The organism is Parabacteroides goldsteinii DSM 19448 = WAL 12034 (assembly GCF_000969835.1).
GTDB lineage: Bacteria > Bacteroidota > Bacteroidia > Bacteroidales > Tannerellaceae > Parabacteroides > Parabacteroides goldsteinii.
This window is the reverse complement of the sequence record NZ_KQ033912.1, coordinates 57,672-173,014: the sequence shown is the minus strand read 5'-3', so window position 1 is coordinate 173,014 and position 115,343 is coordinate 57,672. Positions and strand designations below refer to the sequence as shown.

Annotated in this window: 98 protein-coding genes and 3 pseudogenes (2 of these 101 cut by a window edge); 58 read left to right on the top strand and 43 right to left on the bottom strand. The window is 43.9% G+C overall.

All coding sequences use genetic code 11. The features are described from left to right. The 4 genes from HMPREF1535_RS00765 to HMPREF1535_RS00750 form a co-directional block, all read right to left on the bottom strand. A protein-coding gene (locus tag HMPREF1535_RS00765) for an alkaline phosphatase family protein (protein WP_010802433.1) crosses the window boundary here: on the bottom strand, window positions 1-303 show its 5' portion. It extends 1,287 nt beyond the left edge of the window; only the first 303 of its 1,590 coding nucleotides appear in the window; the start codon lies at window positions 301-303; its stop codon lies beyond the left edge, outside the window. 33 nt (window positions 304-336) lie between these two features. Continuing rightward, window positions 337-1,551 (bottom strand): lipoprotein N-acyltransferase Lnb domain-containing protein, encoded by a 1,215-nt coding sequence (locus tag HMPREF1535_RS00760; protein WP_046145008.1) that lies wholly within the window; start codon window positions 1,549-1,551, stop codon window positions 337-339. 138 nt (window positions 1,552-1,689) lie between these two features. Next, window positions 1,690-1,932 (bottom strand): GlsB/YeaQ/YmgE family stress response membrane protein, encoded by a 243-nt coding sequence (locus HMPREF1535_RS00755; RefSeq protein WP_046145007.1) that lies wholly within the window; start codon window positions 1,930-1,932, stop codon window positions 1,690-1,692. A gap of 260 nt (window positions 1,933-2,192) precedes the next feature. Then, window positions 2,193-3,251 carry a response regulator transcription factor gene (locus HMPREF1535_RS00750; protein WP_046145006.1) on the bottom strand — a complete coding sequence of 353 codons (1,059 nt, stop codon included), beginning with the start codon at window positions 3,249-3,251 and terminating at the stop codon, window positions 2,193-2,195. Between the two features lie 304 nt (window positions 3,252-3,555). Here HMPREF1535_RS00750 and HMPREF1535_RS00745 point away from each other — a divergent pair, with 304 nt between their 5' ends. From HMPREF1535_RS00745 to HMPREF1535_RS00605, 29 genes and pseudogenes are all read left to right on the top strand, one after another. Then, window positions 3,556-3,786, top strand: coding sequence for an NVEALA domain-containing protein (locus tag HMPREF1535_RS00745; protein ID WP_229061381.1), 231 nt, complete (start codon window positions 3,556-3,558; stop codon window positions 3,784-3,786). Next, entirely contained in the window at window positions 3,787-4,845 is a 1,059-nt protein-coding gene (locus HMPREF1535_RS00740) for a BF3164 family lipoprotein (RefSeq protein WP_007658938.1), read from the top strand. An 8-nt stretch (window positions 4,846-4,853) separates the two neighbouring features. Then, on the top strand, window positions 4,854-5,735 hold the full coding sequence (locus tag HMPREF1535_RS00735; protein WP_046145005.1) for a DUF1573 domain-containing protein: 882 nt from the start codon (window positions 4,854-4,856) through the stop codon (window positions 5,733-5,735). Between the two features lie 207 nt (window positions 5,736-5,942). Further along, on the top strand, window positions 5,943-6,215 hold the full coding sequence (locus HMPREF1535_RS00730; protein ID WP_046145004.1) for an NVEALA domain-containing protein: 273 nt from the start codon (window positions 5,943-5,945) through the stop codon (window positions 6,213-6,215). 33 nt (window positions 6,216-6,248) lie between these two features. Then, window positions 6,249-7,280 (top strand): BF3164 family lipoprotein, encoded by a 1,032-nt coding sequence (locus HMPREF1535_RS00725; protein WP_046145003.1) that lies wholly within the window; start codon window positions 6,249-6,251, stop codon window positions 7,278-7,280. Then, window positions 7,277-7,843, top strand: a complete 567-nt coding sequence (locus tag HMPREF1535_RS00720) for a hypothetical protein (RefSeq protein WP_007658932.1) — start codon at window positions 7,277-7,279, stop codon at window positions 7,841-7,843. Before HMPREF1535_RS00725 ends, HMPREF1535_RS00720 begins: the two co-directional genes overlap by 4 nt. A 22-nt stretch (window positions 7,844-7,865) precedes the next feature. After that, a pseudogene (locus tag HMPREF1535_RS00715) lies at window positions 7,866-8,195 on the top strand (DUF1573 domain-containing protein); the annotation flags it as partial. A 194-nt stretch (window positions 8,196-8,389) separates the two neighbouring features. Further along, window positions 8,390-8,716, top strand: a complete 327-nt coding sequence (locus HMPREF1535_RS26405; protein WP_007658930.1) for an NVEALA domain-containing protein — start codon at window positions 8,390-8,392, stop codon at window positions 8,714-8,716. Between the two features lie 146 nt (window positions 8,717-8,862). Beyond that, window positions 8,863-9,906: a hypothetical protein gene (locus HMPREF1535_RS00705; protein ID WP_007658928.1), complete on the top strand. Its 1,044-nt coding sequence runs from the start codon at window positions 8,863-8,865 to the stop codon at window positions 9,904-9,906. A gap of 187 nt (window positions 9,907-10,093) precedes the next feature. Then, window positions 10,094-10,791, top strand: a pseudogene (gene lepB, locus HMPREF1535_RS00700) (signal peptidase I). A 159-nt stretch (window positions 10,792-10,950) separates the two neighbouring features. Beyond that, window positions 10,951-11,679, top strand: coding sequence for a type III pantothenate kinase (locus HMPREF1535_RS00695; protein WP_187386414.1), 729 nt, complete (start codon window positions 10,951-10,953; stop codon window positions 11,677-11,679). Beyond that, window positions 11,666-12,949, top strand: coding sequence for a BamG family beta-barrel-assembly machinery protein (gene bamG / locus HMPREF1535_RS00690; protein WP_046145002.1), 1,284 nt, complete (start codon window positions 11,666-11,668; stop codon window positions 12,947-12,949). Before HMPREF1535_RS00695 ends, bamG begins: the two co-directional genes overlap by 14 nt. Window positions 12,950-12,979: 30 nt before the next feature. Continuing rightward, a complete protein-coding gene (locus tag HMPREF1535_RS00685; protein ID WP_010802438.1) occupies window positions 12,980-14,344 on the top strand; it encodes a tetratricopeptide repeat protein in 1,365 nt (454 codons plus the stop codon). A gap of 2 nt (window positions 14,345-14,346) precedes the next feature. Continuing rightward, window positions 14,347-15,012, top strand: coding sequence for an LPS export ABC transporter periplasmic protein LptC (lptC, locus tag HMPREF1535_RS00680; protein ID WP_046145001.1), 666 nt, complete (start codon window positions 14,347-14,349; stop codon window positions 15,010-15,012). A gap of 7 nt (window positions 15,013-15,019) precedes the next feature. Next, window positions 15,020-16,276 carry a hemolysin family protein gene (locus tag HMPREF1535_RS00675; RefSeq protein ID WP_007658919.1) on the top strand — a complete coding sequence of 419 codons (1,257 nt, stop codon included), beginning with the start codon at window positions 15,020-15,022 and terminating at the stop codon, window positions 16,274-16,276. 97 nt (window positions 16,277-16,373) lie between these two features. After that, window positions 16,374-18,509: a peptidylprolyl isomerase gene (locus HMPREF1535_RS00670; protein WP_046145000.1), complete on the top strand. Its 2,136-nt coding sequence runs from the start codon at window positions 16,374-16,376 to the stop codon at window positions 18,507-18,509. Window positions 18,510-18,630: 121 nt separating this feature from the next. Beyond that, window positions 18,631-19,662, top strand: a complete 1,032-nt coding sequence (gene rlmN, locus HMPREF1535_RS00665) for a dual-specificity RNA methyltransferase RlmN (RefSeq protein WP_046144999.1) — start codon at window positions 18,631-18,633, stop codon at window positions 19,660-19,662. A 55-nt stretch (window positions 19,663-19,717) separates the two neighbouring features. Next, window positions 19,718-20,755 (top strand): DUF4837 family protein, encoded by a 1,038-nt coding sequence (locus tag HMPREF1535_RS00660; RefSeq protein WP_007658916.1) that lies wholly within the window; start codon window positions 19,718-19,720, stop codon window positions 20,753-20,755. Between the two features lie 13 nt (window positions 20,756-20,768). Then, on the top strand, window positions 20,769-21,884 hold the full coding sequence (gene pdxA / locus HMPREF1535_RS00655; protein WP_010802442.1) for a 4-hydroxythreonine-4-phosphate dehydrogenase PdxA: 1,116 nt from the start codon (window positions 20,769-20,771) through the stop codon (window positions 21,882-21,884). Between the two features lie 179 nt (window positions 21,885-22,063). Next, the gene (locus tag HMPREF1535_RS00650; protein ID WP_007658908.1) at window positions 22,064-22,531 is read left to right on the top strand and encodes an FAD synthase family protein; all 468 of its coding nucleotides are present in this window, start codon (window positions 22,064-22,066) and stop codon (window positions 22,529-22,531) included. A 9-nt stretch (window positions 22,532-22,540) separates the two neighbouring features. Next, on the top strand, window positions 22,541-23,269 hold the full coding sequence (locus HMPREF1535_RS00645; RefSeq protein ID WP_010802443.1) for an SDR family NAD(P)-dependent oxidoreductase: 729 nt from the start codon (window positions 22,541-22,543) through the stop codon (window positions 23,267-23,269). A 6-nt stretch (window positions 23,270-23,275) separates the two neighbouring features. Continuing rightward, a complete protein-coding gene (locus tag HMPREF1535_RS00640; RefSeq protein ID WP_010802444.1) occupies window positions 23,276-24,163 on the top strand; it encodes a CDP-alcohol phosphatidyltransferase family protein in 888 nt (295 codons plus the stop codon). Between the two features lie 9 nt (window positions 24,164-24,172). Further along, window positions 24,173-25,000, top strand: coding sequence for a lysophospholipid acyltransferase family protein (locus HMPREF1535_RS00635; RefSeq protein WP_007658898.1), 828 nt, complete (start codon window positions 24,173-24,175; stop codon window positions 24,998-25,000). Window positions 25,001-25,103: 103 nt separating this feature from the next. Then, entirely contained in the window at window positions 25,104-26,288 is a 1,185-nt protein-coding gene (locus HMPREF1535_RS00630; protein WP_007658895.1) for a sigma-54 interaction domain-containing protein, read from the top strand. Between the two features lies 1 nt (window position 26,289). After that, the gene (locus tag HMPREF1535_RS00625) at window positions 26,290-26,805 is read left to right on the top strand and encodes an LptE family protein (RefSeq protein WP_046144998.1); all 516 of its coding nucleotides are present in this window, start codon (window positions 26,290-26,292) and stop codon (window positions 26,803-26,805) included. Between the two features lie 3 nt (window positions 26,806-26,808). Further along, window positions 26,809-27,576 carry a hypothetical protein gene (locus HMPREF1535_RS00620; protein ID WP_046144997.1) on the top strand — a complete coding sequence of 256 codons (768 nt, stop codon included), beginning with the start codon at window positions 26,809-26,811 and terminating at the stop codon, window positions 27,574-27,576. A 7-nt stretch (window positions 27,577-27,583) separates the two neighbouring features. Then, window positions 27,584-27,964, top strand: a complete 381-nt coding sequence (gene secG, locus HMPREF1535_RS00615) for a preprotein translocase subunit SecG (RefSeq protein WP_007658886.1) — start codon at window positions 27,584-27,586, stop codon at window positions 27,962-27,964. Between the two features lie 420 nt (window positions 27,965-28,384). Continuing rightward, on the top strand, window positions 28,385-28,690 hold the full coding sequence (locus HMPREF1535_RS00610; protein WP_010802445.1) for a DUF4491 family protein: 306 nt from the start codon (window positions 28,385-28,387) through the stop codon (window positions 28,688-28,690). 32 nt (window positions 28,691-28,722) lie between these two features. Then, entirely contained in the window at window positions 28,723-28,923 is a 201-nt protein-coding gene (locus HMPREF1535_RS00605) for a hypothetical protein (RefSeq protein ID WP_010802446.1), read from the top strand. Between the two features lie 7 nt (window positions 28,924-28,930). On the opposite strand, the gene HMPREF1535_RS00600 is transcribed toward HMPREF1535_RS00605, so the two are convergent. Continuing rightward, on the bottom strand, window positions 28,931-30,484 hold the full coding sequence (locus HMPREF1535_RS00600) for a M28 family metallopeptidase (RefSeq protein ID WP_010802447.1): 1,554 nt from the start codon (window positions 30,482-30,484) through the stop codon (window positions 28,931-28,933). A 144-nt stretch (window positions 30,485-30,628) separates the two neighbouring features. On the opposite strand from HMPREF1535_RS00600, the gene HMPREF1535_RS00595 reads away from it, so the two are divergent. From HMPREF1535_RS00595 to HMPREF1535_RS00580, 4 genes and pseudogenes are all read left to right on the top strand, one after another. Next, complete coding sequence (locus HMPREF1535_RS00595; RefSeq protein WP_044214751.1) at window positions 30,629-30,982, top strand: hypothetical protein; 354 nt, start codon at window positions 30,629-30,631, stop codon at window positions 30,980-30,982. 45 nt (window positions 30,983-31,027) lie between these two features. After that, window positions 31,028-32,137 (top strand): efflux RND transporter periplasmic adaptor subunit, encoded by a 1,110-nt coding sequence (locus tag HMPREF1535_RS00590; RefSeq protein ID WP_046144996.1) that lies wholly within the window; start codon window positions 31,028-31,030, stop codon window positions 32,135-32,137. A gap of 5 nt (window positions 32,138-32,142) precedes the next feature. Further along, a pseudogene (locus HMPREF1535_RS00585) lies at window positions 32,143-35,254 on the top strand (efflux RND transporter permease subunit). Between the two features lie 15 nt (window positions 35,255-35,269). Continuing rightward, a complete protein-coding gene (locus HMPREF1535_RS00580) occupies window positions 35,270-36,526 on the top strand; it encodes a TolC family protein (RefSeq protein WP_046144995.1) in 1,257 nt (418 codons plus the stop codon). Window positions 36,527-36,625: 99 nt separating this feature from the next. Here HMPREF1535_RS00580 and HMPREF1535_RS00575 read toward each other — a convergent pair whose 3' ends face one another. Next, window positions 36,626-36,871 carry a hypothetical protein gene (locus tag HMPREF1535_RS00575; protein ID WP_228100000.1) on the bottom strand — a complete coding sequence of 82 codons (246 nt, stop codon included), beginning with the start codon at window positions 36,869-36,871 and terminating at the stop codon, window positions 36,626-36,628. Between the two features lie 99 nt (window positions 36,872-36,970). On the opposite strand from HMPREF1535_RS00575, the gene HMPREF1535_RS00570 reads away from it, so the two are divergent. From HMPREF1535_RS00570 to HMPREF1535_RS00560, 3 genes are all read left to right on the top strand, one after another. Then, entirely contained in the window at window positions 36,971-37,744 is a 774-nt protein-coding gene (locus HMPREF1535_RS00570; protein WP_046144994.1) for an EFR1 family ferrodoxin, read from the top strand. A 36-nt stretch (window positions 37,745-37,780) separates the two neighbouring features. Continuing rightward, window positions 37,781-38,764 (top strand): TlpA disulfide reductase family protein, encoded by a 984-nt coding sequence (locus HMPREF1535_RS00565; RefSeq protein ID WP_046144993.1) that lies wholly within the window; start codon window positions 37,781-37,783, stop codon window positions 38,762-38,764. A 320-nt stretch (window positions 38,765-39,084) separates the two neighbouring features. Next, entirely contained in the window at window positions 39,085-39,942 is an 858-nt protein-coding gene (locus tag HMPREF1535_RS00560; protein WP_046144992.1) for a TIGR01777 family oxidoreductase, read from the top strand. A 756-nt stretch (window positions 39,943-40,698) separates the two neighbouring features. Here the strand turns inward: HMPREF1535_RS00560 and HMPREF1535_RS00555 are convergent. From HMPREF1535_RS00555 to HMPREF1535_RS00530, 6 genes are all read right to left on the bottom strand, one after another. Then, window positions 40,699-44,079 carry a glycoside hydrolase family 2 TIM barrel-domain containing protein gene (locus HMPREF1535_RS00555; protein WP_046144991.1) on the bottom strand — a complete coding sequence of 1,127 codons (3,381 nt, stop codon included), beginning with the start codon at window positions 44,077-44,079 and terminating at the stop codon, window positions 40,699-40,701. 97 nt (window positions 44,080-44,176) lie between these two features. Then, a complete protein-coding gene (locus HMPREF1535_RS00550; RefSeq protein ID WP_007658855.1) occupies window positions 44,177-44,731 on the bottom strand; it encodes a DUF3332 domain-containing protein in 555 nt (184 codons plus the stop codon). Window positions 44,732-44,775: 44 nt separating this feature from the next. Continuing rightward, window positions 44,776-46,269: a TolB family protein gene (locus HMPREF1535_RS00545; RefSeq protein ID WP_046144990.1), complete on the bottom strand. Its 1,494-nt coding sequence runs from the start codon at window positions 46,267-46,269 to the stop codon at window positions 44,776-44,778. 6 nt (window positions 46,270-46,275) lie between these two features. After that, window positions 46,276-47,832, bottom strand: a complete 1,557-nt coding sequence (locus HMPREF1535_RS00540; RefSeq protein ID WP_046144989.1) for a DUF6057 family protein — start codon at window positions 47,830-47,832, stop codon at window positions 46,276-46,278. A gap of 78 nt (window positions 47,833-47,910) precedes the next feature. Beyond that, window positions 47,911-49,554: a RagB/SusD family nutrient uptake outer membrane protein gene (locus HMPREF1535_RS00535; protein ID WP_010802459.1), complete on the bottom strand. Its 1,644-nt coding sequence runs from the start codon at window positions 49,552-49,554 to the stop codon at window positions 47,911-47,913. A 20-nt stretch (window positions 49,555-49,574) separates the two neighbouring features. Continuing rightward, window positions 49,575-52,634, bottom strand: coding sequence for a SusC/RagA family TonB-linked outer membrane protein (locus HMPREF1535_RS00530; protein ID WP_007658851.1), 3,060 nt, complete (start codon window positions 52,632-52,634; stop codon window positions 49,575-49,577). Between the two features lie 229 nt (window positions 52,635-52,863). On the opposite strand from HMPREF1535_RS00530, the gene HMPREF1535_RS00525 reads away from it, so the two are divergent. The 4 genes from HMPREF1535_RS00525 (at window position 52,864) to HMPREF1535_RS00510 (ending at window position 59,438) form a co-directional block, all read left to right on the top strand. Then, on the top strand, window positions 52,864-54,810 hold the full coding sequence (locus HMPREF1535_RS00525; RefSeq protein WP_046144988.1) for an ABC-F family ATP-binding cassette domain-containing protein: 1,947 nt from the start codon (window positions 52,864-52,866) through the stop codon (window positions 54,808-54,810). A gap of 152 nt (window positions 54,811-54,962) precedes the next feature. Continuing rightward, window positions 54,963-56,129: an N-acetylglucosamine-6-phosphate deacetylase gene (gene nagA, locus HMPREF1535_RS00520; RefSeq protein WP_007658849.1), complete on the top strand. Its 1,167-nt coding sequence runs from the start codon at window positions 54,963-54,965 to the stop codon at window positions 56,127-56,129. Between the two features lie 34 nt (window positions 56,130-56,163). After that, the gene (nagA, locus tag HMPREF1535_RS00515; RefSeq protein WP_046144987.1) at window positions 56,164-57,330 is read left to right on the top strand and encodes an N-acetylglucosamine-6-phosphate deacetylase; all 1,167 of its coding nucleotides are present in this window, start codon (window positions 56,164-56,166) and stop codon (window positions 57,328-57,330) included. A gap of 113 nt (window positions 57,331-57,443) precedes the next feature. Beyond that, on the top strand, window positions 57,444-59,438 hold the full coding sequence (locus tag HMPREF1535_RS00510; RefSeq protein WP_007658847.1) for a glucosamine-6-phosphate deaminase: 1,995 nt from the start codon (window positions 57,444-57,446) through the stop codon (window positions 59,436-59,438). A gap of 74 nt (window positions 59,439-59,512) precedes the next feature. Here the strand turns inward: HMPREF1535_RS00510 and HMPREF1535_RS00505 are convergent, their stop codons facing one another. Then, the gene (locus HMPREF1535_RS00505; RefSeq protein ID WP_007658846.1) at window positions 59,513-60,103 is read right to left on the bottom strand and encodes a DUF4251 domain-containing protein; all 591 of its coding nucleotides are present in this window, start codon (window positions 60,101-60,103) and stop codon (window positions 59,513-59,515) included. A 236-nt stretch (window positions 60,104-60,339) separates the two neighbouring features. Between HMPREF1535_RS00505 and HMPREF1535_RS00500 the strand changes: the two genes are divergently transcribed. Beyond that, window positions 60,340-61,068 (top strand): 2-phosphosulfolactate phosphatase, encoded by a 729-nt coding sequence (locus HMPREF1535_RS00500; protein ID WP_046144986.1) that lies wholly within the window; start codon window positions 60,340-60,342, stop codon window positions 61,066-61,068. Window positions 61,069-61,092: 24 nt separating this feature from the next. Beyond that, window positions 61,093-62,118, top strand: a complete 1,026-nt coding sequence (locus HMPREF1535_RS00495) for a Gfo/Idh/MocA family protein (protein ID WP_046144985.1) — start codon at window positions 61,093-61,095, stop codon at window positions 62,116-62,118. Window positions 62,119-62,265: 147 nt separating this feature from the next. Here HMPREF1535_RS00495 and HMPREF1535_RS00490 read toward each other — a convergent pair whose 3' ends face one another. Continuing rightward, window positions 62,266-63,531: a DUF3843 family protein gene (locus HMPREF1535_RS00490; protein WP_046144984.1), complete on the bottom strand. Its 1,266-nt coding sequence runs from the start codon at window positions 63,529-63,531 to the stop codon at window positions 62,266-62,268. Between the two features lie 193 nt (window positions 63,532-63,724). On the opposite strand from HMPREF1535_RS00490, the gene HMPREF1535_RS00485 reads away from it, so the two are divergent. The 3 genes from HMPREF1535_RS00485 to HMPREF1535_RS00475 are packed head-to-tail and all read left to right on the top strand — an operon-like array spanning window position 63,725 to window position 64,652. Further along, on the top strand, window positions 63,725-63,949 hold the full coding sequence (locus HMPREF1535_RS00485; RefSeq protein ID WP_007658838.1) for a DUF3791 domain-containing protein: 225 nt from the start codon (window positions 63,725-63,727) through the stop codon (window positions 63,947-63,949). Beyond that, window positions 63,946-64,425, top strand: a complete 480-nt coding sequence (locus HMPREF1535_RS00480; protein WP_007658836.1) for a DUF3990 domain-containing protein — start codon at window positions 63,946-63,948, stop codon at window positions 64,423-64,425. The genes HMPREF1535_RS00485 and HMPREF1535_RS00480 overlap by 4 nt, the downstream gene beginning before the upstream one ends. Continuing rightward, window positions 64,422-64,652, top strand: a complete 231-nt coding sequence (locus tag HMPREF1535_RS00475) for a hypothetical protein (protein ID WP_007658834.1) — start codon at window positions 64,422-64,424, stop codon at window positions 64,650-64,652. Before HMPREF1535_RS00480 ends, HMPREF1535_RS00475 begins: the two co-directional genes overlap by 4 nt. Before the next feature lie 94 nt (window positions 64,653-64,746). On the opposite strand, the gene HMPREF1535_RS00470 is transcribed toward HMPREF1535_RS00475, so the two are convergent. The 3 genes from HMPREF1535_RS00470 to HMPREF1535_RS00460 form a co-directional block, all read right to left on the bottom strand. After that, a complete protein-coding gene (locus HMPREF1535_RS00470; RefSeq protein WP_046144983.1) occupies window positions 64,747-67,659 on the bottom strand; it encodes a leucine-rich repeat domain-containing protein in 2,913 nt (970 codons plus the stop codon). A gap of 157 nt (window positions 67,660-67,816) precedes the next feature. Further along, window positions 67,817-68,590 carry a DUF4469 domain-containing protein gene (locus HMPREF1535_RS00465; RefSeq protein WP_010802468.1) on the bottom strand — a complete coding sequence of 258 codons (774 nt, stop codon included), beginning with the start codon at window positions 68,588-68,590 and terminating at the stop codon, window positions 67,817-67,819. Between the two features lie 95 nt (window positions 68,591-68,685). After that, complete coding sequence (locus tag HMPREF1535_RS00460) at window positions 68,686-69,870, bottom strand: helix-turn-helix domain-containing protein (RefSeq protein ID WP_046144982.1); 1,185 nt, start codon at window positions 69,868-69,870, stop codon at window positions 68,686-68,688. Between the two features lie 263 nt (window positions 69,871-70,133). On the opposite strand from HMPREF1535_RS00460, the gene HMPREF1535_RS00455 reads away from it, so the two are divergent. Genes HMPREF1535_RS00455 through HMPREF1535_RS00445 form a run of 3 tightly spaced genes read left to right on the top strand, consistent with a single transcriptional unit; the run spans window position 70,134 to window position 75,106 of the window. Further along, entirely contained in the window at window positions 70,134-72,932 is a 2,799-nt protein-coding gene (locus HMPREF1535_RS00455) for a TonB-dependent receptor (RefSeq protein ID WP_046144981.1), read from the top strand. A gap of 45 nt (window positions 72,933-72,977) precedes the next feature. Further along, window positions 72,978-74,612: an Ig-like domain-containing protein gene (locus tag HMPREF1535_RS00450; RefSeq protein WP_046144980.1), complete on the top strand. Its 1,635-nt coding sequence runs from the start codon at window positions 72,978-72,980 to the stop codon at window positions 74,610-74,612. Between the two features lie 20 nt (window positions 74,613-74,632). Continuing rightward, window positions 74,633-75,106, top strand: a complete 474-nt coding sequence (locus HMPREF1535_RS00445) for a toxin-antitoxin system YwqK family antitoxin (RefSeq protein ID WP_046144979.1) — start codon at window positions 74,633-74,635, stop codon at window positions 75,104-75,106. Window positions 75,107-75,178: 72 nt separating this feature from the next. On the opposite strand, the gene HMPREF1535_RS00440 is transcribed toward HMPREF1535_RS00445, so the two are convergent. The 12 genes from HMPREF1535_RS00440 to HMPREF1535_RS00385 form a co-directional block, all read right to left on the bottom strand. Then, a complete protein-coding gene (locus tag HMPREF1535_RS00440) occupies window positions 75,179-75,613 on the bottom strand; it encodes an RNA-binding S4 domain-containing protein (RefSeq protein ID WP_007658825.1) in 435 nt (144 codons plus the stop codon). 2 nt (window positions 75,614-75,615) lie between these two features. Then, window positions 75,616-76,179: an aminoacyl-tRNA hydrolase gene (pth, locus tag HMPREF1535_RS00435; RefSeq protein WP_046144978.1), complete on the bottom strand. Its 564-nt coding sequence runs from the start codon at window positions 76,177-76,179 to the stop codon at window positions 75,616-75,618. 120 nt (window positions 76,180-76,299) lie between these two features. Next, entirely contained in the window at window positions 76,300-76,890 is a 591-nt protein-coding gene (locus tag HMPREF1535_RS00430) for a 50S ribosomal protein L25/general stress protein Ctc (RefSeq protein WP_007658823.1), read from the bottom strand. 97 nt (window positions 76,891-76,987) lie between these two features. Further along, the gene (locus tag HMPREF1535_RS00425) at window positions 76,988-77,872 is read right to left on the bottom strand and encodes an SDR family oxidoreductase (protein WP_010802473.1); all 885 of its coding nucleotides are present in this window, start codon (window positions 77,870-77,872) and stop codon (window positions 76,988-76,990) included. Further along, window positions 77,872-79,098 carry an NADH:flavin oxidoreductase gene (locus tag HMPREF1535_RS00420; protein ID WP_046144977.1) on the bottom strand — a complete coding sequence of 409 codons (1,227 nt, stop codon included), beginning with the start codon at window positions 79,096-79,098 and terminating at the stop codon, window positions 77,872-77,874. Before HMPREF1535_RS00420 ends, HMPREF1535_RS00425 begins: the two co-directional genes overlap by 1 nt. Window positions 79,099-79,162: 64 nt before the next feature. Next, window positions 79,163-79,888, bottom strand: a complete 726-nt coding sequence (locus HMPREF1535_RS00415) for a DUF1295 domain-containing protein (RefSeq protein ID WP_010802475.1) — start codon at window positions 79,886-79,888, stop codon at window positions 79,163-79,165. A gap of 50 nt (window positions 79,889-79,938) precedes the next feature. Beyond that, entirely contained in the window at window positions 79,939-80,496 is a 558-nt protein-coding gene (locus HMPREF1535_RS00410; RefSeq protein WP_046144975.1) for an STM3941 family protein, read from the bottom strand. 6 nt (window positions 80,497-80,502) lie between these two features. Beyond that, on the bottom strand, window positions 80,503-80,796 hold the full coding sequence (locus HMPREF1535_RS00405) for a PG0541 family transporter-associated protein (protein WP_007658818.1): 294 nt from the start codon (window positions 80,794-80,796) through the stop codon (window positions 80,503-80,505). A gap of 125 nt (window positions 80,797-80,921) precedes the next feature. Beyond that, on the bottom strand, window positions 80,922-84,047 hold the full coding sequence (locus tag HMPREF1535_RS00400) for an efflux RND transporter permease subunit (RefSeq protein WP_046144974.1): 3,126 nt from the start codon (window positions 84,045-84,047) through the stop codon (window positions 80,922-80,924). A 13-nt stretch (window positions 84,048-84,060) separates the two neighbouring features. Beyond that, window positions 84,061-85,083, bottom strand: coding sequence for an efflux RND transporter periplasmic adaptor subunit (locus HMPREF1535_RS00395; protein ID WP_007658816.1), 1,023 nt, complete (start codon window positions 85,081-85,083; stop codon window positions 84,061-84,063). Between the two features lie 39 nt (window positions 85,084-85,122). Beyond that, window positions 85,123-86,532 (bottom strand): TolC family protein, encoded by a 1,410-nt coding sequence (locus HMPREF1535_RS00390; RefSeq protein WP_044214748.1) that lies wholly within the window; start codon window positions 86,530-86,532, stop codon window positions 85,123-85,125. Between the two features lie 32 nt (window positions 86,533-86,564). Continuing rightward, window positions 86,565-87,182, bottom strand: coding sequence for a TetR/AcrR family transcriptional regulator (locus tag HMPREF1535_RS00385; protein ID WP_007658811.1), 618 nt, complete (start codon window positions 87,180-87,182; stop codon window positions 86,565-86,567). Between the two features lie 236 nt (window positions 87,183-87,418). Between HMPREF1535_RS00385 and HMPREF1535_RS00380 the strand changes: the two genes are divergently transcribed. Continuing rightward, the gene (locus HMPREF1535_RS00380; RefSeq protein WP_010802479.1) at window positions 87,419-88,321 is read left to right on the top strand and encodes a helix-turn-helix domain-containing protein; all 903 of its coding nucleotides are present in this window, start codon (window positions 87,419-87,421) and stop codon (window positions 88,319-88,321) included. A gap of 6 nt (window positions 88,322-88,327) precedes the next feature. On the opposite strand, the gene HMPREF1535_RS00375 is transcribed toward HMPREF1535_RS00380, so the two are convergent. Continuing rightward, a complete protein-coding gene (locus HMPREF1535_RS00375) occupies window positions 88,328-88,846 on the bottom strand; it encodes an HdeD family acid-resistance protein (RefSeq protein ID WP_010802480.1) in 519 nt (172 codons plus the stop codon). Between the two features lie 389 nt (window positions 88,847-89,235). On the opposite strand from HMPREF1535_RS00375, the gene HMPREF1535_RS00370 reads away from it, so the two are divergent. From HMPREF1535_RS00370 to HMPREF1535_RS00345, 6 genes are all read left to right on the top strand, one after another. Further along, window positions 89,236-89,949, top strand: coding sequence for a FadR/GntR family transcriptional regulator (locus tag HMPREF1535_RS00370; RefSeq protein WP_010802481.1), 714 nt, complete (start codon window positions 89,236-89,238; stop codon window positions 89,947-89,949). Between the two features lie 21 nt (window positions 89,950-89,970). Next, window positions 89,971-92,403: a sodium:solute symporter family protein gene (locus tag HMPREF1535_RS00365; protein ID WP_244275550.1), complete on the top strand. Its 2,433-nt coding sequence runs from the start codon at window positions 89,971-89,973 to the stop codon at window positions 92,401-92,403. Window positions 92,404-92,551: 148 nt separating this feature from the next. Beyond that, a complete protein-coding gene (locus HMPREF1535_RS00360; protein ID WP_010802483.1) occupies window positions 92,552-93,466 on the top strand; it encodes a dihydrodipicolinate synthase family protein in 915 nt (304 codons plus the stop codon). 83 nt (window positions 93,467-93,549) lie between these two features. Beyond that, entirely contained in the window at window positions 93,550-96,849 is a 3,300-nt protein-coding gene (locus tag HMPREF1535_RS00355; protein WP_046144973.1) for a SusC/RagA family TonB-linked outer membrane protein, read from the top strand. 12 nt (window positions 96,850-96,861) lie between these two features. After that, on the top strand, window positions 96,862-98,322 hold the full coding sequence (locus HMPREF1535_RS00350) for a RagB/SusD family nutrient uptake outer membrane protein (RefSeq protein ID WP_010802485.1): 1,461 nt from the start codon (window positions 96,862-96,864) through the stop codon (window positions 98,320-98,322). A gap of 41 nt (window positions 98,323-98,363) precedes the next feature. After that, on the top strand, window positions 98,364-99,467 hold the full coding sequence (locus HMPREF1535_RS00345) for a sialidase family protein (RefSeq protein ID WP_007658805.1): 1,104 nt from the start codon (window positions 98,364-98,366) through the stop codon (window positions 99,465-99,467). Window positions 99,468-99,820: 353 nt separating this feature from the next. On the opposite strand, the gene HMPREF1535_RS00335 is transcribed toward HMPREF1535_RS00345, so the two are convergent. From HMPREF1535_RS00335 to HMPREF1535_RS25250, 3 genes are all read right to left on the bottom strand, one after another. Next, window positions 99,821-100,225 carry a hypothetical protein gene (locus HMPREF1535_RS00335; protein WP_007658802.1) on the bottom strand — a complete coding sequence of 135 codons (405 nt, stop codon included), beginning with the start codon at window positions 100,223-100,225 and terminating at the stop codon, window positions 99,821-99,823. Further along, window positions 100,222-101,352, bottom strand: coding sequence for a 6-bladed beta-propeller (locus tag HMPREF1535_RS00330; RefSeq protein ID WP_044246761.1), 1,131 nt, complete (start codon window positions 101,350-101,352; stop codon window positions 100,222-100,224). Before HMPREF1535_RS00330 ends, HMPREF1535_RS00335 begins: the two co-directional genes overlap by 4 nt. A 67-nt stretch (window positions 101,353-101,419) precedes the next feature. After that, complete coding sequence (locus HMPREF1535_RS25250; protein ID WP_010802488.1) at window positions 101,420-101,836, bottom strand: NVEALA domain-containing protein; 417 nt, start codon at window positions 101,834-101,836, stop codon at window positions 101,420-101,422. An 837-nt stretch (window positions 101,837-102,673) separates the two neighbouring features. On the opposite strand from HMPREF1535_RS25250, the gene HMPREF1535_RS00320 reads away from it, so the two are divergent. Beyond that, window positions 102,674-103,678 (top strand): AI-2E family transporter, encoded by a 1,005-nt coding sequence (locus tag HMPREF1535_RS00320; protein ID WP_007658800.1) that lies wholly within the window; start codon window positions 102,674-102,676, stop codon window positions 103,676-103,678. Window positions 103,679-103,694: 16 nt separating this feature from the next. Here the strand turns inward: HMPREF1535_RS00320 and HMPREF1535_RS00315 are convergent, their stop codons facing one another. After that, a complete protein-coding gene (locus tag HMPREF1535_RS00315; RefSeq protein WP_046146341.1) occupies window positions 103,695-106,034 on the bottom strand; it encodes a beta-galactosidase in 2,340 nt (779 codons plus the stop codon). A gap of 156 nt (window positions 106,035-106,190) precedes the next feature. On the opposite strand from HMPREF1535_RS00315, the gene HMPREF1535_RS00310 reads away from it, so the two are divergent. Next, entirely contained in the window at window positions 106,191-108,233 is a 2,043-nt protein-coding gene (locus tag HMPREF1535_RS00310; RefSeq protein WP_007658795.1) for a M13 family metallopeptidase, read from the top strand. Between the two features lie 81 nt (window positions 108,234-108,314). Here the strand turns inward: HMPREF1535_RS00310 and HMPREF1535_RS00305 are convergent, their stop codons facing one another. The 6 genes from HMPREF1535_RS00305 to HMPREF1535_RS00280 all read right to left on the bottom strand — a co-directional run bounded on the left by HMPREF1535_RS00305 (window position 108,315) and on the right by HMPREF1535_RS00280 (window position 112,594). Further along, the gene (locus HMPREF1535_RS00305) at window positions 108,315-109,610 is read right to left on the bottom strand and encodes an NCS2 family permease (protein ID WP_007658794.1); all 1,296 of its coding nucleotides are present in this window, start codon (window positions 109,608-109,610) and stop codon (window positions 108,315-108,317) included. A gap of 10 nt (window positions 109,611-109,620) precedes the next feature. Continuing rightward, on the bottom strand, window positions 109,621-110,322 hold the full coding sequence (locus HMPREF1535_RS00300; RefSeq protein WP_007658793.1) for a nucleoside-specific channel-forming Tsx family protein: 702 nt from the start codon (window positions 110,320-110,322) through the stop codon (window positions 109,621-109,623). 80 nt (window positions 110,323-110,402) lie between these two features. After that, window positions 110,403-111,350, bottom strand: a complete 948-nt coding sequence (locus HMPREF1535_RS00295) for a calcium/sodium antiporter (RefSeq protein WP_046146340.1) — start codon at window positions 111,348-111,350, stop codon at window positions 110,403-110,405. Window positions 111,351-111,550: 200 nt separating this feature from the next. Next, on the bottom strand, window positions 111,551-111,757 hold the full coding sequence (locus HMPREF1535_RS00290) for a hypothetical protein (protein WP_010802493.1): 207 nt from the start codon (window positions 111,755-111,757) through the stop codon (window positions 111,551-111,553). A gap of 40 nt (window positions 111,758-111,797) precedes the next feature. After that, window positions 111,798-112,010: a hypothetical protein gene (locus HMPREF1535_RS00285; protein ID WP_007658790.1), complete on the bottom strand. Its 213-nt coding sequence runs from the start codon at window positions 112,008-112,010 to the stop codon at window positions 111,798-111,800. Window positions 112,011-112,195: 185 nt separating this feature from the next. Further along, window positions 112,196-112,594, bottom strand: a complete 399-nt coding sequence (locus HMPREF1535_RS00280; RefSeq protein ID WP_007658789.1) for a hypothetical protein — start codon at window positions 112,592-112,594, stop codon at window positions 112,196-112,198. A gap of 88 nt (window positions 112,595-112,682) precedes the next feature. Here HMPREF1535_RS00280 and HMPREF1535_RS00275 point away from each other — a divergent pair, with 88 nt between their 5' ends. Beyond that, on the top strand, window positions 112,683-113,582 hold the full coding sequence (locus tag HMPREF1535_RS00275; RefSeq protein WP_046146339.1) for a 1,4-dihydroxy-2-naphthoate polyprenyltransferase: 900 nt from the start codon (window positions 112,683-112,685) through the stop codon (window positions 113,580-113,582). 41 nt (window positions 113,583-113,623) lie between these two features. Here HMPREF1535_RS00275 and HMPREF1535_RS00270 read toward each other — a convergent pair whose 3' ends face one another. From HMPREF1535_RS00270 to HMPREF1535_RS00260, 3 genes are all read right to left on the bottom strand, one after another. Beyond that, window positions 113,624-114,538 (bottom strand): DMT family transporter, encoded by a 915-nt coding sequence (locus HMPREF1535_RS00270; protein WP_046146338.1) that lies wholly within the window; start codon window positions 114,536-114,538, stop codon window positions 113,624-113,626. Window positions 114,539-114,630: 92 nt separating this feature from the next. After that, the gene (locus HMPREF1535_RS00265; protein WP_046144972.1) at window positions 114,631-115,176 is read right to left on the bottom strand and encodes a DJ-1 family glyoxalase III; all 546 of its coding nucleotides are present in this window, start codon (window positions 115,174-115,176) and stop codon (window positions 114,631-114,633) included. Window positions 115,177-115,186: 10 nt separating this feature from the next. Beyond that, window positions 115,187-115,343: the final stretch of an energy transducer TonB family protein gene (locus HMPREF1535_RS00260; RefSeq protein ID WP_046144971.1), read on the bottom strand. 680 nt of this gene lie beyond the right edge of the window; 157 of the gene's 837 nt are visible here — the last part of the coding sequence; the start codon falls outside the window, past its right edge — the gene reads right to left on this strand; the stop codon is at window positions 115,187-115,189.

The following is a 115,343-nucleotide window of genomic DNA, read 5'->3' as shown; positions in this document are numbered from 1 at the left end:
CTCGAAGTCGTAGTATTTACTTCCTGTAACCCCATGGAAACAAGGGTTGCTTCCGGTAAACAGCGTAGCGAAGGCACTTGCCTGGTCGATGTCGGAAAATTCGAATTTGATATTGTTGTAAACCAATCCTTCGTTCATCAACCGTTTGAAACCGCGTTCACCGAATGTATTGTAGAAGTATTCTATATAATCGCCTCTTAGTTGGTCCACGGTGATGCAAACCACAAGTTTGGGGGTACGTTGTTGTGCCTCCAGGTTAGTGACTACCAGGATTGCAATAAGCGACGTTATTATTTTTCTCATCCGATTTTCCATCATATATTCAAGCTATACGCTTCATTTTCCTTTTATTGGCATATTGGCACATTCTTTAATTGCCATATTACCCCTGTATATACCGTATCCGGAACGTAGCCAAAGCGTGGCAACAAGCGGGATAAAAGCTATATTTAAGTGTTGCGGAATGAAATACCAACCCGCCAACAGCAGCGTAAGCGCCGCAAAGTTAATAAAATGATAATAATATGCAGCCTTTCCGAACTTTTTTACTGCAAACAAAATAACAGCGATAAGGGCGAAAGGTTGTAACCACACAATCGACCAGTTCGGCCAGATGCAAGGATGAGTCGATATAAAACAAAGGAAGAACAATACCGTACCCGCCAGTCCAGCAAGGAAAAAGAGGATACAATCCACCAGGCGGAAATATGTTTTTTTCTTCCATTCTATGAATGTGATTGCTGCTATCAGCAGGAAAAAAATCATGCTGCATAACATAGGCGTAAACCATATCTTACTGCCATTATTGTCGTCTGTCAGTTGTTCAGCCAGCCGGTTTGTCTGTTTTATCAGTTTCCTTTCGCTTCCGTCGGGGTTCACGATTGTTGCTTTTTCAAATTCATCTTTCAGGTAAAGCGGCAGGAACATCATTTCATGCGGGGTGGCGATCCGGTCGGTCGGACTTCCGAGTGCCAGATCGCATCCGAATGTCAGCCAGGGATGATTACGTGTGCAATAATTTATAAGGTCGCGGAATGTTTGAGGTTCGGGCGGGTTGTTATATTGCACTTTCCCGTCTACCTGTTCCTCCACAATGGCAACCGGACGAGTCGCGCAATTGTCGAAAAAGAAATTGTATCGGTAAACGGCGTTTTCCGGTTGTACATTCGTTATCAAGGCATTCCATATCTTATGGGTCTCTTCGGGAGTGAGGTTGAGTACCTGTTCGGTTACTTCACTTCCCCGCATCTGATATTCTATTATATAATGTGAAAAATTATAGGCTGCCAGTTTATAATCGGTTTCTCCTTTTGTAAAACGATAGATGAAGTTGGGTTTTGAGAAATCGAAGATACCATAATTGAAAACTGTATCAAGTTTACGTAAAGTATCTTTTACCCGTATGGCCGTATGTCCGTACACGGTATACACTTCATCGTCGGATGGAGCTGCCGTCAATATGCTTATCTGCGCTTCGTCGCTTAATCCGGTTTGTGCCTTTGCCGGAATCAAGCAAAGGAACAGGAAAAGCAGAAGCAGGTTCTTTTTCATACGATATTTGTTTTTACCGTACAAAGGTAGGGGTTTTGCTTTGAAAATTAAAATTGAGAATTGAAAATTAAGTATTAACTGTAATATATATAGTTGTATATATGATAAAGGTATACTTTTTTCAATTCTCAAAGCTGCTTATTCTCTTTTGAATAGTGAAACGATCCATAGTAAAACGATTGCGCCGATGGTTGACATCACCAGGCTGCCGATCACTCCGTTTACACTTAGTCCCAGCAGGCCGAATAGCCATCCACCCAATACGCCACCGATAATACCGACTATCAGGTTTACAATCAACCCGAATCCACTCCCTTTCAATATTTTCCCGGCCAGGAAGCCTGCCAGGATACCAATAATAATCGAACTGATAATTCCCATAATAACTTAATTTAGTGTTCTGATTAATAAACAAAGGATAGGGAGTTTATGTTTAAACGAATTGATGGTTAGGTATTACTCGATCAGAAAGGTGTTGTAATTTACATTTTGATAGCGAATAGCGATTTTGAAAACCGCTTTGATATGTTAAAAAATATTACCCGGTAGGGTATTTTATTTTACCCGGTATATTAATCCGATTTACCCGGTAGAGTAGTGTCATTTTGATAGTTGGAGAAAACAAAAACAGAAATACATCTTCATTTGTCGGAAGGCGATTTAGAAACTACTAAATGATATCCTACTCCACGAATATTTTCAATAGACAAAAATGGTATTTTTGTTTGTAATTCTTTCTCCAATTTTCCAATTTGTATACTTATTGTTGCATTACTTAAATTCTCATTATTCCATATATCTACTTTCAACTGATCATACACAACACAAACATCCTTGTTTTTAACAAATAGAGCAAATAACTTTAAATTCAACCCTTTTAAACGTAATACTATTTCATCATCACACTTAACTTCGCCACTTATTTCATCCAGAAGAATTGTATCTGTAACGCTCAGCCACTCCCTGGTTGTTTGTTCTACATGTTTGATAATATCAGATCCCTTATTTTTCGGAAAAAGAATTCTACCTCTTTTCCGGATAAACGGACTTATCGTAAATAGTATTAGCACCAATAAAGCAATAGCCAAAATTGATACCAAAAACCAGAATAAGAATAAGTGCTGCGCCTTCTTTAACAAATAAGAGAATGGACATTGAATAAAGCCCTGCAAACCTAAAGTAAAATTGTAAACCGGCATTTCTATTTTTTTCATCGGCAAATCAACATATAAAAAGATAAAAGGGATGTCTTTACTGTAAGTAACCACATCTGCCGATTTATCTGGGAAATCTTTTCCTATAGATTTTACAACAGTTTTAGCAGAAATGCCAGCTCGTTGTAAAACAATCTGAAACAAACTATCAATGGCCGAAACTTGCACGGGAGTACAATCACTGAGATAATGCTGCATCAGGTTATACTTATTGGATGCATTCGACGTTAATTCTTTTCTTTGGGCATCTATTCCCGCTGACGTCTGAATATAGGTAGAATCCAAATGAAACTGCTCCTTTTTCACCCTCTTATAAACAACTTTTTCATTTTTTATCCGCGCATCAACATCCATATTCACTACTTCTTCAAAAATATCATACGCTTCTATCTTTATTTCGTTATATACCTTATAATAGAGTATGCCTCCGCTCAGGATTACCGACAAAATAAAAAATGCCCAATATAGACTCATGTTTTTTTTCATAGATTCAATCTGTTTATTTCAACAAAAATATGAATATTTTTTTCAACAATAAGCTTTAATCTTAAATATAAAATATGCTCAATTCATGCAAAGCCATAAACAAAACATTATCAAACAGAAAATAGGTTCTTGCATATTATATGCATATAAACTGCATATCTTTTGCATCCATCCATCTCAATACTATACTAATCGCTAACCAGTAAAAATGACAAGATCTTTGATTTTCACTATCTCAAAAGAGTAAACGCACTTGCTTTTTCAAATAAATAGCCCTATCTTCGTTAAAACTTAAATACAATAAATGATGAGAAAAAAAACATTTAAACTAACATTAGGACTGATATCCTTTATTGCTGCCACTTATTTATATACGGCACAAAGCAATGAAAACGGCATGACAGAATTGACATTTGCAAACATCGAAGCCCTGGCAAATCCTGAAGATGAATATATAGATGTTCTGTGCTTGGGAGAAGGTTCCGTTGATTGTTATGGAGATTGGGTTAAAAGAAAATATATCAATTGTAGATAGATGAAGTATCCTTTATCCATATTATTAATAGGTATTAGTTATCTGACCGCCTGTTCGAGTTCTCCGGATTCGCACTTTCCAAGATACTCGGATTTTCCCAAAACCAAGGCGCTCAGTGCACAGGTAATCAACCTGGATACTATCCTGTTCCGCTACCCCTTCCGGGTAGCGGTCAGGGACAGTATCGCTGTTGTCATGGACCTACATAATATGGATCATTATTTACATGCATTTACCTATCCGGAATGGAAACACATCGCTTCATTCGGTAGACGTGGAGAGGCCCCACAGGAAATGCTATCGGCTATCAGCATCCAATTCAACTCCTTAGACTCTTTATGGGCACTTGATGCCAATAAGATGGAGATTACACGTTGGAAAATCTCTTCGACTAACGGTTCAGCGGAACGGGTCGAAGAGATCAAATTAGATAAGAAATTAGTCCGTTCGCTCGACTTTCATACGATGGAATCGGGATTTTTGGTTCCCGACTACATGGGTGAGCACCGTTTTTGGGAAGTAGACGGCGATGGCAAAGCCATCCAAAACCACGGCACTATACCCAGCGAAGCAGCAGAAGAAGAGACATCGCGTCCGGCATTGGCACAAGCTTGGCGTCCCTTCATGGACTATAATCCCGATAATGGTATATTGGCAATGGCCACCCAATTGGGAGAAACACTGGAAATATACAATTTAAAAGACAGTACGCATAAAGTATTGTATGGCCCAAACGGAGAGCCCGAGTTCAAAACGGCACGTGACGGTTCAGGTGTCCCGGACGGAATTATGGGATTCAATGATATAAAAGTTACCGACAAATACATTTATGCGGTATTTCAGGGAATGAAGTTAAAAGATGAATTGGCCGCCTATAAGCAGGGAAAAGAACTGGAAGACGGAGGCAGATTTATTTATGTATTCGACCTGAAAGGAAATCCGGTACAAAAATACACTCTTGATCACGCAATACACGGCATTGATGTAAACGAAGAAACAAATACGATTGTCGCCACCGAGGTGAAAAGCGATGATCCGATTATAGAATTTAAGATTTAGCAAACGATATGAAAGCCTTTTATCTTTACATATTATTAATAGCAACCACCTTCTTTTCCTGCTACAACGAACAGAAAGAGAAGGAAAATAAGATTGCGCATCTGGTCAGCGAATGGCAAGGGAAACAAATACAGTTCCCTGAAAACCTGACCTTCACCCGCTATCTGACAGATACTACGGATTTCCAAATCCCACAATCTGAATATAAGGTATTAATATATGTAGACTCTATCGGTTGCACCAGTTGTAAACTGCAACTTCATAAATGGAAGGAACTGATCGAATACACTGATTCAGTAACACAGGGAAAAGTTCCTTTCCTCTTCTTCATGCATCCAAAAGATGCGAAGGAAATACGTTACCTCCTGAAACGAGACGCATTCGATCGCCCTATCTGTATTGATATAGACGATCGACTAAACAAACTGAACAAATTCCCGGCAGACATAACTTTCCAGACATTCCTGCTAGATAAGGACAATAAAGTCACTGTATTAGGGAATCCGGTACATAACACAGATGTTAAAGAACTGTATCTGAAACAGATTACAGGTAAGGACAGTCCGAACAAAAATATACCGAAAACAACAGCCGAAACAACAAAGACAGAAATCGACTTCGGTACTTTCGACAAATCGGAAGTAAAGGAGACGACCATAGAAATAAAAAACACCGGGGACAATCCCCTTGTGATAGTGGACGTAAGTACCACCTGCGGCTGCACAGCAGCCACATACGACAAACGACCTGCAAAAACCGGAGAAACCCTTCGGGTGGGAATTAAGATGACACCGAAAGACACAGGTTTCTTCGATGAAGTCGTGACGATCAAGTACAATAGTATTAACAATCAACCTGTCAAAGTAAAGATGAAGGGGAATGTTCAGTGATCGAACAAATGGGAGTTTGCTGCACGACCTCGAATTGTACAAGCAAACTCCCGGAGACCCCGAAAAGGAGGTGTATGATGGTAATATAACCGACAAAACAGAATGATACAGGTGCCATTCGACTATCTAATCCGAATAACAGTAGGCAAAGATAGAAAATAGCCTGATTAAATAATGATTTTAATAAATAATTAAACATATACGAATATGAAAAAGTTATTCGGTATCATGGCTCTAGTTGCGATAGCAGCTACAGCAGGCTGGAATTTCATCCAGAGTCAAAATCAAGTGGAATTATCAGAACTGGCACTTGCTAATGTGGAAGCTTTGGCTTTCAACGAATGGACCCCAGACGGATGGGTTTGCTTTAGATTTAGTCAAGACGATAATTCTTCTTTCTTTTTTACTTATACACGTTGTATGGATTGTAATTCCAGTACAGCAGTAAGTGTTTGGCAGCAAGAACGTTGTTGGCATTAATTCACGAATGTTTATTTAAGGAATGTTGTTATTATGAAGCATCTATTATTATTATTGTTATTTGTTCTTAATGCATGTGATCATGACAATGAGAAAGCAACAATTGTAACTTCATTTCCACAAACAGGTAAACTACAGGCACAGGTAACACAATTACCCGTGCCTGTCTTGTTGCCTCGTTATATGGGAATTGTTGGTGAAAAATTAGTTGTTTATAAAGAAAAGGAAGAAAAACTTTTCTCCCTTTTTAATCTTCCTGATTGTTCTTATATTGGAGATATGGGAAATCGAGGACAAGGTCCTAATGATTTCAATCTATTAGATACACGTAGTTTTTATTTATATGAAAATGAATTTAAGGTGTTAGAAGTAGGAAGTAATCTTTTGAAAACTGTTGCTATTCAAAATAATGAGCTCAAAGTAGTTAATAATCAACCCGTTTTTGAACAGGGGATTTCTAATAATGGCTTTTATCCACTAGCGGACGATATATATCTGACTTTAGGAAGACTAGATGAAGAAAATGAATACTGTTTGCTAAATGAAAAAACGGGAGAAATTATTAAAACAGATATTTATCCAAATTGGGTTGAAATTAAAAGAAAAAAGAATACTCCTCCTCTATTTGTTACTTATTTGAAAACCTGTGTTGTCCATCCTAATGGTAAAAAATTTGCAAGTTTTTATGCACGTTTCAAACATTTGAGGATATATGATCAGAATGCTCACTTATTACATGATATAGATGTACAAATTGAACCTTATTCTACAAATTTTGAAGAAGAAGTACAGTATCAATCAGGTTATTATATGGGGCAACCCTATGCTACTAATGATCATATCTACATATTGTGTGAGAATTCCAATCCACGTAATACAAAGAAGGATAATCACTGTGAACTACAAGTTTGGACTTGGGAAGGCAGAGCTATTGCTTGTTTTGAATTTGACAGAAAGATATCATTAATGGCCATTAGCAGAAAATATAATAAATTATACGCTTTAGACAACAGTATTGAAAATGAAATATATATATACGATTTACCTAAAATAAAAGAAAAATGATAAAAACATACATTTTCCCTATAATACTAATCTTATGTTCTTTTACTAGTGACAATGGATTAAAAATAATAACTAATAAGTTGTATTCAATTTGTATTCCAGCTGAGTGGGAACCTATGTCAGGAATGCCTGGAGATGGAATAAATCCGGGAGAAAGAGACATTAATGGATTTCATCTTTTTTATTGGGCATGGAGCACTCCCATTAAAAACATAGAAGATATTCCAAAAACAATCGGTATAGATATACAAAGCTATCAAAAAACAGACAATAAAACTTTATCAGTAGAAGAGATAGAACAATTAGAAATGTCTCTTATATCTTCTCCCGTACCAGTAAAAAAAAATAACATATGGCCAACCAAAGAGCAAAAAAGATTTTTCATAATTAAAGATAGTAAAGAAATGGACGGTAAAACTGTCACATATCGTACCTATTATTTATTTAAGCAAAATAAAAATATTGTACATTGTATAAAAATATCTTTGAGAAATAATTTAGCAGAACAATCTGAGATTAACGAGAAGATAAAAGAAATATTAGATTCATTCAATGTAAAGTAGAAACCAGGAAAACCTGGTACACAGCCCAAACAAAAATATACCGAAAACAGCAGCCGAAGCAACAAAGACAGAAATCGATTTCGGTACTTTCGACAAATCGGGAGTAAAGGAGACAACCATAGAAATAAAAAACACCGGGGACAATCCCCTTGTGATCGTGGACGTAAGTACCACCTGCGGCTGCACGGCAGCCACCTATGACAAACGACCTGCGAAACCCGGAGAATCTCTTCGGGTAGGAATTAAGATGACACCGAAAGACACAGGTTTCTTCGATGAAGTCGTTACGATCAAGTACAATAGTATTAACAATCAACCTGTCAAAGTAAAGATAAAGGGGAATGTTCGGTGATCGAACGAATGGGAGTTTGCTGCACAACCGCAAAATAGTACAAGCAAACTCCCGGAGACCTCGAAAAGGAGGTGTATGATGGTAATATAACCGACAAAACAGAATGAATCACTTCATTCGACTATCTAAATCCGAAGAAGAGTAGGCAAAGATAGAAAATAACCCGATCAAATAACAAATAAAAAGATTAAGATATGAAACTTAAGATTTTTTTGGCAGTTCTGTTTACTGCCATAGCTCTTGCAGCAGGCTGGAATTACAGCCAGAGTCAGAACGAGGTGGAACTCTCTGACTTGGCTTTAGCTAACGTGGAGGCGTTAGCTAGATGGGAAGAAGAAGGGTGGGGCCCCACGGTTGTAAAAGATTGTTATACTGCTTTTAGTGGTTATGATAGTAATATTTATTTGACTTGTAGCCAATATTCATCTGATACATCTGTTCACTACCCTTGTGGAGCTGCCACGTCACAAAAGCCAGCATGGGGTGTTACTTTGGTTGGAAAATGCTATACATATATTTAGTAAACAAGAATTGACACCAATATATTAGTAAAAATTTGAAATGTTTCTCCTAGGAAATAACAATATATAAATGATAAATTAATTGTTTTTATAAAGTAGTTTTCTAGGATATAACAATAGCTAATATTTTTAACAATAGAAGATTTATGAATAAAATAACAGGTTATATTTTACTATCGTTCATACTATTGATTGGTTGTAAAAAATATGAAAATAATAAGTTTACGACAAAATATATAAAAGAAGAGGCTGTAGAATATTCTTTATCACCTCAGTTACTTCCAATTGATATTTTGAATCCAACAGGAATAGTAGCAATTGATACATTCTTAGTATTTGTTCAACGACATGAGAATAAAATAATAAAAGTATACAGTGTTAATGATTACAAGATACTGGGAAATTTTCTTCGCAAAGGTAATGGACCTAATGAAATCGTTTTATTTACACGATTTAATCAGTTTTTTCAACAAAATAATGAATCTTTACTTTGGATACAATCCTATCCAAACTTTATGGGGTTATTAAATATCAACAAATCAATAAAAAACAACAATACTTTTTTTGAGAAGAAAGTTGATTTCACAAAAAGCAATGATATGAAAAATATATTTGAGGAATCTAATGCTGTTTTTGAATTAAGTGATTCTGTTTTTTTATTAACTAAAGATCCTATAAGATCTCAAACTTTTAAAGAAAACACAAATCCGTTTTATGTAAAACTAAATTATTGCTCAAATATAGTTTATGATACAATTTATATTAACAATTTGAAAGGTATAAATTTTGAAAATAATTTAATATACAGTGCTTATCCTGTAATCAAACCAAACAGAGATAAAATAGCATTATTTTATACTTATATGGATGCTATAATAATAATTGATCTGAACACGAAAAATAAAACAAAAATAGGATTATCAAATATGGGATTAAATACAAAATATGCAATTGAACAAAAAAAGCAAATACATTATGAGGCATTTGCTACTGACTCACTTCTTTTTGGACTAAGAAAAGACAAAAACAATAATTCTGTTTTATATACTTACGATTGGAACGGAGTTTTTAAATATAAACTATATTTGAATGCCAATGTACTGTATTTTTCTATTAATGAGAAGAATAAAACATTATATGGCATAGATGAGGATGATCATATTCTTGCATATGATCTAAAAGATATATAAGAAAAATAGGAAAGCATCTATTGATCATAGTCATATTTACACGTGCAAATAGCAAGTTCAACTGATACAACATAAACATACAATCAAATATCCGCTAATGCATTATTATGGTTCACTATTCCGGAAAGGATCGTTAACCAACGGATATTTTTTATTGAAAACGACAGTATAAAAAGCTATTAATTCGATGAAAGAGCATAGAAAAATACATACCCTGATCAACAAAGCCGTCAATATAGTCTTCTGGCTATGTATGACAGTTACTCTATGGCTTGTTTTACAGGTATTTGTCTTTGCCTCTTTCAAAATCCCCAGCGATTCGATGGAACCGGGATTAATTACAGGAGACAATATACTTGTCTGGAAACCGACCGTCGGACCTCGCATATTCAACCTGTTTGCCTCCATGCGAAACGAACAAACAGAGATTTATCGCATTCCCGGTTTCAAAAAGATAAAACGCAATGATATTCTGGTTTTCAATTTTCCGCATCCAAACAGTTGGGATAAAATTGAAATGCATATACTCAAATATTACATCAAACGGTGTGTCGGAATACCGGGAGATACCCTATCCATCCGAAACGGATTCTTTCATGTGGAAGGCGTACAAACTTCCGGTTATATAAAAAACTGATCGAATGGGAACAACAGGGTAGTCTTCAATACAAGGATTCTACGACTTTTCTTAATGGAAAGCCGATCTACAGATATCGTTTCCAAGAAAACTATTATTTCATGGCTGGCGACAAAGGCATGAACTCACAGGATTCACGCTATTGGGGATTACTACCTGAAGAATATACTGTCGGGAAAGCATGGATTATCTGGAAGTCGGTAGACCCATATACGGATAAATTCAGATGGGACAGATTTCTGATATAAACTGGTTACAACTCGCTGTTAGCGGGATTTTTCGGCTGTGCATCGTTTTGGTCACAGGTAGAAATACAATTGCTTGGATAACTCTTTTTTTCAGTTTGTGCTGCCTGTATAGGTGTTATTTCACCAATTTTGCTTTTCTTTGCGGAAAATTTCAGTCACGTGAATTTAATTATAGAACAAGGAAACACCTCTTCAAAAGTTGCGGTATACAATAAGAAGCACATGGAAGCCTCTTTTGTATATAAGAAATTCGATGTTGATGAATTGGAGTCTCTCTTTGGGAAATACGATTTTGAACATGGAATATTGTCGACTGTGATAGGCAAAAATGAAGTGCTGAATGATTACCTGCGTGGTAAGCTCCGGCGCTTTATCTTTTTGGATGAAACTGTAAAGTTGCCTATAACGGTTCAATATGAAACGCCCGAAACTTTGGGAAAAGACCGGTTGGCTGCGGCTGTCGGTGCCAATTACCTGGAACCGGGAAAAGACCTGCTTGTCATTGATGCTGGCACAGCAATTACTTACGAATTGATCGAGGCCTCGGGTGCTTATCTGGGAGGGAATATCTCTCCGGGAATGACTACCCGTTTCAAGGCTTTGAACTTTTATACAAAAAAACTACCTTTGGTGACGGAACAGGAGGAAGTCCCTTTATTGGGTACCAATACCGAGAGTGCTATCCAGGCAGGAGTAGTGAATGGGATAGTCTACGAGATGGACGGGTATATCGAGAAGTTACGGATAAAATATCCTAACCTTTTGGTTTTTTTAACAGGCGGTCATTCGTTTTATTTTGAAAGCCGACTAAAAAACTCCATCTTTGCAGACATTAATTTAGTGTTGACAGGATTAAACAGAATCTTAGAGTATAATGTTGAAGATTAATAAGCTACTAATAGCAAGCATTCTTATATTGACACAGTTGTCGCTAGCGGCACAAAATAATACTAACTCGCCCTATACCCGTTTTGGGTATGGTGAATTAGCGGATCGTTCATTCGGAGCCGGACGGGCAATGGGTGGCGTTGGTTTCGGATTAAGATCGTCGAAACAGATCAACCCGATGAACCCGGCATCGTACAGTTGTATGGATTCATTGACATTTTTGTTTGATTTTGGTGCTTCAGGTCAGCTTTCATGGTTTGATGACGGAGTCAATAAACAGCACAATATTAATGGGAATGTGGAGTATATTGCAATGCAGTTCCCGATACATAAACGTATTGCGATGAGTGTGGGTATTTTACCTTACTCGTATGTCGGATATAGTTTTGGTGCCCGGAGAACATCTGAAGGTGGATTTAATTATGTGGAAACATTTAATGGTTCCGGCGGATTAAACGATTTGTATGCAGGTTTGTCTATAGATATATGGAAGAAGCGTCTTTCTGTCGGAGCGAATGTCGGATATCTTTTTGGAAACATCAAGCATGAGCAGAGTTCTATTGTAGGACAGGGTTCAGAACGGAACACGATTCGTAATCAGAATCTGGAAGTACGGGATATAAAACTGGACTTTGGTGTTCAGTATACCCACCCGATCAGTAAAACAGAAAATGTTACATTCGGGTTGGCCTTTTCTCCAAAAAACCGTTTGAATGCGACTTCTATTAATATGACTTATGCGGCAACCAGTTCCGGTTCTGCCGAGATCGTAGCTTCGGATACGACAAAGAGTAAAGCATTTGATATACCGAACTCGATTGGTTTTGGTGCATCATATGTGAAAAATAATAAGATGACATTAGCTGCGGATGTACTGTATGAAACATGGGATAAAGCGTATTATGATGATTCAAAAGATAGTTTTAAGAACCGTGTTCGGGTTGCAGCCGGAGGCGAGTTTATTCCAAATTATCAGAATCGTAATTTTTTCGGTCGGGTAAGATACCGCGCAGGTGCCCATTATAGCAATTCCTATCTGATGATAAATAATACAGATGATGCAGCATATAAAGGTAATGGCTATAATGAATATGGTGTGAGTGTCGGTTTTGGATTACCGTTGGTTGATAATCGTTCGTTGGTAAATGTGTCTTTTGAATACACGAAGATTAACCCAAGTGGTAAAAACATGATTGATGAACAGTATTTCCGTTTTACTGTTAATTACACATTCAATGAAATGTGGTTCTGGAAGAAAAAGGTAGATTAATTTAAATTGCTAACTTAAATTAAAACAGATATGAAAATAAAGGTATTATTAATTGCGGCTGCATGCTCTATGGGAGCACTAGGCGCGTATGCACAGAAAGGAGTAGATAATGGAACACAATTTGGATCTGGCGAAGACAGTATCCGTTGTATAACCAATATCAGCTTGTTCGTTCCTTATGCTAAGGCAGGGAATTTTAAGGATGCATATGATTTTTGGAAAATTGTTTACGATGAATGTCCTGCTGCAACAAAGGATATTTATCTGCATGGTGTAAAGATCATGGCATGGAAGATTGCCAATGAAAAAGATCCGGCAAAGAAAGCTGCTTTGATCGATGATCTGATGGGAGTATATGACAAACGTGTGAAATATTTTGGTGATGACAAACGTTATGGTAAAGACTGGATCGTTTCCCGTAAGGCACAGGATTATATCCAGCAAATGGGAGATAAAGCCGATTATAATAAATTGTATAATTGGTTGGGTGAAATCATCAACGAATATGGAGACAATACGGAAGCATTAGGTGTTTCTTTGTATATGTTTGCTTCTTACCAGAAGATGGCTGATGATCCTAATCACAAAGGACAATATGTTGAAGATTATCTGAAAGCATCTAAAATCCTGGATACTCAGTTGCAGGCTGCACAGGCTGCTAACAATGAAAAAGAAGTTAACAACCTGACAACATTCAAAACCAGTGTGAACGGTGCGTTTGCAAACAGTGGTGCTGCCGATTGCGAAACATTGCAGAACCTGTATGCTCCGAAAGTTGAAGAAAGCAAGAGTGATCTGGCTGCTTTAAAAGAAATCGTTTCTCTGTTGAGACGTGTTCGTTGCCAGGAAATCGATGCATTCTTTGCAGCAGCAGCCTATGCTTATGAACTTGAGCCGAGTGCAGATGCCGCTATCGGTATCGCTAAACGTGCTGTAAAGAATAAAGAATATGACACAGCTGTCAAATATTTTGAAGAAGCTGCCAATATGGAAACAGACCCTTCTTCAAAAGCTGAAGATTATTATATGATCGCAGTGATTAATCTGGATCAGAAAAATTATTCAAAAGCAAGGGAATATGCAAAGAAAGCAGCAGCTACAAATACTAGCTATGGTCAGCCGTACATCCTGATTGGCCAGATGTATGCTGCTACAGTTAAGAATGTATTTCCGAATGACGGTGTTTTGGCAAGAGCTGCCTACAATGTGGCAATCGACCAGTGGGAAAAAGCAAAACAGGTTGATGAAAGCTGTGTAGAGGAAGCTAATAAATTGATCGGTACTTATCGTGCTCATTTACCTTCTACAGAGGAAATTTTCATGCATCCGGATCTGGAAAAGGGTAAATCGTTTACTGTAGGTGGTTGGATCGGTGAGACAACAAGAATCAGATAATTATGACGGAAACGCGTTTTCTTTGTAAAACGAACAAATATGGCATAACAACTACTTTCGCGGTAGTTGTTATGCTTCTTTTATTTATGGCTTCCTGTGGCAAGGAGAATAAAGAAGTGGTGGAAGTAACCTTCGATCCGGAAAATACCTATACGCTGAGAACGACCGATGTCTCCAGTCTTATCTCTGATTCCGGTATCACCCGTTACCGGATGAACGCGAAAGAGTGGTTGGTGTTCGGAAAAGCCAAGGAGCCTTACAGCTATTTTCCCCAGGGTGTTTACGTGGAGAAATTTGATTCCTTGTTTAATGTAGAAGCAAGTGTAAAAGCAGATACTGCTTATTATTGGGATAAGAAAGGGCTGTATAAGCTGATTGGTCATGTGAGTATATTAAGCCAGGAAGGTAAAAAGTTGGATACTTCAATACTGTATTTCGACCAGAAAGAAGACCAAATTTACACAGATGAATACTTTGAGCTGGAAGAAGGGGATAAGATTATCACCGGCATCGGATTTAAGTCGAACCAGAACATGACGAAATATAAGATATTTAATTCGCAGGGAACATTTCCTGTTAGCGATACAGCACGTGATACTTCGCGTGTGAATACTGCAACCGGCGATTCTGTGGCTGTGGATATAGCAAAGCCGGATTCAATAAAATAGAACTGATGTGAATGCATTAACGTACATATTGATTTCATTAGCCTTTTCCGCTTTTTTTTCCGGCATGGAGATCGCATTTATTTCTTCTAATAAGTTGCGGCATGAACTGGATAAAAAGAATAAGAATATAGCCGGTAAGATATTGGATATTTTTTACCGGAATCCAAACCAGTTTATATCAACGATGCTGGTGGGTAATAATATCGCACTGGTTGTCTATGGTTTACAGATGGCAATTGTTCTGGAACCGTTTATCGCCCGTTTCGTTGATAATGAGGCTCTGATTGTTCTTATTCAGTCTATTATCTCGACACTCCTGATATTGTTTACAGGCGAGTTTATCCCGAAGACGATTTTCAAATTGAATCCAAACTTTTCTTTGAATTTGTTTTCGGTTCCTTTGTTGATCATATACATTATATTATATCCTATCTCGAAGTTTTCGGCACTGATTTCTTATCTGATACTGAAATTGGTGGGTGTAAAGAATATTACTCAATCGAGCAGGCGTACTTTAGGTAAAGTGGATCTTGACTTCTTTATTCAGCAAAGTATCGAAGATGCTCCTCTGAACTCAGATATGGATACGGAAGTGAAAATATTTCAGAATGCGCTTGATTTTTCCAATGTCCGTTTGCGCGATTGTATTGTTCCCCGTACGGAGATTGTCGCCTGTGACAAGACTGTCAGTATGGAAGAACTTCGTTCTAAGTTTATTGAAACGGGGTTGTCAAAGATATTGATCTATAACGAAAATATAGATGATATTATCGGATATATCCATTCATCGGAATTATTTAAAAATCCGGAAGACTGGACACAGAGTATAAAGACTGTTTCCATTGTCCCGGAAACGATGGCGGCCAATAAGTTGATGAAGGTGCTGATGCAGGACAAAAAGAGTCTGGCTGTGGTTGTGGATGAATTTGGCGGTACAGCGGGGATTGTGACGCTGGAGGATCTGGTAGAGGAGATCTTTGGAGAGATAGAGGATGAGCATGATATGAAATCATACGTAGCCCGGAAAGTTTCGGACGATGAATACCTGATATCCGGTCGTATGGAGATCGATACTCTCAATGAAAAGTTCAATCTTGAGCTCCCGGAATCAGACGATTACGTAACGATTGCCGGATATATCCTGCATTTCTACCAAAAATTTCCTAAATTGAATGAATCAATCGTAATTGATAAATATACTTTTAAAATCATAAAAGTAACGGCAACGAAAATAGAACTTGTGCGAATGAAAGTAGGCAATTGATGAAAAAAAGTGGAATAAAAGATGTAACAAATCCTTTTTTTCGTATCTTCGTGCCCTTAAACTGTAAAATATAAACTTTAAAAATAAATAACGATAAATGGCTACGCTGGAAAAAATCAGAAGCAAAGCAGGACTGCTCGTACTCGTTGTGGGTTTGGCATTGTTCGCTTTTATCATTGGAGACTTTTTGAACTCCGGTTCTACTTATTTCAGACAAACTCAGGAGAGAGTTGCTAAGGTTGACGGGGAAGTAATTAAAATTCAGGATTATCAGGGACGTATTGATGAAATGACTGAGATGTACAAGATGCAATCCGGTCAGACCAATCTGCCCGAAGAATACATGAATCAGATCCGTCAGTCGGTATTCGATGCTATGGTACAGGAAATTGTACTTGACGAAGCAACTGATAAATTAGGAATGGCTGTAAGCCCGGAAGAATTATTTGATATGGTTCAGGGTGAGAACATTTCACCGATGATCCAGCAGATGCAGATGTTTGTTAATCCGCAGACCGGACAGTTCGACAAAACTGCTTTGTTGAATTTCCTGAAAACAATTGACGACGACAATATCGCAAGTTACCCTGCAGATCAGCAGGCTCAGTTGCTCCAGGCTCGTAATTTCTGGTTGTTCTGGGAAAAGAACATTAAACGTCAGCGTCTGGAACAAAAATATACAACATTGTTAAGTAAGGCTGTTGCAGCAAACGTGCTGGATGCAAAAGAAGCATTCAATGACGCAGCTGAAAACTCTGACATTGTTTATGCTATGCAGTCGTATGCAAGCATTCCTGACTCAACAATCGAAGTAAGCAAGAGTGAAATCGAAAAGCTGTACAACCAGCGTAAGGAACTTTACAAACAAAAAGAAGGTAAAGTGATCAAGTATATCGCTGTTGACATTCGTCCCAGCCAGGAGGATTATGACAAAGCAAGTGCTGATATCGAATCTTTGAAAGAAGAATTCACGACTTCTGAAAAGGTGGCTGATATTGTAAATGAAAATTCAGAAGTTCCTTACATGGATGCTTTCTTTACAGAAAATGCCTTTGATCCGGAAATGAAACAATTCGCAACGACTTCGGAAGTGGGTGCTGTATATGGTCCGGTATTCGATAACGATAAGTACAGAATGTTCAAGTTGGTAGACAAGAAAATGGGGCCTGACTCTGTTAAGGTAAGCCATATTATGTTGGCAAATGGGGACGAAGCCCGTACGACCGCTTTGGCTGACAGCTTGATGAATGTACTGAAGAACGGTGGGGACTTTGCTGCATTGGCAAAAGAATTCTCTGCAGACCAGGCTGCTGAAAATGGCGGAGAACTGGGATGGTTCACTGAAATTACTGCACTGAGAGGTGTAAATGAAGACTTTAAGAATGCTGTTTTCTCTACTCCGGTAAACGAAATTGCAAAAGTGAAATCTTTGTATGGAACTCACCTGGTGAAAGTAACAGAAAAGACAGCTAATGTGAATAAGTATAAAGTAGCGGATATTGACATGACAGTATCTCCGAGCTCTAAAACTTATAGCAATATCTATAACGAGTTGAACCAGTTCATTTCACAGAACAACGATTTAGCTAAGTTGGATGAAGCTGCTAAAGAAGCCGGATATAATCTGATTGCTGGTGTAAATGTTACTGCTGATAACCAGACGTTGGGTAGCATTAAAAATTCTCGTCCGGTAATCCGTTGGGCATTCCAGAATGATAAGGGTAAAATCTCTGAAATCTTTGAATGTGACGATAAGTTTGTAATTGCAGGCGTAGAAGGTACTGTAAAAGAAGGTTACCGTTCGGTTGCCTCTTTAACTCCTGCTTTGAAAGCTGAAATCGCTGCTCAGAAGAAAGGTGAGAAGATCGCTGCTGATCTGAAGGCTAAAAATCTGACATCAGTTGAAGCTTATGCTGATGCTATGGGTTCAAAAGTTGATTCAGTGAAGTTTATCAACTTCGGAACACGTCGTATCTCCGGTATCGGTGTAGAACCGAAACTGAATGCAATGGTTTCTCTTGCTGAGGTTGGTCAGGTAAGTGCTCCGGTTGCCGGTAACAATGGTGTATATGTATTTAAAGTATACGACAGAAACAAGGATGCAAAAGAATACAACGAAGCAGAAGAAATTAAAACGTTGGATGCATCGAACGCATACCGCTTCGGATTCCAGGCTATCCAGTCACTGGTTAACAAAGCAGATGTAGAAGACAACCGTATACGTTTCTTCTAAACAAATAAAGCTCAAAAGGTATTACATAATCCTTTTTAAGGAAAGCTGCCGGACTTATTCAGAAAAGTCCGGCAGCTTTTTTTATCTTTGTGCCGGATTAATCGTTATATAACAATATACAATGCAAGAAAAGAGACAATTGTTAGGCATGACGCTGGACGAGCTGAAGGAAGTGGCGGCACAGGTCGGTTTACCGGGATATGCAGCAAAACAGATGGCCGATTGGCTGTATAAGAAGAAAGTTACCTCTATTGCGGAAATGACTAATATTGCTGTTGCCAAACGTACTCTTTTGGAAGAGTCTTTTGAGGTAGGGGCACTCCCTCCGGTTGATTGTATGAAATCGGTCGATGGAACGATTAAATATTTGTTTGCTGCAGGGAACGGCAATTTTGTGGAGGCTGTTTATATCCCGACCGACGACAGGGCTACATTATGTGTGTCCTCGCAGGTCGGATGCAAGATGAACTGCCTGTTTTGTATGACAGGTAAGCAAGGTTTTACTGCCAATCTTACGGCAAATCAAATATTGAACCAAATCCAGTCTGTTCCAGAATCAGAATCATTGACAAATCTGGTCTTTATGGGAATGGGGGAGCCTTTGGATAATGTGGATGAGTTGTTTAAGGTCCTTGAAATCCTTACTTCTACCTATGGATATGGGTGGAGTCCCAAGCGGATAACAGTTTCTACTATCGGGGTGGCAAAAGGCTTGAAGCGTTTTCTGGAAGAAAGCGACTGCCATTTGGCGGTCAGTCTGCATTCTCCTTTTCATGAAGAACGTTTGTCTTTAATGCCTGTAGAAAAAGCTTATCCGGCACAGGGCGTCATTGATCTCATCAGGCAATATGATTTCTCCCATCAACGTCGTGTTTCTTTTGAGTATATAGTTTTTAAAAATTTAAATGATAGTCTGAAACATGCTAAAGCCCTGATTTGTTTATTAAATGATGTAGATTGCAGGGTTAACCTGATTCGTTTTCATGCTATCCCCAACGTCCCGTTGGAAAGTTCGGATTTGGCGAAGATGGAAGTCTTTCGTGATACATTGAACAATGCAGGGATTGTTTGTACAATCCGTGCTTCGAGAGGAGAGGATATATTTGCCGCCTGCGGAATGCTGTCGACAGCAAAAAAACAACAAAACGGATAGAAGACAAGTCATTTGATAGAAAAGAATTATATTTGTGTTATAAAAACGAATGGGTATGAAAAAGATTTCTTTACAGATTAGCTTACTCATGTTTCTGGTATTGCTGGGAGCATGTAGCTCAGGACCGGTTGGAAAACGGGCCACAGGCCTTGCTTATGAGGTTGTAGTTGTAATGAAAAAAGCTGATTGGGATGGCCCTTCGGGAAAGGCTATTAAACAAGAGCTGACATCTGATGTCCCTGGTCTTCCTCAATCTGAACCTGCATTGAAGATTACTTATGTAGATCCTTCACAATTCGACGGATTATTGACTTATGTCCGCAATATACTGATTGTAAATATTGATCCGTCTATTTACACGAAGGCTTCGATAAGCTATGAAAACGACCGTTGGGCTAAAGGACAGGTGGTTGTGACACTGAATGCTCCTTCTCCTGAAGCTATTATTGAATATTCACAGGCTCATCCGAAAGCGCTGGTTGATTTCTTTGTGAAAGTCGAAATGAACCGGGCGATTGGCCAGTTGGAGAAAGATTACAGTACAGTTGTCATGGATAACCTGAAAAATAATCATGACCTGATGCTGAATGCTCCGTCTAATATGACCTATTATCGTGATACGACAGATTTCTTCTGGGCATCCAATAATGCCAATACTGGTCGTACGGATTTGATTGTATATACTTTCCCTTATACCGATCCGAATACCTTCACGGCTGAATATCTGGTAGCAAAGCGCGACTCGGTGTTGAAGGAAAATCTGCCGGGAGCTTTCCCTGAATCGTATATGACGACTGAGTCCCGTTTTGGGGTTGATTATACGCCGATCACTGTTAATGGCAAATATTGCGGTGTGCTACGCGGTTTGTGGAAGATGGTCGGTGATATGATGGGCGGACCGTTTGTCAGTCATGTCCGTCTGGATGAAAAGAATAACCGGGTCGTTGTAGCCGAAGGCTTTGTTTTTGCTCCTGAAACAGATAAACGTAACTTTATCCGCCGTATCGAAGCAGCTTTATATACACTTCGCTTACCGGGTGAATTTGAAAAATCGGTGGAAGAAAAGCTCGACATACCGGAAAGTAAGAAATAAACAAACATAATACATGGAAGAACGATTGATTAAGGTGGGCATTACCCACGGAGATATAAATGGCATCGGATATGAGGTGATACTGAAAACATTCTCGGATGCCAGAGTTGCCGAACTTTGTACTCCGGTTATATACGGATCATCAAAAATCGCAGCTTATCACCGGAAAGCGTTGGAATTGCCTCCTGTGAATATGAACATCATTTCCCAGGCAGAAGATGCCGGTATTAACCGGGTGAATATCATCAACTGTGTGGACGATGAAACAAAAGTAGAATTATCGCAGTCGACATCGATAGCCGGGGAAGCAGCATTTTTAGCTTTGGAAGCTGCTGTTACAGACTTGAAACGGGGTGCTGTTGATGTATTGCTGACAGCACCGATCAATAAGCATAATATCCAGAATGACGAGTTCCATTTTCCGGGACATACCGAATACCTGGAAGAACGTTTTGGCGGAGTGGGCCGGAAAGCATTGATGATTTTGATGAAGGATGGTCTGCGTGTTGCTTTGGTGACCGGACATATCCCATTGGCAGAAGTTCCTTCCAGAATAACCGTAGAGGATATCGTGTCGAAATTGCGCATATTCAATCAGTCGCTCAAACAGGACTTCGGGATTGTAAAACCACGTATTGCCGTGCTTTCATTGAATCCTCATGCAGGTGATGATGGCTTATTGGGAAAAGAAGAGGAAACGATCATTATTCCGGCCATGGAAGAGGCGGAAAAAAGAGGTGTCATGTCTTTTGGACCTTATGCGGCAGACGGATTTTTCGGCTCTCAGATGTACGACAAATTTGATGGCGTATTAGCGATGTACCATGATCAGGGCTTGGCACCGTTTAAAACGCTGGCCATGGATGACGGGGTTAACTATACGGCCGGTCTGTCGATTGTCCGTACTTCGCCGGCTCACGGAACAGCTTACGATATAGCCGGACAGAATGTGGCTTCCGAAGAGTCGTTCCGCCAGGCGTTATATACTGCGCTGGATATTTACCGGAACAGGTTGAATTATCGGGAAGCTACTGCGAATCCTCTCCGCAAGCAATATTTTGATAAGGGAGGCGATAATGAAAAGCTGGATCTTACCAAAGATGACGATGCAGAGGTTTGTCCTCAGTAAATAATAAAAAACAGATCCCCTGGAAACATGCTTTTTCAGGGGATATTTGTTATAAAGACTAACGGTCCATATCTGTTGTATTTTATAATAATATGGTCTGTATTGCGCTTTTTGACTTCAATCTTTTTTTGATAGGAAAAGTTTGCGTAAGTTTGTGGTTCAAAATTGCAACATGAATTATGTTTAAAGATAAAACGATCGTATATACCTCCGGAACATTCGATATGTTTCATTATAATCATCTCCGGATGATCAATTATGCCCGTAGCCTGGCTGATATCCTGATTGTAGGAGTGAGCACGGACGAACTGGTTTCTTCTTATAAAGCGAATCCTATTATCCCGTTCAATGAACGCCTTCAAATTATTGAAGCGTTGAAAACTCCGGATATTGTAATACCGCAGCATACACTGGATCATACGGAGATCGTAAAGAAGCTGAATATCGATGCTTTTGTTGTGGGAGATGACTGGTTTGGTAAATATGATTATTTAAAAGATTTAGGCGTACAGGTTTTTTATTTCCCTTATGGAACCGGGGTTTCTTCCTCTAATCTGAAGAAAACGATTCATGATTCTTACGAAGAAAATCTTAAATATCAACGACATGCTAAACCTGCCACTGTAAAGGGAAAAGGGGAGGAATAAAGATTACTCATGGAAAAGTGTGCTTTAATTACCGGTGGTACAAAGGGTATAGGTAAAGCGGTGGCTCTCTGTTTGGGGAAAGCCGGGTATAACCTTGTGCTTACTTATGCTTCCGATCCCGGGATGGCCGAACAAACCCGCGAAGGTTTGCAACAGCAATTCGGAATCAATGTGTCTGTGCTACAGGCAGATATTACAAAAAAAGAGTCCGTTGATAAAATAGATGCTTATTTGCAGGAGAAGAGTTTGCTTTTAGATGCACTGATCTTTAATGCGGGATTGACTTGCCGCGATTCGTTCGAGGACTTGTCACTTACTGATTGGGAACGTGTATTCTTTGCTAATGTTCATTTTCCGGTATTCTTATTGCAACGTATTGTCGGACGGATAAATAAAGGTGGTAGTGTGGTCTTTACCGGTTCCCTGATGGGGATCCAGCCTCATTCGGTATCTCTGGCTTACGGAGTGACAAAGAGTGCTGTACATGCCTTAGTAAAGAATATGGTTAAATTCCTGGTTCCTTATGAATTGCGTGTGAACGCAGTTGCTCCCGGGTTTGTCGATACCGAATGGCAGAAGACTAAACCGGCAGAAATACGGCGGAATATAGAAAATAAAGTTTCTTTAGGCCGTTTCTGTGATCCGGAAGAGTTGGCCGAAGTGTATAAGATGTTAATAGAAAATAGTTATTTTAATGGCGAAGTGGTCGTTGTAGACGGCGGATATTCGTATAAATAATAGATCATGAGTAATTTGGATAAAGAATACGAAGCATCACTAAAATCAATAGAAACAGAAAATGTTGTCGACCGGGCGTTTTACCGTCCGATAGGTTTTCGTATCGCTCGTATGTTGCGCGGCACGGGGATTACCCCGAATATGGTAACGGTCATTTCTATATTTGTGGGAGCTGCTGTCGGCTTCATGTTTTATCATGATAATCTGGTTTATACTATTTGTGGTATTTTATTGTTGGTTTTTGCCAATATACTGGATTGCGTAGACGGACAGTTGGCTCGTCTGACAGGTATCAAGTCCGCTATCGGACGTATATTGGACGGATTTGCCGGTGATATCTGGTTTGCCTCTATCTATGTCGGTTTTGCCCTTCGTCTGTCTCATGAGTATGGTACTTATTGGTTTTTTGCTTTGGCCGTTGTGTCCGGCTTATCCCATCTGGTGCAGGCTAATATAACCGATTATTATAAAACATTGCATCTCTATTTTATCAGTAAGGACAAAGGAGCTGAGTTCCAGTCGCTGGAACAGGTCATTGCCCGTCATAAGGAGATGAAGCTGGGTATCAATAAAACTTTTTATTTCCTTTATAGGGGATACACATTACTTCAGGTGAAAGCCACTCCTGCCTTGCAGCGTATGTTGCAGAGCCTCCATGCCAAATACGGAGATGATATTCCGGAAAATGTGCGTATTGCTTTTCGTAAACAAAGTCGTGAGTTAATGCGTTATATTGATCTCCTGACATTTAACGGACGTACGATCGTTATGTTTATAGTTGTATTGGTCGGCGAAGTATGGGTTTATTTCCTGTATGAGATAATCGTATTGAATATCGTGCTGTTATTGTCGATGCGCAAGCACGAAAAAATGTGCGCATCGTTTATTGAATAAATAAAAAGTATGAAAAAGAGCGTAGTAGACATTAATGATTTGCAGGAAGCTGCCCCGTTCTTCAAAAGCCGTATAGGCACCTTCCTTGGCAAATTATTGATTAAGTGGTTGAGTGTTGACAAAGTAAACAAAGTGCATGCCAATAACTGCCATCTGCGTGGCTCAGCGTTTACTACAGCATTACTGAGCGATCCCCTGATCGATATCAAGTATAATCTGCATCATGCGGAAATACTGGATAACCTGCCCGAAGGGGCATTTATAACCATATCCAATCATCCGATCGGTTCGATCGACGGCATTATATTGATTGACATTATGGCCGCTCGTCGTCCGGACTTTAAAGTGATGGTGAACGAAATTCTGGTGAAGATCGGTGCCATGAAGGATAATTTTGTTTCGGTGTTGCCCGATTCAACCGGTAATGGTCCGAATCCGGCCAACATAAACGGGGTGCGTTATTCTTTGCAGCGACTGAAAGAAGGGCATCCGATGGGATTCTTTCCGGCTGGGGCGATTTCCTTTTATAATAAGGATGATAAAGAGATCCATGACTTGCCCTGGACACATAGCGTGATTCGCCTGATCCGGAAGGCAAATGTGCCGGTATATCCAGTTTACTTTGATTTTCTTAATTCCCGCTTCTTTTACTGGTTGGGAAGTATCAGTTGGAAAATACGTACTTTGCGCATTCCTGCCGAAGCCTTCAACAAACGCGGTAAAACGGTCGATGTGTATGTGGGGAAACCTATCTCTCCGGAAGAAATGAAGAATTTTGCAGATGATACGGCACTGGCTGAATTTTTATTCAATCGCACTTATGCTGCAAAAAAATGAGAAACCGCTGATAGAATCTACTCCTGATAGCTGGAATTTGAATTAAGATTTGTAATTTTGGCAGACAAACTGAAATAATTACAGATATTCAATAGAAGATATGATGATTAAGGTTGATGTCCAGCAAATAAAACAGCGTTTTGGAATTATAGGAAACAGCCCTGGCCTGAACAGGGCAATCGATGTCGCTCTACAGGTGGCTCCGACAGATTTGTCTGTGCTTATTACCGGGGAGAGTGGTGTCGGTAAAGAAACTTTTCCACAGATTATACATCAGAACAGTCCGCGTAAACACGGACAGTATATAGCCGTAAACTGTGGTGCCATTCCGGAAGGAACGATTGACTCAGAGTTGTTCGGACATGAAAAAGGTTCCTTTACCGGAGCTTTGGCCGACCGTAAAGGATATTTTGAAGTAGCCGACGGCGGAACTATTTTTCTGGATGAAGTAGGGGAACTGCCTATCCCGACACAAGCCCGTTTGCTGCGTGTGCTTGAGACCGGTGAGTTTATAAAAGTCGGTTCTTCAAAGGTGCTGAAAACAAATGTGAGGATTGTTGCTGCAACGAATGTTAATCTGATACAGGCGGTAGCCGACGGAAAATTCCGTGAAGATCTGTATTATCGTTTGAATACCGTACCTATCCAGATTCCTCCGTTGCGTGAACGTCCGGATGATATCATCTTGTTGTTTCGTAAATTTGCCGGAGACTGTGCGGAGAAATATCGTATGCCGCCGGTTCGTTTGGATGATGAAGCACGACAGCTGCTGACCTCCTACCGTTGGCCGGGTAACGTCCGTGAGTTGAAGAATATAACGGAGCGTATCTCGGTTATCGAAGAGAACCGTGATATTACAGCAGACGTTCTGCGTTTGTATCTTCCCGATCTGAATGTGGAAAAATATCCGGTGCTGGTCAAAAAGCAGGATAACGACCAGAAGTTTTTCAATAGTGAACGCGAGATACTTTACCAGGTCCTTTTTGACATGAAGAAAGATGTCAATGATCTGAAAAAGCTGGTTCACGATATAATGGGAGGTAAGATGCCTATGCCGGTTGCCGATGAGACGCCCTATGCCCATCCGATCCGTCCGGTACATTCTGCTCCGATTCAGGAAGCGGAAGCCGTAGAGGAAGAAGAAACTCTTTCTTTGGAAGAAGTGGAGAAAGAGATGATCCGTAAAGCATTGGAGAAACATAACGGACGGAGGAAAAATGCGGCGGCTGATCTGAAAATATCAGAACGTACTCTTTATAGAAAGATTAAAGAATATAATTTGGAATAATATGTTGAGAAAGAATATAATCTGGTTTTGTTTACTGATAGGAGTCATGGTGACGGCCTGTTCCATTTCCTACAAGTTCAACGGAGCTTCGATTGACTATACAAAGGTAAAAACGATAACTATTAAGGACTTTCCAAATCAGGCACCTTTGGTTTATCCTCCGTTATCACAGGAGTTTACTGAAGCGTTGAAGGATATTTATATCCGTCAGACACGCCTTCAGATGGTCAACAATAATGGTGATTTGGAGCTGCAAGGTGAGATTACCGGATATGAACTGACACCAATGGCTGTTAAAGAAGATGCCTGGTCTTCGCAGACAAAGTTGACGATAACTGTGCGCGTGAGTTATTCTAATCGTACAAACCCTGATGAGGATTTTGATGCACAGAGTTTTTCTGCTTATCGTGAGTTTGATGCTACCCGGATGTTACAGGATGTACAGGCCGAACTCTGTGCAGAGATCATTGACGAGTTGACAGACCAGATTTATAATGCAACCGTAGCCAATTGGTAATATATGAAAGCTGCAGACTTATATCTACTGATGGAAGACCCCTCTTTGCTGACGAAGGAAACACTTTCCCCGTTACAGCAGGTAGTGGCTGAATATCCGTATTTTCATATAGCCCGGATGCTTTATCTGAAGAATCTGGCTGTATTGAATGATATACGCTTTGCCGCAGAACTGAAAAGAATGGCAGTTTACATACCGGACAGAAGAAAATTATTCGCACTGATCGAGGGAGAACGTTACGGGATGCCGTTTGCGGCATCTGCGGAAGAAAATGAACCGGCAACAGACTCTTTCTCCCTGATCGATGCTTTTTTGGCTGATCGTGAAAGTGAGGGAGAACAACAGGCGGCCGATCCTACTTTGTTGTTTCAGCCTTCCGTTTCATCTGATTATATATATTGGTCGTTGTCAAAGGATGATATATCGGCGGAAGAGGAGCCGGAAGCTAAACTTCAGCACCATGACCTGATCGATTCTTTCATTAAAAATGACGAACAGCGGGCACCGGGCAGCGGATTGGTCTTATCCCTGCAACCGGATGATCCATCTTCCCAGGGACCATTGAAAGAAGTGGAGAACGAACAACCCCGATCGTTGGACGATGATTCTTATTTTACCGAGACATTGGCTCATATTTATGTTAAACAGAAACGGTATGAGAAGGCATTGCAAATTATTAAAAACTTATATTTGAATTATCCAGAAAAAAATGCTTACTTTGCAGACCAAATTAGATTTTTGGAAAAATTGATTATTAACACTAAAAAATAAAACTAAAATGTACGTATTTATTTCTATTCTAATCCTGATCGCTTCAATACTTCTGATCTTGATAGTATTGATCCAGAACTCAAAGGGGGGAGGTCTGGCTTCGGGATTCTCTTCATCTAACCAAATTATGGGTGTACGTAAAACCACAGACTTTTTGGAAAAAGCAACATGGGGCCTGGCTGGTTTTGTTATTGTTTGTAGTATCGTTATTACAGCATTTATCCCAAGAGCAACAACTACTACACAATCTGAAATCAAAGAACAGATAAACAATGCTGTTACAATCGACCCGAATACGGTAGCTCCTAACTTTGGAACTGCTCAGCCGTCAGCAAATGCTCCGGTTGAAGAAGAAACGCCGGCAGAAGCTCCTGCTCAGGCTGAATAAGATGTAGATTTTATAGCATATACTAAAGGCATTCCATTTCGGGATGCCTTTTTTTATGAATCATATAAGGAAACTCTCTACAATGATTCCTTTTCGTCTAGGATGAAAAGAAAGGATAGTACTAATGTTTTTTTATTTAGAGGTAGGTGTAAATTGATTTAGACCTACCTCTAAATGAAAATAGACCTACCTCTAAATTTATTTACACCTACCTCTGACAAAAGAATCGTTGGATATATGTCCGAATGGCTTTTAGGCAATACTGATAAAGGATAGTTATATAGATAAAGAGTTGTGCAGGTTGGGGTGAACGGTTTGTGGATGTTTATACCCGGATAGATATATTTTATGAGGAATGACAGTTGATTTTTGTATCTTTGTTGAGACTGATTAAACTGTTTTATATTAAACAATACAAATATGGAGATGATAAATTTTGACGGGCTACTGATTGGTATCGTTACTTTTCTGATAATCGGGTTGTTTCATCCGATAGTTGTGAAGGCTGAATATTATTGGGGGACTAAATGCTGGTGGATATTCCTTCTTCTGGGGATTGCCGGAACGGTTGCATCTTTGCTGATAGAGAGTGTTTTTGTCTCTGCCATCTGCGGTGTGTTTGCCTTTTCTTCGTTCTGGACGATCAAGGAAGTATTCGAGCAGGAAGAACGCGTATTGAAAGGATGGTTCCCTAAAAATCCAAAAAGACAATATCCGGAAAAATAATTGTATCTTTGTAGCCGTAAAGTAATACAGCTATGAAGAAGAAAAAGAAAGTCTCTCCGCTGGACGAGTACATCAAGGCAAACCGCAAGGGGAGCCGGGAAGCGGAAATAGAGAATCACGGACGTCCGGTCAGTCATAACCGGGTACATGTATCGAAAAAGGTTTACAACCGTAAAAGAGATAAGGCAGATGCCCAGAGGCGTCTGCCTTATTTGTGTCGTCAGGTAGCCTGATTTACTCTTATTCTTCTTTCAGATATAATCCTTCGCGTGATAACTGATGGTCGAGGTTGGCTACTCCCAGGCCGACAATAGCCATGACCGTTGCAGCATGTTGTTGATATTCAGGAATGCTCTTGGTATATAAGTCACGTTCCGTGTGCCATATCTCATCGTAGCTGAAGTTATAGCCTTTGATGTCTTTCTCCATAAAGCCGATGGTCGGTACGCCATCCAGTGCAAAGACGGAAGCATCCGTACCGCCTATGGTCGTCGGCTGTTTACGCGGTTCGGCTACTTTGACTTCGAACGGATATTCGGCATTAATCTTCTTTACCGGTTCGCATATCTTCACAAAATCATCATACATGGCTTGCGGCACACTAATACCTACCGGAGGAGTAGGTCCGCCGTCACGGTTGAACAGATTCGATATTTTATCCATCTTCTTTGGATTACCCCTTACCCAGGCCTGTGCACCTAGCAAACCGAACTCTTCACCTGCAAAAGCACAGAAAAGCATCGTACGTTTAGGTTTTGCTCCCGACGTGGCAATCAGACGGGCGGCTTCCATAACAGGGGTAACGCCTGAACCGTCATCGACTCCGCCGGTTCCAACATCAAAAGAATCGAGGTGGCCACTCAGCATAACATATTCCCCCGGATGTTTACTTCCCTTTATGGAACCGATTACATTATAATATTTGACCGGTCCCAGGCGGAAATGGTTACGTATATCGAACTCCAGCATAAAGGAACGACGCTCTTTTACCATCTGTTTGATGATGGCGTATTGATGTTCATCCAGTTTGATATCGGGTACGGTCGGTAGTTTCTCGATGGTCATGTCCTTATCGAATACGACATTCTTATCATAAAGTGCACGCAGTGGGACAGAAGCCGACTGGATAAAACCTAAGACACCGGCTTCGCACATTTCCTTGTAAAAGAGAGCCGGCTTTTCATCATTTAAAGGCAGTAAGGGGGTATTCTTTTTATTTACCCAGTTATCCCTCATTATCTCACGGTTCTTTTGAGCGATTGTGTTGTTTTCTGCAATAACACCTGCACGGTCATAGTCTGCTATTGCCGACCAATTGATTGGCCAGCCCGTGTTTTTGCCATTTACCAGTACCCAGGCGCCTTTCAACTGTCCTTTTATCCGGTCGAACTCATCCTGTGTAAGAGGCTCGAGCAGTACATGTCCCCGTTGAAGTCCTTTCGTTCCGGAGGTATAGGAAGGGGTGACAAAATGCAACTCCATCCCGTTTTCACCAAGCAGCTTACCGAACCACGGCCCCCGGTTGAATCCGACAGGTAAAGTTCCGGCTTCCTGTAACTCCACTTCCAGCCCCCATTCTTTGAACTTGGAGGCAACCCATTCGGTGGCGTTGTCATAGGCATCCGAACCGATAGGGCGTCCGCCGAAGCGGTTGGTCAGTATGTCCAGATGGTTCATGACCTGGTTATCGGAACGTCCGGTTTCAATGATTTTATTTACAGCGGCCTCCTGTGCCGGAAGGGAAGTTATGGTCATACAGGCCATGGTTGCGAAGAGAAGTATAGTCCTTTTCATATCAATGTTTGTTTAAGTCTTGCAAATTAATGGATAAAAATAATGTGTACCAAATGAAAAGCAGAAAATAATAACAGAATCGTTCCCTTTTTGTAAAAGTATTACCAAAATAAATAGATACCTTTGTGTCCAAATCGGGAGCATGTGAAATCTATCTTTACTACCATAGCAAAATATCTGCTGATAGTACTCTTTGTGAGTTACTATGTAGGAGGTACTGCGTTCACCCATACCCATTATTTCCCGACTTATTCCATTACCCATTCCCATCCCTTCCTTCCGGGAGCAGACGGTTTGCCGCATCATACGCATAATTCGTCCGCTTTTAATACGATTGAAGAACTGGATGATATCATGATGGAGGCTGCTGCCTTGTGTCTCACATTGGTGACAGCCTGGGTACTTCTTTCCGTGTTCATTCAACAACACAAGTATATAACTCCCGTACGTTCAGTACGTAATATCAGCCTCCGCGCCCCGCCTTTCTGTATTAAATAATTACCAGCAACGAAGAAAAGAATTATTTAATACAAGAAAATCAATATGAAACAATTACTTATGCTATTGCTTCCAGCAATGGTATTATGTTCCTGCAACCAGAACAAGCAGGACGATGAGGTTGCTATTGCCGTAACTTTACGGGGCGACACGATACAAATAGGGGATAAATCACCTATCTTATCCCGGTTGAAAACAGACGTAGTGAAGAAAGAACCTTACCGCCTGGAGTTTTCCACTTCGGGGGTGGTGAAAGCTATCCCCTCCAATTATGCCGAGATTGCTTCCCCTTTTGCCGGACGTATCTCCAAATCATTCGTACGGTTGGGGCAGATGGTGACGCCCGGAAGTCCGGTCTTTGAGATAAGTTCTCCTTCTTTCTTTGAGACGGGAAAAGGGTATTATCAGGCTAAACAGGAGATGGAACTGGCCCTGAAAAGCTTGAAACGCGAAAAAGACCTGCTGCAAAATAAGGTCGGCGTACAGAAAGAACTGGAAGAAGCGGAAGTCAATTATGAATTGAAGAAGAAAGACTATGAAAATGCTGTTGCCGCTTTGAAGGTCTTTCAGATAGAACCGGAAGACCTGGTATTGGGACAACCTTTGATTGTCCGCTCACCGATAGCGGGCGAAATAGTGACCGACCGTATTGTCATCGGCCAGTATATCAAGGAAGATGCCGAACCCGTGGCCGTGATAGCCAACCTGAATAAAGTATGGGTGGCTGCCCATGTCAAGGAAAAGGATATGGGAATGATACAATCGCTGGACAGCGTTGAGATTCGTCTGGTAGCCATGCCCGACCTGCCTTTGCCCGGAAAGATTTATCATGTCAGCGAAATGCTGGACGAAGATACCCGTTCGGTTGAAGTCCTCATCGAATGTGACAACAGTGCCCACCTGATGAAGCCGGCTATGTACGGGACGGTTAAGCTGTGCGACAGAAGTGCCGATGTCATCCGTATCCCGACATCTGCCATCCTTCAGGAAGAGGAAGGCGCTTATGTGCTTGTCTCATTGGGAAACAATGCTTATCGCAAACAGAAGGTAACTACCTCTGTCACAGAAGACGGCAAGACGGTTATCCTGACCGGACTGAACTCCGGCGATACGATTGTAACTACCGGAGCCTTTTATTTACTTGATGCACGATAAATTCTATGAAGAAGATAATATATACTGCGATACACCGGCGGGGGCTGATGTTCGTATTATTCCTGTTTCTTGCTGTAGTGGGATATTATTCGTGGACCCGACTGGCCATTGATGCCTATCCGGATATTGCCGACACGACCGTCCAGGTCGTTACCCAGGTGCCGGGACTGGCGGCGGAAGAGATAGAACAGCAAATCAGTATCCCTATTGAAAGGGCGATGAACGGGATGCCGGGACTGAATGTGATGCGAAGTAAGAATACTTTCGGCCTCTCGACCGTTGTGCTGGTTTTTGATGACGGTATCGACGATTACTGGGCACGTCAGCGTGTGCAGGAACGCCTGGTAGACGTGGAACTTCCTTATGATGCCGTTCCGGGATTGAACCCGCTGACTTCGCCTACCGGTGAAATCTTCCGTTATGTACTGGAAAGCGACCAACTCGATATCCGCGAACTGACCGACCTGCATAAATGGGTTGTCATCCCCCGTCTGAAGCAAGTGACGGGAGTGGCCGATGTCAGCAACTTTGGCGGTATCACTACCCAATACCAGATAGAAGTGAACCCGCACAAGATGGAACAATATAATGTGACGCTGGGCGATATCACCGAGAAGATAGAAAAGAATAATGTGAATGCCGGCGGCAGTATGTTAAGCCGTGGCGACCTGAGTTATGTAATTCGCGGTATCGGACTGGTAAAAGACCTGAAGGACCTGGGACGTATCGTTATCAAGACCGAGGACGGTGTACCTGTCTACCTGGATGATTTAGGAACCCTGAAATATGGTAGTCTGGAACGTAAAGGGGTATTGGGATTCTACGACGGCGTCCGTGATTATTCCGATGGGGTGGAAGGGATTGTCCAGATGCTTCGCGGAGAGAATCCTTCGCAGGTGCTGGAAGGAGTGCATCAGGCGGTCGACGAACTGAATAATGAAACCCTTCCCAAAGGAACCCGCCTGCATGTCTTTATGGACCGAACGAACCTGGTGGATACGACATTGCATACGGTTTCCCATACGCTTTTTGAAGGCATGGTGCTGGTGGTGCTGGTGCTCATCCTGTTCCTCGGAAGCTGGCGTGGTGCCTTGCTGGTTGCCCTGACCATCCCGTTGTCGTTGCTGATTGCTTTTATCCTGATGCAACTGACCGATATTCCTGCCAACCTGCTTTCGCTGGGAGCTATCGACTTTGGTATCCTGGTAGACGGGGCTATCGTAATGATGGAAACAATTCTGAAGAAGCGCGAACGGCATCCTGATGAAATATTGACGGAAGATTCAATCCTGCGCCGTGCAACTGAAGTGGCCCGCCCTATCTTCTTCTCTACATTAATTATTATCACTGCTTATCTTCCCCTGTTTGCCTTTGAGCATATCGAAAAGAAACTCTTTACGCCGATGGCTTATACGGTCGGTTATGCCCTGTTGGGGGCATTGGCTGTGGCGTTGTTCCTGATACCGGGCCTGGCTTTCTATGCTTATTACAAACCCAGGAAGATTTATCATAACCGCTGGCTTGAAAAGTTAGGTGAGATCTATAACCGGCAAATCATTGCTTTGCTGGAGAAACCGAAGCGGGTCCTGTTACCTTTGTTCCTTATTCTGGTGGCAGCCGGCGTATTGAGTTATACGGTAGGAAAAGATTTCCTTCCGCCTTTGGACGAAGGGGCTATCTGGGTACAGGTGCAATTGCCTCCGGGTATCTCTATCGAGAAGTCGAAGGCGATGGGAGCGGAGCTTCGCAAAACATTGAAACAGTTTGATGAAGTCTCTTATGTCATGACACAGGTCGGACGCGACGATGAGGGAGCCGAAGCCTTCTCGTTGTCACATATCGAATGCGGAGTAGGGTTGAAGCCTTACGACACCTGGAAATTCGGCAAGACGAAGGCGGACCTGATCGAGGAAATGTCTGAAAAGTTGTTGACTATGCCCGGTTATACCGTCAGTTTCTCCCAGCCGATTATCGATATGGTCATGGACCAGATTGCCGGTGCTCACAGCGACCTGGCGATAAAGGTTTACGGAGATGATATTGCCGATACCCGCCATATAGCCGATAAGGTCGTGAATGTGTTGCGAACGATTCCCGGTGCCGCCGACGTAGCCATCGACCAGGAACCGCCGTTACCCCAGTTGCAGATTATTGCCGACCGCGACCGTATTGCCCAATATGGTCTGAACTTCTCCGATGTTGCCGATATGATTGAACTGGCAATCGGGGGAAAGGCCATCTCGCAAATCTTTGTCGGCAGTAAAAGTTATGACGTCATTTGCCGTTTCGACGATGCCAGCCGTAACTCGCCTGAAAGTATCGGCAATCTCTTACTGACGAATGGGGCCGGAGCAAAGATACCGCTTTCGCAGGTTGCCGAAGTGAAAATGACAACCGGTGCCAGTACAATCTCCCGTGAGATGAACAAGCGTCACCTGACCATCCATGTCAACCTGCGTGGCGTGGATTTGACGGAGTTTCTGAATAAAGCGAACCGGTTGATTGACCGCGACATAGATTATAATCACGACACCGTCCATCTGCAATGGGCCGGTCAGTTCGAGAACCAGCACCGTGCCTATAACCGTCTGGCGGCAGTAGTCCCTTTGGCGTTGGGTATTATGCTGCTGTTGCTGTTTGCCGCCTGTGGAAAATTCCGCCAGGCGGCTCTGATGATGTGTGTGGTTCCCCCTGGCCCTTTTCGGAGGGATGCTGGCATTGAATGTCCGGGGGATGACGTTGAATGTCTCTTCTGCCGTCGGTTTTATAGCCTTGATTGGTGTCGCTATACAAAACGGTGTGATTATGATTTCGCATATCAATAACCTGCGTAGCCGTGACCGAGGTTTTAAGCAGTCAATCATAACCGGGGCGAAACACCGTTTCCGCCCGATTCTGATGACGGCAACGGTGGCTGTGCTCGGTTTGCTGCCAGCCTCGTTGAGTACAGGTATCGGTTCCGATGTGCAACGTCCGCTGGCGACGGTGATTGTGTACGGACTGTTGTTTGCGACCGTTATTACGCTTTATGTGCTTCCTGCCTTATACTATCTGGTGGAAAAGCATTATCTGGATGAAGAGATAGTATCTTCTGATGTAAAGAATACGAATGTCTGATTAAAAATAGTAGCTATGCGACATTATATAACAATGTGCCTGCTTGCCGGAAGCCTGGCTGGCAGTGCACAACAAATGGTTCCCCTTTCTTACCACAATTATATGGAGAAGGTGGCGGAAGGGAATCTGGAGTATGCAGCCGAACGTCTGAATATGAATGTGTCCGAGGCGGAAGTGGTTGCGTCGAAAGTATTCAACGACCCGAACCTGTCCGTCTCTTATTTCAACAACGAGAACGGAAGTCTGCAAATGGGAGAAGGAGTGGAGGTTGAACTGAGTAAAACGTTTTCTTTCGGAAAGCGGGGAGCGAATATGGCGTTGGCCCGTAGTGAAAGCGAGTTGACAAAGGCACTCCTTGCCGATTATTTCCGTAACCTGCGTGCCGAAGCAACCGTTTCCTACCTGGAGGCGTTGAAACAATATGAATTATATAAGGTAAAACAGAACGCCTATGAGAATATCCGGCAGCTGGCAGAGAGCGACAGTGTCCGTTTTACTTTAGGGAAAATTATGGAGATTGATGCTATCCAGAGCCGTCTGGAGGCAGGGATATTGAAAAATGAATTATTGCAAGCGGAAACCGATTTGCATAATGCTTTTTCCAATCTGAACCTGTTGACCGGTTCGGTTGCTCTCGATACCTTGTACGTCCCCGATGCTTCATTGCAGATTTCACCCCGTGATTTTGTGCTTGCTGATTTGATTTCCACAGCCTCGATGAATCGTGCCGACTTGGTAGCAGCCATGAAGAATAAGGAAGTCGCTTCCCGTGCCCTGAAAGCGACCCGGCGGGAACGGAATACGGATGTCGACCTGTCTATTGCCATCAGTAAGAATGCCCGGGTGCATAATGAGGAGGCCCCGGCACCACCCTTTACCGGGGTGACGGCCGGGATTGCCATTCCCCTGAAGTTTTCCAACTTCAATAAGGGGACTGTCCGTGCTGCCCGTTTCCGTGAACAGCAGGCCGAGACGCAGTATCAGCAGGCTTTGTTGCAGGTACAGACGGAAGTTATGCAGGCATACCGGAGTTATCAGTCGCTGACAGAGCAGGTCAGTCATTATGAAAACGGTATGCTTCATGCCGCCCGGGAGGTAATCGACGGAAAGATTTACAGCTATAACCGTGGAGAAGTCTCCCTCCTGGAGGTACTCGATGCCCAGCGGACGTATGATGATGTGCAGGCCCAGTATATAGAAACACTCTTCAATTACAGTGCGGCACTGGTGGAACTGGAGAAGAGTGCCGGGGTTTGGGATGTGGAGTTGTAAGAAATTGGATATAAATCGAAAAGCCCTGATAACGAACATCGGGGCTTTTCGGTTTATAGATTGAGTAAACTCCTTAATTTATCAGGGGCTTGCCGGGTATCAAATACGGTAATCTTTTGTCAGGTCTTCGTCAGAAATACAACGTCCATACAAGACATCTTCCCTGGCTTCCCTAACACAAGATGTCAATTCTTTTTCAGATAAAGCCCATGGGTAGGGCTTACTTTTAGATGCAGCCTTTTTTAGAGATAATGTTTTAGCATATTTCTCCAATTCAGTAAACTCCTCTTCATCCATCGAAAGGATGAACTGGGTAAAGTGTTGTTTCCGTAAATTTAATTCCATTGTTGTCATAATATATCTTCTTAGGTTTTCTTATTTGACAAAGATAAGATATTAGTTCTGAATTATATTTACATTTGTGGGCAAAACAGAGATACGCGTATGATATTTTACTTTTCAGGTACCGGAAACTCCCGTTGGGTGGCGAATGCTTTGAGTATCGCGTTGGGAGAACCTGTCGTTTCGATAGCGGAGGAGTTAAAAACCAATAAAAAGGAAATTGTCTGTCCGCTCAGGGAAGATGAGAAAGTGCTGTTTGTCTATCCCGTACATTCGTGGGGACCGGCTGTCCCTGTTACCCGTTTTATCTCGAAACTGAAGCTGACCGGCTACGATAAGCAACCCGTATATTCCGTTTCCACCTGTGGCGACGAATGCGGTTATACCGCTGACAGGGTGCAGAAAGCCTTGTCTAAACGAGGGATAACGCTTATGGCTGGTTACTCGGTCATTATGCCGAATAACTATATCCTCCTGCCTGGTTTTGACGTAGACAGCAAGGAAGTCGAAAGACAGAAACTGGAAGATGCGCCCGCCGCCGTCGCTACTATCGCTGCTGCTATCCGCGAAAGTAAAAACGTTAATTTATACAATAAAGGAAGTCTGCCGGGACTCAAAAGCTACTGGATATATCCTCTTTTTGCTAATTTTGCCATAGGGAAGAACTCCTTTCGGGTAACGGATGCCTGCATCTCATGCGGTTTGTGTGAGAAAGTTTGTCCGACCGGGACCATAACGCTGTCCGAAGGAAAGCCTGTCTGGTCGGATACCTGTGTGCAATGTGTTGCCTGCATTCACCGTTGTCCGGTACGTGCCATAGAATATGGTAAGATTACCCTGAAGAAAGGAAGGTATCATCATCCCGATGTTAAATAAGTTGCGCCTGTCAACTATAAAAACAAGTAAAGCAAAATGAAACAACTAGTAATGATGGTTATGGCTGTGTTCCTGTTGGCAAGTTGCCAGGAAACGCCTAAAGGTTATGTGATAAACGGAGTCGTGGAGAATATGCCTGACGGTAAGATTTACCTGAAAACGTTCCGTAATAAAATGTTCTTCGATGTGGATACCGCCGATATTAAGGATGGTAAATTCACATTCAAGGGAGAAGTGAGCCAGCCCCTGCTGTATGGTCTGGCTACCGAGGATATGAATTATCCGGTACAACTCTTTGTTGAGAATACGAATATGGACGTGACGCTCGGAAATGACGGCGAGACTATTATCGTTCAGAACTCTCCGGTCAATACGATTTTCCAGGAAAACCAGAGTAAGGTCTTTGAGAAAGGTTTCGATATAGATAGCCTGATAAGCAAGTACCCGGATTCGCCGGCTGCGGCTTTCTACCTGTATCGTTATTTTACCTATCAGCTTCCGTTGGACCAGTTGAAGGCGACCCGTGCCAAGATAGCTCCGACGCTGGCCGACTGTCCTTATGTAAAAGACCTGGATGGCATCATCGGCCAGTTGGAGAATGTGCAGATTGGCAAGACGGCTCCCGAATTTTCTTTGCCGGATACAGCCGGTGTGGCTGTCTCTCTGTCTGATTTCCGAGGTAAATATGTATTACTTGATTTCTGGGCTTCCTGGTGTCCTCCCTGCCGTCGTGAGAATCCGAATGTAGTGAAGGCTTTCCAGGATTACAAGGATAAGAACTTTACGATTATCGGTATCTCCCTGGATAATAACAAAGACAAATGGTTGAAGGCCATCGCCGATGACAACCTGACCTGGACACACGTCTCCGATTTGAAGTATTGGGATTCGGAGATACCTGCCTTGTATGGTGTCCGCGGCATTCCGGCAAACGTATTGCTCAATCCTGACGGTGTAATCATCGCCAAGAATATCACTGGCGAAGATTTGCCTAATACATTAAAAGAAGTAATCAAATAAGCATGAAGCGCAATCTGCTTATCTCTTTTTTCTGTCTTCTCTGCCGTACAAGAACTTTTTCCAGGATAAGTTCGGTCCGGGGCATATCGTCAGCGACACAATAGCCGCCGGTAATTATCTTCGCCGCGAAATGGCTTCCTATACGGAAACAGAAGGGGAGATTGCAGAGCCGACAGTTACTCTCCGCATTACCGTATCATCAGTAAAGAAATTTTTGAACAAGAATTACAACCTTTAATACAATTGTCATCCAACTAGTTACAACAAACTATAAACCCTTCTTGTTCTATTATTGAAGAATAATATTGAAGAAGAAGGAGATGAGAATTGCAATCAGCGGTAATTCAGGTTTTATAGGACAGCATCTGACAGAGTTTTTATCTGCCGGCGGAGATGTCGTTGTCCCTTTGAAACATGCGATGTTCCGTTCGAGGTCGGACGAAAAGCTGAAACAGGCATTGACCGGATGTGATGTTGTAATCAATCTGGCCGGAGCTACGATAAACCAGCGTTGGACAAGGAAAGCCAAACGTAAAATAATGAACAGCCGTATTTATACTACCAGGCGGTTGGTATCTATCATCAATGAGATGGAAGTGAAGCCGAAAGTATTTATCTCCGCATCAGCAGTCGGTATTTATCCGGATAGCGGTATTTATTCGGAAAGCAGTACGTCTGTGGGAACGGGTTTCCTGTCTGATGTCTGTATCCGTTGGGAAGATGAGGCGCAGAAATTGTCGAGAGACATCCGGTTGGTAGTAGTCCGTTTTGGGGTTGTATTGTCAAAGGATGGAGGGGCATTGCCTAAGATGTTGCTGCCATTCCGCTTTTTTGTCGGAGGAAAGATTGCTTCCGGCAAACAGGGATTCTCCTGGATACATATAGAAGATGTGCTGCATGCCATGCAGTTTATTATCGAACATAAGGATTTATCGGGAGTTGTCAACCTGGTTGCTCCTCAACCACTGACGAACCGGGCTTTTACAAAGGTGGTTGCCGAAGTGATGCACCGCCCGGCATGGTTACCCCTTCCCCGGAGAGTATTCAGGTATCTTTATGGAGAAGGAGAAGAATTAATCACCAAAGGACAACAGGCTTATCCGGCGCGGTTACTTTCAGCAGGGTATGTTTTCCGTTATTCGGATATACGGCTGGCGTTACTTAGTTTCATGATGTAGTAGGCACGGAAAGATTACTTCTTTCATCTATTATAAAGAAGTAAAGGATAAACTATTACATATCTCCCTAACTTCTATCTCTAAAGTCCTGACTCAGTAAAATTATCTTGTACACCCTGGTGGATTAGGGTGTACACCTTAGTCGAACAACCTGTACACCGTAATCGGCTATCCTGTACAGGGTAGTAATACTTGCTTACGACTCATGCATTAGTTAGCAGTGACTTTGGTGATAATAAGTAGTAACCTTTGAGATAATATTCAGTGACAATTTCTCTAAGCTGATACAAATATAATACATAATGTTTTACAAAAACATCTGCCATCTGTTACTATCTCAGATATGGTATTAATTTCCAATAAATTAGGGGTTGCAGATGCAGTGTGTTTATCTGCCATTGTATCTGCCATCTGTCACCTGCATATATAGTAAACGCTTCAGAATAATATCAATTAAAGAGTGGTAGATGGCAGATGTGGTTGCAGATAAAATCAGGTATCTGTCACCATCTATGTGGCATATATACAGTGTGTTATATGGATTGGTTGCAGATGGCAGATAAATATATAAAACTTTCTGTAGTTGTTTATAGTAACTGGTTGTAACTAGTTCCCCTCTTGAGAGGGGAAGAATTACTCCTGATGCTATAAATTGATAGTTCAAATATTTCTTAATTAGTTATACCAAATTCACATAATATAAAAAAGGGAACCCTGAATGCACAGAGTCCCCTTTCTATCTTATGATTGCTTTATTTATTTGTAGCTATAGCCCGCTTTCTTTTGTGCGCTGCTGGCATTTTCTGCCGGGATTAAAGTGAAGCCCCACTTGTATTCCTTGTCAGCAGGTAATGTATATTCAGGTTCAGGACGTGAATACCAACTGTCGTAACCGGCCAGTCCCTGTTGTTTCAGGTCAACACATACTTCAACGAAGTTACGCGGGGTAATATCATTGATGTGTGTCTGGCGAGGTTTATCGTACGGACCGATGTTCGGACGGTTGTTGATTTCTTCCTGTGTGAAGTTGTTCCACTGGTACGGACGGTTGGTTGTCTTACCGGCATCGAAATCTTCTACGGAGTTACGCATGGCGTTGAATTCCATATCATCGTCAGCAACGATTAACAGGTTCTTGCCTTTGCCGCCTAATGTGAGCCAGCGGGTATCGCAGTGGTGGCCGTTTTCCTGTGGACGAACGTAGGGGAAGTATTGCTCTTCTGCTGTGCTCTTGTATTGCCCGATCATGTAACCGGCTTTACGGTCCCAATAATTTTCTACTGGTCCGCGGCCGAAATATTCCAGCTGGTCCATAGTTACCGGCAGACGGAAACGTACGCCGATACGGGGAACGACCATTTTGTCACGGTCGCTGACTTTGTCACGTCCGGGTGAGAACGTAGCTGTTGCAGTCGCTTCGGAGATTCCAATCTTTACGCCATCCAGATGAGCCGGGGTGAAGTGGGTAGCCACATTCATTACACCGTCGGGATAAATCTTATAAGTGATAAGGAATTCGTTACCGGCCGGTAATTTATATTCCACATTTACGATGGCATTTCCGTCGACGATTTCGGCAGCAGCCTTAGTCACGTTGAAGTTACGGCTTGACAGTTCCCATATTTCCAAACGTTTCGGGTTACCGCTTCCGTAGTCGTTGTCGTTAGGAGCACGCCAGAAGTTCGGCTGGATACCAAAACCTTCGTTGAAATATTCCGTGCCGCCCACCTTATAGGAACTAACAACGCCTGACTTCTTGTCGAACACGAAGTTTACCTTGGAAGAAGTTACTTTCACGTTATCACCTTCTTCTGATACGGCCAGTTTAGGACCACCTGCCTTATAAGCAACTTTATCGGCTTCTATCGGTAAGCGGAACTGGTCCTGGGCGATTTCGTAACCGGCAGGAATTACACCTTCCTGTTTATTAGAAGTAACAACGAAATTAACCAGATAATCGACACCGGCCTGTGGTTTCAGACCTGCTACGGGAACAGTGATTTCCTGTGAAGCCTGCGGAGCCAGGTCAAGTGAAACTTTATCGCTCTTGATTACCTTGTTGTTCGCTTTTACAGTATATGTAATCGTATAATCCTTCAGGTTGGTGAAGTAGAAGCGGTTCGTGATTTTAAACACACCGTTAGCTACATCCACGGCATCGAAACCAACGTTCTGATGTGTAAATTTCACCTCTTTCATGGCCGGATGCGGAGTGCGGTCCGGATTTACGATACCGTTGCAAAGGAAATTACCGTCGCTAGGCATATTAACGCCGAAGTCGCCACCGTATGCATAATAGTCTTTGCCGTTTTCATCCTTAACAAGAAGTCCCTGGTCTACCCAGTCCCAAATCCAACCACCCTGGAGGTTCGGATATTTGTAGATAGCTTTCCACTGTCCCCAAAGGTTACCGGTCGAGTTACCCATGGCATGGGCATATTCGGAAGGAGCTATCGGACGGTCGCTACCTTCTTTTCCGATTTCTTCCAGCCATCCTGCACTCGGATACTGCGGTACATACATGTCGGTATTCCATTCCCAAAGAGCACGTTCGTAGTTGACCGGACGGTTCATTGCTCCTTTTTCCTTATTCTTTACATATAAATAAGTCTGGTAGAAGTTGTATCCGTTACCGGCTTCGTTACCCAAAGACCAGATAGTTACTGACGGATAGTTCTTGTTACGTTCGTACATATTCATCGTACGGTCCATGTGCGGCAGCAACCATTCCGGATTGTTACCCAGCGAACCGCCTTTGCTCAGGCTATAATACATACCGTGCGATTCCACGTTGGCTTCATCGTAGACATATAATCCGTATTCGTCGCAGAGTTCATAGAACCGACGGTCCTGCGGATAGTGGCACAAACGTACAGAGTTGATGTTGTTTTTCTTCATCAGTTCGAAGTCTTTACGCATCAGTTCTTCTGTCATATAGTGGCCAGTCTGTGGGTTATGTTCGTGGATATTCACCCCTTTGAACTTAATCGGCTGTCCGTTGAACAATAGCACGGTGTAAGGTTTCCCGTTACCGGCAATCTGGTCGATCGGTTTGATTTCGATGCGGCGGAAACCAACGTTCGAAGGAATGACTTCCGTTACTTTACCGTCTTCCTTTACCGTCATCAACAGTTTGTAAAGATTCGGATGTTCAGCACTCCAGGTGGCGACATCGTTCAGCTCTTTTTCAAAAGAAGCTGTCTTGATACTGTTGGCTCCGACCCATAACTTGTTGTCGGCGGTTGCAACAGTCTGTCCTTTTGCATCCAGCAGTTCGTAAGATACAGTGATGTCTTTTGCTGCTTTCGTATGGTTTTTGATGTCTACGGCCAGGTTGAAGATACCGTTTTTATAAGTATCGTCCAGGGTAGAGATTACGCGGAAATCGTTTACTGCAATCTTGGGTTGTGACCACAGGAATACATCACGTTCGATACCGCTGATGCGCCAGAAGTCCTGGCATTCCAGATATGAACCGGTGCTCCATCTGAATATCTTCAGGGTAAGAACATTCTTTCCCGGTTGCAGATAGTCGTTGATCAGGAACTCTGCCGGATTTTTAGAATCTTCGCTGTAACCGACTTCCTTGCCGTTCACATAAACGTAAAGACCTGATTTGGCACCTGCAATATGTAGATACACATCACGTCCGTCCCAGTTTGCCGGGATTTCGAAGTCACGACGGTAAACGCCTACCGGAGTTGTTTCCGGCAATAGCGGAGGCTGCGGGTTACGGGGTTTGAACTCGTAGCCATGGTTTGTATAGATGGCTGTACCATGTCCTTGAAGCTCCCAGTTGCCTGGCACGGTAATATCATCCCAGGAAGAAGTGCTTGTGGAAGGATCTGTGATATTTGCCGGAAGATCTTTGTAGGAGTCTACAAAATAGAATTTCCAGGTTCCGTTCAGTAATGAATAGTAGGGACTCTTTTCAAAACGTGAAGTAAGGGCTGTCGAACGGTCGCCGTACGTCATAAATGAGCTGCGCGGCAGTTCTTTGTTTACGGCAACGACTTGAACGTCCTGCCAGTAAGGCTTCGTGTCTTGGGATGCAGTCGCATTATCAGCCAATGCAGTACCCAAAAGGAAGCAACCGAATGCTCCGGTGAGCATTGCTTTCTTAACCAAGTGTTTCATTTGTATTTATTTAGGTTGGTAGTATCTGATAAAAAATAGGAGGCTGGTAAGGTTATATACATACCAATTACCAGTCTCCCATTTTTAAAGTTGTTTTTTATTTAGCAGCGTAAAAAGAATAACCTTCAGCTACTTGACGGAATGCTAGAACACCTGCCTGATTCAATTCTACGTTCATTTCTTTACCATCCGGCAAATACATGACAACTTCGTCGTTTTCAGTAAACTTTAACAGCTTGGTTGCTTCGCCGTCGGCTTCAACACTCCAGCTCTTGTCTGCTTCGTTGAATACGAGATCGATGGCTTTTTCTTCGCCTTCTTTTTGGATGTGGTATCCGTCTTTTTTGGTTTCAACAGTGTATACACCGTCTTTTCCGTTGATTGTCTTTACGGTTCCTGCATCTGCTACAGGGTTGCTTCCGCTCCAAAATTCGATAGAGTTCAGCACCAGTACATCAGCGAGCGCTGAAATTTCATAAACAGGGACAATCCAGAAAGCGATAAATACCAGTTCGTTAACGAACTTGCTGTCGATATTGCTGTTCCAACTCAGAAGTTTGTTTGTCAAGCCGAATGATCCGATGCAAGACGAAAATAGAACACTGCTGGCTAAGGTAGTAGCCACTAATAATGTTAAACTTTTTTTCCTCATGAATTATAAATTGTTAGTAGTTAATTTGGGGACGAAGATAACAATTATTTTCTATCCCAACTTACTGTTTCTTTATTATTTCGAGTTTGCCTGATCAGTTCGCTCCCGATTTTTACAGGTGTTGTGAGTAGTTCCGGCAAGTTGAATGTCTGGGTAAAGTAGAAATAAAAATCCGGGTCTTTTTGGGGTAGAACGAAAGGTTTGCCGGCTGTACCTTTTTGTCTGTCGAATTTAGCGATGTAAGGATGTGCCCATAATCCGTCCTGCCGTTTACTGCTGAAGACGAACCATTCTCCGGTTGAAGACCAAGTGTGAAAACTTTCGACATCGTTGCTGTTAACCTCTTCCATATTACGTATCTCGTTTGTTTCCATATTTAATAGGTATAGTTCGCTTTCAGGATGCCAGATAGAGAAATTACCATAATCCGAACAGGTGAACATCAGGTATTTTCCGTCTGGCGATATCCGGGGAAAGGAGACGCTTTTTCCTTTTTGGGAAGCTTCGTAGATACATTCCGGTGTTCCGAAACATTCTTTTCCGGCATCAAATGCTATTTTGAATAGGTCATAATGTATGCTGTCCAAAGGCGTTTTTTCATTGATTGCTTTGCTCCGGCAGAAGTAGAGCATTGTTCCGTCTGGACTCCAGGTAGGGAAAGTTTCCATCCATTCCTTTCCATAAATGGCGGGTGAGGATATTAGACGGTTTGTTTTCGTGTCCAATAAGAGCAGGTCGGATTCTGAATCAGATACTTCGACGGCTTTCGGGCCTGTCGAATGGAAATATTGTTGAATTTCATTAACTGAAAAAGCCAGATACCGTCCTTCCGGATGCCAGGCGGCATATGCTCCTCCGTTTTTCATCTCCGGAGATTTGACATCTAGCCTGTTGATTTTTCCCTGCCTGTAAACTAAAGTTCCTCCAACCTTTCCCCGTATATGTATCATCATAGTTTCCGGTGAATTTTTACAGAAGGTATGACAATTCAGGCAGTCTTTTTCAATGGATTGGTTTTCTATCAGCGGTATTTCCCGATAAGAGGTGAGGTCGCGCTGATAAATGCCTATTTGGTTCCATAATTCATATCCTGGATAGATTAGCCGGTAAACCAGATAGGGGTCTATAGGCGATTCGGAAATATAATTTGTTATATCGGGAAATTGTATCCATTTTCCGTTTTGGCGTACAAAGATGCGGATATAGAATGTCTCACCGGCTGTCTCTTTCAAAAGTTTACTCCAATTGTTTTCTGTGATGTTGACTGATGATTGTCTTGTTTTAGAAGTGAAGAATATCTTTTTTGAGTTACCTATTTCCGTGTAGAATTCATCCCCTTCTTCCATGATCCGAAAGTTGGGCGGAGCAATGTTGGAAGGAAATGTGACTCCTGTATAGTCCGGAAAAATAGTGAGCGGTTTATCGCTTTGCCCATCCGGAGTTATATGTGTTTGCCGGCATGCACACAACAAGGCCAGTATTGCCAGACAGGGCAGTATGCAGGAATGTATAAAAGATATAGAAGAAGTATGATTCATAAATTCTTATTTATCAATAATTTTATTACCGTAAGGACTCAGGAAGTGAAGGTAATACCAGAAGGTGTCCCCGAATTGTTCCTTGAGTTTTTTTAGTTCTTTGTGTTGATAGAGGATATAATAATTCCGAAACCTTTCTTCCGTTTCTTGGCTGATTGTGAAACCGAGTGCCTGGAATGTTTCATCATCTACTCCCAGTTTATAGGAATAGAGTGCTTCTTCGTATAGTCGGGGCAAGGAGGGGTAGGCGAAATTCCGGATTCTTCCTAAATTCTCGGCAAACCGTGTGATTTGGTTGCTAAGAATCAAATTGCTCATCAGGTACTCGAAGGCCATACGATTGGTAGAATCTCGGTCACATAAATAACTTAATTCCGGACCTAGATTCAGTATATTTGCAAAGCGTATCTTTTCGTTTGGGGCATACGGAAGAGCATTCGGCAGCGGATTTTGCTTTTCCCGTATCATTTTTTCATATTTCTCCGCTTCTTTTTGATAGAAAAGCGTTTGTTTCAAAATGTTGATGAAGCGTAATGCAATAGGGTAACGTCGGTTCGCTATATTATACCGAATCAGGTTGATGACGATTGGCGCCGTTTCTCCATATACGACCATTGCTTCGAATGCCCAGCGGTGAGCTTCGTTTATATAGCCCAGTTGTTCGTAAATATAATGTCCGTACCGGCTTCTCCTGGCTTCGCCTGTCCAGGGGAGGTACAGAGAGGCGACTCCTTTACTTTGGGGATATTTCAAGAGGTCGTAGGGCATACGTCCGGTATGAAAAAGAGCCATATTACGGAAATACTCCATCAGTTGGTTGTTACCGCGGAGTTTACCGGAGCAGATTAGCACTTTGTCCCATTCTTTATTTATTACATAAGTCTCGGCCTCAAGCAGTAACCGTTCTTTCATATTATAATGAATAACAAAAGAATAAAATGTACTTCCGGTATATAAACAGAGACAGATGGCAGAACAGTAGAAATATCTTTTTTTATTGGTAAGATAAGGTGTTAAATACCGCGCAGATAATCCCGTGACGAAGAGGATGGAGACAGACAGGAGAGGGGATGAATATCCCAGACAGAACACTGTTATTAATAAAAAAGGAATTAAGGTATAGCAGAAATATTTTTTTCCGGAAAAAGAAAGAAGATATAATATAAGAAAAGAGCAAAAGAGATTTGAAGCATGGTAAAAGTTGAAATCAACAGATTCGAATTGAATGAGCAGATGGAGTGGCATCAATAAAGCTATATGTAGCGGGTCTTCTTTACCGGTAAGTTTCCGGCAGGTTAAGCAGGGAAGCAGATAAAGAGAAGACAATAACAATGAAAAAATAAGTTTACCGGCAAGGGGAAAATAAAAGAATTGGGTGATGAAATTTGAGATATACCGACCTGCACCACCGATTTCATAAATATACTTTTCCAGATAAGGACGGCTGAACAGAAATAGTTCCTGCTGTTCATGATAAGATATGACGTAAGCCATACTGTCGGAAAATAGAAACAGAAACAGTCCGGTCAGGCATAGGAATGGAATCCAATAGGTGTTTTTCATATTTTATGTTTCAGGAAAAGAGGAAGATGTATCAAAGACAGTCAGAGACATTTGATACATCTTCCCTTTTAGAGTTTGTTATTCATAACCGGCGTTTTGGGTCAATGCCGGATTCAGATCGATTTCGGATTGTGGAACCGGATATACATAATTATGATCGGAATAACGGCTACCTGTCAGTTTTATGTTTTCTCCCTGATAGAGAATACACTTTTTACCTCCGTCTTCGGCAGGAGCATTCGGATCGTCAACTAATTTGTATTTTAATCCCAGGAATGGAGCATTCAGTACATCTTTGGCTATGCCCCAACGACGAATATCCCATTGGCGTTTACCTCCTTCCAGTGCAAATTCAACACGCCATTCGTTACGGATACGCTGGCGCAGTTCATCCTGTGTTCCGCAATAGGTCGGTTTGCTCGCATCGTTTTTTTGCAATTCGGGAATGCCGGCACGACGACGTACACGGTTTACCGCTTCGAATGCTGAATCGTCCAGACCTGCTATTTCATTTTGGGCTTCTGCATAAGTTAATAAGACTTCGGCAAAACGGATTACATGCCAATCTTTTCCCATATCCCATCCTGTGGATTGAGGGTCTATATTGGGATCTAACCATTTTTGTTGATAATAACCGGTGGCTGTGGCATCGCCATGTTGTGCGATACCGGTGTTTCCACTTGATTTTAATGGTGCTACTTTAATAGTCGTTCCATACATTTCTTCGCCGTCATGCAATACACAGACTTCCAGACGCGGATCGCGGTTGGTAAATGGATCTGTTTCATCATATAAAGAAGATTTGTTGATCGGAGCACCGTCGATACATTCGAATGCGTCTACCAGGCTTTGTGTCGGATTGATACCTCCCCAACCTTTAGTAGGAAAACATTCCCATCCGATGATGTAGTTTGTGTTATCGGGAGCATTGAACTGGCGGATCAAAATGGCTTCACTACAAGCTTCTTGGCTTTCCCAGAACAATTCGGCATAACGGCCTGTACCTTCAGCATCGAACAGTTCGTATTGATTTGAGTCGATAACAGCTTTTGCCGCTTTTGCCGCAACTTCCCAATCGGCATAATACAGGGCGGCACGTGCTTTCATTGCATAGGCGGCACCTTTTGTGATTCGTCCGTATTTGTCAGAGGGCCACTGTACCGGAAGTTTTTCGATGGCGTAATCGAAATCTTCCATGACTTTTTTGTATACTTCTTCACGGGGAGTACGAGTAATACCTTCCATCTCGTCTAATGCAAGGCTCTTTTCTATATAAGGAACATCCCCGAATTGTTGGATCAACTCAAAATATAGGTAAGCGCGTAAAAAACGTGCTTCACCGATAGTCGCTTCTTTATCTGCAACAGGATAGTCTTCTATCATATCGATTTTTTCGAGCAAGATGTTACAGGCCCGGATAGATGAATAACTTCCGCTCCATCCAAATCCGGCCGGGTCGTAAATTCCTTTCGACACATCACCTGCCGCCCATTTGATTCCGTGTACTGCATTATCGGAGTTGATATCTCCGTCTATGTCTCCATTTGCGCTACCGGGTAATATACCATATATGTCTGCTACAAACATTTCTGCATCGGCCGGTTTTGTCCAGAAGCTACCGTCAGACAACTCTTCTTTCGGGTAACGATCCAGAAAATCGCTGCACGAACAAAAACATAATAATAAGGCCGATATGGCAACTGATAATATATTCTTTTTCATATTTGTTTAGTCATGAGAAATTAGAATGATACTTTTAAGCCTAATGATACTTTTTTTACGTTTCCGTAATAAGCTCCACGATTGGAAGCCGGAGCTTCGGGGTCAATGCCTTCCAGACCGCTGAAGGTCAGAAGGTTTTCACCGGAAATATATACTTTAACCTTGTCGATTCCTATTTTTTGAGTAAGGACAGACGGAATATTATATCCTAATGAAATATTTTTTAAACGAACATACGAAGCATCCTGCAACCAGAAGGAAGAGGTCGAGAAGTTTATCTGTGAATCTTTTGTGATACGCGGATAAGAAGCATTATGGTTTTCCGGAGTCCAGCGATCCAGATGACGTTCCAATACTTTGCCGCTATTGTAGAACGCGTAAGAAGATTCACCTGTATAATAACCATATACATCGAAGGCTCCTTGGAAGAAAGCTGAGAAGTCGAAATCTTTGTAATAAAGAGCGATGTTCAGACCACCTGTCCATGACGGTTTGTCTTTACCGATTACTTTACGGTCGTTTGCTGCATCGATTTTACCGTCATTATTCAAGTCGCGGTATTTGATATCACCTAACTGTTCTGTTCCGGTACGTTTTGCATCATTAGCTAATTCTTCTTCCGTGTTGAAATAACCGATAGCTTCGTACCCATAGAATGAACCTAAAGCATATCCTTCCAGATACCAGTATTTACTGTCGTCCGGATTTTCTCCTTCTGTTCCGCACATGTCTGTAATTTTATTCTTTACATAAGCTATATTCAGGTTGACTGCATAACTGAAATCTTTGTTGATGCGATTGTTATGGAATAAACTCAGGTCGAACCCTGTATTTTGCATACTACCGGCATTTTGTGCAGGAGCGTCCATACCCAAAACACCCTGTACCGGTAAATACAACAACATATCTTTGGTTTTCTTTTTATAGACAGCTAATTCGAATCCTAAACGGTTATTCAGGAAACCTGCTTCAATAGCTCCTTCGTAGTTTGTTACGGTTGCCCATTTCAGTTGGGAGTTTACATAACGAGTCTCGTAGGCGGTAGAATAAAGAGAGTTTCCGAACATATAGCTTCCATACGCATACGTTGCTATCGACGGATAGATATCGCTATCTGATAATTCTTCATTACCAGTTTGTCCCCAGCCTGCACGAATTTTTAAGTTGCTCAACCATTTGATATCGGCATCTTTTACAAAACTTTCTTCCGTGATACGCCAGCCGGCAGAAACAGAAGGGAAGTAACCCCAACGGGAATCTTTAGGGAAACGTGAAGAGGCATCCGCGCGTAAGTTCGCTTCAAATAAATATTTGTTGTTGAAATCATATTGAACGCGTCCGAAATAAGAACGGCGTGCAGTTTCGTGTCCTCCGTTCTTATTTGTCTGGGAAGACTTATCCAGCGTGTTTAGTGATTCGGTTAATTCATCGTTTCCACCGCCTTTGCGGGTAGCTTCGGTATATTTGTAATTGTAATAGATTTGTTCGAAACCGGCTAATGCGGTTAATGAATGTTTACCGAATGTTTTGTTGTAATTGGCCAGGACTTGTGTTGTATACCAGTTCCAGTCGTAATATTTTTGGTATCCTTCACGCAGACCGGAGTTAAATGTATTGTTTCCGGTTCCGTATTCCAACAGTTTTTTGAAACCTTCGTTGTTTCGGGTATCATTGCGGACAGAGAATAACGCTTTGACATTCAACTCCGGTAAAATATTGACTTTAGCATAGGCTGTCGTATTAAGCTGCTGGTCGACCTGTCGTGTGAAACCTGTATTGTTGAGGTGGGCAACCGGATTGTTCAGACCGCTGTAATAGAAGCTGCCGTCGTCATTGTATACAGGGTAAATAGGAGCCAGTCGGTTACAATATTGGCGCAGTGAAGCATAACCTTCCCAGCCATCGTTTTTAGTTCCTCTGTAACCGGAAACATTTAATCCGGCAGTCAACCATTTATTGATGTCACTGTCTACGCTGATACGTCCGTTGAAACGGTCGTATTTATTGACGTCGATCAGACCATCCTGGCGTGTATAACCGATAGAGGCATTGTAACTGGTTTTTTCCGAACCTCCATTGATAGACAGGTTATGGTATGTTTCCAGTGCATTCTTTTTGAATGTTTCATCATACCAGTCTGTGTCGGGGAGTGTTCCGTTTCGATAGTTTTGAATGTCTTCTTCTGTGTAAGGGAGGATGGCATTAGGATTTTCATTTTTTACAGCTTCATTGTATAACATGGCATAATCTCCGGCACCCAGGAATTTTAATAATGCAACCGGTGATGACCAGGCAACGGAACCTGAATAGTTAATGCGGGCTTTGTCACCTTTTTTACCTTTTTTAGTGGTAATCAAAATAACACCATTAGCAGCTTGCACACCGTAAATGGCAGAAGAAGCGGCATCTTTCAATACGGTAAGACTCTCGATGTCCTGCGGGTCGATCGTATTCATACTGCCGGGTACACCATCAACAATTACCAGCGGGCTACCGCCGTTGATAGAGTTTGTTCCACGAATCGTAATACTTGCGGTTTGCGATCCAGGGGCACCGGAACTTTGTATTGCCGTTACACCTGGAATTTGTCCGGCTAAAGCTGCCGAAACACTTGCTACACTACGCGATTCAATCGCTTCTGCCGAGATGTGAGCCACAGAACCTGTCAGATTGGCTTTTTTCTGTACGCCATAGCCTACAACAACTACTTCGTCCAGCGCTTGTGTGTCTTCTTGTAGTGTGATTTTTCCTTTCGCTGCATCAGAGGCTTTAATTTCTAATGACTTAAATCCGATACTACTAATGACTAGAATGTCATTTGGAGCGGCTTCTAAAGTGAATTTGCCATCCAAATCCGTAACAGTACCGTTGGTTGTTCCTTTTACAACAACGTTAGCACCAATTAGTGGTTCATTTAATCCACCGTCAAAGACTACTCCGTTTATGGCTTTTTTCTGTTGGGTAATAGTTACTTCTGTTGTTGTGGCATACAAAGAAGAAGTGGTTACTGAAACAGGAAAAGCAAGTGCGATTAGAAGCAAAGGGAGTTTGTTTTGCTTGAAAATAGACCTGTAGTTCATGTGTTTTTTTATTGATAATTAATACTAGTTTTGAAGTTATCATAGTTCTAGCAGAACTTAGTCGTTTCTATTTTTAATCCTCCGAGTATTTTTCCTGATATTACTAATTATTTTTTTTCTACCGATAAGGTACTGTCCGGTTTTGTGACATATATTATGATACTGCATTCTGCTAATTTGGAGTGGTAGGCGATTTTTGTGTACTTTTGCAGCCATAAAAGAAATAGATATGATTTCGGTTGAAGGACTAACAGTTGAATTTGGCGGATTTACGCTTTTTGATGATGTTTCGTTTGTGGTAAACAAGAAGGATCGTATCGCACTGGTCGGTAAGAACGGGGCGGGAAAATCTACGATGTTGAAGATATTTGCAGGTTTGCAGTCTCCGACATCCGGTACGGTGAGTATTCCCAAAGAGACGACGATCGGCTATCTGCCGCAACAGATGCAGCTGACCGATAGCCGTACTGTCCGTGAAGAGGCGGAACAGGCTTTCGGTCATATCCAAGAAATGGAAAAGGATATCGAACGGCTGAATCTGGAACTGGCTGAACGGACCGACTACGAAACGGAATCGTATCAGAAGCTGATAGATAAGGTAACACATCTTTCCGAACATTTCCAGCTGATGGGGGGAAGCAACTACCATGCAGAACTGGAACGTACTTTGATCGGTCTGGGATTTAACCGCAGTGATTTTGAACGTCCGACTTCCGAGTTCAGCGGTGGCTGGCGTATGCGTATCGAGTTGGCAAAGTTATTGCTTCGCCGTCCGGACGTGTTGTTGCTCGATGAGCCGACCAACCACCTGGATATCGAATCTATCCAATGGTTAGAGAATTTCATTGCGACCCGTGCCAATGCTGTGATCCTGGTTTCGCATGACCGTGCTTTTATTGATAACACCACGTCCCGTACGATCGAGATCGAGTTGGGAAGCATATACGATTATAAAGTAAAGTATTCAGAATACGTTGAGCTTCGTAAGGAACGCCGCGAACAACAACTCCGTGCCTTCGAAAACCAGCAGAAGAAACTGGCTGATACCGAAGCATTCATCGAACGGTTCCGTTATAAAGCGACCAAATCCGTTCAGGTGCAGTCACGCATCAAACAGTTGGAAAAGGTAGAGCGTATCGAAGTGGATGAGGTAGATACAGCCATGCTGAGCCTGAAATTTCCTCCGGCTCCCCGTTCCGGTTCTTACCCTGTGATTATGGAGAATGTGGCTAAACGTTATGGAGATCATCTGATCTTCAAGGATGTCACATTGACCATCAACAGAGGGGACAAGGTCGCTTTCGTCGGAAAGAACGGTGAAGGTAAATCGACGCTGGTCAAATGTATCATGGAACAGATCGATTATGAAGGAAAACTGCAATTGGGGCATAACGTGAAGATCGGTTATTTTGCCCAGAATCAGGCGCAGTTGCTGGATGATAACCTGACGGTCTTTGATACGATCGATTATGTAGCGCAGGGTGATATACGAACCAAGATCCGCGATATCCTCGGTGCCTTTATGTTTGGTGGCGAAGCATCCGAGAAGAAGGTGAAAGTCCTGTCGGGAGGAGAAAGAAGCCGTCTGGCGATGATCCGCCTGTTGCTGGAGCCGGTCAACCTGCTGATCCTCGATGAGCCGACCAACCATTTGGATATGCGTTCGAAGGATGTCTTGAAAGATGCGTTGCGTGAGTTTGACGGTACCGTGATTGTCGTTTCCCATGACCGTGAATTTCTGGATGGTCTGGTAGATAAGGTATATGAATTCGGTAATCAGCGTGTCGTTGAACATCTGGGAGGAATCTATGAATTCCTGGAAAAAAAGAAGATGGATAGTTTGCGTGAACTGGAACGTTCCACACAGGCAGCTTCTTTGGCTGCGGATACGGATGTTCAGCCTACACAAAACAAACTTTCTTACGAAGCACGTAAAGAACAAAGCAAAGCGATTAAGAAAGTAGAAAAAGCCGTTGCCGAGGCGGAAAATAAAATAACGGAACAGGAAAACTCCATAGCCGCCATTGAAGCCAGACTGGCAACTCCCGAAGGAGCATCCGATACATCTTTATATAATGACTATTCATCATTGAAAAAAGAGTTGTCCGACACAATGGACACATGGACGGAGTTGACCATGGAATTAGAAGAATTGAATGAGAAAGCGTCCCGGTGATCCGGTGGCGCTTTTTTTGAAATATATTGATTAAAGAAGGATTGCATTAAATAAAAAGTATTTACTTTTGCCAATCGATAGACTTCGGTTTATCATACCATGAGATTGAACTAATTGATAAATAACAACGCCTAATTTATAGACAAAATATTATGTTAACTCAAATTATTAACGGTCGTATCCTGACACCACAGGGCTGGATGAAAGATGGTTCTGTTCTGATTAGTGATAACAAGATTCTGGAAGTGACTAACTGTGACCTTGCCATAGTTGGTGCAAACCTGATTGACGCCAAGGGAATGTATATCGTTCCGGGCGGAGTGGAAATCCATGTTCACGGCGGAGGCGGACGTGACTTTATGGAAGGTACGGAAGATGCGTTCCGTGGTGCCGTGGCTGCGCATATGCAACATGGTACGACGAGTATTTTCCCGACTTTGTCGTCTTCAACCATCCCGATGATCCGTGCGGCGGCAGCTACAACTGAAAAGTTGATGGCTGAAAAGGACAGTCCTATCCTCGGATTACATTTGGAAGGCCATTATTTCAATATGAAGATGGCCGGTGGCCAGATTCCTGAAAATATCAAGAATCCGGACCCTGAAGAATATATCCCGTTGCTGGAAGAGACGAATTGTATCAAGCGTTGGGACGCTGCGCCTGAATTGCCCGGAGCCATGCAGTTCGGCAAGTATATCACTTCGAAAGGCGTGTTGGCGGCTGTCGGCCATACACAGGCTGAGTATGAAGATATCCAGACGGCTTATGAAGCTGGTTATACACATGCCACCCATTTTTACAATGCTATGCCCGGTTTCCATAAACGCCGCGAGTATAAGTATGAAGGAACTGTCGAAAGTATCTATCTGATCGATGACATGACAGTGGAAGTGGTAGCTGACGGTATTCATGTCCCGCCGACAATCCTTCGTCTGGTATATAAAGTGAAAGGTGTGGAACGGACTTGTTTGATCACGGATGCTTTGGCTTGTGCGGCCAGCGATAGCCAGGTGGCTTTCGACCCGCGTGTGATCATTGAAGACGGGGTTTGTAAACTTGCCGACCGCTCAGCGTTGGCCGGTAGTGTTGCAACGATGGACCGCCTGATTCGTACGGTGGTACAGAAAGCTGAGATACCTTTGGAAGATGCGGTTCGTATGGCTTCTGAAACACCGGCCCGTATCATGGGTGTTTACGACCGCAAAGGTTCTTTGCAACGTGGTAAAGATGCCGACCTGATGGTCTTGGACAAAGATTTGAATGTACGTGCTGTCTGGGCTATGGGTAAATTGGTGGAAGGTACTAATAAGTTGTTTTAACGGGATCGAACAAGAATAAAATAGAGAAGAAGTTATGTTAACTCAAATAATAAACGGACAGATCCTGACGCCGCAAGGTTGGTTAAAAGACGGTTCTGTTCTGATCAGTGATGGTAAAATACTGGAAGTAACAAATAGTGACCTGGCTGTGATAGGGGCTACGGTGGTAGATGCCAAAGGAATGTATATTATTCCTGGTTTCGTTGCTATGAATATACACGGTGGCGGTGGATATGATTTTAAGGAATGTACAGAAGAAGCTTTCCACGGGGCAGTGAACGCACACATGAAATATGGGGCGACTTGTATTTTTCCGACATTGGCCCCGCTTCCCATGACTGAAATCAGGAAAGGGGTTGCCTTATGTGAAAGTGCGATGGCAGAGAAAAACAGTCCTGTGTTGGGATTACAGTTGGAAGGACCCTATCTGAATCCGAAGATGGCAGGCAGTTTACTGACAGACGCTTTGAAAGATCCTGATCCGGACGAATATAAATCGTTACTGGAAAGTACGAATTGTATTAAACGTTGGGATGCAAGTCCGGAATTACCGGGGGCATTGGATTTTGCCCGTTATGTCCGTTCGAAAGGTCTTTTGGCAGCCGTTTCTCATACGGAGGCAGAATTTGAAGATATTAAAGCTGCTTATGAAGCCGGTTTTACGCATGCGGCTCATTTCTATAATGCTATGCCCGGATTCCATAAGCGTCGTGAATATAAATATGAAGGAACGGTAGAGAGTGTGTTCCTGGAAGATGATATGACAGTGGAGGTGATTGCCGATGGCCGTCACTTGCCTTCAACAATCCTGCGTCTGGTTTACAAGCTGAAGGGTGTGGAACGTACTTGTCTGACAACGGATGCATTGGCTTATGCCGCCAATGAAGGAAAGCCCGTTGATGATCCCCGGATTATCATAGAAGATGGCGTTTGTAAACTGGCAGACCATTCTTCATTGGTAGGTAGTATCGCTACAATGGATGTATTGGTTCGTACGATGGCCCAAAATGCCGGAGTCCCTTTGGCAGACGCTGTTCGCATGGCTTCTGAAACGCCGGCTCGCCTGATGGGAGTAGACGATCGTAAGGGTTCTCTGCAACGTGGTAAAGATGCCGATATCGTTATTCTGGACCGTAAGTTGAATGTCCGTTCTGTCTGGTCGATGGGACATTTGGTGGAAGGAACGAATACATTGGCTTAGTACCAACTTATAGGTAAATAGATATTTTTGATAGCTTTCCTTAATCATTAATTGACGGAGAATTGTTATATTTGTAGTTCAAGTAAAAAAGTTCTACTAAATCGTAATTAAACATGAAGACGAACCTTAGTTCTCAGATTACCCTGACGCGTATACCGCTCAGGTATTACCGTCCGGAAAACGCTTACGAGCAATCAGTTTTAACTCGTATGGAGAAGATTCCGACAAACATCTACGAATCAGCTGAAGAAGGATCTTTCGTGATCGCGAAAGAATTGGCCTCACAAATACGTAAAAAACAGGCAGCCGGAGAGCCTTTCGTTCTCGCTTTGTCAGGTGGACGTTCCCCTCAGAGTGTATTTAAGGAATTGGTCCGTATGCATAAGGAAGAACAATTGAGTTTCCGCAACGTAATTGTATTTAATGTATACGAGTTCTATCCGCTGAGCGCATCAACAAACAGTAATCTGGCTTATTTGAAGGAGTCATTCCTCGACCAGGTGGATATTGATCCGAAGAATATCTATTCACCCGACGGTTCTATGCCGAAAGACGATATCTTCGAATTTTGCAGACAATATGAACAGCAAATCCAGAATTTCGGCGGAATCGACTACATCCTGTTGGGAGTAGGGCATGCTAGTAATATCGGCTTTAACGGTCCGGGATCATCTGCCAATGTCGGAACCCGTCTGGTTTTGTTGGATAACGATGCACGCAAAGAAGCTGCCCGTACATTCAAATCGATTGAAAATGTTCCGGCAAGTGTAATCACAATGGGTATTTCAACCATTCTGAGAGCCAAGAATGTGATTCTGATGGCCTGGGGTGAAGATAAATCACGTATCATCGCCAATACGGTTGAAGGCAAGGTCAGTGAAACAGTTCCTTCTACTTATTTGCAGACTCATATGAATGCAAAGGTGGTGATCGATCTGTCTGCCGCTTACGAACTGACAAGAATCAGCCATCCCTGGTTGGTTACCAACTGTGATTGGGATAATAAACTGATCCGTCGTGCTATCGTTTGGCTGTGCCAGTTGACCGGCAAACCGATCCTGAAACTGACAAACAAGGATTACAGCGAACACGGACTGGGCGAACTCTTAGCGTTGTATGGTTCCGCTTATAACGTAAATATCAAGATTTTCAATGATATTCAGCATACAATCACCGGATGGCCGGGTGGTAAGCCGAACGCAGACGATTCCAATCGTCCGGAACGCGCTACTCCGTATCCGAAGAAAGTGATCGTATTCAGTCCGCACCCGGATGACGACGTGATCTCTATGGGGGGTACTTTGCGCCGTTTGTGCGACCAGCACCATGATGTGCATGTGGCTTATGAAACTTCCGGCAATATTGCCGTAGGGGATGATGAAGTAATCCGTTACTGCGAGTATCTGCGTGATGTTTGCGACAAATATTCTCCGAATGACAGTACTGTTAAAGACAAAGCGGAAGAGATTATCAAATACCTGCGTTTCGAAAAGGTAGAAAACGGGGAACCGGAAAAGAAAGATGTCCTGTTCATGAAAGGTACTATCCGTCGTGAAGAAGCCCGTCACGGTTGCCGTTACTCAGGTGTGAAGGATGAAAACGTTCACTTCCTGGATCTTCCGTTCTATGAAACAGGTCTTGTCAAGAAGAATGATCTGGGTGAAGCCGATGTCGCTATCGTAAAGAAACTGTTGCAGGATATCAAACCGGACCAGATGTTCGTGGCTGGTGACCTGGCTGACCCGCACGGAACACATAAGGTTTGTCTGGATGCCGTACTGGCTGCCATTGATGAACTGAAAGACGAAGAATGGCTGAAACATTGCCGTGTTTGGATGTATCGCGGAGCATGGGCAGAATGGGAAATGGACCACATCGAAATGGCAGTTCCTATCAGTCCGGAAGAATTGCGCTTCAAACGTAATGCTATCCTGAAACACCAGTCGCAGGCAGAAAGCGCACCGTTCCTGGGTGACGACGAACGTCTGTTCTGGCAGCGTGCCGAAGACCGTAACCGTGCTACAGCCGAACTGTATAAGGAGCTGGGTCTGGCTTCTTATGAAGCAATCGAAGCATTCGTTCAGTATATGATCCCGTTTGATAAATAAGACTTAATTGTTTCTATAAAAAAAGAGCGCTTACCATCAGGTAAGCGCTCTTCATGTTTAATGTTGATGCTAAATTAATAGGTCGTTCCCTGGAAAATGTTTGACTGGGCATATGAAACTAATGTTCCTGTCATTGTCAGGTCTCTTCCTGAGAAGTTCGGGTCTACGGTAACTGTTGCTTTGTTGCTTCCGTTCATTAATACCAGGTTTACAGTGGCAGAGATGAAAACACCCTGGACACTCATTGACAGGTAAACGTTACCGTTTTTGTCCTGTTTGGTTTGGATGTTGGATGCGCTTCCCTGTACGGTAACACCACCTAATCCGTTAGGACCTGGGTACGGAGAGTTGGATGCGATCTGTACCATTGCCTGGCCATCATTCAAAGAGACGAAGTTTGTGTTTGAGTTTACATAGTAAACCTGTCCGTTCATTGGTTGTACGGAGTTGGCTTCCAATACAAAAGACTGGTTGGTGATAGCTTGCATGGCAGTGTTGAATTCCTGTTCGTCCATGATAGCATCCTTCGCTTCTCTTGCTTCTTTCTTAGCTTCTCTTTCTAACTTTTTCTCTGCTTTTTCTACGGCTTTACTCTGAGCCTGTACATGTGTCATTCCCCCCATTACAAGAGTGAAAACGACGATAAAAGATACAATTCTTTTCATACGATTTAGTTTAAAACGTTTTCAAAATGTAGTAAAAGAACAAGCATGAGTAAAAAAGGTTCCTAACAAATAGATGATTGTAGATACTATAACATTTTATCATGCTAATTTGGTTAATCCTCATTTTTATTATAGAATCTTTTATATAATAGATAGTTGCGGGGTAACCAGACTAGGTATTCAGCGAATTATCCTGTACATTTGCGGGTAATATCAGATGATTAAAACGAGAAGATATGAAGATTGATGTATGTTTTTCGCCGGCCCTGTATCCGGTATATCATAACCAGGAAGCGATTGTCGTAGTAGTGGATGTGTTCCGGGCAACGACAACGATGGCGGCTGCTTTCAAGAATGGCGTTCGCAGTATCCGTCCGGTAGCGACGGTTGAGGAAGCTCAGGAATATAAGGCAAAAGGCTGGCTGGTCGGTGCCGAACGTAATGTGAAACGATGTGATTTTGCCGACTTCGGAAATTCACCGTTCGACTATACGCCGGAGAAAGTAGCCGGCAAGGATGTGATCTTTACGACGACCAATGGCACCCGGGCTATCACCATAGCAAAGTCTGCTTATCGTGTTATTACAGGGGCCTTTGTTAATTTACAGGCGGTTGCGGACTATTGTCTGTTTCATGGACGCGATGTCGTTGTTTTATGTTCCGGCTGGCAGGACAAGGTGAATATAGAAGATACTTTGTTCGGCGGGGCTTTGGTAGAGGTACTTGCCAAAACCGGTAAATACCGACCGGCTACGGATGCCGCAGTCATTGCCCGCGACATGTGGACGAATAATAAAAGGAACCTGATCGCTTATCTCGCTCCGACCGACCATATGGCTCGCCTGAAAGCTAATCATCTGGAAGATGCCGTGCCTTTTTGCCTGACACCGGACAGTGTCGTCGTTGTACCGGAGTTGGTGATAGAAGGGGAGACTTTGGTATTGAAGAAGGTGATGACGATTTGATAATAAAGCAAAGATAACATAGAAATGGCTATAACAAATAAAATACGTTTCGGGGTAGTAGGAACGAACTTTATAACAGATTGGGTGATTGCCGGGGCACGGCAGGACGAACGTTTTGAACTGGTTGCCGTCTATTCACGGACACAGGAGACGGCAGATGCATTTGCTGCCAGGCATCAGATTCCCTATACATTTACTTCTTTGGAGGAGATGGCCCAAAGTCCGTTGATAGATGCGGTGTATATTGCTTCTCCTAATTTCTTGCATGCTCCGCAGAGTATTCTTTGCATGAAGCATGGCAAGCATGTGTTATGTGAGAAGCCGTTTGCTTCGAATGCACGGGAGGCGGGGGAGATGATCGAGGCTTCCCGGAAATACAATGTGACGCTGATGGAGGCGATGAAACCGACGCTGACTCCGAACTTCTGTGCCGTACGTGAGAATCTGCACCGGCTGGGGACGATACGGCGTTATTTCTCCTGCTATTGCCAGTATTCGTCGCGATATGACAAGTTTAAGGAAGGGATTGTGCTGAATGCTTTCAAGCCGGAACTCTCGAACGGGGCAATGATGGATATCGGTATCTATACGCTTTATCCGATGGTAGTCTTGTTCGGGCGGCCGGAGAAGGTGGAGGCGACAGGTGTCGTGCTTTCTTCGGGGGCGGACGGACAAGGGGCTGTGAACTTTCAGTATAAAGGAATGAATGCGACTATCCTTTATTCGAAGATAGCTAACTCGTCATTGCCGACAGAGATACAAGGGGAAGAAGGAAACATCATTCTGGACCGGGTGAATATTATCAGCAAGGTGACTTATCTGCCCCGGATTGCCGCAGCAGCGGGCAAGAGTGCCATTCCCGAGCCGCAGGATATCAGCGCAGTGACGGACAAGGACGAATATTACTATGAGGTGGCCGAATTTATAGACCTGGTTCTTGCCGGTAAACGCGAGTCAGCTATTAACAGCCATGATAATTCATTGATAACATTGGAGATTATTGACGAGATACGCCGGCAGTTGGGGGTTGTTTATCCGGCTGACAGGTGATTTGGTTTTTATCAGGTTTGAGCTATCTTTTATAGCAACTGGTTGTAACTGGCTCCCCTCTGGAGAGGGGGAAGGGGGTGTGTTAAAGCCAGTTACAACCAGTCACTAAACAGATAGTTCAATTATTCTATAATTGAACCTATCCTTTTAAATCTCTCTGATAAAATACTTCGCCAGGAATTCCCAATTCCCATGAATGATATCTTTTCCGCGTTCGGGGCTGAGCAGGCTCTTGGTTTGGGCATCGGCGAGCATGCCGCGTTCTTCGAGGGCTTTCAGCAGGTCTTTGCTGCAATGTTTGACGATGAAGAAAGATAATCCCTGGTCGGAAGCCTTTTTCTCGTCATAGAACGGGTTTTGTTCGTCTTTGATGAATTCGATGCCGTCTACCAGTAATTGAAGGCCTTCACGGGGAGAAGCATATACGGCAAACTTGTTGAATTCGATGCAGTCGGCCAGCGGAGTATATTCGCTTTCCTCCAGTTTCAGTTGCTGGGTGGCGAAGTCGATAAAATCCTGCTTGCTCTTCATATAGAATAATAACTTGCCGTCCGCGATTTCTGTGAATTTATCGTAGACAGCCTTGTTGCTTTCTTCCCGTTCCTTGATGGCAGGGTCGACAAAGGATTCTGCTTTTTCCGCTTTATCGGCGAAGGCGGCATAGTCCGGATGCGTTTCCGGCATGATGAGCGAGAGCCATTTCGGTGACGTGTAGGCCAGGAGTGGCGTCCGGCTGATATGAGCCAGCGAGTCGTAGATAACCATGACAGCCTGTGTGTTCTGCCGATCGTTCGGGTTCTGGCGCCAGTATTCTTTTACCGTTTCGCTCAGGTCGACGTTAGAGTCGGTCAGCAGGTAAGAGTTGTAGTGGAACCAGTGGAGTAGTTCGGCCTGTTTCTCCGGGTCCTCGTAAGAAGTTTCCGGGGCGAAAAGAGCCTGCATCTTTGTGTTTTCGGGAGCGGTAGTCCATTCCTTGCAAAACAGTTGGTAGATGAGGCGGGCCGTCTCTTCGTTGGCTGGGTTGTCGGGGTTGACGAAAGTGCCTTTCTTGGCGCCGTGGTACTGCTGGGTATAGTGCCAGAGTAGGAAACGGACGTCTTCGTAGTTTGCCTCGTCGTCGTAATAATGGTCGCTGACGGTATAGAAAGGGAGATAGTTGCCCGTCTGTTTCTTATATTCCGTGATGAATGCACGCCATATGTTCAGGCCGGATATCACGTCCTCGAAATAAGCCGCCATACGCATACTGATCTGGATGACATCTTCCTTTTCGAACGAGTTCGCCAGGTCGGTCTGTTCCATCATTTCATGTATCTGATTGGCAATACGGGTATAATAAAGGTCGGTCGGACCTGATTGTTTATAGGGATGCAGTTGCAGCCAGTCTTTTGGGAAAATCTTAGTGTTCTTCATCTTATAATCGTCATTTACGCTTTTGATTAATAAAGATGCAAATGTACGAAAAATAAGTATACATGGACATACCGGATTTATGGTGTATATTATGCGTAAGACAGTTAAAAGATATTTTAAGGGGGATAAGAGTTGAGGAAAGGAGTTTTCTTGTATCTTTGTTTTCATAATTAAAAGAAGAAAGGAGAGTACTATGTCCCGGACTGAAAAGAGTAAGTTGGATTTTACTGTTGCTTTGATAGCCGAGTTTGCATCTGCTTATAAGTTGAAGCAGAAACAGGCGTTCAACTATTTGAACCGTTTTAAAGGGATACAGTTCCTTCATAAGCATTACGAAGTATTGCATACGCAATCGTTTGAAGATGTAATCGAAAGTCTGGTGATGGTATGTCGTAATAACGGAGGGCAGTTGGCATGAAACTTTATCATGGTTCAAATATGGAGATTGATTGTCCTGACTTGTCCCGATCGAAACCCTTCAAAGACTTTGGACAAGGTTTTTATTTGTCTCCCGGGTACGAACAGGCACTAGCTTTGGCTAAGCAGAAAACAGAGCAATTACTAACAGGTGTTCCCTTCGTGACGACTTTTGAGTTTGATGAGGAGGCCTTGAATACTTTAGAGTTGACGGTGAAGTTTTTTGATGATTATTGTCAGGAATGGGCGGAGTTTGTTTTTGTAAATCGTGACCGTGACCGTGTGCATCCTGCTCATTCATATGATATCGTTATTGGGCCGATAGCAGATGACGGTGTTACTTACCAGTTACGTCGGTTTCGTATGGGGGTTATTCCTATGGATAAGTTGATTGAGGAACTGAAGTATGCTAAAGGTTTGACTATACAATATTATTTTGGCACCGAGCGTGCTCTTTCTTATCTGAAGAAATTATGAAACTGACAGCCGGACAAATAGAATTTATGATTGAGGAGTTGAGTAGCGAAATTATACAGATGCTCATGGAAGAGTGGGGTTGTGATATGACGCAGGCTATGGATATATATTATAACTCTGATACTTTTGATCGATTGAGTAATCCTGCTACCGGCTTGTACTATCAGAGTGCAGGGTATGTATACGACTTCCTTAAAAAAGAGATAACTACAGGGCGGATAGCCTAAAGCTACGTTTTCCCTATGTTATGTAAAAGCCCCCATCCCTGCTATCATGTTAGGGTGGGGGCTTTCTGGTGTTGAAGATGAAGGTGTCAAACGGTTATCTCCCTATGATCACCTTCCGTGTCATGCCATCGTCCAGCCGGACGATATAGACTCCGGTGGCCAGGGCATCGACGCGGGTCGTGCCGGCGGGGAGGGAGAGGCTACGGATCAGCTGGCCGGTAAGGGCGATTACCTGCGCACGTGCCGGGCGGTCGGTGGTGATGAAGAGGCTGCCGTCGCGGGTAAAGATGCGGGTGCCGGACTGGATTTCGGCGTTGGCAACGGGAGGCGGGTTCTTCGCGATGCCGCTGATCGAGATGACGAGGTCGCTATGGACGTATTTCACGATGTAGGCTCCGTCGCTGGTACGCGGGGTGATGGTCTCGCCACGGCTGGTTGTCACGACGGGGACAGACTGGTTGTAGTCCGCATCGAGTGTGAGGTAGAAGCGGAAGTTATCCGACGACTCGACATCGTAACTGCCGGCTACCGGGTCGGTCGCGGCTCCTTCCACCGACGGGAGGGTGACGGTGTAGTAGGTTGGCTCGGGGGCGGGATCGGGTATCGAATTGACCGTAGCCGTGGCGGGCAGGGTGAGCAGGGTAGTGGAGACACTGCCCTTTTCGACCGTGATCCGGCAACGGTATGTACCCGATATGCTTGTCGTAAAGTCCGGACTGCCCGCAACGGCGGCACGGGTGTACGGGTTGCTGACGTTCGTCCAGTTTCCGTTCCCCTGCTTTTGCCATTGATAGGATACGTCTGCGCCTTCGGCAACGGCAGGTTTCGCGGTCAGTGTCACCCGGCCTATGGCTGTTTCGTCGGACGGCATGGCTCCGGAGCCGGTGAGGTCGAGGGAAGCAGCACCGGTTACCACTGTCACGCTACCGGTGTTGTCGATGAAGGTGCCGCTGTTGTCTACGGAGGCGACTGTGATGGTCGTTCTTTCATCGGCATTCAGTGTAAGAGTGCCTGCGTTGGTGATGGTGCCCAGGTCATTGCTTGTGCCGGTCAGGGTGATAACGGAGGTTGTGCCGTCGGCTATTACCGTTTTCTGCGTTTTCACATTCTCAAGGGTGGCATTGCCTTGTAGGGTGACTTGGGTGGCCGTGGTCGTGCCGTCGCCTGTCAGAGTGCCGTCGGCGGGTACTGTATCTTTTCCGTCAGTTTGTCCTTGTGCTTGTCCTGATTTTATATACGTTGCCCATGTTTTCCAGTTCTCGCTGGCTTGTTTTCCGGTGTAGCCTGTTGCGTTTGCCGGAACAAGGATGCCGGTCAGGTTGGGGCAATTGGCGAAGATGCCCTCTTCGATAGTCGGAGCCGTTGCCCCTTCGAAGGTGACGGTTGTCAGAGCACTGCTCATATTGAAGGCCGCATACCCGATGGATGTTACCGAGCTTGGGATCACAATGGAGGTGAGTGCGCTCCGCATGAAGGTCGTTTCCCCGATGGTTTCTACCGATTCCGGGATTACAAGGGAGGTGAGAGCACTGGATTCGAAGGCGCCTTCCCCGATGGTTTTTACCGTGCCCGGGATTTCAAGGGAGGTGAGAGCAGTGCTGTAGAAGCTATAGGAGTCGATTGTTTCCACCCCGCCGGGGATCGTATAGCTGCCGGTCGCAGATGGGGCAAAGGCAAACAATGTTTTGTCCTCGTTAGTCAGCAGGGCTTTGCCCTCAGTGTCCGTTTTGAAGTCGTTGCTGCCTTCGGCTACTGTAAATTTGCTGATGCCCGACCCTGAAAAGGCAAATACTCCGATCGTGGTAACTGAAGCCGGTATTTCGATCGTGGTCAGACTTTCGGTGTTTCGAAAGGCAGCCCCTCCGATACCGGTTATCCCGGTTGCTGTAATAGTTACCCGGGTTAAGTTGGAACAGCTCGCAAAAGCATTCATTATGATCTCCGTGACATCACCGGTGATCTTGACGCTCTTTACGTCTTTGCCGTTGCTGCCCCGTCCGTTTTGCGCCCAGTTCGTCATTCCGATCTGACTGCTGATGGTCAGTTCGCCGCTTTCCGACAATGTATAGCCTTCTTTCAGGTCTGGCTTGGCGAACTTGTTGCTGCTCTTGTCCCAGGTATAGAGCCCTTCGGTGAGGCCGGTGGTGGAGGGGTCGGCATTTTCTTCAACTACGGGAACTTCTCCGTTCTCTTTTAAGTCATTTCCCTGGTCGACGATCTTGCCGCTCATGCCGGTGACTTTGGCGTTTTGAAACAGGTAGATGTTACCTCCCTTGTCCTCTCCGGTGCCTTCCAATGTGCCGCCATTGAGAACGATGGACGCGCCTATCGAGATAAGAATCCCTCGGTTATCGCCTGTCCCATTTCCAACCTTGACTGTGCCGCCGTTGTTGATGGTCAGGGTATACCCTATATTGATCCCGATTCTAGTGAATTTCTTGATGTTGATAGTACCGCCGTTATCGACGGTCAGGTTGGAGCTTTGTAGTGGGGAGTCCTGGTCTGCTGCATCCACGTTGATGGTTGCGCCGTTGCCAACGGTCAGGTTAGTTGGGCCGAAGACCCCCGAGGTTATATCGACGGTGATGTTCTTCAATGTAAGGGTACCGTTTGTGATGGTAGACATCTTGGTGGTTTCCCCACATACCAACTTGCTGTTTTCACCTCCCTGGATGGTCAGACTGATATTGTCGTTGTATGATAAGCCGATCCCGCCTTCGCCGGTGCATGTGAGGGTTTTGTCTTTGGCGATGGAGAGGGTATGGGTGGCACCTGCGGTTACAAATTCCGTCAGGGTGATGTCGTCCGTCATGTTGATGGTGGAAGCGGTTGTACTTTCCAGTGCGTTTTTCAGTTCGGCGGCGGTGGTAACGCTTATCGTCGGAGGATCGCCCGATTCTCCCTCCTGTGCCCATGTCCCTACGGACGTTAGCATCATGATGCTAAGAAGCAGCAAGCCCCGGAGGAGACTTGCTGCTTTAGTCTTGTTGGTAAAAAATCTGTTCATGTTATATATGTATTAATGGGTTATTAGTCTGTTTTTGCAAGTTCTTTTTTCAAGGCACGCTTGAACGAGGCTTCAAGGGGTGCTTGAACGAGGCTTCAACGGTGCCTTGAAGCCTGCTTCAAGGATCGCTTGAAAGGGGCTTCAAGGCAGGCTTGAATTATTCGATCTCCGGACGGTCGCCGCCACCGCTTTCTTTCGGTCCGACACGCAGGGTGACGGGGAAAGTGCAGGAACGCGGTGTTTTCACCGTACGGTTGGTCGAACCCGCCTGGGTTGTGATACTCATCGTATACGTTCCGTTGCTGAGCGCGGGTACCACGCAGATGATCTTCGACGGGTCGTTTTGAACGAAGAGGGACACTTTCTTTGCTTCGCCGCCTGCGGTGGGGGTGAAGAAAAGTCCTACGGAAGCGTCTTCACCGATCACGCGCATGTTCTTGCCTTCGATGGTGATGGGGGCGCCGGGAGTGATCTCGTCGTTTTCGCTGAGTGTTGTCGAGTCGGTAACTTTATTAATTACCGGGCCGAGCGATGCCAGACCGCGATTTTCAACTTTGATTTTCTTCAATAAAGCAGCAAGTGTCTTACCTATCGTATAGGTTACACCCAGTGAGTGGATTTGGGGATTGAAAGCGGCCGAGGGGCCGTCGAACGAACCGCGCGTGTTGACCAGGTACTGGCCGACGCCGTCGTTTACACTTATCCCTTGGGCAATGGCTTCGGCTTTCGCCTGGTCGGCCATGTCGAGGATGTAGAGGATTGTTTCTTCGCGGACTTCCAGCCCGCCCTTCATGATCCGTTTGGCGATCTGGGGGTTGCCAACCGAACCGGTCACTATCGGTTTCGCGGTGTAGTCGCCCTCCTTCTCCGTCAGGATGTTGTCGTACGTTTCGATACGAAGGATGATTTGTTCTTCTTTGTTTTCTGCCATGTTGTTCTGTTTTAGAATTAGACAATGGGCAAATGAAGAAAAGAATGGAGGAAAGGACCGGACAAATACCGAAAAATTATGGACAAATACCGAAATTATGCTTTGTTTGCATGTTCTTTCCGGTATTTGTGGGGTGTCATGCCGAACACTTCGGAGAAGTTGCGGTTGAAACTGCGTACAGACGAGAAACCGGAGGCGAGCGCAATCTCTTCGATCGAGCGCGCGTCGGGAATGAGCAGGCAGGTATGGGCATAGTCGATGCGGTAATGGACGATGTAGTCCTGGAAACTCATACCGGTATAGTATTTCAAGGCGCGGGTCAGGTAATGCTCGTTGGTGTAGAGGGCTTGTACAAATTCTTTGCGGTTGAAATCGGGATTGGTGAAAAGCAGGTCTTCGCGCATCATCTTTTCCGCCCGGTTGTACAGGTCCTTGTCCTGTGCCTGTGCGAGTTCGTTGACCAATGTGTCGAGACCCGCTTTTTCCTCTTTCTCTTCCGGCAAAACGGCGTTCGTCTTGAAAAGCTCCTCCCGCATGAAGTCGTAGGTGAAATGGTAATTCACGTAATAGGCGCCGACCATCAGATAAAAGACGGTAAAGATACAGACGACTGTCAGTTCATACGTAACAGAAAAGCAGAAACAAAGCGTGAGGGCGAGTACCCCGATCCCCAGTGCATAGAGGAATACACGGGTTACCCAACGCAGTTCCAGTCGTTCGGGTATCTTCTGAAGGTGGCTGAGGCTCTTATCGTAGATGGCTCGTTCGCGGAAGAATATATGGGTGTAAATGCCCATTTGCACCAGATAGACCAGAGCGAAAACCGTACGGATCATCAGTACCGGATTACCTGTCTGTGCAGCCCATTCGCTGAACGTATAAACAGCCGGATCTTCGAAGAAACAGCGTGCTGCCAGATAGAAAACCGTCAGGAGGATGGCCGGTGAGGCATGCAGCAGAATATTCTTCCGTGTGACATATTCTTCCCGGAACAACAGGATCAACAGAAAGGTGAACAGCAACGATTGTGAAGCCCCGATCACGATGACGGGGAAAGACAGCAGTCCGAGATCGGTCTGTGTGCTATCTCCCACCAGCAAGGTGAGCAGATGCCCGCTTCCGACGATGGCGGAAGCAAAAGCGAGGATACGGCAGGCGTTACGGTATTTCCGGTTTCTGACGTTTCGGAGCGGCTTAAGGAACAGTAGTCCGGCTGTTACGAGGAGGCAGACTACTGTGTTCAGTGAATAGGTTATTATAAATAAGTTTTCTTCCGTCATTCGGTATCTAAGGTGTAAGGATTGTTTGTGATCGCAAAGTAAACTAAAAAAGCGGACATGGTTGTCCTGTTCGCTTAGAAAAACAAGCGTTGTGTACAATCTTTAGCCATCTTCCCCTCCGGTTAGGACAGGCGGAGCGCATGTATGTACTTTTTCTGTCAACGAATTGTAATAACTGTTATCATATTGTCATCTCTTTTAAATTTGGCTGAAACATTGCGCCTCTACTTTTGCGGCAAATAAATGTAACAACAAGTAAAGGAATGAGAAATAAGCGTGAAAAGAGAGGACTGTTGATGTTGGTTCTCCTACTGTTTGGAAGTTTTCTTGCGCTGACGGCCCGGGCACAAACGGGTGTTATCTGCGGAACCGTGACAGATGCTAAATTCAAGGAACCACTGATCGGTGCCACTGTCTCTATCGAAGGAACGACAATCGGAGCTATAACGGATATAGACGGAAATTTCCGTATCGAAAAGGTACAACCGGGAAAATATACACTGGTCGCTTCTTATGTATCTTATAAAACGCAAACCATAAAAGATGTGGTTGTGATAGCTCATCAGGAAGCAGTCGTGCGTATCGAACTATCGGACGCCGACCTCCAACTGCAAAACGTTGTGGTTGTGGCCCAACGAAAACTGGGGACAGAAACAGCCGTATTGAATACCGTCCGCAAAAGCCTTCCCGTAGTGAGCGGAATATCCGCCCAGCAGATCAGCAAGACGCAGGACAGCGATGCTGCCGAGGTGCTTCGCCGTATACCCGGTATTACGATCGTGGACGACCGCTTCATTGTTGTTCGTGGCCTGGCACAACGTTATAATAATGTGTGGCTGAACAATGCCACGACACCGTCGAGCGAGACGGATAGCCGGGCTTTCTCTTTTGACGTGCTGCCTTCTTCGCTGATCGACAATATGATGGTTTATAAAAGTCCGTCGGCAGAGGTGCCTGCCGATTTTTCAGGAGGCTTCGTGCAGGTGATGACGAAGAATATCCCGGAGGGGAATACCTTTGCTGTTTCTTATCAAATGGGTTTCAATACGAATGCGACCTTCCGCGACTTCCGGCTGACAGAAGGCAGCTGGAAAGATTATCTCGGATTCGGAGCCGGTGCCCGAAGCCTGCCTGCTTTTTTTCCTGCCCATCTGGGAGATCATTCGACGGAAGAGGCGGCCGCTTTCACCCGGCAGATCAACCAGCGCTGGGGGATCAATACATTCAAGGCTATTCCCGACCAGAAGATTTCGCTTACCTCTCACCGCTCGTTCGACATCGGCGACTGGAAGATCGGAAATATCACCAATGTGAACTGGAGTACGGAATATGACTATTCGGAAACGGTGAACAACAACTATATCACCTATGATGTGGCGAACGACGTCTCCCGTCCCCGTTTCGAATACAATGATATTCGCTACCGGAATACGTCCAAGCTGGGTGCCCTCTTCAACTGGTCGTTCATGAAGGGCGGCAATAAGTACGAATTTCGTAACTTCTTCAGCCAGCGCGGTGTTTCCGCCCTGACGCAACGGGAGGGGACCAACTACTATTCCGATAAGGATATCCGCAAATGGGAATCGCTTTATACCGGACGTACAACCTATTCCGGCCAGTTGAGCGGTACGCATACCTTGCGGGAGAATATCGACAAGGTGGATTGGACGGCCGGCTATGCCTTCGCCTCTTACCGGGAGCCCGACCGCAAGATCGTGAACTCTATCCTGGATGAGAATAAGACGGAGCAGCCGAACTATTATGTGTCCGATCCGATGCGTTACTATCAGGACCTGAAAGATCACAGTGCCTCGCTGGCGGCAAACTACGAGCATAAGTTCGCCGTGTCTGATATGTTTGCCCCCGTGTTCAACGGTGGTATCTACGGAGAATATAAAGACCGTACGTTCGATGCCCGCCGCTTCGGTTACAACCTGTTGGGCACGGGCTATGACCGTTATGCCGATTGGGATTATACCGGGATATTCTCGGACGATAACATCTCTGCCGACCGTATCTGGATGCGTGAGGTAACGAAGAATAACGATTCTTACACTTCGAACTGTAAATTGGGTGCCGCCTACGTTTCGGCAAAGCTGAACTATGGCGAGAAGCTGAATGCCGTGGTCGGGGTTCGCATGGAATATTACAACCTGGTGATGGACGGCTATTCTTCCGACGGTACCGAGCCGGTACATCTGGATAACGATGCGACCGATTTCTTCCCTTCGGTCAATGTCTCTTATAATCTGACGGAGAAACATTTGATACGTGCCGCTTACGGGCGGTCCGTCAACCGGCCGGAGTTCCGGGAGGTAGTGCCTTACGTTTACTTCAATCTGGAGCGCGATGCCAATATCGTAGGTAACGTCGACCTGAAGAACGCCTATGCCGACAATCTGGATTTACGGTATGAGTTTTATCCGGCCACCGGCGAGATGATTACGCTGGGCGGTTTCTACAAACGTTTCAAAGACCCGATCGAAGAGACATACAACGAAGCCGGTTCGGGCCTGCAATATACCTATCATAATGCGAAGAACGCCGAAGCTTTCGGTGTGGAACTGGATATCCGTAAAAACCTCGACTTTATCGGGTTAAGAGGACTGAGCCTGGTTTGTAATGCCGCTTATATCTATAGCCGGGTGCGTTTCGAGGATGGCGCTCCTGAGCGTGACCGTCCGCTGGCCGGACAATCTCCTTACCTGGTGAACGCCGGATTGTTCTATCAGCATGACGACAAGGGAATCTCTGCCTCACTGCTTTACAACCGGATCGGGAAGCGTATCGAGTCGGTCGGTGTCCCGATGCAGAACGAAAGTGAAGATATCCCCGATATATACGAGATGCCCCGCAACTCGCTGGACCTGACATTCTCGAAGAAGATCGGCAAGTTCGTGGAGATCAAGGCGGGTGTACAGGACCTGCTTAATTCGAAAGTGGAATACAAACAATTCGTGAAGCTGACGGATGAAAACGGGGGGAAGCGCGAACGTGAACAGCTGATCCGCAGCTATCGTCCGGGAGTGGATATCAATGTGGGTGTCTCCTTAAAGTTCTAATGATTAATTGACTATAATTCTTATTACAAACAAAATGTTTTTATTATGAACAGATTTCTATTAAAAGGTTTGGCCTCTGTGTTTGCACTGGCCGTGATGTTTGGAACTGTATCTTGTAGTGATGATGACGAAAAAGAGGGTACTATAGCCGTTTCTGCAATTGCTGTAAATCCTACGACAGCGGCAGTTAAACCGGGTGCGACAGTCACATTGTCTGCCACTGTCACTCCGGAGGATGCGACAGATAAAACAATTACATGGAGCTCTTCCGATGAAAAGGTGGCTACCGTGGATGGCGGTAAGGTGACCGGTGTAGCTGAAGGTACCGCGACTATTACTGCAACGACGAAGAGTGGAGATAAGACGGCAACTTGCACCGTAACCGTATCTGAAGATGCTCCGGCAGTGATAGAAGATACGCTGGAAGGTAATATTACTGCCGATCGTACCATTTCTGCTGCCAACAAAAACTTCCTGAAAGGTTTCGTTTATGTAAAGAGCGGTGCTACGTTGACTATCGAGGCAGGTTCCGTTATCAAAGGTATTTCCGTTGCTTCGGGTGAGAGAGCGGCTTCCCTGATTATCGAGCCGGGTGCCAAGATCATCGCTGAAGGTACTGTAGACAAACCGATCGTCTTTACTTCCGACAAGGAACCGGGCAAACGTGTAACCGGTGACTGGGGCGGTTTGATTATCTGTGGTAATGCCCGCGTAAACCGGACCAACCAGCCGACTATTGAAGGAGGCCCCGGCACACACTATGGCAATACGACTTCTGATGAATTTAACGGCGAAAGTTCCGGTAAGCTGAAATATGTACGTATCGAATTTGCCGGTTATCCATTGGAGCCGGATAAGGAAATCAACGGTTTGACATTCGGTGGCGTAGGTAGCGGTACGGAAGTGGAATTTGTTCAGGTATCTTATTCGAATGACGACTCTTACGAATGGTTCGGTGGTACGGTGAATGCGAAACACCTGATTGCTTATAAAGGTTGGGATGATGATTTCGATACTGACTACGGCTATACGGGTAAACTACAGTTCCTGTTGAGCGTACGTGACAAGGATATTGCCGATACGTCCGACTCCAACGGTTTTGAGTCTGATAATGACGGTGACGGTTCTACCAATACACCGTTTACCAAGCCGGTATTCTCCAACGTAACCCTGATCGGCCCGTTCTATGGTAAGGTTTCTGATAGGACACAGGCAGAAGTGGAAGCCAAGACTGCCGATGCAGCCAACGGAGCCAAGGGCGGAAAATACCAGGCTGCCATGCACCTGCGTCGTAATTCAAGCTTGAATATATATAACTCAGTCTTTACGGGATGGCCTTATGGTCTGCGTGCAACAGACAAGAAAGGGCAGGCTAACGATGGTATCGCTATCGAAAATGTGATCTTCGCCGGTATGTGGAAGAACTTCTACGAAGACGAAAAGGTGAGCGAAAACTTCTTCAACCGTGCCGGCAATAATACGGTTCTGGAAAATACCCGGCAGATCATTGCGAAAGACGGTGACTATTCTTCTGTCGTAGCGGATGCTGTGAAAGGTGCTGACTTTTCTAAATTGGCCGATAGCTTCTTCGAAAAGGTAACTTACAAAGGTGCTTTCGACGGAACAAACGACTGGACGGAAGGTTGGACAAACTGGGATCCGCAGAATACTGTGTATTGATTCTACAATAGCGACAATAAATGAATAGGAAATTATTATTGGCATCTGCATTAATCGCCGGAAGTTCTCTGGCTATACAGGCACAGGACCTGGTTCTCAGCGAGGGACAGTATTATACGGATGAAACACAGACAACCCCGTATACCGGCCGTTATACCGAATTCTACGATGACGGCATGTTGAAGATGGAGCTTTACCTCAAAGACGGACGCCCCGAAGGTACCTATGTGATCTATTATCCGGACGGGAAAATTGCCGAGGTCCGCTCTTATTATCATGGCATCTTTCATGGTGAGTGGCGTACTTACAATGAAACCGGACAACTGATCGGCCTGGCCACTTATAAAGATGGCGAGAAAGACGGTCCCTGGCGCATCTGGAACGACAAAGGCATCATGCGTTTTGAAATGTTCTATACCCGTGGCAAGAAAAGCGGTATTTGGCGGACATGGAATGATGAAGGTGTTTTGTTGACGGAAGAGAAGCACAGTTAGGAATAATTGAGCTATCCCGTCCCCGTGCTTGACACGGGGACAAGATAGCTCAATTTTGATAATAACAGAACATCATTCATCATCACCTTCCGATCCGAAATCGAAATCGAAGTCAAACCCATCTCCGGCCATGCCCGGATCGGTGAACTGTTCCAGTTCGCGGCGATCTTTTTTGGTGGGACGGCCCAGACCGCGTGCACGGTCTACGAAACCGGAGATACGGCTCATTTCAAGGATTTCGTATTGATCCGGAGTCGTTACATTTTCCATATAATCGGGAACCAGTTTGGCTCCCATGCGGCGTTCCGTTAATGCCAGCACCTTAAAGGAAAAGGTGATAGGCGGTTTACGGACCTGTATAACATCACCGACCTTTATCATGCGCGATGCTTTTACATTTACGCCTCCGATCATCACCCGGTTCTTCTTGCAGGCTTCGACTGCGATGGTCCGGGATTTGAAGATGCGGACTGCCCACATCCATTTATCTATTCGTACTTCGTTCATACTTATTTGTTATTAAACTGGTTCATGGTGATCTGTACACCTGCCAGACAAAAACTCTTGATAATCTCTATCGCGCGTTTCAGCTTTTCGGGCATCAACTCCAACTCTTCGGAAGGAAATTTACCCAGCACATAGTCGATCTGTCCGCCACGGGGAAAGTCGCTTCCTATGCCGAACCGCAAGCGGCAATATTCCTGTGTGCCCAGGAGTTGCTGTATATTCTTCAGGCCGTTATGCCCTGCATCGCTGCCTTTGGGTTTCAGACGCAAGGTGCCGAAGGGGAGAGCGAGGTCATCTACTACGACTAACAGATTTTCCACGGGAATGTTTTCTTTTTGTAGCCAATAACGGACAGCGTTTCCGCTCAGATTCATAAAAGTGTTCGGTTTGAGCAGGATCAATTCACAGTTCTTTACCCGCATCCGTGCAACCGCCCCGTAACGTTCTTCCGTGAACGGTGCTCCGGCATCTTCGGCCAATGCGTTTACGACGCGAAAACCGATATTGTGACGTGTTCCCCAATATTCAGGGCCTATATTACCAAGTCCGGTTATCAGATATTTCATTGTCATTCTATTTTTACAGGGATACGTTCGGACGTATCCGTAAATTGTATAATATAAGAAAGGGAAGAACATTCTCCTGAACATTCCTCCCTCACGTTATTTGGTATTCTCTTTATCAGATTACTTACCAGCAGTAGCCTGAGCACCACGAGCGGCACGAGTCAACTGAACGGCGCAAACAACAGCGTTCTTTGCATTCATCAGTTCCAGACCTTCGAAGTGTAAAGCACCCACCTGCATAGATTTACCTAAGCCCAGGTGATCAACGTTGATAGTCAGTTTTTCAGGGATCTGAGTGTAGATAGCTTTCACTTTCAGCTTTCTCATACGCAATGTCAGCTTACCACCGGCTTTAACACCTTCGGCGTGACCTGTCAGTACAACAGGAACTTCTATTGTTACCGGTTTGCTGTCTGATACTTCCATGAAGTCCATGTGCATGATAGCGTCGGTTACCGGCTGGAACTGGATATCTTTAACGATAGCCATTGTCTTTTTGCCGTCGATGTTCAGTTCTACAGCGAAAATTTCCGGAGTATAAACCAGCTTGCGTACACCTTCAACATTTACTGTGAAGTGAGTTACTTTTTCACCACCGTATAATACAGCAGGGATTTCCTGATTTTTACGCATAGCTTTCAAAGCTCTTTTCTGATCGGCTGAAGTAGCTGCTACTTCTCTGCCTTTTCCTTCTAATTGAAATGTCTTCATTTTCTTAATTTTTGTGTTACTCAAAATTAGTTTTTATGCTTCCTAATTTCCCATCACACGTACGGGGGTTAAAAGCGGTGCAAAGGTAATTTTTTTATCAATACGTTCCAACTGTCTCCGGGATATTTTTTCTGTTCAGCAGGTTACGGGAGAGAAGCAGGGCTTCCGTATCGTCCCAAAGCCGGCGTTGCAGAGGGTGGTGGAGTATACGTTCCGGGAGCTTTTTCTCTTTGCAGTTGGCGTAGCAGCCTCCGCTTTTACCGTCTATTTCTGGCGATTGCGCCAGGTAGATGGCAGTAGCTGCTCCCTGTGCCGCTGTTTTGATGAACGGGCGGAACAGGATGTCCGTCAGCGGGTCGAACCAGGCATGCATCGTGATCATATTGGTACTGACAATTCCCGGGTCGGCAGCATTGACGGTGATACCTTTTTCTTTTACTCTTTCTGCCAACTCACGTGTAAAGAGTAAAAGGGCCAGTTTTGTATTTCCATATACCGGTATCCGTGCGAAGCGTCCGTTTTTCCCTTTGCTGAAAAAGTCGGATTCTATCCGTCCGATGGCATATGTGCACGATACGGTATTAACGATACGGCTTCCCCGCTGCATCAGGGGGAGAAGCAGGCGGGTAAGGAGGTAAGGACCTACGTAATTAACACTTACGATCGTTTCCAGGCCGTCCGCTGTCTGGCGGATATTTGTCGTCAGGACTCCAGCATTGTTCATGAGCCGGCTGACGGGGCGACCTTCCGCTAATAGTTTATCGGCAAATAAGCGTACCGAAGCCAGTGAGGATAAGTCTATCTGTCGTATTTCGATCCGCTCGTTCCCGCTTTCTTTTTTGATCTTATCGCAGACAGTACGGGCTTTATCCGGCTCTTTACAGGCCATGATGATCTGAAAGCCCTCTTTTGCGAGTGCCAGCGTTATTTCCCGGCCCATTCCGCCGTCTGCACCGGTGATAATGGCTATTCCTTTTTCCATTATTTATATTCCAGTTCTTCTATTTCTTTGATAATACTTTTCGGTAGATTCTGCATATGTTTGTGGCAGGCCATTTCAAGCGAATACATACGGGCGATGCAGTAGTTGCTGTGTCCGCAGTCGCAGCGTGCCTGTTCGTTCTCTTTCATATGGTTGACAAAAGCCGGATCGTTCAGTAGGGCGCGTGCCATACTGACAAATTCGAAACCGTGACCGAGTACTTCGTCGATCTTTTCGCGGGAGATGAGGCCACCCACATAGACAAGGGGCATTTTCAGGGCGGCACGGAACTTCAGCGCGTCTTCGAGGAAATAAGCCTCCTTGAACGGTTCGGTCGGTATCATCATACGGCCGGCCATCCTGACTCCTATAGGCAACCATCCGAAAGGCATATAATGGGTCATCGTGCGGATAGGCATAGCTCCGCGCATCACGTACATGGGAGCACGGCTGACAAATCCGCCACTGAGGATGAGTGCATGTACTCCGCATTCGTCTTGCAGTGTGCGGGCGACTTCCAGTGTTTCATCCAGTTCCATACCGCCTTTAAAACCGTCGCGCATATTCATTTTAACCAGGACTGCCATATCCGAACCGGCTGCTTTCATAACTTCTTCCATGCACATTTTCATGAAACGCATACGGTTTTCGAGGCTTCCGCCATATTCGTCTTTCCGGTGGTTGGTGTAAGGGGAAAGGAACTGACTGATCAGGTAACCGTGTCCGGCATGTACTTCTACGGCATCCATTCCGGCTTCGCGTGCCAGGTGGACAGCCTGTCCGAAGGCTTTCGACATGGCCACGATTTCGGATTGTTTCATCCCCCTGACAAAAGTGGGCGAGTAGAGGTTGAATCCGGTTGAAGCGGATATCGGTGTGCATCCGCAAATGTTTTTATGGGACATATTCCCGCAATGTCCGATCTGTATGGAGGCTGCTGCTCCTTCTTTATGGATGGCATCTGTTATCTTTTTGATGCCGGGAATGATCTCCGGACGAAGCCATAGCTGGCGCTCAAAGGAAAGTCCGCTTTGTGTAACGGCTGCATAAGCAAGGGTTGTCATACCTATACCTCCGACAGCAACGGAGGTATGGTAGTTGTAAAGCATTTCCGACGGGGCGTTGCCGGGGCACATGCTTTCGAATGCTGCCGCCCGTATCGTACGGTTTCTGAGTGTTAGCGGGCCGATGGTGGCCGGAGTAAATAGTACAGATTCTTTGTTCATAATGTTTAGTCTGTTTTCAATGATCTGTTCGTTGTATAGTTATATAATCAGTATGCAAAGATAATCAGTAAATGAATGGGATGATCCGTTTCCGGCTGCCGACTTCTTTCCCGAACATGGCTTTATATTTATGCCAGATCGTATTGGCACGGGGTACGAGGTTGGCGAATGTCCACCAGGCAAACAGGGCGCCGCTGGCACTCCAGGTCAGGATGGCGAAACCACACCATTCCACCAGTTCGCCGAAATAGTTGGCGGAAGTAACGTAGTTGAACATACCTCCTTTGGGCAGGTAGTGGTTGGTATCACCCGGTTTACGGAGATGGCGGACGATGTAATCCGATTGCCAGTTGATCCACATGCCGGCAAAGAACAGGATTGTTCCGGTGATGAACTGCGGTGTAGTCAGCCATTGGATAGAATACATATTTTCGGGGGAGAGGTAGAATATCCACATACCTTGTATATAGCCATTCAGCAGGTTGAATACGATCCCCATCGTCATAATACCGGCGGGCATCTTGCTTTTCCCTTTGATAAGCAGTGGAAATATGAAGGCCCGTTGGAAATAATGCAGTTCGAAGAACAGGAAAAAGAGTAGGGGAACTGTTTCGAATTGCCGTTCCGATCCTGCCCACAGGACGAGCATTACGATGAAGACCGGGGCTTCCATACATACCCAGGCTATTTTGTTGGGGATGGGCACGCCCCATTTTTGGTTGAATAACATGCCGTAGCCGGCTTCTACGAAATAAAGGGTAACAAAAACAATGGCGGCGATGACCGCCATTATGATAAGTAATATTGAAAAATCTTCCTGTGTCATTTCTTCTTGATATACTATGCCTCTTTATGTGAGGCTTTATAGAGGTCGTATCTGTCGAATACGGCTTGTTTTAATTCCTCAAAAGTGCAATCCAGCGCACGGCTGGAAATACAAATAGGTGATCCGTAGTATTGAAGCCGCAGTTCCAGCGAACGCTTCTTACTACGTGTGGGCTCCCTGTCAATATATTCGTTCGGGTTCCTGACCTTCAGTACGATATATTTACGTTTCAGGTTGCTAATATCGTCCATTATTTTGATACTATCAACATCTTTCCATAAAATTGTTCCGATCCGGTTACCGGTCGAAATGTCGTTAATCCCTTCTTCAGAGATATAAATGGCTTTGAAACTTTCCCGGGTCAGAAAGGAATAACTGATGAAACAGAAGAAAGTGGTGAGCAACGCGAATACTCCGATAGCGATGAAAACAAAACGGCCTTCACCGTATTGGAGTCCGTTGGCTGCGTACAAGGCCCCGGTACCGATCAGGGCAGAGAGGATTGTTGTCAGAAACAGTCCTCTCTTTTTATGCCTGCTCAATTTGAATGTGGTTACAGAAGGTGTTTCCATACCTTATCAAATTGATTTCTCGATATTCCATACGAATGCACGTAATCCCTGGGCTTCTGTCTGTAAATCCATCTTATGCAGCAGGTCAAGGAAAGGGTCTACCTTTTCGTCCGGGACCATTGCCAGTATGGCAGAATTGAGGGTAGGCCAGGCGTGGCTGCCGTAATGGGGCTCGCCGTTCTTGCTGCCACGTCCCTGCACTTCTTCCCAGTAGGTGAACCCCCGGATATTATTACGGTCCATGATACTGAGGATCATTTCGTAATAGGCCTGATTGAATGATATGAATATAGCTTTCATTGTTCTTTATATTTTAATGTTATATCCGGAAGCGGGTGGTTCCCGGTACTGGGAAGAGATCGTTCCCAATGCTGGGAATACCTTCTTCCTGGTACTGGGAAGTCCCACTTCCCGGTTTGTCTGTTTTATAATTGTTCCAGCTGGTTCAGTTTTGCAATTTTGCGGCGGCGGCGTTTCACCCCGTTCCCGGCAAATGTACAATAGACAACCGGCACGATAACCAGCGTGATCAGGGTCGAAACGGCAAGCCCCCAGGCAACCGTCATACCCATCGAACGCCACATTTCGGAACCTTCACCTGTACCGACCGCCATCGGGATCATACCCAGCACAGTGGTCAGTGTGGTCATCAATACCGGACGGAGACGGGATTTACCGGCTGTAACAGCAGCTGTCAGGATACTCATTCCACGTTCGCGGCAAAGGATCGTGTAGTCGATCAGCACGATACCGTTCTTTACCACGATACCCATCAACATGATCACACCGATCAATGCCATTACACCCAGCGGCGTTTGTGTGATAGACAATCCCAGAACAACCCCGGTAAAGGCGAACGGGATAGAGAACATAATCACAAACGGGTCGGTCAGCGACTCGAACTGGGCGGCCATCACGATGAATACGAGTATGATGATCAATACCATCAATATACCCAGATCGGTGAATGTATCCTGCTGGTCTTCGAAAGTACCACCCAACTGCCAGCTTATTTCAGACGGAATATCCATCTTTTTCAGTTCGGCACGGGTTTGTTCTACCAGGTCACTCAATGCGGCACCCTGGGCTACAACGGCCGAAACGGTAATGATACGTTCGCGGTTCTTACGCTCGATAGTCGGCGGGGTCATACGTTCTACAACTTTACCCACGTCGCGGATACGAACGCCTTGTCCGGCACTGTTGTAGATGATGATATTTTCGATATCTTCTACCGACTGGCGGAATTCCGGGGCATAACGTACCTTTATATCATATTCGTCGCCATCTTCACGATATTTTGAAGCGGTGGAGCCGTTGATACGGTTACGAAGATACGTGGAGGCCGTAGTTACATTCAGGCCGTTCATCGCCAGCTTTTCGCGGTCGAAGTCTACCTGATATTCCGGGATATAATCTTTACGACTGATGTTCACCTGCGAACAACCTTTCAGGGTTTCGAGGCGGCGGGCCAGTTCGGCAGCTACGATATCGGTCTTTTCGAAGTCGAAACCATAGATTTCCACATCGACGGTCGTTTCGCCACCTGCACCGCCGGAAGAACCACCGGCCAGTACTTTATATTCCTTGATTTCCGAATATTGAGCCAGGTCTTTACGCATCAGGTCGCAAATCTCGATCAATCCGCGTTCGCGGTCTCCCACGCTGCTTAACCCGACATTCATTTCGATGATGTGCGAACCGTTGTCGCTAAGTTGTGCGAAGGTATTGTCGGTGTCAGCCTGTCCTTCGCTGAAGTTCAATACATCTATTTCCGGATACTTTTCGCGGAACTGTTTGTCGATGCGCAAAGCCAGATCGCGGGTGATTTCCTGACGGGTACCGATCGGCAGTTCGATCGTGATACCGACGCGGCCGTTGTCCTGTGTCGGGAAAAACTCCGTTTTGACGGTCGGAACCAGCATCATGCTCCCTGCGAATATCAGCATGGCACCGAAGATGACTGTTTTACGATGGCGTACGGCCCAACTCAGAAAGCGTGCGTAAGCTACATCGAGCGCATTCAATGCTTTCTCGATCGGAGTGAAGAATAGCACGTACAAACGACCTTTCTTCGGATCGAGGCGCAGCAACTGTGAACAAAGCATCGGAGTCAGCGTCAAAGCGCCTACTGTCGATACGATCATAATGATACTAACGATCCAACCCAACTGTTTGAACAGGATACCTGCCATACCGGTTACCATCGTCAACGGCAGGAACACGGCCAGCATGGTCAGCGTAGAAGCGATAACGGAGATGGCTACCTCATTGGTCGCATGTACGGCAGCCTGCTTCGGCTTGCTACCCCGCTCGATATGGGTCGTTACGTTTTCTAATACAACGATCGCATCATCCACCACCATACCGATGGCGATAGAAAGCGAACTCAGTGAGATAATATTCAGCGTATTTCCTGAAGCCAGCAGATAAGCGAAGGCGGCTATCAGAGAAATCGGGATTGTCAGGATAATGATGAACGTCGCTCTCCAGCGTCCGAGGAAGATGAATACCACGAACATTACGACAATGAAGGTGATCATGATCGTTTCTTTCAAACTGTCGATCGTGTTCAAAATGTTGGTGGATGTATCCACGATCACACCTAATTTTACGTCGGAAGGCAGGCTGGCCTGTATTTCGGGTAACTTATCGTGTACCTTTTTGGCGATGTTCACCGAGTTGGCGCCCGACTGTTTCTGGATAACGATCATACCGCCGCGGCCGCCGTTGTTGAAGGTTTCCTGTGCACGTTCTTCCACGTAGTCTTTTACGTCCGCTACGTCGCGCAGATAAACATTCCTGCCGTTGCTGCTTCCTACTACGAGGTCGAGCATCTGGCGGGCATCGGTGAATTCACCTTGTACACGCAGTGTGTAGGTATTCGAACCGATATCGATGCTACCGCCCGGGGTATTCCGGTTTTCCTGTGCGATGATATTTGAAATCCCTTCGATTGTCAGGCCATAGGCTTCCAACTTGTAAGGATCGCAATACACTTGCACTTCACGGACCGGGGCTCCTGAGATGGATACGGCACCTACGCCGCTGATACGGGCCAGCGGGTTGGATACTTTATCATCCAGAATCTTGTAAAGGGCGTTGGTACTTTCCTCCGCTGTCACGGATAGCAACAGGATAGGAATGTCGTCGGTACCGAACTTGAAGATGATAGGATTTTCCACATCATCGGGAAGGGACGACTCCACGACGTCCAACTTGTCGCGAACGTCGTTGGTTGCCACGTCTATATCGGTCCCGTATTCGAATTCGAGAGTTACGATAGAGATGTTTTCTCTGGATTGCGAAGTGATATGTTTCAGGTCACTCACACTATTCAGTACGTTCTCCAACGGTTTGGAGACGTTCATTTCAATATCACTGGCACTGGCACCGGGATAGGCCGTCATGACCATGATCATGTTGGTTTCAATCTCCGGGAACAGGTCGACTGATAATCGGGTTAAGGAAAAAAGACCCATGATCACCACAGCCACGAACACGAGGGCGGTGGTCACCGGTTTTTTTACCGCTGTTGCATATAAGCTCATATACTTTTATTTCTTACTTGTCAATTTCAACTTCCATTCCATTAGTCAAACGGTTCTGACCGGTAATTACCACGTGGTCTCCGTTTTCTACGCCTGATACGATTTCGTATTTGTTACCCATACGACGTCCCAATTCTATCTTTTGATAGGATACTTTTCCGTTTTTGTACACATAGATGTAGCGGTCGCCTGATCCGGATTGTTTAACAATCGCCTGATCCGGAGCAACAACGTGGTTGAGTGTACCGAAGTTCATGGTTGCACGGGCGAACATTCCCGGGCGGACGCGCTCATCAGTGTTGACAATCTTGATCTCAACAGGGAAGGTGCGGGTTGAAGCGTCGATGGTCGGATAGACCAGGCTTACTTTGCCTTTGAATACTTCGTCACCGTATACATCGAGTTTGATGTCCACTTCGTTTCCTTTTTTTACATCTGTAAAATAGCTTTCGGATACGTTTACAAATAGTTTGACCGGACGGATTTGTTCAACCGTATAGATCGGTTCTCCACCGCTGTACATATCGCCGCTGTCATAATTACGGGCAGTGATGATACCGCTTATCGGGCTTAACAGCTGTGTGTTCTCCTGCAAGTTCTTATAGCTGGCACGGCTTACGTCCAACTGAGTTTTCTGGGCATCCCAGGCCGATTTGGAGGCACCGCCTACTTTATAAAGTTCGTCGATACGGTTGAACTCGATTTCCTGGTTGTCCAGTTGGATCTTTGCCTGTTGCAGGTTTGTTTCGTCCATTTTGACAAGTACCTGACCCTCTTTTACATGATCGCCAACTTCGGCAAACAGCTTCGCAATACGAACCGGCGACTGAGGTGCGATATTATTCTTTATATTGGCCTCTACTGTTGCAGTAAAATCTGCTATCTGGTCTACATCCTGAGAGGATACCTGCTCTATCTTCACTTTTACTTTTTCATCATGGGTATCTGTCGCTGCGTCCTTCTTTTCACCCGAACATGACATCAGCAGGGCTAATGTAATAAGTGGGATAACTTTCAGCATTTCACGTGTTTTCATATTGTAAACTGTTTTTATTTTTGTACTCATACTTGTTTCTTAATACGTTTCTTGACCTAAGACTTTTTCCATATCCGATTTAGCGACCATATAATTATAGATGGACTGGTTAAGATTCAATTTCGCCTGTGTCAGCGCCAGTTCTGCATCATTCATTTCAAGCAATGTACCGCCGCCGGTGTCGTAACGTTTCTGGGCAATCTTATATCCTCTGTTGGCTTGTTCGACTCCCTTTTGGGCGGCATCGAATTGTTTTACACAGGTTTTCATGTTATCCAGATACTGTTTTACAGCCAATTGCAGGTTACGTTTCGTGTCTTCTCGTTGCAGATCCATCTGGTGGATGGACACTTGCGTCTGTTTGATAGTATGATATTTACTACCTCCGGAGAAGATCGGAATTGAAAGCGATACACCTATGATCGAATAGGGAGTCCAGTTGTAATTCTTAAATTTGAAATCGTTGTTCATGGCATTCCACTGATACATGCCTGTCAGTGATAACGTCGGCAGATAATCGAATTTCTGCATGAGCAATGTTTTCTTCAATTGTTGTGCTTGCAGATCGATCTGTTTCAAATCAGAGTTGGCAGTCAGTGTCGTGTCTGTTGCTATATAATCGGCAAAAAGGACCGATTCGAAATCGGCTAATTGCCCTGTACAATCGATCTCTTGCTCCAGGTCCATTCCCATAAGAGCTTTCAACTGCCACTTGGCCAGTACCAGCGAGTTTTCAGCCTGAAGCATATTCGGTTCGCTGTTCTTGACTGTAACGTCTGCACGAATCAGGTCATATTCGGCCACTGTTCCCTGTTCATACTTCTTCTTAATATCCAGGTAGTTTTCCATGGCATTATCGTAGCTTTCCTTGAAAACCCGGTAAGAATCGTTTGCCAGTAACACGGCATAGAAGCTCTTCTTAACCTGATTTACCATAGATATTTTGGAAGATCGTGCCTGTTCGATAGATAATTCCACATCTAATGCTGAGATGCTGAGGCTTTTCCATAATGTTGCGTTCACAAGCGGCATGGATGCGTTGAAACCGGTAGTCCAGTTGTTATCACGGCCCACTTCGATACCTTTGCTCATATCGATACTTTCCATACCGGCTGATCCTCCGGCTCCTCCTGTTTCTCCTGAACCTTCACCACTGCCCATATCGAAACCGTCCATATACATTACCTGTTTTTTCAATGTCCTGGTGTAGTCAGCTGTAAAACTGACCTGAGGGAACAGAGCAGCATAGGAACCTTTCTGTGCATACTTTTTCTTTTCGATTTCCTTGTCTGCGACTTTCACGGTCGGGTTTTCACTCAGCGCAATCTCCAGTGCTTTTTCCAGGTCGAGCGTCAGGACTTCCTGTGCTTTGACGGTGGAAAAGAATAGAGAAGGTAGCAACATCACAACCATCCACATCCTCTTTTTGCTAATAAATACTCGTTCCATTTAAATAGATTTGATTTGAATATAATTCTGTATTATTCCTTTCTTGACAACATATCGTACGAATGTTTCAAGGCGTAACGCTCTAAAATCACCATACCTTTCTCTGTGCAGATACCCCGGAGAAAAGTAAACAGTACCGTCTGGAATACTTCTGTCACCGAATGGTTTACAAACGCTTTTGACGGTTGGATCATTTTCAGTTGTTCTTTTGCCAGCAAAGCCAATATCTCGATATTCAGGTCTTTCTGGAAAACACCCTCTTTTCCGCCGCGGTTCAGGAGCTTGATGCATCTTGTTGTAAAATCGGCTTTGTCTTTTTCTGCCTGTTCCACTGCTTTGGGATAGCGTTTCAGATCATCGTAATATCTTTTGATATACCAGCGGGGATGTTTCATGAATTCTTCGTAAAAAAGGACGAAAACGTCAAGAGCCGTAAACGGTCCTTTTTCCAGTTCACTAAGTATTTTCCGCATAGTGTTGTTGTGGTACTTTATCGCTTCCTGCAATAAAGTCTCCTTATCTTCGAAGAATTCATAAATCGTTCGCTTTGAAATACCTGTATTCCGGGCAATATCGTCCATGCTCACACTTTTTATTCCGTATTGTGAGAACATATCCAATGCCGTCGTCATTACTTGTTCCTTTGTCATATATATTTTTTTGAATCATCTGTACTATGCTCGGTGACAAAGGTCTGTCTATTTTAGAAAACTCAAAAGGTTTATTCTGTTACAGGATTGGTCTGAAACGAAAGATGCTTTTAAAAAACAAAGTCTTTTAGGTGGAGAAGATGTCTATATTGGTAAAAAATGAAACATATCTCTTGTGGAATTATAAACAATACTTATCTTTGTGGTGACTATAATGATGAGTAAAATATAAAATTATGGAGAATCTTCCTTTAATAAAGTTTGCGGAATTGAATAAAGGTATCATCATCCGCGACAGCTTCCAGGATATTTTTTTGATCGCAGATATTGACGGACACAGTGAATTGGACGATCAGGATGTACAAGATCATACGATGCCGATGCGGTTGGATGCATTGTTGATGGTATTGGTGTTGGAAGGCTCTTCGGAAATAGCCCTCGACTATGTTCCTTATACTATTGGAGCGAATAGTTTTACTATCATTATGCCGACGCATACGATACAGCTTAACAAGGTCAGCAAAGGATTTAAAGGAAAGTTACTGGTTATTTCACGTGAGTTTCTGGATGAATGCAACACGGCCAAGCGCAGTCCTTCGATGGCTAATTATATGCAGCTAAGGAAGAATCCATGTACGACTTTTGAAGCCCAGGAGACAGAACTGGTAGATAATTACATAGAATTGTTGAGAAGTAAAATAAAGAACCGGACGCATTTTTTTCAGAAAGAGGTAATGCAGAATGCGTTTGTCGGGTTTCTGCTGGAAATAGCCAACATTTTCATGGGCAAGAAGGATGGTTTGCTGATGCCTGCCCTTTCCCGAAAGGAGGAACTGTTCGAGCAATTCCTTCAATTGTTGTTCGAACATTGCAAAGAGCAGCATGTAGTTACATTCTATGCGGAAAAACTGTTTATAACTCCGCAATATTTGTCCTTGATATTAAAGGAACTGACCGGAAAATCTGCTAATAAGTGGATTGACGATGCGTTGATCGTCGAAGCAAAGATCCTGCTGAAAGCCCCGCAGGCGACCGTGCAACAGGTAGCCGATATGCTGCATTTTTCCGATCAGTCTACATTTGGAAAATTCTTTAAGAAGCATATGGGTATTTCCCCGATGGAATACCGCAAATCCTGATTCTTTTCATCTTTGGCGGAATTTATACCAGTTGATTAATTCTATTATACCATAGAAAATGCTGGCAACGCCAAAGATCACAAATGTATTAGCGGCGGCCCCGAACGGATAGGCAATGATCATGATGCCTGTCAGTAAGATCAGGGCCGGCATTACATAGAAGCCGAACGGCACCATACTCCATTTGCGGGCTGAAACAAGCATCGCGATTTGCTGGACTCCGGCAATTACTAATAAGGCTCCCAGGATATACATTAATATATTAACAAAAAATTCCGGCATGATAACAAGCCATGCCCCAAACAAAATGCTTCCGGCTCCGTCTATCGGAAACATGGGGGAGGGTTCCCCTTCTACCTTTTCCCGGGTGAAATAATTCAGTAGAGAAAATATACCAGGTATAATAAAGCAGATACCGATAGTAATAACCAGATAGGTGACAGCTGCTTCCGGCCATAAGACCAATACAAATCCTAAAATCATGGCAAACGCACTGCGTAAGACTGAGTTGTTGATTCTTTTCATATGGATATTCTTTTGTTTTTCTTTATATAACAACGAAGATACGTTATTTTCTTTACTATATGGAAAAATCCTGTATTTATAATGCTAAAAAACGGGAGTAAAGGGTTCCGTACAGTTTGTTCCTTATTTATAAAAGTATCATATGTTATGATATTATAATCGCATATATTATGAGAATGTTATATCATAATATATGAGAAAGTTGTATTGTTATATATGATATTGTCATAATGTTGTAATGAAAATCTATAGGGATGTAAGTGTTTGAGTAATGTAATATGTAGTAAAATATAGTTAAATGATAATTTATGTTTGTTTGTTAAATAAATAATACATTAATTTGTCAGACAAATAGGATTAATAGTATTATAAACCTCAAATTAATATATATGGACAAACTAAAAATATACAATCAATCTGTAACTCTGGTGGATCAGGTAGAAGATAAGTTGCTTAATTACTTTAAGAACAATGATTTGCGTACAGGTGATCCGATCCCTAACGAATTAGAGTTGGCGGCTACTTTAGGTGTAGCCCGTAATGTGTTGAGAGAGGCACTCAGTCGTCTGAAAATGATGGGTATGATTGAATCACGCACACGGCGTGGGATGATTTTAACAGAACCTTCCATATTGGGAGGAATGAAACGGGTCGTCGATCCTCGTATTTTAAGTGAAGAATCTTTGTTTGATATATTGGGTTTTAGAATAGCTTTGGAAATAGGTATTTGTAGTGACCTTTTCAGAAATATAACTTCTGAAGATATAGCCGAGCTTGAAGAGATCGTGAAGATGGGAGTAATGTTTGAAAATAATGAATATGCACCGGTCAGCGAATTTACTTTTCATGCAAAACTTTATGAGATAACAGGAAATAGAACTATTTCTGAATTTCAGGGAATTATTCACCCTGTGATGGTCTTTGTAAAAGATAAATTCAAAGACCTGTTAGAGCCGATCAATATAGAGATGAAGGAAAAAGGAGAGATTGTGACTCATGAAGATCTGCTTGAGTTTATAAAGAAAAAAGATGAAGAAGGTTTCCGTAGGGCGTTGGAGAAACATTTTGCCGTGTATAAAATATTTATGAATAATAGAGTATAGCATTTGAAAAACAACCTTTAAATGATCTACGATACTATAAAAAAACTCATTTTCTTTTTATTTTGCTTGTCTGTTTCTCATCAGGTTTTGGCATTATCCCCTCTATCCCGTGATAAGATAGAATGGAGTAACTCTTTGTGCCTTCCTGCTGTCGATAATGAACCCAATATCGGAGTGGCAGGTGCTTTTTCCGGCTTTATTGGAAATACGTTAGTCATTGCAGGCGGTGCTAATTTTCCGGAAGCGATGCCCTGGGAGGGAGGAACGAAGGAATGGTGGAATACCATCTATTATATTGATGCAAAAGATTCATCTGCTACATGGGAAATAGCAGAAGAGGTCTTACCAGACTCCCGGGCTTATGGTCTGTCTGTCGAGTTACCGGGAGGTTTGCTGTGCATCGGTGGATGTGATTCCATTCAGTGTTATAAGGATGTTTTTCTTATCCGGAAAAAGAACCGGCAAATAGAATTGTCATTATCCTGGCCTGCGTTGCCTGTCCCTTTGGCAAATGCGACCGGTGCCCTTTTAAATAACTGTATCTATGTGGCAGGGGGACAAGTCAGTATGAAAGAACAGGCTGCAACCGGCCATTTTTATAAATTAGATCTTTCAGACCTGAAAAAAGGATGGCAGGAACTTGCTACATGGCCGGGAGAGCCTAGAGGTTACGCTGTATCTGCCGTACAGAGTGATGGGTTTGATAAATGTTTTTATCTGTTCAGCGGCAGAAACTACCAGACAGACGGAACAGTGAAAGTGCTGACTGACGGATTCGTTTATAATCCGCGGATGAAAAGCTGGAAGAAATTAGACCGGCAGTTTCCTGTGATGGCTGGGACTGCTTTGCCAACCGGGATTAATCATATCCTATTGTTTGGAGGTGTTCCGCAATTGATTCCCGGTTCTGCCGATCATCCCGGTTTTGATAACAGGGTAAGGCTGTATCATACGATTACAAATACATTGGTAGAAAGAGAAATATCTCCTTATATTCTTCCGGTAACGACCAGTATTGCAAAAAAAGATAACGCTTTTTATATTACAAGCGGTGAAGTGAAACCGGGAATCCGTACACCTGAAATAGTACAAGGGGAAATTATCCCGTTTGAGAAAAAGCTGGGATTTTTGAATATTGCAGTGATCGGTATCTATTTTGCATTGTTGGCATGGATCGGTTACTATTTTTCAAAGAGGCAGAAAAATACGGAAGATTATTTTAAAGGAGGGGGACGATTGCCTTGGTGGGCGGTGGGATTGAGTATTTTCGGTACTAGTCTGAGTGCGATAACATTTATGTCGATACCGGCAAAAGCCTATGCTTCCGATTGGAGTTATATGCTGGTTAATGTCGGTATATTAATGGTCGTACCGGTGATACTCTATTTGTTCATTCCCTTTTATCGTAAACTGAATGTTACGACAGCGTATGAATATTTGGAATTACGTTTTAATTCGTTGATCCGGGTAATTTGTAGCCTTGCTTTCATTTTGTTTCAGGTCGGTCGAATGGGGATTGTCATGTATCTTCCTGCAATAGCATTGAATGTGATAACCGGTTTCAATATATTTTTATGTATTGGTTTGATGGGTGTTTTAAGTCTGATTTATACGATGATAGGCGGCATCGAAGCGGTGGTCTGGACAGACGCTTTGCAGGTGGTGATCCTGTTGGGAGGGGCGATATTGGTTGTGATTGTGGCGGTATTTAATATCCCGGAAGGATTTTCCGGTATTGTCCGTGAAGCCGCTGTCGATAACAAATTCTCTCTGGGCAGTTTTGATTTCAATTTGAAACAATCTACATTATGGACGGTTTTGATTGCTACATTTTTTACAAACCTGACGACTTATGGTACCGATCAAACGATGGTTCAGCGTTATATGACAACCGGAACGGAAAAGCAGGCCCGGAAAAGTGTATTGACAAATGCCGTATTGACTATTCCTGCCACATTGCTGTTTTTCTTTGTCGGGACGGTATTATATGTTTATTATAAACACAACCCGCTAGAACTCAGCATAACTGTTTCTGACGGAGATGCGATTCTCCCCTGGTATATTTATTCCGAGTTACCGCAGGGAGTGGTCGGTCTGTTGGTTTCCGGGATTTTAGCTGCTGCCATGTCAACATTGAGCAGTAGCATGAATTCAGCAGCGACAGCCTATGTGACCGACATTCATTCAAAAATAAATCACCACAAGGTCGATTTGAAGGTGGCTAAGATTGCTACGATGTTATTGGGAGCGGCCGGAATTTTTTTCGCTTACCTGATGGCTACCTGGGATATTAACTCGTTATGGGATGAATTCAATAAAATACTGGGAATCATTTTGGGCAGTCTGGGAGGATTGTTCTTGCTCGGAATGATTACACGAAGAGCTAATGCGACAGGGGCTTTGTGTGGTATCATTGGAAGTATTATGGTGCAGTTGACAATGATACATTTTTAGACCGTTCATCTCTTATTATATACAACAACCGGTTTTGTCTCCTGTTTCGTTATAGGCTATCTGGTCAGTTGTTTGTTTCCGGGTGATAGGAAAAATATAGATCATCTGACAATCTATAAAGTATTATCCAAATAAAAAACAAAAGCAAATGAAAAATTATCAACGTCTGAAAGGACTGATTGCCGCATCTTTTACTCCGATGGATGCGGAAGGAAAGGTTAATCTGCCTGTGATCGGTAAGTATGCCGATCTGATGGCAAAGTCAGGAATGACTGGAGTGTTTGTTTGCGGTACGACCGGTGAATCGCTGTCGTTGACCGTGGAAGAGCGGAAAAATATCCTGGAACAATGGGTGAAATCTGCCGATGGCCGGTTTAAGGTTATAGCCCATGTCGGGAGCGATTCCCTCTTTGAATCGATGGATTTGGCGAAACATGCTTATGGATCGGGAGCAGATGCGATTGCGGCAATGGCACCTTGTTTCTTCAAACCGGCTACGGTTAAAGAGCTGATCGCCTTTTTTGCCCCGATAGCAAAAAGTGCCGGAGAGCTTCCTTTTTACTATTACAATATGCCTTCGATGACGGGAGTATCGTTGCCGGTGGCAGAGTTTTTGGTAGAAGGAAAAAAGAGTATACCCAATTTAGCCGGAACAAAATTTACCCATAACAACCTGATGGAAATGGGTGAATGCCTGGCATTAAATAATGGAGAGTTTGAAGTTCTGCACGGATATGACGAAATTCTGATTTCCGGACTGGTGTTCGGTGCTGAAGCAGGGGTAGGCAGTACCTACAACTATTTGTCGGATGTGTATCTTGGAATTATGAAAGCAATGGAGTCTGGCGATCTGGAGACTGCCAGAAAATTGCAGATGAGATCGATAGAAGTAGTAAAAATAATTATTAAATACGGAGGAGGTGTAAGAGGAGGAAAAGCTATTATGAATTTGATCGGCATTGACTGTGGAAGCTGCCGGTTACCCATCGCCCCATTCAGCGATGAGGAATATAAAACACTAAAAGAAGACTTGATGAAAATCAGCTTCTTTGACAAAAAATAAAAAAAAGAAAAGGGGTAGATAAACTTTGGCCGGCTTATAACCCCTGATCTTACTTTAAAATATTCTTTAAAAGCAATACAAAGATGAGAAAATTAGATGGATTTAAATGCCTTTTTATTGTTTTGTTGACAATTTTTGGGACGATTAGTTCTGTAGTTGCACAACAAAGCAGTTTACAGACAGAAATGGAAATCAGTGGCATAGTGAAAGATGCAACAGGTGAGCCTGTTTTAGGAGCGGCTATTATTGTCAAAAATACTACAATTGGTACGACAACAGACCTGAATGGTAAATTCACACTCAGAGTGCCGAAAAAATCACAACTGGACGTTTCTTTTATTGGTATGACAACCGCGGAGGTGAAAGTAACGGATAAAACTTTTTACGAAATTATATTGAAAGACGAGTCTTTTGCACTGGATGAAGTCGTCGCTATTGGTTATGGAACCCAATCCAGAGCCACAGTAACTTCCGGCGTCGTTTCCGTAAAGAAAGGAGAGTTGCTGAGTTCCGTTTCTGCATCTCCACTAAATAATTTGCAAGGGAAAGTGGCAGGTCTGGATATCCGTCAGACGACCGGTCAGCCGGGGGCGCAACCTGTTGTCCTGATCCGTGGCGGTTCGACAGATCCGTCCAAGGATACTCCGCTGTTCGTTATAGACGGTGTCTTACGCGACAATATGAACGGTATCAACCAGGAAGATATCGAGTCAATGGAGGTTCTTAAAGATGCGGCGTCAGCAGCAATCTACGGAGCAAAGGCGGCGAATGGTATTATTCTGATAACTACAAAACAAGGCTCTTCAAAAGATGGAAAAGCGACAATTAACGCCTCTTATCGGTTGGGAATAGAACGTATTCGTACACATTATCCGTTTTCAAACGCAGAGGATTATTTATATGCTTCCCGTCTGGCAGGAGCGAGGGGAATAAACGATGCAAACGTGACCGGCCGCCTGGAAGGTGGAGCCTATCCGTATTCAACAGGGAATATAAATTATAAAAATGGTTCGTTGACCGGTTACGGATATTCCCGCTTTACGACAGAATACATGGATGACCTGGTCAATAATATGGGACAATCTTATGTCGATGACCTGCTAGGTAATCAGGGATATCAGACAATGAAAGACCCTTATTCAGGTAAAACCCTTATTTTTAAAGATAATAACTATCAGAAAGATGTACTTTTCCAAACGGGACTGACGCATAATTATGATGTGAATGCTTCCGGAGGGAATGATCGTGCGAACTATTACGTCAGTTTAGGTTACATCGATGCCGAGGGTATGGTTCTGGGAACAGGATATGACCGGTTTAGCCTGACCGCTAACGGTAATTATAAGTTGCAGGATCATATAAGCCTGTCGGTCGGCCTCAAACATTCAACAATAGCCAATAAATCGACAGACCCTGAAAATTCAGGGACCAGCACTCTGGACCGTTCTTCCCGCTATCCGACAACTTTCCGTTTGTATTATGATGACGGGACACCGGGTATCGGCGAATCCGGCGGTTCTCCGCGAAACCGTTTGCATGAACTGTATTATCAGGATATTACAGATAAAGCCTATCGTAATACATTCCGGCTGGGATTGGATTGGGAAATCATTGAGGGACTGCATTTCAAACCGTCGGCATCTTATTATATGCAGGAAAACATTTATCGTTTTTTTGAAAAATACAATGATTTCAACAAAGGGCGCAAAACCTTGGAGAGACATGACCAACGCAAACAAATCATGGCAGATGCCGTATTCACTTATGACAAGAAGTTTAAGAAGAATACGATTAACGCACTGTTGGGTATGAATTACACGAAGAATGATAATTATTTTCTGAAAGGAACAGGCTCGGAAGCTCCGACCGATTATATCCCGACACTTGCCCCGACGAAACCGACAGAACAACGGACAACATCTACGCTGGAAAAAGAAATACTTGTCGGTTTCTTTACCCGTGTGAATTATGATTACGACCGCCGTTATCTGCTGACTGCCTCTTTACGTTACGACGGAGCCTCTCAGTTTGCTGAAGATCATAAGTTTGCTTTGTTCCCCGCATTCTCCGGCGGCTGGAATATGCATTATGAAGAGTGGTTCCCGAAACAAATTGCCAGCCGTTTAAAACTGAGAGTCAGTTGGGGCCAGACCGGTAATAACAAACTGTCATATTCAAATACACAGGGTGAATATGCCTCTTATTTGTATGGCGGGAATCCGGGTGTCCTGAATAGTGTTCTGGCGAATAACAGCCTGGTTTGGGAAACTACCTCAAATGTGGATTATGGTTTCGATGCCGGATTTCTGAACAATCGTATCGAGTTTTCTTTTACCGGCTATAACAAGCTGACTTCCGACCGGTTGTATGATAAATCGCTCCCTGCCCAGACCGGATTTAGTTCTATAAAGGCTAATTTGGGTGTTGTACAGAACAAGGGTATTGAACTGTCATTGACTGCCCGTCCATTGTCCGGAGGTCCTGTCAGTTGGGATATTACAGCTACTTTTGCCATGAACCGTACTTATATGAAAGAACTTCCTGATAACGGACGCGATAAGAATCGTGTACAGGGTGGTCTGATCTGGGATACGAAGAGCGGAACATATATTGAAGCCGGAGGCCTGGCTGAAGGAGAACGGATCGGCGGACGTTGGGGATATAAATACCTGGGTGTTTATGATACCGATGAGGCGGCTGCACTGGCTCCTGAAGATACAAAAGTCTCCGGTTCTAAAATAGGCAAAAACAAAGTAGCCGGTGATGCCATATGGGCCGATATGGATGGAAACGGAGTTATCGACGATAAGGATATCGTGTTTATCGGTTGGGCTAACCCGGACAAAAAGGGAGTATTGATAAACACATTGGGTTATAAAGGGTTTACGTTCCGTTTTGTGGTCGATTATGCCTTGGGCCATTCGATAGCAAATGTGTGGAGATGCCGTGCCAACGCCAATGCCCGTAATGCGATTGTTACGACAACCGACGTAACGAACGGTAATATCTGGTGGAGTCAGGGAGATGCCGCCACTGCTAAATATCCTCGTTACGATGTGGCTTCTGACTGGGATAACGGATATCGTAACCACATGCGTACCATCGCTTATGCCGGTATGAACAGTAATGGAAACGCAGATAATACGGCGTATTACTCTAAAGGTGATTACCTCTGTTTCCGTGAAATCTCATTAAGCTACGACCTGCCTCGTTCTATTTGCTCTAAATTGAAAATGCAGGGGATATCCCTGACTGCCGGTGCAAATAACCTGGGTTATATCACTGCTTTTGACGGTTTGAACCCGGAACAGTATGACGGACAGGAAACAGGTGAGTATTTTATTCCGATACAATTCAATTTCGGTGCAAGATTAACTTTTTAAATTGGTATGAAAATGAAAAAGATATGGATATTTTTATGGATTGTGTGTTGTGCTTTATATAGTAGTTGCAGTTTGCTGGAAGTGGAACCTGTCTCTACAATTACATCACAGTCATTCTGGAAAAACTCCGGAGATGCGAAAGCATATCTGACAGGTATATATAATAAAGTACGCGCGTTAAATAATACTTCTTTATATGGAGAAGACAGGGGAGATGCCTTTAAAGTGGGAGAGATCGGACCTTCCACAAATGCATGGGCTCAAAATCTGCTTGAAAACAATGCCCCTTCTTACCGGGATGCCTATAACATTATACATCATACCAATCTTCTGTTGTACAAGATTGACGGTTTGAGTTTTACAAATGAAGCGGATAAAAACAGAATCAAAGCGGAAACTTATTATTTGCGTGCCCAGACATATTTCTTTTTAGTACGTATATGGGGAGATGTGCCTATTCTGCTGGATCCTGTTCTTTCTGATAAGATCGAACTGAAACCCCGTTCCCCGAAGGAAGAGGTGATGAAACAAATCTTGTCGGATATCGAACAGTCATTATCTTTGTTTCCGGAGGAAGGCTTTGTAAACAAGAACTATTCATCCAAGCCCGCCGCTTATGCTTTGAAAGCGGATGCACTGCTATGGAAAGCTAAAGTGTTGAGTGGAGGGGACTCCGATCTGAATGAAGCGGTTAATGCAATTAACGAAGTGGAGAAGAGTGGTGTGGAACTTCTTCCTGAGTATGCCTCTGTTTTTAATAATGCAAATAAAAGAAATGCGGAGATTATTTTCTCCCTGTATTTTGAACGTTATGAAACGGGCAATCTTTCCATTGCGACGAATACGACATCGAGAACCGATAACTTGTCGATGGCTGTTAATCTGGATGAGGCGGCAACGTCTCCGAATCAGAGTCGCCATGTCTATGCTCCAAGTGAGAAGACCAGGGTGCTTTATTTGAAGTATCCGGGAGATAAACGTTACCAATCAGCTATGATCGATCTTGTTGATAAGGATGGCAACCTGATTTTGACACAGACCAATAAGTTCAGAGGAAAAGTTTATACGGATGACCGTTATTTTGATGATGATTTGATTGTGTATCGTTGGGGTGATTTACTTTTGTTACGTGCAGAAGCAAATGCCGCGTTGAATAAGATACAGGATGCTTTATCTGACCTGAATGCCGTCAGACAGCGTGCCGGCTTGGATAATTATGCTGGTCCGGCCGACAAGGCGAGTGTGGAGAAGGAACTTTGTGATGAACGTCTGAGAGAGCTCTTTATCGAGCAGAAAAGATGGTTCGATCTGGTTCGTTTCCATTCAGGAGGAGCGATTAATATTTATAATGAAGTACCAAATCTGAATGATAAGCCGGACTTTCCGTTATACTGGCCGATCAATTATAATGATATGGTATTGAATGATCAGTTGAAACAAACTGACGGATATGAATCGGATGTACAAAGATAATTCGCAGGAATAATATCTATTGAATTCTAAAATATATGAAGATGAAAAAGGGTTTATTATTGTTTCAGACGTTATTGCTCGGTTCTGTATTGCCTGTAATGGCACAGCAGGTAAAACCAAATTTACCCTGGGTGGATATCTCTTCTGACAGGGGACGCCAGATCGTCCTCTCAGAAGGAACACCTGAGTTGTATAACGGGCATCCTACCACTGTGATGCTCGATGACAATAAAACGATTTATTGTACATGGAGCTTCGATCACGGAGGTGATGCCGGATTACTGGCAGTCAGTAAAGATTCGGGCTTGACCTGGACCAAACAGGCGGTTCCCGAGGACTGGTCGACTATGCGGAACTGTCCGAGTATATACAACCTGAAGGATAAGAAAGGTAAAGAACGCTTATTTGTCTTTTGCGGCCAGCCGGATATGCCTATGACTTACAGTGAAGACGGCGGAAAAAGCTGGAGTCCGGTCAAGAGGTTGGGTAAACCCTGTGTGATGGCTTTTTCCAGTATTATCCAATTGAAAAATGGAGATTATCTGGGGTTATACCATCGTGGACTGAATGACCAGGACCGTCCCCCGTTGACTTTGTGGCAATCGATATCCCATGATGGCGGTCTGACCTGGGAGGAATCGACTTTAGTAGGAGAGATGGAAGGCCGTGCTCCCTGCGAACCTTGCGTGATCCGTTCGGAAGACGGTAAACGTCTGATTTGCATTGCTCGTGAAAATAAGCGTGTCGGAAACTCTTTAATGATGGTATCGACGGATGAAGGACAAACCTGGAGCGCCTTGCAGGAAACGCCCTGGGGACTGACGGGAGACCGGCATGTCATCAAATATGCTCCCGATGGGCGGTTGGTTGCCGTCTTCCGCGATATGGCGCCCGGCAGTCCGACCAAAGGTCATTTTGTAGCCTGGGTAGGACATGAAAAAGACTTGCGTGAAGGAACTTCCGGCCAATATAAGATCAAACTGCTGCATAGTTATGCCGGTTCGGACTGTGGTTATCCGGGGTTAGAAATATTACCGGACGGGACTATTATAGCAATTACTTATATTAAAATGAGTCCGGGAAAAGCGAAACATTCCATTGTGGAAGTCCGTTTCAAATTGGATGAAACAGACGTGAAACTGTAATAAAAGTGGATGTAAGAAAGGGGAGGTGTCAAAATTTTGAACCCTCCCCTTTCCTGACTCTATCACTCAAAAGGCATCAAAACAGCAGATGTAATTAGTAATCTGATAATCATGTTTTTTTATTCAGTGTTAGGGATGAATTTCAATTTACCATATAACGATCTTTAATGATTTTCAGATACTCTTTTGTTAGCTCAGGGCTTGTTGTATCAGTAATAAATAATAATTTAACACATAAGTCTTTATCAAGGATAAAAAAGTATGGCGTTGTTTCTATTTCATACAAAGGATAATCTTCTTTTTGATGAAAGCTTACTACTTTTTTGCCGTAATAATCGTCTTTGAATCGTTGTTCAATATCGGCTGCATATAATATCCGGATTTGATTCAAAATCAGGAAAAACTTCTTTAATGTGAGCAAATACTCCTTCAACACATGGTCGACACATATTCTGATTCAAGCCTATCACCAATTTGGGCCGATCGGTGATGGATAGGGCAGGGATGAGGGTTTTGTTATCAGAGCCTAAATAGATAGTTGAATTACCTATGTTGCATTGTTCGTATTTGAATCTTGTGACAGTTGTTTCTTTGGATACTTCAAACATGATTTCAATGTTTTCCAAGTGTTCTAATTTCTGTTTTGTGCTATTTAATTTATTTTTATACTGTTGATTCAAAAATAACAAACCGATATTGAATAGCAGAAAACCTGCTAGAGTACATTTTAAAACTATTTGTGTTGATTTATTTTTCATTTGAACCAGTATTTAATTAATATCGGATTTTGTTCCATGTCAGCCTGCAATAATTTTTCAAGAATTTCTTTTTGCTTGTCATCCAGCATTTCTTTTGTAATGCGTTTTTCTAAATCAACCCATTGGATAGGCATCAAGGCATATTCGTCTGTAACTATTATTTCTTCCCCACGATAGGAGTTAAACCATACTTTTTCTTTAAAATCAAGGATATATTTTGTTTTTCCGGTAGATTTGTCATGTATTATATTTGCCCTATGATTTTGATCTTTCCAGAAAAGTGATGCGAATATATATTTATTGTTATGTCTCACAGACTGTATCATATAAGAAAATTGATCAAACATTTCTTTTTTGTTTTTAGCGAAATCTCTTTCTGCTTCTTTTGAAAGAACAGCAGTTCTACCATCATTAGTATATTTCCCAAAATTGAATTGAAAAGCGACTTCAAGCCGTTTCTTTCCCAATTTATAAACAACAGGATGGACAGGTCGGAAAAAGAACCAGTTATCCTGATACTGATAAGGAATATTTGAGTAACTACCAAGAGACATATCCTCTTCAAATTCTTCATGTAACAACTTTTGCTTATCAAGATTAAAATAAATAATCTTTTTAGGTTCAAACATCGAATGAGATACATAGATGGTACTATCTAAAGCAGCCAGCGAGTGTGCGACCTTAAAACCTGGATAATCAATTCGTTTTGTTTCGATAAATTTGCCGGATAAATCGTAAACATGTATTCTTCCATAAGGTTCGAGTATTTCCAGATTACCTGAAAAGGAATTTAAAGTGAAATCCTGGATAAATGAATATTCTCCGGCACCTTGTCCCTTTGTGCCTATTTTAAAAAGAAATTTCCCAGTTTTGTCAAATACAAAAATAAGGCATAGAGGTTTGTCCAATGCATAATAACGATCTTGGTGGACAATTATTTTCGTAATGCCCTTAATAAGAACCTCCGAAGATGTTTCCAATGGAATTAATTCTATAGAACGAAAGTAATTGAATAAAGAGGCTTCCTCCGGTTGATCCAAATCAACGAAAATAGCATCACTAGTTTGTGGCTTAGGGGTACACATAGTAAAGCATATCAAAAAAGACAGTATAAATAGTTTCTTCATTTTTTCAATCTGATTAAAAAGTCCAAAAAGAGAAGTCCGGAAAAAATAGCCGGACTTCTTTTGTGTATTATATACAAAAAGAATATGGATTCCCATTTGCCGCACATCGACAAGACCAATTATCCGTGTTTTTATGACATACTTTTCCGTCACAACTACCATGGTCACATGTGATACCATAATCATCGCAATTACAAGTATTAACATCATTACCGCAAATCGAACAAATATCAGTCTCTCCCCTTGCCAGAGCCATTATACTTGTCAAAGACAAATCAATGACAGATTCTTCACTATTGAATGCAAGATTCACATTTATAGCAGCCAAGGCTGCTATTACTACCTCATAATATTCATCTTCGGCTAATGCTTCGATGTTTTTAATGACCAAATTATTGAGGTCGTTGTCTTTTTGTAAATAGAGGTAGCAACTTGCTGTAATTAGGCAAATCACCAGGGGTAGTTTTAGAATAGTTTTTTTCATGACTGATCGTTTTGTTGTTCAACGATGCAAATATAGTCAACCGTTTAAATAATGAATTGGAGGGTTCCGGACTGTACGTGGAAAAGTTGACTAAGAAAGGACTTAGAATTTGTGTCTGTAGTTATAATTGAACTTGATTATATTCGAAAACGGAGCGTACTGCTAAAAAAAACTTTTGGCAAATAGATGCTTAATCCTGTGTATTTGTATTAAATGGATTTGAAATACTCAAAACAGCTTACGTATATATTGCTCTGGATAGGTGTTTTAGAGATGTGTTTAATACATTATTTAACAATTACCTTTTTTGTTCTCGAATTTCTTACCAAATTCAATTTGGTTTAAACAAAAATTCATCTCATTTAAAACGAAAAAAAATTCGTTTTAAATGAGATTTAAGTTTATTGCAGTAAAAAAATATGTTAAATATGCTTTCTCCTTGATAGGGTTGCTCATCTTTTAGTTCCAAATCTTATGTTTTTAGGCATGTTTTTTCTACAGAAGGCCTCTGGTGGTTGGATGAAATGGTTTTTAATAAGTCTTGTAAAATCGGAGATCTGGGAATAAATAGTTACAATATATAGGTGTATTATTTAAAATTGACCTTTTTTCTTCTTTTCTTGGGTCAATATGGTAAAATCGAATGTCCGGAGAATTGCATAAAAATCTCCTTGTAAGATCCTGGGGCGTTATATCCGGGTAATTAAGTACTTAAATTATCATTTTGATATTTTGATATGATAATCTTAACAACTGTGGCAGATAATTTGTTTTATATACAAATGACCGGAGGTCATGACTGTAAACAGGATGTTGAATGTTATATTATAAACAAATATGAGCTTGAAAGAGTCGTACTGGAAATATTCCCTGATCACTATCATTCTGGTAATGGGAATCATACTTTTTATCGAATTTACTCCGTTTCTGGGAGGAATACTCGGTGCATGTACCATTTATATATTATTGCGAAAGCAACTGCAGTACCTGACAGAGAAGAGACATTGGAACCGTAGCCTGGTTGCCATATTGCTATTACTTGAAACCATCTTGTGTTTTCTGATACCATTGTCTCTGGCTGTCTGGTTGTTCGTTAATAAACTTCAGAATATAAACCTGAACCCATCCGAACTGATCAGTTCTTTTGAGCATATCGCTGACCTGGTCAGGGAGAAGACCGGCTTTGATGTATTGGAAAAAGATAATATCTCATCTATTGTCTCTGTCCTGCCTAAGATCGGACAGGCCCTGATGGGAGGTATCAGCGGTTTTGCAGTGAATGTGGCAGTTCTGGTTCTTATCCTTTATTTTATGCTGATCGGAGGGAGTAAGATGGAAACATACATTTATGAAATCCTGCCCTTCAGCAAAGAAAATAAACGCGAAGTACTGAAAGAGATCAATATGATCGTTACCTCCAATGCGATCGGTATCCCTCTGCTGGCAATCATCCAGGGTGTTATCGCGATGATCGGATATTGGGTGTTTAATGCGCCTAGCCCGTTTTTATTCGGTTTTCTGACCTGTTTTGCGACTATTATTCCAGTTGTGGGAACTGCTTTGGTGTGGCTGCCTCTTGCCGTTTACATGGCTTTGACCGGCGATTGGGTAAATGCGCTGGCTTTGACAGCCTATGCACTGATCGTTATCACTAACGTGGATAACCTGATTCGTTTTATCTTACAGAAAAAAATGGCGGATACCCATCCGCTGATCACGATTTTCGGAGTAATAATCGGTTTGTCCCTGTTTGGTTTTATGGGAATTATATTCGGTCCGCTCCTGATCTCTGTCTTTATACTTTGCTTTTCGATGTTCAAAAAAGAGTATTTGGATAAATAAAGGGGAATGACCCCGTTCAATAACTGAACGGAGTCATTTTTGCATATGCTTTATAGTCTTTGATCATTCCGGGATAGCCCTCTTCGGCACGCGGCAGGTAACGGAAGCCGGAGACTGTTACATTTTCGCGCAAATCAATGACTACCTGATGCGGGTATTTGGCTCCTCTGGCCGTACTCCAGTAAGTGGATTCCTGCAAGTCGAATATTTTATCGGCGGTAAAATTACCTCCGTAAGTTTCTTCGCTGTCTGCATAAGCGATCTTCCAATGCTGGCGGCTGAGCGGTTTGCCGTTCTCATCCAGCAGATAAAACTCGGCGATGGCAGCGTTGTCTTTTCCATCCTGGGCGTTGAGAGCTTCCAGACAGAAATGACTGGCCTGTACAGGAGCATCGAATTTTACCTCCTGCCAACCGTTTCCTGCCTTTAAAGAACCTTGTCCCACAGGCTTTTCGTTTTTCAGGTTCAGGTTTTGCCCTTCTTTGCGGTTGGTAAGCGGTGCTTCCGGACGCAACATGTCGAGTATCGGTGTTTTCAGGCCTTTGACAGATGCTTTTTCCGGTCCTTTCAGGTCGAGAACGATAATTTCGTTTTCTCCCTTTTTAAGCCAGCAACCCGGCATAAATAATGTTTGCTGAGGGCCGATTTCCCAGAAACGTCCCATGGCTTTTCCGTTTACCCATACCATACCTTTTCCCCAGGTCTGCATATCCAGGAATACATCGCCGGGAGTTTCGAGATTGAAAGTAGCACGGTAATAAGCAGGCGCTTCAACCTTTTTACCCGGTGTATATTTCTTATCTTTTACAAATGAATAGTCTACAGGGAGATTATATACCTGCCAGTCCTTCAGTTCGTCGGATGAGGATTCGGTGATCAGTGCCACTTTGTTCGTGATACCTTTCCGGTCGTGTATCGCCTTGTCGAAATTTACACGTCCCATTGCTTCGATCAGGATATCCAGTCGGGCGCCGGCAGCTGTAGCCGGTAATTTAATCGTGAATTCTCCGCGGCGGCGGTCCAGGCGGCCAATCAGTTTACCGTCGATGAAAACCTGTGCCCAATCATGCACTTCGTCTATTAATAAGGTGGTACCTGCTTTGACTGCCGGCAAGGTGGTACGATACAAGATGCTGCCCCAGCCTTGGTCGAACTGCTCCATCGGTTTGATGTCGCGGCTGGTTTTAGGTTCCGGCAGGTTCTCGAATAACAGAGCCGTCTCTTTCAGTTCAAACTCGGGTATCTCGATCACCGGGAATGCGTCGGGAATTTCGGGTTGTACTTCACCCGGAGCCATATAGTTTGCCATGAATTCGCGTAGTTTGTGATATTTGGGTGTTGCCCAACCTGCTTCGCTGATCGGGGCATCGTAATCGTATGAACTGCACATGGCTGAATAGGCCGGACTGTTTGCGCCTCCCCAATGTCCGAAGGTCGTACCTCCGTGGGTCATATAGAGGGAGAAAGAAATATTGCGGTCCAGCATGTCCCTGAGTCCGGCAATCATTGTTTCCGCATCACGTGTTTCATGTTTCCGTCCCCAATGGTCGAACCAGCCGCTCCAGAACTCGCTACACATTAGCGGGGTGTTCGGACGTACTTCTTTCAGCTTTTTGAATTGTTCGTCGATATTGGCTCCGGTACCGAAATTAACGGTCCATACCAGATCGTCGAGTGCATTGTTCAGGAAGTTGGAACTCCAGTCGCACTGGAACAGGGGAACGTCGGTAAACCCGGCTTCGCGCAGGATATCCCGGTTTTTGGCAATATACGACTTATCGGTCGCATAAGAACCATATTCGTTTTCAACCTGTACCATAATAATATTACCGCCCCGTGTAATCTGCCTGTCGGCCAGTTGTTTGCCGATCTCATTCATATAGATACGTGTACGTTCTATGAAATACGGGTCGTTTGTACGCAGCTGTATATCTTCTTTTTTCAATAACCACCAAGGCAGGCCTCCCATTTCCCATTCGGAACAAACGTACGGGCCGGGACGGAGCATGATATACATACCGTTTTTCTGAGCCAGACGGCAGAATGCAGCAATGTCGTTTTGTCCGCTGAAATCGAACTCGCCCGGTTTCTGTTCATGGATATTCCAAAACGCATAGATGCAAATCGTATTCATGCCCAACGCTTTGCACATCTGGATACGATGTTCCCAATATTCTACGGGGATTCGGGTGTAATGGATTTCGGCGGCCTTTATAATGAAAGGCTTGCCGTTTAGCAGAAATGTTTTGTCACCGATTTCAAAAGTGCCGTTGCTGCCGGACTGATTTTTACATCCGCTCAGTACGCAAATCAACATGACCATCAGGAGTGATACGGTCTTCATAAAGTGATTCATGATAAAAATTAAGTTTATAAATATTTTCCGATGGTAAAAGTAGATAAAAGAAAAGAAAATACAGGTATAATAATCGGTCATATTGAATTAAAATCGGTTCTATTTTACTGAATTTATGTACCTTTGCGGCATAATTCAAGTAAACGTTGAACAAAAATGAAAAAGTTAATGATGATTCCGTTGGTTGCTGTCGGTATGATAACAATGTCGGGATGCAGTCAGTCACCTGTGAAGGAAACTGCAAAAAATGATGCCATCAACCTGGCAAATCTGGACACGACAGTGGCTCCCGGTACAGATTTCTATCAGTACGCTTGCGGAGGCTGGATAAAGAACAATCCTCTGAAGCCGGAATATTCCCGCTTCGGCACATTCGATCAGTTGATTGAGAATAATCAGGAACAATTGCGTACGCTTATCACAGAGCTGGATTCCAAACCCCAGGAAGCCGGAAGCGTTGCTCAGAAGATCAGCATGCTCTATGAAATGGGATTGGATAGTGTAAAACTGAATACGGAAGGGTTGGCTCCCGTCAAGGAACAATTGGATGCAATTAACCGTCTGGGAACGAAAGCGGATGTTGCCAAAATGGTGGCAACCTTGCATAAAGAAGGAATGGCTCCTTTCTTCGCTTTGTTCGTCGATGCCGATGAGAAGAACAGTTCTATGAATATCGTACAGCTGTATCAGGCAGGTCTCGGTATGGGTGACCGCGATTATTATCTGGTGGAAGACGATGCCTCCGTAAAAATGCGCGATGCGTATAAACAATTCATCAACCAGTTGTTCACATTGACCGGTGCTTCTCCTGAGCAGGCCGAAGCTGCTGTCAATGCCGTAATGAAAATAGAAACAGGCATCGCCAAAAGTTCTTTCAGTCGTGAAGACCTGCGCGACAGCCAGAAGAACTATAATAAGATCAAGTTGCAGGAGTTCAAGGCAAACAACAACCCGCTCGACTGGGATGTTTATTTTGAAAGCATGGGCTTGATGGAAATTGAATATCTCGATGCCAAACAACTTCCGTTCTATGAAGCGTTGGGCGAATTCATGAAAAATGTTTCTATCGACGAACAGAAATACTACTTGGCTTTTAACCTCTTGAATGCGGCTGCTCCTTACCTGAGTGATGATTTTGTGGCAGCCGAATTTGACTTTTACGGAAAAGTGATGTCCGGAAAGCTGGAACAGAAACCGCGTTGGAAACGTTCGCTGTCTACAGTGAACAGTGCCTTGGGCGAAGCTGTCGGCCAAATGTATGTGGCTAAATACTTTCCGGCTTCTTCCAAGGAAAAGATGCTTGAGCTGGTAGGAAACCTGCAGAAAGCATTGTCGGAACGTATCGCAGGTCTGGAATGGATGAGCGATGAGACAAAAGCGAAAGCGCAGGAAAAACTGTCTGCTTTTATCGTAAAGATCGGTTACCCTGATAAATGGCGTGACTACAGCGCTTTGGAGATCAAGGATGATTCTTACTGGGCAAATGTGTGCCGTTCGAATATCTTCGATATGGAGTACCAGCTGGAACAAGCAGGTAAACCGGTCGACAAAGCCCGCTGGGGAATGACACCGCAGACTGTAAATGCCTACTACAACCCGACAACAAACGAAATCTGCTTCCCGGCAGCTATCCTTCAGCCTCCTTTCTTTAACCCGGAAGCTGACGATGCCGTTAACTATGGTGCTATCGGTGTGGTGATCGGTCATGAAATGACACACGGGTTCGACGACCAGGGACGTAATTACGATAAAAACGGTAACCTGGCCGACTGGTGGACTCCCGAAGATGCAGCCCTCTTTACGGAACGTGCCGACCGTCTGGTTCAGCAGTACGACAATATTATCGTTGCAGACAGTGTTCATGCGAACGGACGTTATACATTGGGAGAAAACATCGCTGACCAGGGCGGTTTGCTGGTTTCTCACCTGGCTTACCTGAATTCCCTGAAAGGTAAAACTCCGGCTCCGATCGACGGATTCACAAACGAACAACGTTTCTACCTGGGATATGCAACCTTGTGGGGACAAAATATCCGTCCTGAAGAAATCCTGTTGCTGACAAAGATCGACCCGCACTCATTGGGTAAATGGCGTGTAAATGCCGCTTTGCGTAATATCGACACCTTCTATTCGGCATTCGATATTAAAGAAGGCGACCCGATGTACATGCTGCCTGCCGAACGGGTAGTTATCTGGTAATACATAGAATATATAATGTGAAGGAGGTGTAGCAAAACAGGCTTTTGCTACACCTCCTTTTTATATCTCTGAATATCGCTTTTACGCAAAGATGAACTTCAGTATAAACAAGGCTGCCAGTATATACATGGTGATGCTGATATCCTTGTGCTTGCCGCAGAACAGCTTTACCAATACATAGCAGAGCAGTCCCAACACCATCCCGTCGGCAATGGAGTAGGTGAGGATCATCATAATGATGGTGATAAAAGCCGGTAGTGCTTCCGACATATCCTCCATGTCGATTTTGGAGATCGAATCCATCATAAACACGCCGACAAGCACCAGCGCCCCGCTTGTGGCTGCACTGGGAATCAGCAGGAACAACGGCGCAAAAAACAAAGCCAGGATAAACAGCAGTCCGGTTATCAGTGAAGTGAAACCCGAACGTCCTCCTTCCGCAATACCCGAGGCACTCTCCACATACGTCGTTATGGTGGAACTTCCCATCATCGCCCCGATCGTAGTACCTATCGCGTCGGACATCATCGCCTCTTTCACATGCGGGATATGCCCGTCTTCTCCCATGATCCCGGTCTTCGAAGCCAGGCCGACCAATGTCCCTACCGTATCGAATATATTCATAAACAATAAGGTAAAGATCACTACTGCCATATCCAGTGTAAAGAACTCGGAAAAATCGAACTTACAGAATGTCGGTTCCATCGAGTGGGGCATGGAGACAGGAAGAAATCCTTCCGGTATTTCCGTCACCCCCAGCGGGATGCCGATCAGGGTACAGATCAGGATACTGTAGAACAATGCGCCTTTCACCTTTTTGACAATCAGTATGCCGCTTAACAATATCCCGACCATCGCCAGGACCGAAGACGGCGTAAAGGCCCCGAACATCACATAGGTGACAGGGTTGGATTCAATGATCCCCGCATTCTTCAACCCTATGAATGCAATGAACATGCCGATCCCAGCCGATATGGCATACCGCAGGTTCATGGGAATGCTGTTAAGTATGATCTCCCGGATATTCAGAAAAGTAATAAGGATGAATATCACCCCTTCGACAAACATCGCCGTCATCGCCGTCTGCCAGGAATATCCCATGCCCTGTACCAGCGTGAAAGCAAAAAATGCGTTCAGCGCCATGCTAGGTGCCTGTGCGAACGGCAGTTTGGCCATAAAGGCGAGGAGCAGGGTGGCAATTGCGGAAGCCAGAGCCGTGGCCGTAAAAACTGCTCCTTTGTCCATACCGGTAGTTCCCAGGATGGATGGGTTCACAGCCAGGATATAACTCATTGTCAGGAATGTGGTTATACCTGCGATAACTTCCGTACGGATTCTCATGGTTTGTTTATCAAACCCTAAAAGTTTTTGTATCATGCCGGTTTATTTAATCGAATGTCCATTTTACAGCAAGTGTCGGAATAGTATAGAAGCCGTTCCGTCCTCCGAAGTTATGGCTTAACTCCACTTCACTGCCCACACTCAGTTTAAATTTCTCGTCTACGCCTTTTATCTTGTTCAGGTTTACCCATATCTGCGGTTCGGAGAGGAAAATAAAGTTCCCGTGGTCGTTCTTTTCCCGCCACCAGTCGGCAAAGCCACTGAAAGTACACAAGCCGTTCTTGGCAAAATGAAGATACCAGGTGGTTGTCAGCTGGAAATTATTGGGTGTTTTATGCTTCTGGATATATTTGTACATGGCGGTGAAAGTGATTCCCCTGCTGAAATCTTTGCTGTTATAGGTATAGGTGGCACCGCCCAGGTAAGCATTGTTGTAGGAGGCTCCCTTCATCAGTCCGCCGTTATACTCTACGTGGATGGAAAAAGGCGGTTGCCAGAAACTCAGTTCGCGGGCAATCTCCCAGTAAGCCGAAGCGACCCCGCTGCTCTTGTAGTCCATATCCACGAAAAAATAGGTGCTTCCCCATTTATCCGGTTTGAACATTTCCACAGTGGAGGTCAGTGCCGGACGCCCGTCCAGGTCCTTGTCGTACAAGGCGCCTCCGAAATCATAATGTAACTGAACGTTTTGCGCTTTCCCACAGAAAACGGCAAGTAATAGGACTGCTAGGGTAAAAAACTTTCTCATTCTGATCGTTTAAAATATGTATGGAAGCCACAAAGGTATAAAAAAAGCAAGACCTTCAAAAAAGCCCTGCTTTTACACGATTAGATCAGATCTCTGAGCAGCCATGCCAGGTAGCATAAATACACAAGTATAAGCGCCCACCCTTCGGCACGTGAAATCTTTTGTCCGCTTTTCACCAGTGGAAGCAGGAGCAGGGTTAATCCCAGCATAACCAGCAGGTCGACGTAATTGACGTTTTTGGCAGCGATCGGACTTACCACAGAACTGGTTCCCGCTATAGCCAGGATATTGAACAGGTTGGAACCGACAATATTTCCGATCGCAATATCGGGATTCTTTTTGAGGGCCGACACGACCGAGGTGGCCAGTTCCGGCAGGCTTGTTCCGGCGGCAACGATAGTCAGTCCGATGACCGCTTCGCTGACACCCAGTTCCTGGGCGATGGATACGGCATTGTTGACCAGCAGGTTGGAGGCGAAGATCAGGATCACCAGGCCGCCCACGATATACAGGACATCTTTATACCAGGGTTCAGGTTGTTTCTCCAACTCCCCGATCTGTTCTTCCACTTTCTTTTCATGTTTGCGTGAATAGTACAGGCTGAAAACCGTATAAATAATGATGCCCGCTAAAAAGAAACAACCTTCCAGCCTTCCGAGTACCCCGTTCCAGAACAGGAGCGTGAAGACGGCGGTAGCGGCGATCAGTATGGGAATATCCAGGCGGGTAAGCTGGCGTTTGGCCTGTAGCGGTTGGATGGCGGCGGATATACCGAGAATGGTGGCGATATTGAAAATATTGGAACCGATAATGTTCCCCACGGCTATATCGCCCTGCCCGGATAAGGACGCATTCAGGCTGACCACCAATTCCGGGGCACTGGTACCGAATGCAACGATCGTAAGACCGATCACCAGGTTTGATATCTTTGCTTTCAGGGCTATCTCCGTACTACCCTTTACCAGCCAGCCTGCTCCGATGTAGAGAGCAAACAGCGAAAGAACTAATAATGTTACGCTTGTTATCATGGTCGCAAATTTACTAATCTTTTTATTACAATGTCCGGCTTCCTGTTGTCCGGTGGATGTTGCCACCGTAACCAAGTAAACAGCAAGTTATTTTTTAGGCAGAAAAACGCACCTCGGATAACCCCGGATCGCTCCGGAATAACAGCAGGAAGCAACTAGACATTTCAGTTAGGGTTGTTAGGAATATTCGTATTAGTGATTTAATATTCGTATTCTTCCTTAGGCTCTTTGGCTGCCTGTCTCAGTTGTATGCCACGGAGTATGACCATGGCGACTGTTACCAGCCCTAATGCTCCCATTGTTACATCTTTTGTGATAGCGTTTTCAAAATCGGTTGTACCGATCAACACCAAAATGATAAACGACACCATCATGACGGCATCTACCAAATCTTTATTTATCTTCATTTTATTAAACTTTTTAATGGTTACTTTTGTTCAAACATGCTTATTCTTTTTCTTCGATAGCAGTTTCTTCAGCAGAGCCGGTATTGCTCAAACCTTTCATGATGCCATATAATCCATATCCCAGAGCACCCATTACCACCAATAACTTCAGGTAATCGTTAGGAATGATAGAACTACAAGCTAGTACGCAACCAACAACAGTTATAATAACAGAAACATAAATACGTGTTTTATTTGATTTTTTAGTAGACATAATATTTCATTTTTAGTAATTAATAATTAATGACCGGATTGTTTCGAAGCCTTACTTATCAATGTGACAGGCAGTGTCGGCAATCCGAAGAGAACGCATGGCGTTCTTGACAAGGCCTCAGCGAAGCCGGTGTAGCCTTGATCTTTTGATTACTTTTGGATCAAGCCAAAAGTAATTATCAATTACTAAATAATGAGTTTCCGCAGAGCAAACACATGTTCCCCCATGCGGCAAAGAAGGGTAGACAGATTTATGGTTTGACATTCTGATACATTTTCCAGCACTTTCCGTTGTGCATTCATCTCCTTCAGGCGGATATCCTGAAGTACTTTTTCCGCTATTTTCAGCGTGCGCAAATGAAATGTATTATTAGTCGATTGAACCGTTCTGCGTGCAGTCAGACCTTTGCTTTCTTTCAGGTCGGTGCTTAATACGTTCAGGTAATATTGTACATCCGCAGAACCTTTTTCTTTCATGACTGCCTCTTTTTGAGCCACAGCGATGTTGTCGCTTTCAACCTCCTCCTGGGGAGAAAAAAGCAACATGCCGAAAAGCAGAGTCAATATGAACAGAAAATTTTTCATGCTGCAAAGATATACGAATTCCTATTAAAAAAACAAATCATTGTGGTTTTTGTTTATACTTTTGTCCGTTAAAAGTGAACGAGGAAAGATGGAAAGAGAGAAGAGCCTTTTTAAATCATGGGTGGAGGCCGCGCGCCCGAAAACGCTGCCGGCATCGTTAAGTCCTGTGCTGCTGGCATGTGTTTTAGCCTGGTGCGAGGGAGTATTCCGGTTCGTACCGGCCCTTTTGTGTTTTGGAGTAGCTTTGCTGGCACAGATAGCCAGTAACTTTGCCAACGATTATTTTGATTTTAAAAAGGGAGCCGACCGGGAAGACCGCTTAGGGCCCGAGCGTGCCGTCGCTCAGGGATGGATCACTCCGAAAGCCATGCTGAAAGCCACTTTTCTCACCTTGGGCCTGTCGTGTTTCTGCGGATGTATGCTGCTGTTTTATGCCGGGTGGGAGTTGATACCCGTCGGTATTGCCATCGCCCTTTGTGTGTTGGCATACTCCGCTGGGCCTTTTCCGCTGGCCTATAACGGTCTGGGCGATGTCTGCGTGGTTCTGTTTTACGGGATCATCCCGGTATGCTTCACCTATTATATACAGGCGCTGTCCTTTTCCCTGTTATCATTTCTGCTGTCCGTATCGGTCGGATTGCTTTCCACAAATATCCTTGTCGTGAACAATTATCGTGATTATGTGCAGGACAAGGCATCGCATAAGCGGACCACCATCGTCCTTTTCGGGCGCGGTTTCGGCCGGATATTCTACCTGTTGAACGGGGTAGTGGCGCTTTTGCTGGCTATGCCCCTGATGCTGGACGCACCTTGGTGGATACAGTTCCTGTTCGCCGCCTTTTTTGCCCTCTTTTATGCGACCTGGCGGCAACTTTACCGTTTTGAAGGACGCGAACTCAATAAGACCCTGGGTCATACCGCCCGCAATGTCTTTCTCTTCACCCTGCTGTTATCGCTTCTGTTAATCTCGTTAACGACAGGATTATAGCGGAAATATACTGTGTCGTATTTCTTTATTCGAGAATATTCTTATAAATGAAACAAAGCCCTGCGGAGTCCCCGTAGGGCTTTTTGTATGCTTTTGGAGAGGATGATCATGGTGACGGCGATGATAATAAGGAGGATGCCGATGGCCAGATTGAATGTGAACGGTTCGCCGAAGACGAGTACACCTACGAAGACAGCGGTAACGGGTTCCATAGCTCCCAATACGGCAGTCAGCGTACCACCGATATTATGAACAGCCAGTACCAGGGTGATATTTGAAATGACTGTCGGGACAATAGCCAGAAGTATCAGGTTGACTAGCGACATCGTGTCGGGGATCGGCTGTATCCCTTCGTTGGTGCTTGCCTTAATGGAAAACAGGATGGTGCTGACAATGAATACATAGAATGTCAGTTTTCTGCCTGTCATTGTATGCACTCTCGATTTGTTGACGGTAGTAATATAAAGCGCATATCCGACAGCAGACAGGAGTACGATAAATACGCCCAGTACACTTAGCTTCATCTCTCCTTCATTGATCGACAGACGAGCAACCCCGCAGATTGCCAGCCCAATAGCCAACAACGTTACCCACGATGTTTTTTCGCGGAAGAACAATAACATGATAAGTGTAACGAATATCGGATAGGTGAAATGTAATGTCGTGGCTATCCCTGCCGACATGAAATTATATCCCCAGAAAAGAAACATGGCCGAAGCCGTGTAAAAGAACCCCAGCAGGACTAACACCGGTATATCTTTTTTGTCGATACGCAGGGATTCCTTTTTACTAGCCATAATACCCACCAGTGCTATCGAGGCAAACAGAAAACGGTAGAAAAGGATCGAATCAAACTGCATCCCCTTTGCCATCAGCGGCAGGGTGAATAACGGGATCAAACCGAAAGTAGCGGAAGTGGCAATGCCGTATACAAATCCTTTTATGTTACTGTTCATCTTTTTACCTTTTGCTAAAACGGCTGCAAACATACAAAAAAGCCGTGATATTATCAGGTTATATCACGGCTCTTAAATATTATTTCAGATGATTAAACAAGCAATCCAGCTGCCACTTCTTCTGCCACCGCTTCATTTTTGATGGCGGCTACCAGGGCAAGACCGAAGTTTATGACCAGTCCCGGACCTTTTCCGGTTATTATGTTGTCGGATACTTCTACTGCTTCGCCGGTAACGTTGGCACCGATCAGTTTCGGTTCGAAGCCGGGATAACAAGTGGCGTTGCGACCTTTCAGTAAGCCTAGTCCGCCTAAGACCATCGGAGCAGCACAGATAGCGGCAACGATTTTATTGTCGCGGTATTGTTGCAGCAAGGCTTCCTTTACCGCTTCTGAATCGTTCAGGTTGGATGCACCGGGCATGCCTCCAGGGAGGACCAAAGCATCGGCATCTGTCAGGTTTACCTTCTCCAGAGTAGTATCGGCAGTAACCGGAACATTATGTGCTCCCGTTACGACAGGGTTGGCTGTGATGGAAACAGTTGTCACTTCAATACCTCCGCGGCGCAGGATATCGACTGTACCCAGGGCTTCCATTTCTTCGAAACCGTTGGCTAAAAATACAATTGCTTTCTTCATATTACTTCCTTTATTTTAGTTTATACACATAGGTGATCGTACCACTCTGGTTGTTCGCTCCGCTGATGCTGTTGAACTTAGCCCGTTTGGCTGCATCCAGTGCGCTTTTACGCATGGAGGCGTTGTCGATGTTGGTACCTCTTCCTATTTCTGCAAATATCACATTC

Coding starts and splice junctions, on each gene's coding strand:
- HMPREF1535_RS00300 (WP_007658793.1), bottom strand. CDS start 110,322: ATGAGAAAGTTTTTTACCCTAGCAGTCCTATTACTTGCCGTTTTCTGT.
- HMPREF1535_RS00495 (WP_046144985.1), top strand. CDS start 61,093: ATGGCTATAACAAATAAAATACGTTTCGGGGTAGTAGGAACGAACTTT.
- HMPREF1535_RS00740 (WP_007658938.1), top strand. CDS start 3,787: ATGAAGTATCCTTTATCCATATTATTAATAGGTATTAGTTATCTGACC.
- HMPREF1535_RS00415 (WP_010802475.1), bottom strand. CDS start 79,888: ATGGCGGTCATCGCCGCCATTGTTTTTGTTACCCTTTATTTCGTAGAA.
- HMPREF1535_RS00510 (WP_007658847.1), top strand. CDS start 57,444: ATGAAGACGAACCTTAGTTCTCAGATTACCCTGACGCGTATACCGCTC.
- HMPREF1535_RS00410 (WP_046144975.1), bottom strand. CDS start 80,496: ATGGAAACACCTTCTGTAACCACATTCAAATTGAGCAGGCATAAAAAG.
- HMPREF1535_RS00670 (WP_046145000.1), top strand. CDS start 16,374: ATGGCTACGCTGGAAAAAATCAGAAGCAAAGCAGGACTGCTCGTACTC.
- HMPREF1535_RS00610 (WP_010802445.1), top strand. CDS start 28,385: ATGGAGATGATAAATTTTGACGGGCTACTGATTGGTATCGTTACTTTT.
- HMPREF1535_RS00315 (WP_046146341.1), bottom strand. CDS start 106,034: ATGAATCACTTTATGAAGACCGTATCACTCCTGATGGTCATGTTGATT.
- HMPREF1535_RS00505 (WP_007658846.1), bottom strand. CDS start 60,103: ATGAAAAGAATTGTATCTTTTATCGTCGTTTTCACTCTTGTAATGGGG.
- pdxA (WP_010802442.1), top strand. CDS start 20,769: ATGGAAGAACGATTGATTAAGGTGGGCATTACCCACGGAGATATAAAT.
- HMPREF1535_RS25250 (WP_010802488.1), bottom strand. CDS start 101,836: ATGAAAAAAACTATTCTAAAACTACCCCTGGTGATTTGCCTAATTACA.
- HMPREF1535_RS00500 (WP_046144986.1), top strand. CDS start 60,340: ATGAAGATTGATGTATGTTTTTCGCCGGCCCTGTATCCGGTATATCAT.
- HMPREF1535_RS00755 (WP_046145007.1), bottom strand. CDS start 1,932: ATGGGAATTATCAGTTCGATTATTATTGGTATCCTGGCAGGCTTCCTG.
- HMPREF1535_RS00395 (WP_007658816.1), bottom strand. CDS start 85,083: ATGAAAACACGTGAAATGCTGAAAGTTATCCCACTTATTACATTAGCC.
- HMPREF1535_RS00590 (WP_046144996.1), top strand. CDS start 31,028: ATGAAACAATTACTTATGCTATTGCTTCCAGCAATGGTATTATGTTCC.
- HMPREF1535_RS00760 (WP_046145008.1), bottom strand. CDS start 1,551: ATGAAAAAGAACCTGCTTCTGCTTTTCCTGTTCCTTTGCTTGATTCCG.
- HMPREF1535_RS00280 (WP_007658789.1), bottom strand. CDS start 112,594: ATGAAAAATTTTCTGTTCATATTGACTCTGCTTTTCGGCATGTTGCTT.
- HMPREF1535_RS00480 (WP_007658836.1), top strand. CDS start 63,946: ATGAAACTTTATCATGGTTCAAATATGGAGATTGATTGTCCTGACTTG.
- HMPREF1535_RS00490 (WP_046144984.1), bottom strand. CDS start 63,531: ATGAAGAACACTAAGATTTTCCCAAAAGACTGGCTGCAACTGCATCCC.
- HMPREF1535_RS00265 (WP_046144972.1), bottom strand. CDS start 115,176: ATGAAGAAAGCAATTGTATTTTTAGCCAACGGTTTCGAAGAAATGGAA.
- HMPREF1535_RS00460 (WP_046144982.1), bottom strand. CDS start 69,870: ATGACGGAAGAAAACTTATTTATAATAACCTATTCACTGAACACAGTA.
- HMPREF1535_RS00375 (WP_010802480.1), bottom strand. CDS start 88,846: ATGAAAAGAATCAACAACTCAGTCTTACGCAGTGCGTTTGCCATGATT.
- HMPREF1535_RS00270 (WP_046146338.1), bottom strand. CDS start 114,538: ATGAACAGTAACATAAAAGGATTTGTATACGGCATTGCCACTTCCGCT.
- HMPREF1535_RS00440 (WP_007658825.1), bottom strand. CDS start 75,613: ATGAACGAAGTACGAATAGATAAATGGATGTGGGCAGTCCGCATCTTC.
- rlmN (WP_046144999.1), top strand. CDS start 18,631: ATGCAAGAAAAGAGACAATTGTTAGGCATGACGCTGGACGAGCTGAAG.
- HMPREF1535_RS00310 (WP_007658795.1), top strand. CDS start 106,191: ATGAAAAAGTTAATGATGATTCCGTTGGTTGCTGTCGGTATGATAACA.
- HMPREF1535_RS00640 (WP_010802444.1), top strand. CDS start 23,276: ATGAGTAATTTGGATAAAGAATACGAAGCATCACTAAAATCAATAGAA.
- HMPREF1535_RS00635 (WP_007658898.1), top strand. CDS start 24,173: ATGAAAAAGAGCGTAGTAGACATTAATGATTTGCAGGAAGCTGCCCCG.
- HMPREF1535_RS00475 (WP_007658834.1), top strand. CDS start 64,422: ATGAAACTGACAGCCGGACAAATAGAATTTATGATTGAGGAGTTGAGT.
- HMPREF1535_RS00360 (WP_010802483.1), top strand. CDS start 92,552: ATGAAAAATTATCAACGTCTGAAAGGACTGATTGCCGCATCTTTTACT.
- HMPREF1535_RS00730 (WP_046145004.1), top strand. CDS start 5,943: ATGAAAAAGTTATTCGGTATCATGGCTCTAGTTGCGATAGCAGCTACA.
- HMPREF1535_RS00350 (WP_010802485.1), top strand. CDS start 96,862: ATGAAAAAGATATGGATATTTTTATGGATTGTGTGTTGTGCTTTATAT.
- bamG (WP_046145002.1), top strand. CDS start 11,666: ATGTTGAAGATTAATAAGCTACTAATAGCAAGCATTCTTATATTGACA.
- HMPREF1535_RS00455 (WP_046144981.1), top strand. CDS start 70,134: ATGAGAAATAAGCGTGAAAAGAGAGGACTGTTGATGTTGGTTCTCCTA.
- pth (WP_046144978.1), bottom strand. CDS start 76,179: ATGAAATATCTGATAACCGGACTTGGTAATATAGGCCCTGAATATTGG.
- HMPREF1535_RS00735 (WP_046145005.1), top strand. CDS start 4,854: ATGAAAGCCTTTTATCTTTACATATTATTAATAGCAACCACCTTCTTT.
- HMPREF1535_RS00720 (WP_007658932.1), top strand. CDS start 7,277: ATGATAAAAACATACATTTTCCCTATAATACTAATCTTATGTTCTTTT.
- HMPREF1535_RS00420 (WP_046144977.1), bottom strand. CDS start 79,098: ATGAACAAAGAATCTGTACTATTTACTCCGGCCACCATCGGCCCGCTA.
- HMPREF1535_RS00550 (WP_007658855.1), bottom strand. CDS start 44,731: ATGAGGAAAAAAAGTTTAACATTATTAGTGGCTACTACCTTAGCCAGC.
- HMPREF1535_RS00380 (WP_010802479.1), top strand. CDS start 87,419: ATGGAGAATCTTCCTTTAATAAAGTTTGCGGAATTGAATAAAGGTATC.
- HMPREF1535_RS00570 (WP_046144994.1), top strand. CDS start 36,971: ATGATATTTTACTTTTCAGGTACCGGAAACTCCCGTTGGGTGGCGAAT.
- HMPREF1535_RS00385 (WP_007658811.1), bottom strand. CDS start 87,182: ATGACAAAGGAACAAGTAATGACGACGGCATTGGATATGTTCTCACAA.
- HMPREF1535_RS00355 (WP_046144973.1), top strand. CDS start 93,550: ATGAGAAAATTAGATGGATTTAAATGCCTTTTTATTGTTTTGTTGACA.
- HMPREF1535_RS00725 (WP_046145003.1), top strand. CDS start 6,249: ATGAAGCATCTATTATTATTATTGTTATTTGTTCTTAATGCATGTGAT.
- HMPREF1535_RS00425 (WP_010802473.1), bottom strand. CDS start 77,872: ATGGAAAAAGGAATAGCCATTATCACCGGTGCAGACGGCGGAATGGGC.
- HMPREF1535_RS00650 (WP_007658908.1), top strand. CDS start 22,064: ATGTTTAAAGATAAAACGATCGTATATACCTCCGGAACATTCGATATG.
- HMPREF1535_RS00335 (WP_007658802.1), bottom strand. CDS start 100,225: ATGAAAAATAAATCAACACAAATAGTTTTAAAATGTACTCTAGCAGGT.
- HMPREF1535_RS00705 (WP_007658928.1), top strand. CDS start 8,863: ATGAATAAAATAACAGGTTATATTTTACTATCGTTCATACTATTGATT.
- HMPREF1535_RS00525 (WP_046144988.1), top strand. CDS start 52,864: ATGATTTCGGTTGAAGGACTAACAGTTGAATTTGGCGGATTTACGCTT.
- lptC (WP_046145001.1), top strand. CDS start 14,347: ATGACGGAAACGCGTTTTCTTTGTAAAACGAACAAATATGGCATAACA.
- HMPREF1535_RS00295 (WP_046146340.1), bottom strand. CDS start 111,350: ATGATAACAAGCGTAACATTATTAGTTCTTTCGCTGTTTGCTCTCTAC.
- HMPREF1535_RS00345 (WP_007658805.1), top strand. CDS start 98,364: ATGAAAAAGGGTTTATTATTGTTTCAGACGTTATTGCTCGGTTCTGTA.
- HMPREF1535_RS00685 (WP_010802438.1), top strand. CDS start 12,980: ATGAAAATAAAGGTATTATTAATTGCGGCTGCATGCTCTATGGGAGCA.
- HMPREF1535_RS00540 (WP_046144989.1), bottom strand. CDS start 47,832: ATGAAAAACACCTATTGGATTCCATTCCTATGCCTGACCGGACTGTTT.
- HMPREF1535_RS00445 (WP_046144979.1), top strand. CDS start 74,633: ATGAATAGGAAATTATTATTGGCATCTGCATTAATCGCCGGAAGTTCT.
- HMPREF1535_RS00365 (WP_244275550.1), top strand. CDS start 89,971: ATGATCTACGATACTATAAAAAAACTCATTTTCTTTTTATTTTGCTTG.
- HMPREF1535_RS00305 (WP_007658794.1), bottom strand. CDS start 109,610: ATGATACAAAAACTTTTAGGGTTTGATAAACAAACCATGAGAATCCGT.
- HMPREF1535_RS00400 (WP_046144974.1), bottom strand. CDS start 84,047: ATGAGCTTATATGCAACAGCGGTAAAAAAACCGGTGACCACCGCCCTC.
- nagA (WP_007658849.1), top strand. CDS start 54,963: ATGTTAACTCAAATTATTAACGGTCGTATCCTGACACCACAGGGCTGG.
- HMPREF1535_RS00470 (WP_046144983.1), bottom strand. CDS start 67,659: ATGAACAGATTTTTTACCAACAAGACTAAAGCAGCAAGTCTCCTCCGG.
- HMPREF1535_RS00660 (WP_007658916.1), top strand. CDS start 19,718: ATGAAAAAGATTTCTTTACAGATTAGCTTACTCATGTTTCTGGTATTG.
- HMPREF1535_RS00630 (WP_007658895.1), top strand. CDS start 25,104: ATGATTAAGGTTGATGTCCAGCAAATAAAACAGCGTTTTGGAATTATA.
- HMPREF1535_RS26405 (WP_007658930.1), top strand. CDS start 8,390: ATGAAACTTAAGATTTTTTTGGCAGTTCTGTTTACTGCCATAGCTCTT.
- HMPREF1535_RS00745 (WP_229061381.1), top strand. CDS start 3,556: ATGATGAGAAAAAAAACATTTAAACTAACATTAGGACTGATATCCTTT.
- HMPREF1535_RS00290 (WP_010802493.1), bottom strand. CDS start 111,757: ATGAAGATAAATAAAGATTTGGTAGATGCCGTCATGATGGTGTCGTTT.
- HMPREF1535_RS00600 (WP_010802447.1), bottom strand. CDS start 30,484: ATGAAAAGGACTATACTTCTCTTCGCAACCATGGCCTGTATGACCATA.
- HMPREF1535_RS00465 (WP_010802468.1), bottom strand. CDS start 68,590: ATGGCAGAAAACAAAGAAGAACAAATCATCCTTCGTATCGAAACGTAC.
- HMPREF1535_RS00390 (WP_044214748.1), bottom strand. CDS start 86,532: ATGGAACGAGTATTTATTAGCAAAAAGAGGATGTGGATGGTTGTGATG.
- HMPREF1535_RS00330 (WP_044246761.1), bottom strand. CDS start 101,352: ATGAAGAAACTATTTATACTGTCTTTTTTGATATGCTTTACTATGTGT.
- secG (WP_007658886.1), top strand. CDS start 27,584: ATGTACGTATTTATTTCTATTCTAATCCTGATCGCTTCAATACTTCTG.
- nagA (WP_046144987.1), top strand. CDS start 56,164: ATGTTAACTCAAATAATAAACGGACAGATCCTGACGCCGCAAGGTTGG.
- HMPREF1535_RS00605 (WP_010802446.1), top strand. CDS start 28,723: ATGAAGAAGAAAAAGAAAGTCTCTCCGCTGGACGAGTACATCAAGGCA.
- HMPREF1535_RS00750 (WP_046145006.1), bottom strand. CDS start 3,251: ATGAAAAAAAACATGAGTCTATATTGGGCATTTTTTATTTTGTCGGTA.
- HMPREF1535_RS00625 (WP_046144998.1), top strand. CDS start 26,290: ATGTTGAGAAAGAATATAATCTGGTTTTGTTTACTGATAGGAGTCATG.
- HMPREF1535_RS00370 (WP_010802481.1), top strand. CDS start 89,236: ATGGACAAACTAAAAATATACAATCAATCTGTAACTCTGGTGGATCAG.
- HMPREF1535_RS00580 (WP_046144995.1), top strand. CDS start 35,270: ATGCGACATTATATAACAATGTGCCTGCTTGCCGGAAGCCTGGCTGGC.
- HMPREF1535_RS00555 (WP_046144991.1), bottom strand. CDS start 44,079: ATGAAACACTTGGTTAAGAAAGCAATGCTCACCGGAGCATTCGGTTGC.
- HMPREF1535_RS00535 (WP_010802459.1), bottom strand. CDS start 49,554: ATGAAAAAGAATATATTATCAGTTGCCATATCGGCCTTATTATTATGT.
- HMPREF1535_RS00530 (WP_007658851.1), bottom strand. CDS start 52,634: ATGAACTACAGGTCTATTTTCAAGCAAAACAAACTCCCTTTGCTTCTA.
- HMPREF1535_RS00545 (WP_046144990.1), bottom strand. CDS start 46,269: ATGAATCATACTTCTTCTATATCTTTTATACATTCCTGCATACTGCCC.
- HMPREF1535_RS00275 (WP_046146339.1), top strand. CDS start 112,683: ATGGAAAGAGAGAAGAGCCTTTTTAAATCATGGGTGGAGGCCGCGCGC.
- HMPREF1535_RS00565 (WP_046144993.1), top strand. CDS start 37,781: ATGAAACAACTAGTAATGATGGTTATGGCTGTGTTCCTGTTGGCAAGT.
- HMPREF1535_RS00320 (WP_007658800.1), top strand. CDS start 102,674: ATGAGCTTGAAAGAGTCGTACTGGAAATATTCCCTGATCACTATCATT.
- HMPREF1535_RS00620 (WP_046144997.1), top strand. CDS start 26,809: ATGAAAGCTGCAGACTTATATCTACTGATGGAAGACCCCTCTTTGCTG.
- HMPREF1535_RS00430 (WP_007658823.1), bottom strand. CDS start 76,890: ATGAAGACATTTCAATTAGAAGGAAAAGGCAGAGAAGTAGCAGCTACT.
- HMPREF1535_RS00645 (WP_010802443.1), top strand. CDS start 22,541: ATGGAAAAGTGTGCTTTAATTACCGGTGGTACAAAGGGTATAGGTAAA.
- HMPREF1535_RS00560 (WP_046144992.1), top strand. CDS start 39,085: ATGAGAATTGCAATCAGCGGTAATTCAGGTTTTATAGGACAGCATCTG.
- HMPREF1535_RS00285 (WP_007658790.1), bottom strand. CDS start 112,010: ATGTCTACTAAAAAATCAAATAAAACACGTATTTATGTTTCTGTTATT.
- HMPREF1535_RS00485 (WP_007658838.1), top strand. CDS start 63,725: ATGTCCCGGACTGAAAAGAGTAAGTTGGATTTTACTGTTGCTTTGATA.
- HMPREF1535_RS00575 (WP_228100000.1), bottom strand. CDS start 36,871: ATGGAATTAAATTTACGGAAACAACACTTTACCCAGTTCATCCTTTCG.
- HMPREF1535_RS00450 (WP_046144980.1), top strand. CDS start 72,978: ATGAACAGATTTCTATTAAAAGGTTTGGCCTCTGTGTTTGCACTGGCC.
- HMPREF1535_RS00405 (WP_007658818.1), bottom strand. CDS start 80,796: ATGAAAGCTATATTCATATCATTCAATCAGGCCTATTACGAAATGATC.